At 60.2% G+C, this 113,128-nt stretch carries 113 protein-coding genes and 1 tRNA gene (2 of these 114 cut by a window edge); 59 read left to right on the top strand and 55 right to left on the bottom strand.

Going from position 1 to position 113,128, the window contains the following annotated elements; translation table 11 throughout:
• The 4 genes from pyrE to ABOK31_RS03860 form a co-directional block, all read left to right on the top strand.
• Positions 1-91, top strand: partial view of an orotate phosphoribosyltransferase gene (pyrE, locus tag ABOK31_RS03875; protein ID WP_349957823.1) — the final stretch only. The gene continues 452 nt to the left of window position 1, outside the view; the window shows 91 of its 543 coding nt (coding positions 453-543); its start codon lies beyond the left edge, outside the window; the stop codon is at positions 89-91.
• A 204-nt stretch (positions 92-295) separates the two neighbouring features.
• Positions 296-994: a phosphatidylserine decarboxylase gene (locus ABOK31_RS03870; RefSeq protein ID WP_174174154.1), complete on the top strand. Its 699-nt coding sequence runs from the start codon at positions 296-298 to the stop codon at positions 992-994.
• Between the two features lie 20 nt (positions 995-1,014).
• Entirely contained in the window at positions 1,015-1,875 is an 861-nt protein-coding gene (gene pssA / locus ABOK31_RS03865) for a CDP-diacylglycerol--serine O-phosphatidyltransferase (RefSeq protein ID WP_174174153.1), read from the top strand.
• 327 nt (positions 1,876-2,202) lie between these two features.
• A complete protein-coding gene (locus ABOK31_RS03860) occupies positions 2,203-2,343 on the top strand; it encodes a hypothetical protein (RefSeq protein ID WP_015339320.1) in 141 nt (46 codons plus the stop codon).
• A 74-nt stretch (positions 2,344-2,417) separates the two neighbouring features.
• On the opposite strand, the gene ABOK31_RS03855 is transcribed toward ABOK31_RS03860, so the two are convergent.
• Together ABOK31_RS03855 and ABOK31_RS03850 are read right to left on the bottom strand one after the other, a co-directional pair.
• On the bottom strand, positions 2,418-3,182 hold the full coding sequence (locus ABOK31_RS03855; RefSeq protein WP_349957822.1) for an SOS response-associated peptidase: 765 nt from the start codon (positions 3,180-3,182) through the stop codon (positions 2,418-2,420).
• A 43-nt stretch (positions 3,183-3,225) separates the two neighbouring features.
• A complete protein-coding gene (locus tag ABOK31_RS03850; protein WP_174174151.1) occupies positions 3,226-3,546 on the bottom strand; it encodes a YnfA family protein in 321 nt (106 codons plus the stop codon).
• Positions 3,547-3,710: 164 nt separating this feature from the next.
• Here ABOK31_RS03850 and ABOK31_RS03845 point away from each other — a divergent pair, with 164 nt between their 5' ends.
• The 7 genes from ABOK31_RS03845 (at position 3,711) to ABOK31_RS03815 (ending at position 7,850) form a co-directional block, all read left to right on the top strand.
• Positions 3,711-4,130, top strand: coding sequence for an NUDIX domain-containing protein (locus ABOK31_RS03845; protein ID WP_349957821.1), 420 nt, complete (start codon positions 3,711-3,713; stop codon positions 4,128-4,130).
• A gap of 94 nt (positions 4,131-4,224) precedes the next feature.
• Positions 4,225-4,659 (top strand): TIGR02301 family protein, encoded by a 435-nt coding sequence (locus ABOK31_RS03840; protein WP_174174149.1) that lies wholly within the window; start codon positions 4,225-4,227, stop codon positions 4,657-4,659.
• A gap of 104 nt (positions 4,660-4,763) precedes the next feature.
• Positions 4,764-5,021 carry a hypothetical protein gene (locus ABOK31_RS03835; RefSeq protein ID WP_034507811.1) on the top strand — a complete coding sequence of 86 codons (258 nt, stop codon included), beginning with the start codon at positions 4,764-4,766 and terminating at the stop codon, positions 5,019-5,021.
• Positions 5,022-5,037: 16 nt separating this feature from the next.
• A complete protein-coding gene (locus ABOK31_RS03830) occupies positions 5,038-5,793 on the top strand; it encodes a hypothetical protein (RefSeq protein ID WP_174174148.1) in 756 nt (251 codons plus the stop codon).
• Between the two features lie 73 nt (positions 5,794-5,866).
• The gene (locus ABOK31_RS03825) at positions 5,867-6,706 is read left to right on the top strand and encodes a folate-binding protein YgfZ (protein WP_349957820.1); all 840 of its coding nucleotides are present in this window, start codon (positions 5,867-5,869) and stop codon (positions 6,704-6,706) included.
• On the top strand, positions 6,703-7,320 hold the full coding sequence (locus ABOK31_RS03820) for an HD family hydrolase (RefSeq protein ID WP_349957819.1): 618 nt from the start codon (positions 6,703-6,705) through the stop codon (positions 7,318-7,320). The genes ABOK31_RS03825 and ABOK31_RS03820 overlap by 4 nt, the downstream gene beginning before the upstream one ends.
• The gene (locus tag ABOK31_RS03815; protein ID WP_174174145.1) at positions 7,317-7,850 is read left to right on the top strand and encodes a protein tyrosine phosphatase; all 534 of its coding nucleotides are present in this window, start codon (positions 7,317-7,319) and stop codon (positions 7,848-7,850) included. Before ABOK31_RS03820 ends, ABOK31_RS03815 begins: the two co-directional genes overlap by 4 nt.
• Before the next feature lie 57 nt (positions 7,851-7,907).
• Here the strand turns inward: ABOK31_RS03815 and ABOK31_RS03810 are convergent, their stop codons facing one another.
• The 3 genes from ABOK31_RS03810 to ABOK31_RS03800 form a co-directional block, all read right to left on the bottom strand.
• Complete coding sequence (locus ABOK31_RS03810) at positions 7,908-8,540, bottom strand: EF-hand domain-containing protein (RefSeq protein ID WP_234910540.1); 633 nt, start codon at positions 8,538-8,540, stop codon at positions 7,908-7,910.
• A 270-nt stretch (positions 8,541-8,810) separates the two neighbouring features.
• Positions 8,811-9,323, bottom strand: a complete 513-nt coding sequence (locus tag ABOK31_RS03805) for a superoxide dismutase family protein (RefSeq protein WP_174174143.1) — start codon at positions 9,321-9,323, stop codon at positions 8,811-8,813.
• Positions 9,324-9,471: 148 nt separating this feature from the next.
• The gene (locus ABOK31_RS03800; RefSeq protein ID WP_349957818.1) at positions 9,472-9,810 is read right to left on the bottom strand and encodes a hypothetical protein; all 339 of its coding nucleotides are present in this window, start codon (positions 9,808-9,810) and stop codon (positions 9,472-9,474) included.
• A 291-nt stretch (positions 9,811-10,101) separates the two neighbouring features.
• Here ABOK31_RS03800 and ABOK31_RS03795 point away from each other — a divergent pair, with 291 nt between their 5' ends.
• From ABOK31_RS03795 to ABOK31_RS03780, 4 genes are all read left to right on the top strand, one after another.
• Positions 10,102-12,864 carry a DUF2339 domain-containing protein gene (locus ABOK31_RS03795; RefSeq protein WP_349957817.1) on the top strand — a complete coding sequence of 921 codons (2,763 nt, stop codon included), beginning with the start codon at positions 10,102-10,104 and terminating at the stop codon, positions 12,862-12,864.
• Positions 12,865-12,947: 83 nt separating this feature from the next.
• Positions 12,948-13,586 carry an HD domain-containing protein gene (locus tag ABOK31_RS03790; protein WP_174174986.1) on the top strand — a complete coding sequence of 213 codons (639 nt, stop codon included), beginning with the start codon at positions 12,948-12,950 and terminating at the stop codon, positions 13,584-13,586.
• 9 nt (positions 13,587-13,595) lie between these two features.
• On the top strand, positions 13,596-14,444 hold the full coding sequence (locus ABOK31_RS03785) for an MOSC domain-containing protein (protein ID WP_349957816.1): 849 nt from the start codon (positions 13,596-13,598) through the stop codon (positions 14,442-14,444).
• Positions 14,445-14,621: 177 nt separating this feature from the next.
• Positions 14,622-15,731 carry a DUF4375 domain-containing protein gene (locus ABOK31_RS03780; RefSeq protein WP_349957815.1) on the top strand — a complete coding sequence of 370 codons (1,110 nt, stop codon included), beginning with the start codon at positions 14,622-14,624 and terminating at the stop codon, positions 15,729-15,731.
• A 15-nt stretch (positions 15,732-15,746) separates the two neighbouring features.
• Here the strand turns inward: ABOK31_RS03780 and recO are convergent, their stop codons facing one another.
• From recO to rpoZ, 11 genes are all read right to left on the bottom strand, one after another.
• Positions 15,747-16,526: a DNA repair protein RecO gene (gene recO / locus ABOK31_RS03775; RefSeq protein WP_174174139.1), complete on the bottom strand. Its 780-nt coding sequence runs from the start codon at positions 16,524-16,526 to the stop codon at positions 15,747-15,749.
• 58 nt (positions 16,527-16,584) lie between these two features.
• Positions 16,585-16,956, bottom strand: coding sequence for a response regulator (locus tag ABOK31_RS03770; protein ID WP_174174138.1), 372 nt, complete (start codon positions 16,954-16,956; stop codon positions 16,585-16,587).
• A 330-nt stretch (positions 16,957-17,286) separates the two neighbouring features.
• Entirely contained in the window at positions 17,287-18,042 is a 756-nt protein-coding gene (locus ABOK31_RS03765; RefSeq protein ID WP_174174137.1) for a Crp/Fnr family transcriptional regulator, read from the bottom strand.
• Between the two features lie 85 nt (positions 18,043-18,127).
• Positions 18,128-19,072, bottom strand: coding sequence for a GTPase Era (gene era, locus ABOK31_RS03760; RefSeq protein ID WP_075852617.1), 945 nt, complete (start codon positions 19,070-19,072; stop codon positions 18,128-18,130).
• A gap of 135 nt (positions 19,073-19,207) precedes the next feature.
• Complete coding sequence (gene rnc / locus ABOK31_RS03755; RefSeq protein WP_349957813.1) at positions 19,208-19,927, bottom strand: ribonuclease III; 720 nt, start codon at positions 19,925-19,927, stop codon at positions 19,208-19,210.
• Entirely contained in the window at positions 19,924-20,670 is a 747-nt protein-coding gene (gene lepB, locus ABOK31_RS03750; protein ID WP_069616145.1) for a signal peptidase I, read from the bottom strand. The genes rnc and lepB overlap by 4 nt, the downstream gene beginning before the upstream one ends.
• Before the next feature lie 114 nt (positions 20,671-20,784).
• Positions 20,785-21,189 carry a holo-ACP synthase gene (acpS, locus tag ABOK31_RS03745; RefSeq protein WP_174174135.1) on the bottom strand — a complete coding sequence of 135 codons (405 nt, stop codon included), beginning with the start codon at positions 21,187-21,189 and terminating at the stop codon, positions 20,785-20,787.
• Positions 21,190-21,229: 40 nt separating this feature from the next.
• On the bottom strand, positions 21,230-21,817 hold the full coding sequence (locus ABOK31_RS03740) for a DUF2062 domain-containing protein (protein ID WP_092710427.1): 588 nt from the start codon (positions 21,815-21,817) through the stop codon (positions 21,230-21,232).
• A gap of 221 nt (positions 21,818-22,038) precedes the next feature.
• On the bottom strand, positions 22,039-22,188 hold the full coding sequence (locus tag ABOK31_RS03735) for a DUF3563 family protein (protein ID WP_015339295.1): 150 nt from the start codon (positions 22,186-22,188) through the stop codon (positions 22,039-22,041).
• Positions 22,189-22,380: 192 nt separating this feature from the next.
• A complete protein-coding gene (locus ABOK31_RS03730) occupies positions 22,381-24,603 on the bottom strand; it encodes a bifunctional (p)ppGpp synthetase/guanosine-3',5'-bis(diphosphate) 3'-pyrophosphohydrolase (protein ID WP_174174133.1) in 2,223 nt (740 codons plus the stop codon).
• A 100-nt stretch (positions 24,604-24,703) separates the two neighbouring features.
• Positions 24,704-25,102, bottom strand: a complete 399-nt coding sequence (rpoZ, locus tag ABOK31_RS03725; RefSeq protein ID WP_075852112.1) for a DNA-directed RNA polymerase subunit omega — start codon at positions 25,100-25,102, stop codon at positions 24,704-24,706.
• A gap of 312 nt (positions 25,103-25,414) precedes the next feature.
• On the opposite strand from rpoZ, the gene ABOK31_RS03720 reads away from it, so the two are divergent.
• Positions 25,415-26,005 carry an NYN domain-containing protein gene (locus ABOK31_RS03720; RefSeq protein ID WP_349957812.1) on the top strand — a complete coding sequence of 197 codons (591 nt, stop codon included), beginning with the start codon at positions 25,415-25,417 and terminating at the stop codon, positions 26,003-26,005.
• Positions 26,006-26,157: 152 nt separating this feature from the next.
• On the opposite strand, the gene smpB is transcribed toward ABOK31_RS03720, so the two are convergent.
• Both smpB and dapA read right to left on the bottom strand, forming a co-directional pair.
• Positions 26,158-26,637 carry an SsrA-binding protein SmpB gene (smpB, locus tag ABOK31_RS03715; protein ID WP_015339291.1) on the bottom strand — a complete coding sequence of 160 codons (480 nt, stop codon included), beginning with the start codon at positions 26,635-26,637 and terminating at the stop codon, positions 26,158-26,160.
• 136 nt (positions 26,638-26,773) lie between these two features.
• Positions 26,774-27,658 (bottom strand): 4-hydroxy-tetrahydrodipicolinate synthase, encoded by an 885-nt coding sequence (gene dapA, locus ABOK31_RS03710; RefSeq protein ID WP_174174131.1) that lies wholly within the window; start codon positions 27,656-27,658, stop codon positions 26,774-26,776.
• A 217-nt stretch (positions 27,659-27,875) separates the two neighbouring features.
• Between dapA and ABOK31_RS03705 the strand changes: the two genes are divergently transcribed.
• Complete coding sequence (locus ABOK31_RS03705; protein WP_349957811.1) at positions 27,876-29,927, top strand: lytic transglycosylase domain-containing protein; 2,052 nt, start codon at positions 27,876-27,878, stop codon at positions 29,925-29,927.
• Between the two features lie 128 nt (positions 29,928-30,055).
• Positions 30,056-30,949, top strand: a complete 894-nt coding sequence (locus ABOK31_RS03700) for an alpha/beta hydrolase (protein WP_349957810.1) — start codon at positions 30,056-30,058, stop codon at positions 30,947-30,949.
• A gap of 126 nt (positions 30,950-31,075) precedes the next feature.
• Here ABOK31_RS03700 and ABOK31_RS03695 read toward each other — a convergent pair whose 3' ends face one another.
• The 4 genes from ABOK31_RS03695 to ABOK31_RS03680 form a co-directional block, all read right to left on the bottom strand.
• A complete protein-coding gene (locus ABOK31_RS03695; RefSeq protein WP_174174128.1) occupies positions 31,076-32,170 on the bottom strand; it encodes a porin in 1,095 nt (364 codons plus the stop codon).
• A gap of 448 nt (positions 32,171-32,618) precedes the next feature.
• Positions 32,619-33,680 carry a porin gene (locus ABOK31_RS03690; protein ID WP_349957809.1) on the bottom strand — a complete coding sequence of 354 codons (1,062 nt, stop codon included), beginning with the start codon at positions 33,678-33,680 and terminating at the stop codon, positions 32,619-32,621.
• 542 nt (positions 33,681-34,222) lie between these two features.
• On the bottom strand, positions 34,223-34,474 hold the full coding sequence (locus ABOK31_RS03685; protein ID WP_349958845.1) for an Atu4866 domain-containing protein: 252 nt from the start codon (positions 34,472-34,474) through the stop codon (positions 34,223-34,225).
• Positions 34,475-34,542: 68 nt separating this feature from the next.
• Positions 34,543-35,271, bottom strand: coding sequence for an SDR family oxidoreductase (locus tag ABOK31_RS03680; protein ID WP_174174125.1), 729 nt, complete (start codon positions 35,269-35,271; stop codon positions 34,543-34,545).
• A gap of 119 nt (positions 35,272-35,390) precedes the next feature.
• Between ABOK31_RS03680 and ABOK31_RS03675 the strand changes: the two genes are divergently transcribed.
• Positions 35,391-36,305: a LysR substrate-binding domain-containing protein gene (locus ABOK31_RS03675; RefSeq protein WP_349957808.1), complete on the top strand. Its 915-nt coding sequence runs from the start codon at positions 35,391-35,393 to the stop codon at positions 36,303-36,305.
• Between the two features lie 69 nt (positions 36,306-36,374).
• On the opposite strand, the gene ABOK31_RS03670 is transcribed toward ABOK31_RS03675, so the two are convergent.
• The 3 genes from ABOK31_RS03670 to ABOK31_RS03660 form a co-directional block, all read right to left on the bottom strand.
• Positions 36,375-36,464 (bottom strand) — tRNA-Ser (locus ABOK31_RS03670).
• 129 nt (positions 36,465-36,593) lie between these two features.
• Positions 36,594-37,811, bottom strand: coding sequence for an FAD-dependent oxidoreductase (locus ABOK31_RS03665; RefSeq protein ID WP_349957807.1), 1,218 nt, complete (start codon positions 37,809-37,811; stop codon positions 36,594-36,596).
• 142 nt (positions 37,812-37,953) lie between these two features.
• Positions 37,954-39,072 carry a Gfo/Idh/MocA family oxidoreductase gene (locus ABOK31_RS03660; protein ID WP_349957806.1) on the bottom strand — a complete coding sequence of 373 codons (1,119 nt, stop codon included), beginning with the start codon at positions 39,070-39,072 and terminating at the stop codon, positions 37,954-37,956.
• A 233-nt stretch (positions 39,073-39,305) separates the two neighbouring features.
• On the opposite strand from ABOK31_RS03660, the gene ABOK31_RS03655 reads away from it, so the two are divergent.
• The 5 genes from ABOK31_RS03655 (at position 39,306) to iolB (ending at position 46,188) form a co-directional block, all read left to right on the top strand.
• Complete coding sequence (locus tag ABOK31_RS03655; protein ID WP_174174060.1) at positions 39,306-40,178, top strand: MurR/RpiR family transcriptional regulator; 873 nt, start codon at positions 39,306-39,308, stop codon at positions 40,176-40,178.
• Positions 40,179-40,357: 179 nt separating this feature from the next.
• Positions 40,358-42,292 carry a 5-dehydro-2-deoxygluconokinase gene (iolC, locus tag ABOK31_RS03650; RefSeq protein WP_174174059.1) on the top strand — a complete coding sequence of 645 codons (1,935 nt, stop codon included), beginning with the start codon at positions 40,358-40,360 and terminating at the stop codon, positions 42,290-42,292.
• An 89-nt stretch (positions 42,293-42,381) separates the two neighbouring features.
• On the top strand, positions 42,382-44,232 hold the full coding sequence (gene iolD / locus ABOK31_RS03645) for a 3D-(3,5/4)-trihydroxycyclohexane-1,2-dione acylhydrolase (decyclizing) (RefSeq protein ID WP_349957805.1): 1,851 nt from the start codon (positions 42,382-42,384) through the stop codon (positions 44,230-44,232).
• Positions 44,233-44,299: 67 nt separating this feature from the next.
• On the top strand, positions 44,300-45,217 hold the full coding sequence (gene iolE / locus ABOK31_RS03640) for a myo-inosose-2 dehydratase (RefSeq protein ID WP_349957804.1): 918 nt from the start codon (positions 44,300-44,302) through the stop codon (positions 45,215-45,217).
• Between the two features lie 173 nt (positions 45,218-45,390).
• Entirely contained in the window at positions 45,391-46,188 is a 798-nt protein-coding gene (gene iolB / locus ABOK31_RS03635; protein ID WP_349957803.1) for a 5-deoxy-glucuronate isomerase, read from the top strand.
• 60 nt (positions 46,189-46,248) lie between these two features.
• Here the strand turns inward: iolB and ABOK31_RS03630 are convergent, their stop codons facing one another.
• Together ABOK31_RS03630 and ABOK31_RS03625 are read right to left on the bottom strand one after the other, a co-directional pair.
• The gene (locus tag ABOK31_RS03630; protein ID WP_349957802.1) at positions 46,249-47,616 is read right to left on the bottom strand and encodes an MATE family efflux transporter; all 1,368 of its coding nucleotides are present in this window, start codon (positions 47,614-47,616) and stop codon (positions 46,249-46,251) included.
• Between the two features lie 65 nt (positions 47,617-47,681).
• Positions 47,682-48,116: a glyoxalase superfamily protein gene (locus tag ABOK31_RS03625; protein ID WP_174174054.1), complete on the bottom strand. Its 435-nt coding sequence runs from the start codon at positions 48,114-48,116 to the stop codon at positions 47,682-47,684.
• Positions 48,117-48,426: 310 nt separating this feature from the next.
• Here ABOK31_RS03625 and ABOK31_RS03620 point away from each other — a divergent pair, with 310 nt between their 5' ends.
• Positions 48,427-48,825, top strand: a complete 399-nt coding sequence (locus tag ABOK31_RS03620) for a pilus assembly protein PilZ (protein WP_075852093.1) — start codon at positions 48,427-48,429, stop codon at positions 48,823-48,825.
• A gap of 16 nt (positions 48,826-48,841) precedes the next feature.
• Here the strand turns inward: ABOK31_RS03620 and ABOK31_RS03615 are convergent, their stop codons facing one another.
• A complete protein-coding gene (locus ABOK31_RS03615) occupies positions 48,842-49,750 on the bottom strand; it encodes an AraC family transcriptional regulator (RefSeq protein ID WP_349957801.1) in 909 nt (302 codons plus the stop codon).
• Between the two features lie 97 nt (positions 49,751-49,847).
• Here ABOK31_RS03615 and ABOK31_RS03610 point away from each other — a divergent pair, with 97 nt between their 5' ends.
• Both ABOK31_RS03610 and ABOK31_RS03605 read left to right on the top strand, forming a co-directional pair.
• Positions 49,848-50,600 (top strand): SDR family oxidoreductase, encoded by a 753-nt coding sequence (locus ABOK31_RS03610; protein ID WP_349957800.1) that lies wholly within the window; start codon positions 49,848-49,850, stop codon positions 50,598-50,600.
• A gap of 243 nt (positions 50,601-50,843) precedes the next feature.
• On the top strand, positions 50,844-51,956 hold the full coding sequence (locus tag ABOK31_RS03605; RefSeq protein ID WP_349957799.1) for a pyridoxal phosphate-dependent aminotransferase: 1,113 nt from the start codon (positions 50,844-50,846) through the stop codon (positions 51,954-51,956).
• Between the two features lie 132 nt (positions 51,957-52,088).
• Here the strand turns inward: ABOK31_RS03605 and ABOK31_RS03600 are convergent, their stop codons facing one another.
• Complete coding sequence (locus ABOK31_RS03600) at positions 52,089-52,352, bottom strand: sel1 repeat family protein (protein ID WP_174174050.1); 264 nt, start codon at positions 52,350-52,352, stop codon at positions 52,089-52,091.
• A gap of 466 nt (positions 52,353-52,818) precedes the next feature.
• On the opposite strand from ABOK31_RS03600, the gene ABOK31_RS03595 reads away from it, so the two are divergent.
• The 4 genes from ABOK31_RS03595 (at position 52,819) to ABOK31_RS03580 (ending at position 55,532) form a co-directional block, all read left to right on the top strand.
• A complete protein-coding gene (locus ABOK31_RS03595) occupies positions 52,819-53,157 on the top strand; it encodes a DUF2147 domain-containing protein (protein WP_174174049.1) in 339 nt (112 codons plus the stop codon).
• 206 nt (positions 53,158-53,363) lie between these two features.
• The gene (locus ABOK31_RS03590; protein WP_174174048.1) at positions 53,364-53,540 is read left to right on the top strand and encodes a hypothetical protein; all 177 of its coding nucleotides are present in this window, start codon (positions 53,364-53,366) and stop codon (positions 53,538-53,540) included.
• 121 nt (positions 53,541-53,661) lie between these two features.
• On the top strand, positions 53,662-55,164 hold the full coding sequence (locus tag ABOK31_RS03585; RefSeq protein WP_174174047.1) for an AMP nucleosidase: 1,503 nt from the start codon (positions 53,662-53,664) through the stop codon (positions 55,162-55,164).
• A gap of 41 nt (positions 55,165-55,205) precedes the next feature.
• Positions 55,206-55,532, top strand: a complete 327-nt coding sequence (locus ABOK31_RS03580) for a hypothetical protein (RefSeq protein WP_174174046.1) — start codon at positions 55,206-55,208, stop codon at positions 55,530-55,532.
• A gap of 16 nt (positions 55,533-55,548) precedes the next feature.
• Here ABOK31_RS03580 and ABOK31_RS03575 read toward each other — a convergent pair whose 3' ends face one another.
• The gene (locus tag ABOK31_RS03575) at positions 55,549-55,779 is read right to left on the bottom strand and encodes a hypothetical protein (protein WP_174174045.1); all 231 of its coding nucleotides are present in this window, start codon (positions 55,777-55,779) and stop codon (positions 55,549-55,551) included.
• A gap of 155 nt (positions 55,780-55,934) precedes the next feature.
• Between ABOK31_RS03575 and ABOK31_RS03570 the strand changes: the two genes are divergently transcribed.
• The 4 genes from ABOK31_RS03570 to ABOK31_RS03555 are packed head-to-tail and all read left to right on the top strand — an operon-like array spanning position 55,935 to position 58,312.
• Positions 55,935-56,294: a YciI family protein gene (locus ABOK31_RS03570; protein ID WP_174174044.1), complete on the top strand. Its 360-nt coding sequence runs from the start codon at positions 55,935-55,937 to the stop codon at positions 56,292-56,294.
• 10 nt (positions 56,295-56,304) lie between these two features.
• Entirely contained in the window at positions 56,305-56,667 is a 363-nt protein-coding gene (locus tag ABOK31_RS03565) for a YciI family protein (protein WP_174174043.1), read from the top strand.
• A gap of 17 nt (positions 56,668-56,684) precedes the next feature.
• Positions 56,685-57,062 carry a YciI family protein gene (locus tag ABOK31_RS03560; protein ID WP_174174042.1) on the top strand — a complete coding sequence of 126 codons (378 nt, stop codon included), beginning with the start codon at positions 56,685-56,687 and terminating at the stop codon, positions 57,060-57,062.
• Positions 57,063-57,073: 11 nt separating this feature from the next.
• On the top strand, positions 57,074-58,312 hold the full coding sequence (locus tag ABOK31_RS03555; protein WP_349958843.1) for an RNA polymerase sigma factor: 1,239 nt from the start codon (positions 57,074-57,076) through the stop codon (positions 58,310-58,312).
• Positions 58,313-58,320: 8 nt separating this feature from the next.
• On the opposite strand, the gene ABOK31_RS03550 is transcribed toward ABOK31_RS03555, so the two are convergent.
• A complete protein-coding gene (locus ABOK31_RS03550) occupies positions 58,321-59,280 on the bottom strand; it encodes a lysylphosphatidylglycerol synthase domain-containing protein (protein ID WP_349957798.1) in 960 nt (319 codons plus the stop codon).
• Positions 59,281-59,376: 96 nt separating this feature from the next.
• Between ABOK31_RS03550 and ABOK31_RS03545 the strand changes: the two genes are divergently transcribed.
• Together ABOK31_RS03545 and ABOK31_RS03540 are read left to right on the top strand one after the other, a co-directional pair.
• A complete protein-coding gene (locus ABOK31_RS03545; RefSeq protein ID WP_174174975.1) occupies positions 59,377-60,396 on the top strand; it encodes a glycosyltransferase family 2 protein in 1,020 nt (339 codons plus the stop codon).
• Positions 60,397-60,419: 23 nt separating this feature from the next.
• Entirely contained in the window at positions 60,420-61,040 is a 621-nt protein-coding gene (locus tag ABOK31_RS03540) for an NUDIX hydrolase (RefSeq protein WP_349957797.1), read from the top strand.
• On the opposite strand, the gene ABOK31_RS03535 is transcribed toward ABOK31_RS03540, so the two are convergent.
• The gene (locus ABOK31_RS03535; protein WP_349957796.1) at positions 61,041-62,408 is read right to left on the bottom strand and encodes an aspartate aminotransferase family protein; all 1,368 of its coding nucleotides are present in this window, start codon (positions 62,406-62,408) and stop codon (positions 61,041-61,043) included.
• 292 nt (positions 62,409-62,700) lie between these two features.
• On the opposite strand from ABOK31_RS03535, the gene ABOK31_RS03530 reads away from it, so the two are divergent.
• Positions 62,701-64,041, top strand: coding sequence for a glutamine synthetase family protein (locus tag ABOK31_RS03530; RefSeq protein WP_349957795.1), 1,341 nt, complete (start codon positions 62,701-62,703; stop codon positions 64,039-64,041).
• Between the two features lie 5 nt (positions 64,042-64,046).
• Here ABOK31_RS03530 and ABOK31_RS03525 read toward each other — a convergent pair whose 3' ends face one another.
• Complete coding sequence (locus tag ABOK31_RS03525; protein ID WP_349957794.1) at positions 64,047-64,994, bottom strand: diacylglycerol kinase family protein; 948 nt, start codon at positions 64,992-64,994, stop codon at positions 64,047-64,049.
• Between the two features lie 332 nt (positions 64,995-65,326).
• Here ABOK31_RS03525 and ABOK31_RS03520 point away from each other — a divergent pair, with 332 nt between their 5' ends.
• Complete coding sequence (locus tag ABOK31_RS03520) at positions 65,327-66,535, top strand: MFS transporter (RefSeq protein WP_349958841.1); 1,209 nt, start codon at positions 65,327-65,329, stop codon at positions 66,533-66,535.
• On the opposite strand, the gene ABOK31_RS03515 is transcribed toward ABOK31_RS03520, so the two are convergent.
• A complete protein-coding gene (locus ABOK31_RS03515; protein WP_174174973.1) occupies positions 66,500-66,904 on the bottom strand; it encodes a helix-turn-helix domain-containing protein in 405 nt (134 codons plus the stop codon). The genes ABOK31_RS03520 and ABOK31_RS03515 overlap by 36 nt on opposite strands.
• 104 nt (positions 66,905-67,008) lie before the next feature.
• Here ABOK31_RS03515 and ABOK31_RS03510 point away from each other — a divergent pair, with 104 nt between their 5' ends.
• Both ABOK31_RS03510 and mgtE read left to right on the top strand, forming a co-directional pair.
• Positions 67,009-68,022: a zinc-binding alcohol dehydrogenase family protein gene (locus ABOK31_RS03510; RefSeq protein WP_349957793.1), complete on the top strand. Its 1,014-nt coding sequence runs from the start codon at positions 67,009-67,011 to the stop codon at positions 68,020-68,022.
• Positions 68,023-68,376: 354 nt separating this feature from the next.
• Positions 68,377-69,750, top strand: a complete 1,374-nt coding sequence (mgtE, locus tag ABOK31_RS03505; RefSeq protein ID WP_075852074.1) for a magnesium transporter — start codon at positions 68,377-68,379, stop codon at positions 69,748-69,750.
• Positions 69,751-69,816: 66 nt separating this feature from the next.
• On the opposite strand, the gene ABOK31_RS03500 is transcribed toward mgtE, so the two are convergent.
• Positions 69,817-70,290, bottom strand: a complete 474-nt coding sequence (locus tag ABOK31_RS03500) for an Lrp/AsnC family transcriptional regulator (RefSeq protein WP_349957792.1) — start codon at positions 70,288-70,290, stop codon at positions 69,817-69,819.
• A 144-nt stretch (positions 70,291-70,434) separates the two neighbouring features.
• Between ABOK31_RS03500 and ABOK31_RS03495 the strand changes: the two genes are divergently transcribed.
• The 3 genes from ABOK31_RS03495 to ABOK31_RS03485 all read left to right on the top strand — a co-directional run bounded on the left by ABOK31_RS03495 (position 70,435) and on the right by ABOK31_RS03485 (position 71,998).
• Entirely contained in the window at positions 70,435-71,337 is a 903-nt protein-coding gene (locus tag ABOK31_RS03495; RefSeq protein WP_174174032.1) for a DMT family transporter, read from the top strand.
• 101 nt (positions 71,338-71,438) lie between these two features.
• Positions 71,439-71,636: a type II toxin-antitoxin system VapB family antitoxin gene (locus ABOK31_RS03490; RefSeq protein ID WP_174174031.1), complete on the top strand. Its 198-nt coding sequence runs from the start codon at positions 71,439-71,441 to the stop codon at positions 71,634-71,636.
• A complete protein-coding gene (locus ABOK31_RS03485; protein WP_349957791.1) occupies positions 71,633-71,998 on the top strand; it encodes a type II toxin-antitoxin system VapC family toxin in 366 nt (121 codons plus the stop codon). The genes ABOK31_RS03490 and ABOK31_RS03485 overlap by 4 nt, the downstream gene beginning before the upstream one ends.
• A gap of 1 nt (position 71,999) precedes the next feature.
• Here ABOK31_RS03485 and ABOK31_RS03480 read toward each other — a convergent pair whose 3' ends face one another.
• Both ABOK31_RS03480 and ABOK31_RS03475 read right to left on the bottom strand, forming a co-directional pair.
• A complete protein-coding gene (locus tag ABOK31_RS03480; protein WP_174174029.1) occupies positions 72,000-72,527 on the bottom strand; it encodes a GNAT family N-acetyltransferase in 528 nt (175 codons plus the stop codon).
• Positions 72,528-72,533: 6 nt separating this feature from the next.
• The gene (locus tag ABOK31_RS03475; protein ID WP_174174028.1) at positions 72,534-74,198 is read right to left on the bottom strand and encodes an electron transfer flavoprotein-ubiquinone oxidoreductase; all 1,665 of its coding nucleotides are present in this window, start codon (positions 74,196-74,198) and stop codon (positions 72,534-72,536) included.
• Between the two features lie 292 nt (positions 74,199-74,490).
• Between ABOK31_RS03475 and ABOK31_RS03470 the strand changes: the two genes are divergently transcribed.
• From ABOK31_RS03470 to ABOK31_RS03440, 7 genes are all read left to right on the top strand, one after another.
• The gene (locus ABOK31_RS03470) at positions 74,491-75,279 is read left to right on the top strand and encodes an SDR family oxidoreductase (RefSeq protein WP_349957790.1); all 789 of its coding nucleotides are present in this window, start codon (positions 74,491-74,493) and stop codon (positions 75,277-75,279) included.
• Between the two features lie 425 nt (positions 75,280-75,704).
• Positions 75,705-76,940, top strand: a complete 1,236-nt coding sequence (locus tag ABOK31_RS03465; protein ID WP_174174026.1) for an efflux RND transporter periplasmic adaptor subunit — start codon at positions 75,705-75,707, stop codon at positions 76,938-76,940.
• A complete protein-coding gene (locus ABOK31_RS03460; protein WP_174174025.1) occupies positions 76,937-80,056 on the top strand; it encodes an efflux RND transporter permease subunit in 3,120 nt (1,039 codons plus the stop codon). Before ABOK31_RS03465 ends, ABOK31_RS03460 begins: the two co-directional genes overlap by 4 nt.
• Before the next feature lie 221 nt (positions 80,057-80,277).
• Positions 80,278-81,567: an Hsp70 family protein gene (locus tag ABOK31_RS03455; RefSeq protein WP_349957789.1), complete on the top strand. Its 1,290-nt coding sequence runs from the start codon at positions 80,278-80,280 to the stop codon at positions 81,565-81,567.
• A gap of 54 nt (positions 81,568-81,621) precedes the next feature.
• Entirely contained in the window at positions 81,622-82,509 is an 888-nt protein-coding gene (locus ABOK31_RS03450; protein WP_349957788.1) for a uracil-DNA glycosylase, read from the top strand.
• A 138-nt stretch (positions 82,510-82,647) separates the two neighbouring features.
• The gene (locus tag ABOK31_RS03445; protein WP_349957787.1) at positions 82,648-82,839 is read left to right on the top strand and encodes a hypothetical protein; all 192 of its coding nucleotides are present in this window, start codon (positions 82,648-82,650) and stop codon (positions 82,837-82,839) included.
• Positions 82,840-82,898: 59 nt separating this feature from the next.
• Positions 82,899-83,063 carry a hypothetical protein gene (locus ABOK31_RS03440; RefSeq protein WP_349957786.1) on the top strand — a complete coding sequence of 55 codons (165 nt, stop codon included), beginning with the start codon at positions 82,899-82,901 and terminating at the stop codon, positions 83,061-83,063.
• 74 nt (positions 83,064-83,137) lie between these two features.
• Here the strand turns inward: ABOK31_RS03440 and ABOK31_RS03435 are convergent, their stop codons facing one another.
• Positions 83,138-83,989: a hypothetical protein gene (locus tag ABOK31_RS03435; RefSeq protein ID WP_349957785.1), complete on the bottom strand. Its 852-nt coding sequence runs from the start codon at positions 83,987-83,989 to the stop codon at positions 83,138-83,140.
• Positions 83,990-84,460: 471 nt separating this feature from the next.
• On the opposite strand from ABOK31_RS03435, the gene pepN reads away from it, so the two are divergent.
• Entirely contained in the window at positions 84,461-87,109 is a 2,649-nt protein-coding gene (pepN, locus tag ABOK31_RS03430; protein WP_349957784.1) for an aminopeptidase N, read from the top strand.
• Between the two features lie 229 nt (positions 87,110-87,338).
• Positions 87,339-89,654 carry an ATP-binding protein gene (locus ABOK31_RS03425; protein ID WP_349957783.1) on the top strand — a complete coding sequence of 772 codons (2,316 nt, stop codon included), beginning with the start codon at positions 87,339-87,341 and terminating at the stop codon, positions 89,652-89,654.
• Here the strand turns inward: ABOK31_RS03425 and ABOK31_RS03420 are convergent, their stop codons facing one another.
• The 13 genes from ABOK31_RS03420 to ABOK31_RS03360 form a co-directional block, all read right to left on the bottom strand.
• Positions 89,655-92,615, bottom strand: a complete 2,961-nt coding sequence (locus ABOK31_RS03420) for a bifunctional [glutamine synthetase] adenylyltransferase/[glutamine synthetase]-adenylyl-L-tyrosine phosphorylase (protein ID WP_349957782.1) — start codon at positions 92,613-92,615, stop codon at positions 89,655-89,657. It abuts the gene before it with no gap.
• Positions 92,616-92,655: 40 nt separating this feature from the next.
• Positions 92,656-94,071, bottom strand: coding sequence for an ATP-binding protein (locus tag ABOK31_RS03415; protein ID WP_174174016.1), 1,416 nt, complete (start codon positions 94,069-94,071; stop codon positions 92,656-92,658).
• Positions 94,068-94,745, bottom strand: a complete 678-nt coding sequence (locus ABOK31_RS03410; protein ID WP_197070111.1) for a response regulator transcription factor — start codon at positions 94,743-94,745, stop codon at positions 94,068-94,070. Before ABOK31_RS03410 ends, ABOK31_RS03415 begins: the two co-directional genes overlap by 4 nt.
• Before the next feature lie 184 nt (positions 94,746-94,929).
• Positions 94,930-96,486, bottom strand: coding sequence for a Do family serine endopeptidase (locus ABOK31_RS03405; protein WP_174174015.1), 1,557 nt, complete (start codon positions 96,484-96,486; stop codon positions 94,930-94,932).
• A 168-nt stretch (positions 96,487-96,654) separates the two neighbouring features.
• Positions 96,655-97,104 (bottom strand): cytochrome c-type biogenesis protein, encoded by a 450-nt coding sequence (locus ABOK31_RS03400; protein ID WP_174174971.1) that lies wholly within the window; start codon positions 97,102-97,104, stop codon positions 96,655-96,657.
• 50 nt (positions 97,105-97,154) lie between these two features.
• Positions 97,155-99,143: a heme lyase CcmF/NrfE family subunit gene (locus ABOK31_RS03395; protein ID WP_349957781.1), complete on the bottom strand. Its 1,989-nt coding sequence runs from the start codon at positions 99,141-99,143 to the stop codon at positions 97,155-97,157.
• The gene (ccmE, locus tag ABOK31_RS03390; protein WP_174174013.1) at positions 99,140-99,589 is read right to left on the bottom strand and encodes a cytochrome c maturation protein CcmE; all 450 of its coding nucleotides are present in this window, start codon (positions 99,587-99,589) and stop codon (positions 99,140-99,142) included. The genes ABOK31_RS03395 and ccmE overlap by 4 nt, the downstream gene beginning before the upstream one ends.
• Positions 99,586-100,728, bottom strand: coding sequence for a c-type cytochrome biogenesis protein CcmI (ccmI, locus tag ABOK31_RS03385; protein ID WP_349957780.1), 1,143 nt, complete (start codon positions 100,726-100,728; stop codon positions 99,586-99,588). Before ccmI ends, ccmE begins: the two co-directional genes overlap by 4 nt.
• 195 nt (positions 100,729-100,923) lie before the next feature.
• Entirely contained in the window at positions 100,924-101,355 is a 432-nt protein-coding gene (locus ABOK31_RS03380; protein ID WP_174174011.1) for a hypothetical protein, read from the bottom strand.
• Positions 101,356-101,446: 91 nt separating this feature from the next.
• Positions 101,447-102,844, bottom strand: coding sequence for a HAMP domain-containing sensor histidine kinase (locus ABOK31_RS03375; RefSeq protein ID WP_349957779.1), 1,398 nt, complete (start codon positions 102,842-102,844; stop codon positions 101,447-101,449).
• On the bottom strand, positions 102,834-103,505 hold the full coding sequence (locus tag ABOK31_RS03370; RefSeq protein WP_349957778.1) for a response regulator transcription factor: 672 nt from the start codon (positions 103,503-103,505) through the stop codon (positions 102,834-102,836). Before ABOK31_RS03370 ends, ABOK31_RS03375 begins: the two co-directional genes overlap by 11 nt.
• Positions 103,506-103,628: 123 nt before the next feature.
• Positions 103,629-103,883 (bottom strand): hypothetical protein, encoded by a 255-nt coding sequence (locus ABOK31_RS03365; protein WP_075852053.1) that lies wholly within the window; start codon positions 103,881-103,883, stop codon positions 103,629-103,631.
• 564 nt (positions 103,884-104,447) lie between these two features.
• A complete protein-coding gene (locus ABOK31_RS03360; RefSeq protein WP_075852052.1) occupies positions 104,448-104,756 on the bottom strand; it encodes a Dabb family protein in 309 nt (102 codons plus the stop codon).
• A gap of 157 nt (positions 104,757-104,913) precedes the next feature.
• On the opposite strand from ABOK31_RS03360, the gene ABOK31_RS03355 reads away from it, so the two are divergent.
• Positions 104,914-105,243, top strand: coding sequence for an MmcQ/YjbR family DNA-binding protein (locus ABOK31_RS03355; RefSeq protein WP_349958839.1), 330 nt, complete (start codon positions 104,914-104,916; stop codon positions 105,241-105,243).
• Here the strand turns inward: ABOK31_RS03355 and ABOK31_RS03350 are convergent.
• Positions 105,221-105,709, bottom strand: a complete 489-nt coding sequence (locus tag ABOK31_RS03350; RefSeq protein ID WP_174174967.1) for a YcgN family cysteine cluster protein — start codon at positions 105,707-105,709, stop codon at positions 105,221-105,223. The genes ABOK31_RS03355 and ABOK31_RS03350 overlap by 23 nt on opposite strands.
• Before the next feature lie 168 nt (positions 105,710-105,877).
• Here ABOK31_RS03350 and ABOK31_RS03345 point away from each other — a divergent pair, with 168 nt between their 5' ends.
• From ABOK31_RS03345 to ABOK31_RS03335, 3 genes are all read left to right on the top strand, one after another.
• On the top strand, positions 105,878-108,097 hold the full coding sequence (locus ABOK31_RS03345) for a PBP1A family penicillin-binding protein (RefSeq protein ID WP_174174009.1): 2,220 nt from the start codon (positions 105,878-105,880) through the stop codon (positions 108,095-108,097).
• 216 nt (positions 108,098-108,313) lie between these two features.
• Positions 108,314-108,901, top strand: a complete 588-nt coding sequence (locus tag ABOK31_RS03340; RefSeq protein WP_174174008.1) for a DUF1214 domain-containing protein — start codon at positions 108,314-108,316, stop codon at positions 108,899-108,901.
• A complete protein-coding gene (locus ABOK31_RS03335; protein WP_174174007.1) occupies positions 108,894-109,442 on the top strand; it encodes a DUF1254 domain-containing protein in 549 nt (182 codons plus the stop codon). The genes ABOK31_RS03340 and ABOK31_RS03335 overlap by 8 nt, the downstream gene beginning before the upstream one ends.
• A gap of 121 nt (positions 109,443-109,563) precedes the next feature.
• Here the strand turns inward: ABOK31_RS03335 and ABOK31_RS03330 are convergent, their stop codons facing one another.
• Positions 109,564-109,731 (bottom strand): hypothetical protein, encoded by a 168-nt coding sequence (locus tag ABOK31_RS03330; protein WP_167459816.1) that lies wholly within the window; start codon positions 109,729-109,731, stop codon positions 109,564-109,566.
• Positions 109,732-110,254: 523 nt separating this feature from the next.
• Here ABOK31_RS03330 and ABOK31_RS03325 point away from each other — a divergent pair.
• Both ABOK31_RS03325 and ABOK31_RS03320 read left to right on the top strand, forming a co-directional pair.
• Positions 110,255-110,461 carry a hypothetical protein gene (locus ABOK31_RS03325; RefSeq protein WP_174174006.1) on the top strand — a complete coding sequence of 69 codons (207 nt, stop codon included), beginning with the start codon at positions 110,255-110,257 and terminating at the stop codon, positions 110,459-110,461.
• 441 nt (positions 110,462-110,902) lie between these two features.
• Entirely contained in the window at positions 110,903-111,910 is a 1,008-nt protein-coding gene (locus tag ABOK31_RS03320) for a DUF2336 domain-containing protein (RefSeq protein ID WP_174174005.1), read from the top strand.
• Positions 111,911-111,917: 7 nt separating this feature from the next.
• Here ABOK31_RS03320 and ABOK31_RS03315 read toward each other — a convergent pair whose 3' ends face one another.
• Together ABOK31_RS03315 and ABOK31_RS03310 are read right to left on the bottom strand one after the other, a co-directional pair.
• A complete protein-coding gene (locus tag ABOK31_RS03315; protein ID WP_174174965.1) occupies positions 111,918-112,277 on the bottom strand; it encodes a DUF1491 family protein in 360 nt (119 codons plus the stop codon).
• Positions 112,278-112,374: 97 nt separating this feature from the next.
• Positions 112,375-113,128: the 3' portion of a peptidoglycan-binding domain-containing protein gene (locus tag ABOK31_RS03310; RefSeq protein WP_349957777.1), read on the bottom strand. Its footprint extends 284 nt past the window's final position; the window shows 754 of its 1,038 coding nt (coding positions 285-1,038); the start codon falls outside the window, past its right edge; it ends in the stop codon at positions 112,375-112,377.

Here is a 113,128-nt window from a genome sequence, read left to right as displayed (position 1 = left end):
GCGTGGAGATGGCGTGCCCGCGATCCAAGGCCTTCCCCAGCTTTCCGTCTTGCCCGTTTTTACGAGAGCAGATCTGGAGAACGCCCTGTAGGCATCCGTATCGGCGGAGGATAGGATTGCGTTGGGGGCGAGCGTGCGAAAGCATTGCCCATGACAGAGTTTGCCTGTAGTCACGCTCGACTAGTAATCAGAGCAAGACCGCTTATCTTGTTCTCATTCTTTTGACTGGCATAATCTCGTTCGGAGAACCGGAGCTCGGTTCTTGGTGAGGTTGCCCTAACGGAGTAGGCCGTAGATGAGCTTGATGAACAGCGTACGCAACGTCATCGTTCCCGTACACAAGGAGGGCTATCCCTTCGTTGCAGGCTTCTTCGTCGCGTCGCTGGTGCTCGGTTGGATCTTCAAGCCGCTCTTCTGGATCGGTCTGATCCTGACGCTCTGGTGCGCCTATTTCTTCCGCGATCCCGAGCGCATGACGCCTCAGGACGATGATCTGGCGATATCGCCTGCCGACGGCAAGGTTTCGAGCGTGCAGATGGTGACGCCGCCGGCCGAGCTCAATCTCGGCAGCCAGCCGATGCTGCGGATCTCGGTCTTCATGAATGTCTTCGATTGCCATGTGAACCGTTCGCCGATGCGCGGCCGCATCACCAACGTCGCCTATCGCCAGGGCAGCTTCCTCAATGCCGAACTCGACAAGGCCAGCGAACAGAACGAGCGCAACGGCCTCGTGATTGAAACGAAGCATGGCGAGATCGGCGTGGTGCAGATTGCCGGCCTCGTCGCCCGCCGCATTCTTTGCTTCGTCCATCCGAACGAGCCGCTGGATGCGGGTGAACGCATCGGCCTCATCCGCTTCGGCTCGCGCCTCGATATCTTCCTGCCGGAAGGCGCCTCGCCGCGCGTTGCCGTCGGCCAGCGGGCGATCGCCGGCGAAACCGTCATTGCCGAATTCGGCTCGGCCAAGGGCGCAACCATCAGCCGCCGCAGCTGAACTTTAGGAACACGAGCGAGATGAAGACGCCTTTTCCGCCTTTCGAGCCGCATGGGCCCAACGACGAAGCGCGCGGGCCGCGTCTCCGGGAAATTCCGCTGCGGCTAATCGTGCCGAACATGATTACCGTGCTGGCGATCTGCTCGGGCCTGACGGGCATTCGCCTCGCTTTCGAAAGCCGCTACGAGCTCGCCGTTGCCGCCGTGCTGGTTGCAGCCTTCCTCGACGGCATCGACGGGCGCGTCGCGCGGCTGATGAAGGCCACCTCGAAGTTCGGCGCGCAGATGGATTCGCTCGCCGATATCGTCAACTTCGGCGTTGCCCCGGCGCTCGTCGTCTACGTCTTCCTGCTCGACCAGGCCCGCTCTCTCGGCTGGATCGCAGCGCTTATCTACACGATCGCCGCCGGCCTGCGGCTCGCCCGCTTCAACGTCATGGCCGAGCGCGAGCACAAGGCGTCCTGGCAATCGGAATATTTCGTCGGCGTGCCGGCGCCTGCCGGCGCAATGCTGGTGCTGCTGCCGGTCTATCTCGGCTTTCTCGGGTTGACGCCGGACCATACGTTCGCCTTGTGGGGGGCAGCCTATACGGTTCTCATCGGCTTTCTGCTGGTCAGCCGCCTGCCCGTCTGGTCCGGCAAATCGGAAGGCAACGGCGTAAGGCGCGACCTGGTGCTGCCGATCATGCTCGGCCTTGTCGTCTATGTCGCGCTGCTGATGAGCTATACGTGGCATGTCATGGTCGTGACCGTCGTCATCTATTTGCTGTCTCTGCCCTTCGGCGCGCGCTCTTGGGCGAAGAAATATGGCACCTACACAATCAACGGCCCCGCCGATCCCAATGTCGACGATTCCAACGACGATATCGGCCGGCATATCTAGGGCCGGCATATCAAACCGCTACGCAATGGCCCTCTGGTGGCACTGCCGCGCTGCAACCGCCAGTCTGTAAGTCTCCCTTATCAATCAGAGACATGACGATCGTTCATCGGCGCAACGGAAGGCCCTCTCGGCGCGATATTTCCGCAGATTCAAACATTGCGGCAGTGCGGATTCTACACGAGGTTTCGGCGCTAATCTCTCGAAATATGGTCGTTGTTTACAAAAGCTGATTGGAAAACGCCTTCGATTTGTCATGATTTACGACAAAAAGCACTACTCGACTGTGAATCGAAAAATGCTCCGGGGGAGCATGGTGAGGAGTGAAACATGACGCAGAAGAAAGACCAACCGGCACAACCGCAGGCAAAGATCGATCCCAGCAAGCATTATCGTCCGCTGGGCCTGAAAGCCGTTCTTGCAGCCCATCTGATGCTGAAGACAAAGCCTCTCAAGAAGAAGATCGCTTAAGAATATAGTTCTGTCCGCCGCCGACCAATACCGGCGGCAGCATTTCCGGTCACTGGCCGCCGAATGGCGGCCGCTCAGAGAAGGCTTAGCTGGCCATCTTCCGGATCCGCCTTCTTCGGCGGCTTCCTGACCGGATCGAGCGCTACAGGTGCCTGCACCTCCGGCCCCATATTGGCGACCTTGTTGACACGATCCGAAACCGGGATCGCCTCGAAAAAATCCTCCTGGACCGGCTTCATCAGATCAAGGACATCGCGCGGTTCCTGCGTCTTGCAATCGAGCCAGCGGGCAAAATCCTCCGGCTTGATGACGACGGGCATGCGGTCATGAATGGATCGAATGGTGCTGTTTGCCGCCGCCGTCAGGATCGCACCGGTGTCGACTTCCGAACCGTCGGCCGACGACCAGGTTTCCATCAGCCCGGCAAAGGCGATGACACCGCCCTTGCGAGGCCGAATCCAATAGGCTTGCGGCTTCTCGCCACTTTCCTTCGGCGGCCGATGCCATTCGTAGAAACCGGATGCCGGAATGAGGATGCGGCGATGGCGCATGGCGGCGCGGAAAGAAGCCTTGCCGATCGCCGTTTCCGATCGTGCGTTGATCAACAACGGGAAGTCCTTGGGGTCTTTCACCCAGTCGGGCATAAAGCCCCAGCGCACGAGCAGGGCGCGACGATCCGGCAGGTTGCTGCCCGGTTGCTGCCTGTCGCCCGATATGACGACAAGGATCGGCTGCGTCGGCGCGATATTATAGCGCGCGGGAAAACCGTCATTCAGCAGGACACCGAGCGCTTCGCCCACTTGGTCTGCCGTCGATGTCAAAGCGAAACGTCCGCACATGAGGCCTGTGTTGCACCCGCAAGGCGCCGGGTCAAGCCTAAGCTCAGCCGCGCGGCCCGAGAAGAATGATCCCCGCACCGGCAAGGCAGATGACGGCGCCCGAAATATCCCATCGGTCCGGAAGCCGCCCTTCAGCGAGCCAGAGCCACAGAATGGAGGCAACGATATAGACGCCGCCATAAGCAGCAAAAGTGCGCCCGGCCGCCTCGCTCGGCACCAGTGCAAGCAGCCAGGCAAAGAGCGCCAGCGAGACAAGGCCGGGTGCGAGCCACCAGACGGGCTTCGACAGACGCAACCACGCCCAGAAGGCAAAGCAGCCCGCTATTTCGGCGAGAGCCGCCAAAGCATATAGCCCGTAGATCATCCCCGATCGTCCCTATATTCGGCGCATTGAGAATCGTCGCCTTAGCCGGGAGCGAGTTAATGGGCTTTCCCGCGGGACAGCAAGCGCCGTTTCCTGTAGAAATTGGTCGCGAATGGCTCATCGCCATTGCGCATCGATCTTCCTATCCGAATGCAAAGCGATCCATGATCTCCAATCCTCGCCCTGCCTCCTCCGCCATTCTCGAACGCAATGGCCGCTTCCTGCTGGTGCTGCGCAGCAATCCGCCGTCCGCCGATATGTACGCCTTTCCGGGAGGGCGGGCCGAAGAAGGAGAGACGCCGGCCGACGCGGCGCTGCGCGAGTTCAAGGAGGAGACAGGCATATCAGCCCGCAATCCCCGCCTGTTCGAGACCTATGACCTGCGCTCGCACGCGGCGGATGGAACGCTGACAAGCCACTTCCTGCTCTCGGTCTTCCTCGTGGATGCCGACGAGGATGCGGTTGCCGAAGCCGCCGACGATGCGGCTGCCATCGGCTGGTACACGCTGGAGGAGGTGCGCACCCTGCCCGTTCCGGCCAGCGTGCTCGAATGCGTGGAGCGACTTGCTGCAGAAGACGCATAGCTCCGCCCCGAAATTAACGATGCTGAGCAATATCGGCGTGGAAACCACCCGCCACGCCTTGTTCCCGTCATGCTTGTCCGGTCAACATGGTTACATGAATCATAACAGCCTTGGCCGACCGCTTCTGATCTGCATCGCGCTTGCCGCAGCCTTCCCAGCTGCAGCACAGCCGGCAGCAAGCGCACCACCGCCACAGGCGGCCGATAATGCGAATGCCGAGCAGCCTGCGCCCTATGACGAGCAGCTCTCCCGGCTATCCGAAATTCTCGGTTCGATCGACTATTTGCGCAATCTCTGCAGTCCGACGCGGGAAGACGGATGGCGCGGTGACATGCAACACTTGCTCGACACGGAAACCAAGAGCGAGCCGAAACGAAAAGAAAGGCTCACTGCGGCCTTCAACCGTGGATATCGGTCCTTTGCATCGGTTTACACGAATTGCACGCCGCAGGCCCGCGTCGCGGAAGAGCGATACCGTAACGAAGGTGCAACACTGGCGACAGAAATCACCGCACGCTTTGGAAATTGACGATTTATTAACCTCTTTTCATAGCGAGCCGTGTCGTTTTGGGAAAAGGCTGATAGAGTTATTAAGCAAGTGGTAAGGACATGAACGTCTCGAGGAAAGAAACAATGGAAACCAGCCTGAACGAAATCGACGACATGATCGTTCATGAAAAGATGCAGGCAGCGCTGGAATACCAGAATGAAGCTTGGGCCGACGGCATGGCAGATGGCATCGAGCCCGAAATCATCGCCGATGCGGCTATTGCCCATGCGATTCGTGAGACGATCCGGATTCAGGGGGAACAGGGCGCCGAAGCCTTGCTCGAATCGCTGCGTGAACGCATGCTCGCTGGTGAATTCTCTCCGAACCGTACCCTGCAATAACACTCAGAGATTGCTAATGCGTATCTTTCCAGGCAATGCGCTCACCTGTTCCATTGCCTCGTTCGCTGCCGTAACCCTGCTTTTGGGCAGCACCGCCTTGCCGCTACCGGCCAATGCCTTTTCCCAGCTCAACCCGCCGGCCCCTCAGGCGAAAGACTCCGCACAGCAGAAGAACGAGAAGCCGATCGAACAGGCGCTGGAAGCACCCGCTGCCAACAATAACACGTTGCCGATGCCCGATCCGCTGATCAACAAGCAGGCCGGCCAGAGCAGCGGTGACGCCTCGAATGCGAACAAATCGGTCGAATTCCTCTTCGATATCGACAAGGCGCCGGAGCCGGTGAAGAAGCTCCGCGCGGCGATCGTCGAGGCTGCTGCTTCCGGTGATCTCGAACGCCTGCGCCCGCTGATGAATATCGGAGCGGGCCTGAAGCAGACTCAGGTTACCGCCGACGACCCCGGCGAAGATCCGATCAAGACGCTGCATGACCTTTCGGGCGATCCTGACGGCATCGAGATCCTGTCCATCCTCCTCGATATCATGTCCACGGGCTTTGCCCATGTCGGCCAGGGCACGCCCGACGAGGTCTATGTCTGGCCCTACTTTGCCCAGAAAGACATCAAGACGCTCTCCACGCCGGAGAAGGTCGATCTGATGCGCATCGTGACGGCCGGCGATTACGCCGACATGCTGGAATTCGGCGGCTATAATTTCTATCGCGTCGGCATCACGCCGGACGGCCGTTGGAAATTCTTCACCTCGGGCGAATGAACCGAAGGGGGAACTTGCGGTTCCCCGTCGAAGGCCCTACCTCTGCGTGATAGGCCAAATCAGCGGAACCATCATGCCAGCCGTATTCCTGAGAGAGCGCTCCTTCATTCGCATCACCGGCGCGGAGGCGGAGACCTTCCTGCACAATCTCATCACCACCGATCTCGCCTCGCTTGGCGCCGATGAAGCTCGTCCGGGCGCGCTGCTGACGCCGCAGGGCAAGATCCTGTTCGACTTCATGATCTGGCGGGATGGCCCTGGCTTTCTGGTTGAAACCGACACGGCGCAGCGGGAGGGCCTGCTCAAGCGGCTCACGATGTATCGCTTGCGTGCCAAGGTCGATTTCGCCACGGAGGACGCACGGGGCGTCACTGTCGCATGGGGAGATGCCGCAACGGATGGCCCAAGAGACAGCCGCTTCGCCAAGGCTGGAATTGTTCTCACGCGGACGCCCGGTGAACATGGCGGCGATCCCGAGACACTCTATGATGCGCTGCGGATCGCCAACGGCATCGCCGTTTCCGGCGCCGATTTCGCGCTGCAGGATGCGTTCCCGCACGATGTGCTGATGGATCTGAATGGCGGCCTGGGCTTCCGCAAGGGCTGCTATATCGGCCAGGAGGTGGTTTCCCGCATGCATCATCGCGGAACCGCGCGCAGGCGCGTCGTCATCGTCGACGGCAGTGCCGAATTACCGCCCTCCGGCACGGAATTGACTGTCGGCAGCAAGCCGATCGGCACGCTCGGCTCGACCGCCGGCAATATGGGCCTTGCCATCGTCCGCATCGACCGGGCCGGCGAAGCCATTGCCGAAGAGGCTCCGATAAAGGCTGACGAAGTCGACGTCACCGTATCTCTTCCAGCCTGGTCCGGTCTCTCCTTCCCCACCCGCGCCGATGAGGCGTCGGCATGATATCGGCGAAGACGGCGCGTGCCTGGCAGCGCATGCTATCCGGGCGCAGGCTCGACCTGCTCGACCCCTCGCCGCTTGATGTCGAGATCGGCGACATTGCGCACGGGCTTGCCCGTGTTGCCCGCTGGAACGGACAGACCTCCGGCGATCATGCCTTTTCGGTAGCACAGCACAGTCTGGTGGTGGAGGCGATCTTTCGTCACCTCAATCCGTCAACGCCCGACGAGCTGCTTGCCGCCCTGCTTCATGATGCACCGGAATATGTCATCGGCGACATGATCTCGCCGTTCAAGTCGGTTGTCGGCGGCGACTACAAGGTCGTCGAGAAGCGACTCGAGGCGGCGATCTATCGACGCTTCGCCCTGCCCCCGCATTGCACGCCGAAGCTCAAGGAAAAGATCAAGAAGGCCGATACGATCTCTGCCTATTTCGAGGCAACGCTGCTTGCCGGCTTCACGCCTGATGAAGCCCGCAAATTCTTCGGCCAGCCTCGCGACGTCACGCGCGAGATGCTGCCGATCGAGCCTGTGCCGGCGATCGAGGCACAGCGGATGTTCCTGAAGCGCTTCGAGTCTATCGAGGCGGAGCGTGCCGCCGTGAGGATCGGCGCGTGACCGCGATTGTCGTATCACCGCTTGCGCGCATCGCCGAAATGGCCGTTCGCCATAAGGCTTGCGAGATGATCAGCCTGATGGCCAAGGAGCAGAGCTTTCATCGGCCTGCCGTCATCAAGGCGGATCGGCATCTGCTGCTCAATATGAACGATATCAGCTTTGCCGGAACCGGCGATCTCATCGCCCCGCAGGAGACGCATGTTCGCGCCATCATCGACTTTGCTATCGGCTGGGATCGAAGCGCACCTTTGCTCATTCATTGCTGGATGGGTGTTTCGCGTTCGCCGGCGGCGGCGCTGATTGCGGCTTTGGCCGTTCACCCGGAGGAGGACGACCTGGTGCTGGTGCGTCGCCTGCGCGCGAGCTCACCGTTCGCCACGCCGAATGCCCGGCTCGTTGCCATCGGCGACGACATGCTCGGACGCCACGGGCGCCTGGTTGCCGCAGTCAAGGAGATCGGCCGTGGCGCGGATGCCGATGGCAATGCGCCTTTCATTCTGCCGTTGGCCGAATTAGGCGCCGGCGAATAAAAAACGGAGATCGCGTTTCGCAATCTCCGTTCGTTTCATAGCAATAGGCCTCCGCGATTACGCAGCGACGCCACCCGTTTGGTCCGGATCATACTGGCCATAGGTGTTCTGATAAAGCGATGACGGATCCTGCATGTTGTTCAGCAAGACGTTCAGCGCCTGATCCTTGGCAAGCGTCGCGGCATCCGTTGGATTACTGTCACTCGTACTCGGCTCCAGCGACAGCATATCGGCGGCGGAAGCATCCGACGACTTCAGGGCATCGAGGCCCTCGGCGAACTGATCCTTGGTCAAGGAGCCGGCATTTTGCGTATCCAGGCTCTTGAACAGGTTCTCAGCATCGCTTTCGCTCATGTCCTTCGGACGCCCGGCAACGAACTCATCCTGCGAAATCGTGCCGTCCTGGTTGGTGTCGAGGCTGGCAAACAGCTGGTCCATGGGGGACGCGCTGGAAGAGCCGTCGGTCGACGTGGAACTGCTTGACTGGCTGTTCTGCTGCATCTGTAACAGCATCGACGCCAGATTGCCGGAAAAGACGTCCGTGGCGCTCGGATCACTGCTGCTGTCGCCATTCTCGTCGTTGACAATGCTCGCCGACAGGAGGCCGGATTGCGCCGCCGCCTCCAGCTCCTGAGCATCCACGACGCCATCCTGATTCTTATCCAAGGGACTGTACGAGGCAGCCGTCATGCTGCTTCCAATTGAAGAAACCCCGCTCATCCAAATCTCCTACGGCAAATGCCATCGCGTGGTTGATAGACCCCGGCACGCTTAGTCATCTGCAAGCAGGATAGGCCGTTTTGCCTCGCAGATTGAGATTGGTGTTAATTCACCATTAACTATAATTGACAGCCATCGAATCATATTGCCGGTGGGCGCTTACGCAGCCGGAACAACCGTTGCTTGAACTTCCACCCGTTCAATGCTCGAATCATTTTCGAGCTTCTATTGGCTGCTTTCCTATTGAATGACGGCACATGCCAGCCGCTTGCCGGCGCCGCCGACGGGCTGGCTGCGGTAGTCGTCCGAGTCGGCATGGATCATCAGCGTGCGGCCGCGGATGCCGTTCTTGCCGTTCAGAGACACCATGCCGTTGAAGACCTGGGCGCGCAGCTTGCCGTCCTGATCGACATACTGGTTCGGCATATCGCCGGCATGCGGCCCGTTGGCCGCGAGGAAGCCGTGTTCCGCCTTGGTGGGGTTGAAATGGCCGCCGGCGGACTCGAAGCCGTGCGTATGCTCACATCGGCTATTCTCATGGATGTGGAAGGCGACCCAGCGATTGGCGGGCATGCCTGACACCTCCATCTCGATCAACACACCCTTTTTGCCCTCAGTCAACGTCGCCCGGCCGGCCTGCTTGCCGTCGAGGCCGACAAAATCAGCAGTGGCGGTGTTTTGACTTTGGGTTTGCGCTGCCGCGGGCGCGGCTGCAGCAAGAGCGAGAATTGCAACGATCATGATCCGCTTCATGGAACACCCTCCCTGTTCTGCGTGGCAATTGCCCAACGCATGGCAGGCATGAGGGTTCCGGCGAGTGGAAAAAATGATCCTACATCAAAATGATAAGGCGGCTTACCGACATCCCGGCAGGCCGCCTTACATCGAATGAAAGTGCTTGTCAGGCCGCTATGCTGTCGACGTCATACTGGCCGTATGTGCTGTTATAGGCATCCATCGGCGACATCAGATCAAGGTCGGAGCCGACATTGGATTCCGGTGACTTGGCCGTGGAGGCGGTATCGGCGTTCGGCAACTGCATGAGCTTAGCAATCAGGCCACTCAACGCACTGTTCGAACCATCGACGGTAGCGTCGGTATTGTTGGCCTCAAGAATGCCGGGGCGTTCGTCCACCGAGCGTTCTTCTTGGCTTAAAAGACCGTCACCATTCGAATCGAGGCGCGAAAGCGTGCCACGATACGGGTAGGAGCTGTTGGATACGGAAGAAACATGGGACATACAAACCTCCTGAGGTAGGAGCCGCCTCATGCGACGTCGTTTGTACGCAATACATTCAGAGTTAGACTATGAACCGCTATTAAGCTGCTTCGCGCTGCCGGTAAAGACAAATTGTTAATGAGTATTAACCATAGTTCTCAAGTGGTAAATTTGAATTTCCTAATATTTCCTTTGCAATCCTTTATGACGGAATCTGGCATAATCCACTGGAATCATAGGGGAATCTGACTATCTAATCTTACCCGGCGAGCGGTTTCGTATATGGTACGGCGGATCGCCCATGGAGAAGACATGATGGAATTGTTACCGCTCGTCATCCTGGTCGTCGGCATCCTGGTACTGCGAGGCCACAACCTAAGGATAAAAAGGCTGGAAGCGCGCGTTCAGGAGCTGCAAAATGCTCTCGCGGGCAAGGTGCTGGCGGCGGATACGGGCGAATCGATTCCCGCGACAGATTCGCTGGCTCTTGCTAACGCACAGCCTATCGAAGACGAGCCGAAAGCGGTGATCGAAGACACTTCGACGTCCGGTATCGAGCAGCCGGCCCTCGCCGCAAACAATGTTGCGGACACGCTTGAGGAAGAGGCCGCCCCTCTTGCCAGCCAGACATCCGCGCAGACCAAGGAAAGCCTGGAGAGCACGATCGGCGCACGCTGGGCCGTCTGGGTCGGCGGCATTGCTTTGGCGCTCGGCGGCATCTTCATGGTCAAATATTCGATCGAGAGCGGCCTTCTCAGCCCCGGCGTCCGGCTTGTTCTTGCAGCATTCTTCGGCCTTGCCCTGATTGCTGCCGGCGAAGTGATCCGCCGTCGGGCCGCGCCCGTTCTGGATAATGCCTTCCAGAATGCGATGATCCCCGGCGTGCTGACGGCGGCCGGCGTCGTCGCCCTGTTCGGCTCCACCTATGCGGCACATGCCATCTACGAATTCATCGGCCCCACGACCGCCTTCATTCTTCTCGCACTGATCTCGCTCGCCACACTCGGGCTATCGCTGTTGCATGGACAGGCGCTTGCCGGCCTCGGTCTGCTGGCGTCGATGGCGACCCCTGCCCTGATCGCTTCGACCGCGCCAAGGCCCTGGATTCTCTTCGGCTATCTCGTCCTGACCTGGCTTGCGACCCTATTGGCGTCGCGCCTGCGCCGCTGGTTGATCGCCCCGTCCCTCGCGAACGGGCTGCTGAGCCTTTGGCCCCTGCTCTACATCACCTACAGCCCGGCCGTCGATCTGACGCCGGTTACGCTTGCCATGCTGGCGATGATCGGCGGCACAATCTTCCTCTGGCCGGGGCGCTACCCGATCTCCGAAACGGCGAAGGAAGACATTGCAACGGTGCCCACCGAAGACGCACCTCCAAGGCCCGGTGCCGACATGGAATGGGCGGCATTTCTTGCCCGGCAGCCGCTCGGCATGACGCTGACGGCCGCGGTCGGCGCGCTCACGGTATCGCTCGGCCTCGTCTACTACAGCCTTCGATATGGATATCCGATCGTTGACACCACATTCATGTTTGCGGCGATCGTTGCGGCGGTGGCAGCCTTCGGCGCCGGCCGCCTGCATGCAGCCTGGGCAACGATCCTGTCCGCGCTCATCGCCGTCGTCGGTGTATCAGGCATCCTGACCAACTGGATCGCCGGGATCGAGACCGGCGGCGCTGGCGAAACCGTCAGCCTGCAGAGCACGGTGCTCTATGAGGTGCTCGGCCTCGGCGCCCTCTTCGTGCTGATCGGCGCCTTCTTCCTCCGGCGCTTTGCCGCGCAGGAGAAACCCTACGCCGCGCTTTGGAGCCTCGTCATGGCCGCCACGCCGCTGGCGATCGCCACGATCAGCTTCGTCAACCTCGGCAACTGGACGCTCGACTGGCTGCATGGGCTATACGGCATTGGGCTGACTGTCGTGCTTATCGCGCTTGCGGAATGGCAAGATCGCCGCGACGGCGAAGGGCTGAACTTGCCGACGAATATCCTTGCCGCGGGCTCCTTTGCCGCCGCCGTTTTCGCCCTGCATACGCTTGCGCATCATGCCACCGCGACAATCCTGCTGCCGGTTCTCGGGATCGCCTATCTGCTGGCGGGACGCGTGCGCAATTGGCTCGTTCTGCCGTGGGCGATGGTTGCCGCGCTGGTCATTGCCATGGGGCGCATCGCCTGGCAGCCGACGATCGTCGATCCCTCGGAGCTTGGTACGACGCCGGTCTTCAACATGCTCCTTGCCGGCTACGGCATTCCGGCAGCCCTTGCCGTCCTTGCGGCCTTCATCACGCGCCATTCGCCGAGCCTGCGGCTGCGCAATGCCTTGCAGGCGCTCGCTTGCTTCCTCGTACTGCTGACCATCGCCATCCTTGTGCGCCATGCCATGAATGGCGGCGTCCTGAACGATGCGGTTCCGACGCTCGGCGAACAGTCGATCTACACGCTGCTGGCGATCGGTGCCTCCGCGACGCTGATGGCGCTCGACCTGAGCGCGGCGAGCCCTGTCTTCCGCTATGGTGGCATGGCGCTCGGCGTCATTTCGGTCTTCATGATCCTCACCTTGCATCTGCTGGGGCTGAATCCGTTCATGACGGGCGAGAGCACAGGTAGTATCCCGCTCTTCAATCTGCTGCTGCTTGCCTATCTTCTGCCTGGTGTCGCCTATGGCGGATTGGCACTCTTTGCTCGCAACCGGCGTCCCCTGCCCTATGTCAGCATGCTGGCCGTCGCGGCGGCCGTCATGGCCTTCGCATGGGCGACATTGTCTGTGCGCCGCTTCTGGCAGGGCGAGTACATTCCCTTCTGGAACGGTTTCATCCAGGGCGAGCTCTATTCCTATTCCGTTGTCTGGTTGCTGATCGGTATCGCGCTGCTCGGGCTCGGCGCCCGCTTCGAGGCACGGAGCCTGCGCATCGCCTCGGCGGTGCTGGTCTTCATCGCCGTCGTCAAGGCCTTCCTCATCGACATGGCGAACCTCGAGGGCTTCCTGCGGGCACTGTCCTTCATCGGCCTAGGCGCCGTGTTGATCGGCATCGGCCTGTTCTACCAGAAGATCCTGACGGCCAAGAAAGCGACGGAGTGATTGCGGCGAATCCCTTCGCCGGGTAGGACGGAAACCTGCCGACTGATCACTCTGGAGCAAGCGCGACAATGAATACCGACAGGATGGCCCAGGCCTTCGCCCCGTTCGAAGCACTGGCTGCGGATCTGATTCCCCATGCCGCCGATGGCGATGACGGTTCGCACGATATTGCCCACATCCTGCGCGTCTTCCGCAACGCCATGGCCATTCAGGCCGAGGAAGGCGGCAACGCCCGAATTCTCGCCGCCGCCGTGCTGCTGCATGACTGTGTTTCCGTCGAAAAGAATTCGCCGCATCGCGCGCAGGCATCGCGGCTCGCTGCCGAGAAAGCTTCGGGCATCCTGCGGCAACTCGGCTGGACTGACGAAGATATTGCGGCGACGGCGCATGCGATCACCACGCATAGTTTCTCCGCCAACCTGCCGCCGGAAACGCTGGAAGCGAAGATCCTGCAGGATGCCGACCGGCTGGATGCGATCGGCATGGTGGGCGCTGCGCGCTGTTTCTACATTGCCGGGCGTCTCGGCTCCGGCCTATACGACCCCTTCGATCCGCTTGCGACAGAGCGGGCACTCGATGACAAGCGCTTCGCCATTGACCATTTCGAGACAAAGCTGTTCAAACTGGCGGATGGATTCCAGACCGAGACCGGGGCCAAGTTTGCCGAAGCGCGGCATGACCGGCTGAAAACCGTGCTGGCAATGTTCATCGACGAAATCTGAGGGCCATCTATGCGCGTCAGCGATCTTTTCATCTATCCCGTCAAGAGCGCGCGCGGCATCGCCATCCCGTCGGCCGCCATCGATGCCTTCGGTCTTGCCGGGGATCGTCGCGCCATGCTGGTCGACCCCTCTGGCAACTTCATTACCCAACGCGATTTGCAGGCATTGGCCCGGATCGATATCCAGCCGGCGCCTTCCCATCTTCGCCTGAAGATGGAAGGCAAGCCCGACATCATCGTACCGCCGCCGCACCCGGACAACCGCATGGACGTGGTCGTCTGGAAATCTGCCGTCAACGCCTCCGTGGCCGACGAGGAGACCAACAAGGCGCTGTCGACCTGGCTGGATCGCGAGGTCAAGATGGTGTTCTTCGACAGGCTGGCCAAGCGTATTGCCAGCCCGGAATGGGCGGGCGAGGATACGCCTGTCACCTTTGCCGACGGATACCAGATCCTCGTCACGACCACCGGCTCGCTGAAGGCGCTCAACGCCAATCTTGCCAGCCACGGCGAAGGCGCCGTTGGCATGGAACGCTTCCGCCCGAACATCGTCATCGATATCGATGAGGAATGGCCTGAAGATCGCTGGGCGGCGATCGAGATCGGCGGCATCCGCCTCGATCTCGTCAAGCCCTGCTCGCGCTGCATCATGACGACGCAGGATCAGCAGACCGGCTCGCGCGACGTGCCGAATCCCATGCCCGCCATGGGCCGCATCCGCATGTCCGCCGACCGCCGCGTCCCCGGCCCGCTCTTCGGCTGGAACGCCGTACCGCGCGGCGAAGGCTCGGTGAAGATCGGGGATACGGTGACGGTGCTTGAGGAGCGGCCGGAGGGCTGGGCGCTCAAGCGCAGATAAATGCCTGGCAATTCGGGACAACCCGCTTGAAGATGGTGGAATTACCCTAAGTAGTACAAGCAACCGCGATATTAGAGTTATTTCCGAACCCGCACACTGTCGCGCCAGGCTCCAGAACGGAAGTCGGACTTGTTCATCAAATCGCTCCTCCGCTCGATCGACTTAAATCCCGTCAAAATGCCAAGTCGTCTTACGGCGGCTGCGGCCTATATCCTCTCCCTTGTCATCCTAACTACAACGGTTGTCGTTCCGAGCGTCGCGCAGGACGCCGCCTCGAAGGACGGCTATCGATTTCAAGAGGCCTCCTTGCAGCACATTCCGGATTACGATGTCCTGTCGCTTGCTTACCCGCCCAATCTGGGGCTTCTCATCGCGAACGGGCGGGATGGCTATCTCACTGAAATGAGCCATGATTCAGCGCCTATTCAGCGTTTGCGGCTGCTTCTCGGGCTTGGGGAATACACATACGACGCCACTTCCGAGGGGCTGCATGGCTATTTCAGCGCTCCTGCCGGAACGTTGGCGCCGCGGTTGCTTGTCGCTCTGCAGGAAGCGGGCTTCTCCGATCGTGCGAAAGTCGTTGCGGAAGCGATAGCGGCCTTCGGGCCAAACTACCCGGTCGAAGACAAGATACGCTCGGATTTCTTTGCCCAGAGCTTCCTGCGCATCCAGGAAGGCATTGTGCCCGATCTTTCGAAGCCGCCGACAGCCATTGACGTCAGGCTGCGGGAACTCGGGACGATGCTTGCCAACAAGACTGCGTTTCGTGCCGAAGTGGACGCCTATGCCGCACGCGATCCGGTCGTCGCGGCGGCGCTGAAACATGCACGCGAGACCCTTCCCGACGAGCAGCGCCTGTCATATTTGCAGGATCAATTATTGCCAGGTCCATCCGGCTTCGGCGAGGCGGCCGAGATCAAGGCACGGATCGAAACGATGCCGCCGAGCTATCGCACGACCTATGTCCTGATCATCCTCATGGGCGAAGTGTTTAACGGCGGAACACACCAGTTCTTTTACAATTCCAGCGGGGCTTTCGCCGAATATGTTCCGCAGGCTTTGCGTGAGGTGGGCAAGAATGATGCTGCTGTGATCATCGAGACGGCCATAGCCATGTTTCCGAAGCCCTATCCGGTTTCGACGGAAGAGCGTCGCCGTATTTCCTTTCAACATGAATGGAACACATGGGATGACAAGCTCGATTCATTCAGTAACGCCATCGAAAACGACGACATCTCGGCAGCGCTTGCCGCCTACGCCAAAAAGCAGGGTATTCTTCCAAACTGAGACTACAGAGCGGCCTCAGCGCTCGATTGCCATTGCAGCCGTGCTTGGCGGCCTCTCCTCCGAGACCATTGCAACCGCCTTCAACGCGGCCTGCATGAAACCGTCGCGCGCCGCGGCGATCTCAATGCCACGCGGCTCGTAGACGTGGCGATGCAGAAAGTAGCCGGTCAGCCGAAAGGCGGCGGAAAGGCTTTCCCTATCCGCGGCGATCATGGCGCCGGTCGTCAGGAACGGCGGCAGGGCCAGCATCTTGTCCGCCCATGGCATGCCGGCTGCCCGGCAGACGGCACGCCCGGACTTCGGAGAAACGAACGCCAGATCCTCGCGCACGCCGGTTGCCGCGCATTCGGTAAGATCGAGCCCGAAACCCAGATCGTTCAGCACGGCAAGCTCGAAGCGCACGAAGAGTTCTCCGGCATCGGCCGGGTTCTGCAGGTTTTCCAGGATGACATCGAGCGCATCATAGAGATGCGGATGCGGATCTCGTTCCGGCAGCAACCGCAGCAATGCGGCCATCGCCTGCACGCCATAGACGGCGGTTGCGGTTTCCATAAGCCGCGCGGCCCTCAGCGTGACCGGCTCCATGCGAAATTCGCCGAGATGTTCGTGCAGCCTTGCCCGCCAGGTGACCTCGACGAGATTGCCGGCCTGCAGCACCGGCTGCATGGCGCGCGAGCGGCCGGATCGCACCAGCCCCATGTGGCGACCGCGGGCACGCGTCATGACCTCGGCGACGACACTGGTCTCGCCGAGACGTTTGACGCCCAGAATGATCGCATGGTCCTGCCACTGCATCGGCCGGTTGCTCCGAAAGATTTTTGCGATTCGAGTTTAGGACAAATGGCTGCCGCTGTCACATGGCGAGCGGGGAGCCGCCGGCCAGAGTCTCGACGAAGAGGCGCATGGATTGTTCGTCGAAAGGCTTGTTCAAAAGCGGCACATGCCGCAGATCTGCCGGAAAATCGAGTGTATCGGGATAGCCGGTGACGAAGCCGAAGGAAATGCCGCGTTCCATCAGCAATCGAGCAAAGCCGAAACTCGTCGACTCCCCGAGATTCACGTCAAGCATCGCAAAATCATAATGTTCAGAATGAACGGCGTTGACCGCCTGTTCCAGATTCGAAGCAATCTCAACCTGTTGAATTCCGACGAGGTGAAGAATTTCCTCCGCCTCCATGGCAATGATGAGATTATCTTCCAGTATAAGGACGCGCTGAAACGTCATATCAGCGCCATCCTTGCACGTACGCGCCAGCTGGCGTACCCCGTAAAAAGTCCCGCATCTATCCCTCCGGCGCCAATCATCGGCCCGTATTGAATGGATGGTTTTGCCCATCCGTCTTGGCTCGGTCTCTTGTGACATGACTTCGCCTCCAACCCGCTTCGCACTTTTTGCACTGCGGTACTATGGGCTCGTCACCGTGCTCCAATCGCTTTTGCCGCCGGGGTTAGTAAAAGGTGAAACTGGTCGAAAAGTGACGATGACAATAATCTATGCTGATACAGTTGTTGTCAGCATTTAAAAAAGACATGTTGTTTGCGCAAAGAGCCGCCCTCAAATGAAAGGGCGCCTGACCGAATCAAGGCCGTCCCAGCCGGCAAGCTCAGCAAGCCCTTCGCCGTCCAAAACCTCACAGCCTCGCTCCTGCCAGAGTAGCAGTTTCCGCGCCGCCAACTTTTTCAATGTCTTATTGGTATGGACCACCGAAAGACCCAGCGTATCGGCGACGTGCTGCTGCCGGATAGGGATGGTCTTGCTGCCGTTGAACAGGCGGAGAGCGCGAGCACGCTGATGCAGATACGCGATCAGATAGGCTGCACGCTCGAGTGCGGAGCGGCGGCCTATGCTTAGAAGATGTTCATCCAGTATCCGCTCCTCACGCGAGGCGATCCAGGTCAGATCATAGGCCAGCGAAGGATGGGAGTTATAGAGCGTCATCAATTCCGTGCGCTCGAAAACGCAAAGCGATATCGGAGAAAGCGCCTCCGTCGAGTGCTGCATCTCGCCCATGATCGAACCCTGCAATCCGATGAGGTCGCCAGGCATCACATAATTCAGGATCTGACGGCGCCCATCCTCCAGCGTCTTGTAGCGGAAGCCCCAGCCCGAGAGGATGGTGAAAAGGTGGGCGCTATGCGCGCCTTCGAGGAAAATCGTGGCACCGGCGTCGACAAGCAGCTCCCCTTTCTTGAAGCCACTGATGAAACTCAGCTCGTCGCGCTCGAATTCACGGAAATGCGGGAGAGACCTTAACGGACATTGCTGGCACGGTGTGCGTTGTCCATGCACCGTCGCAGCTGCCTTTGCCATGAAACGCTCCCTAAAGTTGCGGCGGCGTGAGCCATATGCCCGACAAACCACTGCAATATAAAGCGCTCAGGGAAGCAAAGTTCCATCAATGCGGGAAGTCGAGCCCCATTTCCCGGAAACGCTCCGGGTCGTCTCCCCAGTTTTCACGGACCTTGACGAAGAGGAAGAGGTGCACGGGCTGCTCCAGAATTTCGGAGAGTTCCTTGCGCGACGCGGTCGAGATCGCCTTGATCGTCTCACCACCCTTGCCGAGTGCGATCTTCTTCTGGCTGTCGCGCTCGACATAGATCACCTGCTCGATGCGCACCGAGCCGTCCTTGCGCTCTTCCCACTTCTCCGTCTCGACATGCGAGGAATAGGGAAGCTCCTGGTGCAGGCGCAGAAACAGCTTTTCGCGGGTGATTTCGGCGGCGAGCTGACGCATCGGCAAGTCCGAAATCTGGTCCTCGGGATAGTACCAGGGACCTTCCGGCAAGGTCTTCGCCAGATAGTCCATAACGTCGTCGCAGCCGGAGCCGTTTTCGGCCGAGATCATGAAGGTCTGCTCGAAGGCGATCTTCTCGTTGGCCGCAGCGGCAAGCGCCAAAAGATCCTCGCGACGAACGCGGTCGATCTTGTTCAAGACCAGGATCTTCGGCTGGGAGACGTCCTTCAAGCCTTCCAGGATGGCCTCCGCATCACCGCGCAAGCCACGCTCGCTGTCGATCAGCAGCATGATGAGATCGGCATCCTTGGCGCCGCCCCAGGCAGACGTTACCATCGCGCGGTCAAGCCTGCGCCGCGGCTTGAAGATGCCGGGCGTGTCCATGAAGACGATCTGCGCGTTGTTGTGAATGGCGATGCCGCGCACGATCGCGCGCGTCGTCTGCACCTTGTGGCTGACGATCGAAACCTTGGCGCCCACGAGTCGGTTCACCAGCGTCGACTTGCCGGCATTAGTCGGGCCGATGAGGGCCACGAAACCCGAATGCGTCGGGCCGATATGTTCAACCGCACCGTCTTCGGCGGGCGTGTCCTGCTGATTGGTCATTTTTTCCGTCATTCCCTAGAGTCGGATGACTTTAGGTCGAACCGACCTAAAATCCGAATCCACTCTAAAATCAAAGAAGTAGAGCATGATGTCCTCCGAAATCCCCTGACACTTTTCGGCATCATGCTCTAGCAGTTACGTCTCAGTCGGCTGAGGCTGCCAAACACCTTCGCGCTCCAGAATCCGCGTCGCAGCCACCTGCTCGGCCGCGCGCTTGGAGCGTTCAATTCCGGTCTCCGGCGTCGTTCCCTTCACTTCCACCGTCACGGTGAAGCGGGGATCATGATCCGGTCCGCTGCGATCATCAACCCTGTAGACCGGGGTAACACCGAATTTCGCATGCGCCCATTCCTGCAATTCCGTCTTGGCGTCGCGCCTTGCACCCTCCGGCCGGATGGCGCGGCGCTCCCAAAAACGCAGGATGAACGCGCGGGCAACTTCGAGCCCACCGTCCAGGTAGAGCGCAGCAATCAGGCTTTCGACGACATCGGCGCGCACGTTCAGCATGCGCTTGCCCGTCAGCTTCTTCACGTCGGCACCGGTGCGGATGTAAAGATGCAGCTCCATTTCATCGGCAACTTCGGCGCAGGTCTCCGCGCTCACGAGCTGGTTGAGGCGCACGGAAAGCTCGCCTTCCGTCGCAGCACCGAATGTCTTGAAGAGCAATTCTGCGATGCACAGGCCAAGAACTCGGTCGCCGAGAAATTCCAACCGTTCATAGTTGCCTGTCTTGTGCGTACGCGCGCTGGCATGGGTCAGCGCGCGGTCGAGACGCTCCTTTTCGGCGAATTCGTAGCCTATAGCAACCTCAAGCCTGGCACGATCCGCCTGGGAGAGCGTCTGCGTCTTCGTCATTCGACAACCTTGAAAATACGGTCCCAACGCATGTTGGTCGGCCATTTCCAGACTTCACGGAAGGAGGTGTCGTGACCCAGCGAGAAGAAGATGATGCTGGCGCGGCCGATCAGGTTCTCAGCAGGGACATAGCCGACATCGAAACGGCTGTCGTCGGAATTGTCGCGATTGTCGCCCATCATGAAATAATGGCCCGGCGGAACGACATATTCCTGGGTATTGTCGCCACGAGAGTTCGGCGAGAGATCCAGCGTGTCATAAACCTTGCCGGTATCCGGCAGGCGCTCGCTGTAGACAGCGATGTTGTCGCCCGGCTCCTGGCTATAGTCCGACGAGAAGGTGCCGTGCGGCTCGCGCGGAACGGCCTGGCCGTTGATGTAGAGGATGTCGTTCTTGACCTGAATGCGGTCGCCCGGCAGACCGATCACGCGCTTGATGTAGTCGACATCAGGATTCGGCGGGAAGCGGAAGACCACGACATCGCCACGCTTCGGCTCGCTGCCCAGGATGCGGCCGCTGAACAGATCCGGCGAGAACGGCATTGAATACTTGGAATAGCCATAGGCGAACTTGTTGACGAAGATATAGTCGCCGACAAGAAGCGTCGGCATCATCGAGCCGGACGGGATGGTGAATGGCTGGAAGAGAAACGTGCGGATGATCATGGCCAGGACGAGCGCCTGAACGATGACCTTGATGTTCTCCCACAGGGCGTTCTGCTGTTTTACGGCTTTCTCGGACACGCAGTCTTATTCCTTTTTCGCACCCCACCGGCGCACTTGCATTCTGGCACTGTCTACTCGCTTCATATCATCGCGGCAATGGCGCGGATGCCAAAAGCGACATACAGTCGTGATTCAGGCATCCATCGGTAGCGCTTCGATGATCACAAAAGCCTGAGCAAGAGGAAAATCATCTGTTATCGTCAAATGAATGGCGGCGCGATGATTTGGCGGCAACATAGCTGCCACTCTTTCGGCAGCACCGCCGGTCAATTCCATCGTCGGTTTGCCGCTCGGCAGATTGACGACTCCCATGTCGCGCCAGAAGACACCCTGCGCCAACCCTGTACCCAAAGCCTTGGAGCAGGCTTCCTTGGCGGCAAAGCGCTTGGCATAGGAGGCCGCCTTGTTCTTGCGGCGCTCGGACTTGGCGCGCTCTATATCTGTAAAGCAACGCTCGGTGAATCGGGCGCCGAAACGCTCGATCGTCTTCTCGACCCGGCGGATGTCGATAAGATCACTGCCTATGCCGATAATCATGGGAAGGCCCTCCTGGCGGCCCGGACGAGGTCAGGCACCGTCAGACGCTCGATGCGTTTTCGGCGAGCGCCAGCCGTTCGCGGGCACGTTCCATCAGGCGCTCCTTGCGGCGCGTCTTGAAGGTCTTCACACCATAATAGGTAAGCGCATAGACGATCACGCCCGTCACAATGGCAGGCGGAATGCCGCCGATCAGCATCGGCTTCAAAACCGGGTCCCAGATTTGCGTGAGATCGCCCTTGTGCCACAGTGCCGGCAGATCGATGCTACCGCCTTGCCCGCCGCTGTCGCGCGCCAGAATCAGATGGCCGATCTCCCAGGTCAAAGCCCAGATGAAGGGGTAGGTAATCGGATTGCCGGCAGCCAGACAGCCGAGCGCAGAAGCGATGACGTTTCCGCCGACGAGATAGGCGATGACAATCGCCATGACGAAATGCACACCGATGAACGGCGTCCACGATACGACGATGCCCGCGGCAAAGCCGGCCGCAACCGAATGCGGCGAGGCGGCGAGGCGAACGAGGCGCTTACCGAAATATTGGAAAGAGCGGACAAAACCCTTGCGGGGCCAAAGATGCTCCCGCAACTTTTCCTTGAATGTCAGTGGTTTTCGGCGACGAAACAGCATGCGGCTTATCTAGTGCAATGGGGGCCGTCGTGACAAGAGCGGCCGAACGTATCATGCACCGATTAAGAACCGAAAGTGCGGCTCTTTTTTGGAACGTCATCTGCGCTGGATGCAGAAAATGGACGCTCTCTTCATTTGCCGGAAGCAATCCCGCAAGATCGGGATGCTCCAAGGGCGCAACAATGACGCGCCCCTCTTGGTCTTTTCAGTATTAACAGCGATTAACGCGTACGGAACAGACCGCGGTCGACCTGACGCTGACGATATTCAAGGTCAAAACGGTCGTGCGAACCATTCAGGTAAGCCATTTCGCGTTCTTCAACACTCGGAACACGCAGGGCACGGGCGATTTTCTTGATCGGGCTAAACATTTTCTTCTCTCATCTCAGTTTCGTTTCTTCGATGACCAGAAGATAGGCTCGACAAAGGTTAATTACCACCGCTCTAAAATATACACAGCCATGCATTTTGCGCATATCTATCCGGAAAGGCGCTCGAATTTGGTCATAAAATGATCACAAAATATGCAGCCTGCCTGGATCGGTAGCGCCGCCGAGTGGATATCACTCGTAGAGGCGCTTAACCGTCGCGATGCAATCGAGTTCCTTCAGCTGCACCAGAAGCTGGTTAAGCTGGCGCAGATCCCAGACTTCGACGTCGAGGGCCATTTCGGTGAAATCGGCCGCAACCCGAACGGTGTTGAGCACGCGGATATTGACATCCACGTCCGCAACGGTCTGCGCCACCTTCGCCAGCGTACCCGGCTCGTTGAGGGCATTGATCAGGATGCGTGCGGCAAAACGGGACTTGTTGGCCTCGTCCAGATCCCAGCGCACATCGATCCAGCGCTCCGGCTCGTCATCGAACCGCTGCAGAACCGGCGACTGGATCGGATATATGGTGATGCCCTTGCCCTTTTCCATGATGCCGACGATGCGATCGCCCGGAACGGCGCCGGTCGATGCGAAATGTACCTCGACATTGGCCGAAATGCCGCGGATCGGCGGCGCATCGATATCGGCGCCGTCGGAAACCTCGGCCTTGTTCTTGCCGGGGATCTTGAAGATCATGCCGGAGGCGCTGCGAACGTTGAACCAGCCCTCGTCGCCGGCGGGCTTCACGGTGACGCGCTCGTCCTGGTGATCCGGATAGACGGCGCGCAAGACGTCGAGCGACGACATCTCCCCTCGCCCGACGGCGGCAATCGCATCCTCGACATCCTTCTGGCCGAGGCGATGCAGGGCGGGCTTCAGGGCATCACGCGAGAAGACCTTGCCGGCGCGCTCGAAGGTGCGCTCCAGAATACGGTGGCCGAGACCGGCATACTGCTTGCGGATGGCAAGGCGGGTTGCGCGGCGAATGGCGGCGCGCGCCTTGCCGGTCACGACGATCTCTTCCCAGGCGGCGGGCGGCACCTGTACGCCGGAACGGATGATCTCGACTTCATCGCCGTTGTTCAGCCGCGTGACGAGCGGCATGATGCGGCCGTTGATCTTGGCGCCAACCGTGGTGTCGCCGATATTGGTATGGACAGCATAGGCGAAGTCGATCGGCGTTGCGCCGCGCGGCAGGGCGATCAGCTTGCCCTTGGGCGTGAAGCAGAAGACCTGATCCTGGAAGAGTTCGAGCTTCGTATGCTCGAGGAATTCTTCGGGGCTGTCACCCTCGGCCAGCGCTTCAATGGTGTGGCGCAGCCAGGAATAGGCATTGCTTTCCCGCGACGCGACGTCGCTGTCGCCATTGCCGTTGGCGCCGTCCTTGTAGAGCGTGTGGGCGGCAATACCGAATTCGGCGATCTCATGCATGCGCTTGGTGCGGATCTGCAACTCGATACGCTGGCTGGAGGGGCCAACGATCGTCGTATGCAAGGAGCGATAGTCGTTCTGCTTCGGCGTCGAAATATAGTCCTTGAAACGGCCGGGAACGACGCGCCAGCGGGTATGAACGATGCCGAGCGCCCGGTAGCAGGACGGAATATCGTCGACGAGAAGACGGAAGCCGTAGATATCGGAAAGCTGCTCGAAAGAGAGTGACTTCGACTGCATCTTGCGGAACACCGAATAGGGCTTCTTCAGCCGGCCCTTGACCATGGCGTTGGCAAGGCCGTTAGCCACGAGCAGATCGCGCAGCTCGGTCTCGATCTTCTTGACCAGCCCTTCGTTGCGCCGAGACAGCTCTTCGAGCCGCTTGGTGACGGTGTCATGCGCTTCAGGATTGATATGGCGGAAGGAAAGCTCCTCCAGCTCCTCGCGCATGTCCTGCATACCCATGCGGCCGGCGAGCGGCGCATAGATTTCCATCGTCTCCTCGGAAATGCGGGCGCGCTTTTCCGGCGACATGTGATCGAGCGTGCGCATATTGTGCAGGCGATCGGCAAGCTTCACCAGAAGCACGCGCACATCGTCGGAAATGGCGAGCAGCAGCTTGCGCAGGTTTTCCGCCTGCTTGGCCTTCTTGGTGACGAGGTCGAGCTTCTTGATCTTCGTCAGGCCCTCGACGAGACGACCGATATCCTCGCCAAACATCTCGTCGATTTCGGCGCGCGTCGCCGTCGTGTCCTCGATCGTGTCATGGAGAAGAGCGACCGCGATGGTCGATTCATCCAGGCGCATATCCGTGAGGATGGCAGCAACTTCGAGAGGATGGGAAATATAGGGATCGCCGCTGGCGCGTTTTTGCTGGCCATGCTTCTGCATCGCATAAACATAGGCTTTGTTGAGGAGAGCTTCGTTGGCATCGGGCTTGTATTTCTGCACGCGCTCGACAAGCTCGTATTGCCGCATCATTCCAAAGCTACTCCAGCAAAAACAAAAGCGCGCCAGTCATCTGACCGGCGCACGCATCTTGCCATCATATCGCTCCTGCCCGGAGCATCAAGATCGACGATCAGTAATCGTCGCTTTTTTCCGGCGGAACCAGACCTTCGATACCAGCCAGAAGCTCTTCTTCCGACATCTGGTCGAAAGTAACGGTTTCCGGCAGGTCTTCTTCCTCTTCGCTGGTGGCGGAAGCACCCGCTGCCAGCAGGCTTGCCGGATCGGGCTCGGGCTCATCCACTTCGACATGCTTCTGCAGCGAATGGATCAGGTCTTCCTTGAGATCGTCCGGCGACAGCGTCTCGTCGGCGATTTCGCGCAATGCAACAACCGGGTTCTTGTCGTTGTCGCGGTCGATCGTGATCGAGGAGCCCTGCGAAATCAGACGGGCGCGGTGGCTGGCGAGCAGAACGAGCTCGAACCGGTTCTCAACTTTATCAATGCAATCTTCTACTGTGACACGGGCCATTGCCTGTCCTTTGCGGTCGTGATGTCGTCATCATGTCTCGGAGTAGCACGCCGATACAAGCAAACGATGGCAAATTCAAGTTTTTCCTGATTGAGCGCCTTCGCACCCCGTCTTATAAGTGTTAAAATTACCCCAGACAAATTGTTATTTCTACCGTAGGTTGCTTGGAATATCGCACTTCGTGCCCTAAATCTTGGTTATATGAATAATTCATAAAGTAATACGAATTATTCTGCGGCGCCTTGCAAGGCATTGTTTTAGCTAGCCTTTGAATGAAGTGATTACGTTTTTATAACAATGGATATGTAAGCGATGTTTGACCCACGCGAAAAAATTGCACTCTTTATAGACGGCGCCAATCTCTACGCTGCATCCAAGAGCCTCGGCTTCGATATCGACTATCGCAAGCTCTTGAAAGCATTTCAGAAACGCGGTTATCTGCTGCGCGCCTATTATTATACGGCTCTTATCGAGGATCAGGAATATTCCTCCATCCGCCCGCTGATCGATTGGCTCGATTATAACGGCTACAAGGTCGTTACCAAGCCGGCCAAGGAATTCACGGACTCGATGGGGCGCCGCAAAATCAAGGGCAACATGGACATCGAGCTGGCGATCGACGCCATGGAGCAATCCGAGACCGTCGATCATCTGGTAATCTTTTCCGGCGACGGCGACTTCACGACCCTCGTGGAAGCACTCCAGCGCCGCGGACGCAAGGTTTCGGTCATCTCGACCATGGCGACCCAGCCGCCGATGATCGCCGACGATCTGCGCCGCCAGGCCGACCATTTCATCGATCTCGTATCGCTGAAGGCAGAAATCGGCCGCGAAGCCTCGGAACGGCCTGCCCGCACCACCACCGAGACGGCAAGTCACGCCGCAGCGGATACTGAAGAATAATTTGAGGCTGCATCAGACGAGTTAGGTTTGCCGCAGCGAAACCATTTCGTTTTTGCCGCGGCAGCCGGCCCTTCGCTAAGGCTCAAGGCGTTCGTCGCTGCAATCGATTCACGGGATCGATAGCTCGGGCTTTGCGCGACCGCGTCTCACCCTCACCCATTGTCCTTCAGCAGGCGGCTCTTCTGCCTGTTCCAATCGCGTTCCTTCTCGGATTCGCGCTTGTCATGCAGCTTCTTGCCCTTGGCGAGAGCCAATTCCAGCTTGGCGCGGCCTCGGTCGTTGAAATAGATTTTCAACGGCACCAGAGTCATGCCCTCACGATTGATCGCCGAACGCAGCCGGCCGATTTCGCGGCTGGAAAGCAGCAGCTTACGACGGCGGCGTGGCTCGTGATTGAAGCGATTCGCCTGCAGGTACTCCGGCAGATAGGAGTTGATCAACCAAATCTCGTCACCTTCATCCGAGGCGTAGGATTCGGCGATATTGGCCTTGCCTTCGCGCAGCGATTTGACCTCCGTGCCCATCAGCACGAGCCCTGCTTCGTAGGTGTCGATGATCTCGTAGTTGAAGCGAGCCTTGCGGTTTTCCGCCACGACCTTGTTCACCACGCGCTGGCTGCCTTTGGGTGCCATGATTCTTCTTCTTTTTTCTTGCGTCATTCCGGCAGCGACTAAGGGCGTGCCAGGTTCCTGCACCCTAAATAAGCGAGACCGCCCTCCTTGTGAAGAGAGCGGCCTTGCAGAGTTTCGGCAGCAGGCTTGTGAAGCCTCAGTTCAGGAGGCCGGCATGGCGCATGGCCGCATCGATCGCAGCCTCCGTGCCCGGCTCCAGGGTCGACAAGAGCGGCGAACGCACGTTGCGGCTCATGCGGCCGAGGCGGGACAGACCGTACTTGGCACCGCAAAGACCTGGCTCCAGGAAGATCGCCTTGTGCAGCGGCATCAGACGATCCTGATACTCGAGTGCCTTGGCGTAATCACCGGCAAGCGTGGCCGCCTGGAATTCCGCACATAGTCGCGGCGCGACGTTGGCCGTGACCGAAATGCAGCCGACGCCGCCATGAGCGTTGAAGCCGAGCGCCGTGGCATCCTCACCGGAAAGCTGGCGGAAATCGCGGCCGCAGCTGATGCGCTGCTCGGAGACGCGTTCGATCTTGCCGGTCGCATCCTTGACACCAACAATGTTGGAATAGGACTTGGCGAGCGCGCCCATCGTCTCCGGCGTCATGTCGACGACCGAACGGCCTGGAATGTTATAAATGTAGATCGGCAGCTTCACGGCTTCCGCAACGGCGGCGAAATGTGCGTAAAGCCCCTTCTGCGTCGGCTTGTTGTAATAGGGTGTCACGACCAGAACCGCATTGGCACCGACCTTTTCGGCGTGCAGCGCAAGCTCGATCGCTTCGCGGGTATTGTTCGAGCCCGCTCCCGCCATGACCGGGACGCGCTTGTTGGCGATCTCGATGCAGAGCTCGACGACGCGCTTGTGCTCGTCATGCGACAAAGTGGGAGATTCGCCCGTCGTACCAACAGGCACCAATCCCTTGCTGCCCTCTTTTATCTGCCAGTCGACATGCGAGGCGAAGGAAGCCTCATCCACCTTGCCGGCGTCTGTAAAGGGCGTAACGAGTGCGGGAATGGACCCCTGGAACATGCAAGTCTCCTAGCGGCGCTGCTTTCATGCTTCAGCCGCAATCCATGGTTATGAATCCGCGCACCATAAAGCGCTGGCTTGACGGCGACAAGCACGCTTTGAATGGTAAAGGGCAGTTTCCGATATCATAATTGATTGAAATTCGGACCACCGGTAAGGTTTCGTTAATATAGCATTTGGCAAATGGAAGGGGCCTGTTTGTTTTGTGAGTAGCCGGATGAAGAGACCTGTCATGATCTGGACCGCCGTGGGCTTGGCGGTCGCCTGGGGCGCGGTTGCCTCGCAGCTTCCCGGCCAGCAGATACCGACGAGCGCCAACGCCTATGTCGCCATGGCGCCGGACCCCATGAGTACGGCCGCGATCCCGCGCAGCGGAGCGATCGCGCCTGTCAGCGGCGACCTGAAGGCAGGCCTTGACGCCCTCTCCAACAAGAACCCGATGCAGGCGCTTGCCATCCGCAACGGCATGGGCGAAGGCACGCTCGATCGCCATATCCTGACCTGGGCGATCGCGACTTCGGGCCAGCCGGGCATCCCCTCCGGCGAGATTGCCGCTGCCGCCCGCGAGCTTGTCGGCTGGCCGGGGCTCGGCAGCCTGCGCGCCAATTCCGAGCGGGCGCTCTATACAGAAAATCCGGCAACCGATCAGGTCCTGGCCGCCTTCGGCAACTCGCAGCCGGAGACCGTCGAGGGCAGCATCATCCTCTCTCGCGCGCTCATGGCGCGCGGCGCGTCGGCACAGGCCGGAAAGCTGATCCGCAAGATCTGGCGCGACGAGCCACTGGACAAGCCTCTGGAGGACAAGATCCTTGCAGAATTCCCCAGCCTGCTGTCGCCTGCCGATCACAAGGCGCGCATGGACTATCTGCTTTACCGCGACCGGACCGCACAGGCCAAACGCTTCGGCGATCTCGGCAAGGCGCAATCGCTCTACAAGGCCTGGGCGGCCGTCAATGATCGTTCGCCGAAAGCCGACGCGCTGATCGCAGGCGTCGACGCGCAATGGCGCAAGGATCCCGCCTATCTCTTCATGCGGATCGAAAACCTGCGTCGCCAGAACAAATATGACGACGCCGCCAATCTTCTGGCGCAAATGCCGCAAGACCGGAGCGTGCTTGTAAGCCCAGGTGCTTGGTGGAGCGAGCAGCGCATTGTTAGCCGCGGCCTGGTGGATCAGGGTGAATTCAAGGCCGCCTATCGTGTCGTCGACGCCAGCGTCGCGGAAAGTCCGCAGGATGTCGGCGAAGCCGAATTCCACGCAGGCTGGTACGCTCTGCGCGGTCTTCAGGATGGGGCGAATGCAGCGATCCATTTCCGCAAGATCCTGCAGGTGTCGAACGGGCCTATCTCGCAATCGCGCGGTTGGTATTGGCTCGGCCGCGCCGCCGAGGCAGGCGGATCGGGCAAGGCAGCGGATTTCTATGCGAAGGCCGCCTCCTATCCCAGCACCTTCTACGGCCAGCTTGCCGCCGAGAGGCTTGGCCGCAGCACCCTCAACGTCACCTATCCCTCGCCCTCAGCTACGGATCGCCAGCGCTTCCAGGGACGCGAGGCGGTACAGGCGATTTCGCGGCTCGAGGCCGCGGGGCACGGCTGGCGTGCGGACGCGCTCTATCGCGCCCTGGCGAAACAGCTGGAAAGCCCCGGCGAGGTTGCGATGCTGGCTGCCCGCGCCGAGCGCTCCGGCAACCACCAGCTTTCGCTGCAGATCGGCAAGATCGCCTATGGACGCGGCATCGATGTCGCGGCACTCGCCTTCCCGATCGGCGTCATTCCGGACAATGCCAATATTTCCGGCTCCGGCAAGGCGCTTGCCTATGCCATTGCCCGGCAGGAAAGCGCCTTCAATCCGGCCGCCGTTTCCTCCGCCAATGCCCGCGGCCTGCTACAGTTGCTGCCGAAGACGGCAAAGGCTGTTGCCGGTCGGCACGGCATGGTCTTTTCCGCCGACAAGCTGACGCAGGATGCCGGCTACAACGCCACGCTCGGCGCCCATTATCTCGGCGAGCAGATCGACACTTTCGGCGGCTCCTACATCCTGACCTTCATCGCCTACAACGCAGGGCCGAACAAGGTGCCGGAATGGATCAGCCGCTACGGCGATCCGCGCGGCAAATCGCTCGATGACGTCATCGACTGGATCGAACGCATCCCCTTCCCCGAGACCCGCAACTATGTCCAGCGCGTGATGGAAAACTATCAGGTCTACAAGGCACGCCTCGGGCAGAAGACCGATATCGTCCACGATCTGGTCACCGGCCGCGGCTAAGGGGCCTGTCACTATCGCAAGGCCGCCGCACAGCCTCGCGCGATATGCTTCCGGCAACAACCGTAGTTGTATAGGTCACGGAAATGACGTTACATCCCTCGTGATAGCCAAAGCACGAGGGATGGCGCATGCGCAGCGACGACGAAAGCGGTTTTCTTGCCAGAACGATCGCAGCGGAAGATGGCCTGAAGCTCCATGTGCGGGACTATGACGGCGATGAGACAACCACCAGGGACAGGATACCCCTCTTCTGCCTGCCCGGTCTGACGCGCAACTCGCGGGACTTTCATCAGCTCGCGCTGCTTCTATCGCAGGATTCCGAGAACCCGCGCAGGGTGATCACGCTCGATGCCCGTGGGCGCGGGGCATCCGAATGGGATGCGGACAAATCCCACTATAATCTCATCGTCGAAGCGCAGGATGTCCTGACCGTCTGCGCTGCCCTCGGTCTCCATCAGGCCATCTTCATCGGCACGTCGCGCGGCGGGCTGGTGCTGCATATGCTTGCGGCCAGCCGACCGGATATCCTCAAGGCCGTGATTCTCAACGATATCGGTCCGGTCCTCGAGAAGATTGGGTTGGCGGATATCCGCGATTATCTCAACCGGGACAAGAAACCCGCCAACTGGGACGAGGCAATCGAGATCCTTCGGGAAAACCATGGCAGCGCCTTTGGCGCGCTTGACGAAGACGACTGGCGGGATATGGCGCGGGCCATCTACGTCTTACGTGACGGCAAGCCGGTTGCCGATTACGATCCCGCCATCGCCGCACAAATGCGGACGCTCGATCTGGAGGCGCCGATTCCAGACCTGTGGACGCAATTCCAAGCGTTTCAAGATATCCCGCTGATGGTGATTCGCGGGGAGAATTCGAAGCTTCTGACACAGACAACAACAGACGAGATGGCAAACCGCCATCCGGAAATGGCCATCAAGATCGCGAGAGGGCAAGGACATGCCCCGATTTTACATTTGGGCGATATTCCGGATGCGATCCGGCACTTCACTTCGGGGTTTTGATAACAGGCGCCCGCGCACTGTTCGATATCGGCTCAAAACAAAAGGCCCGGTTGGGAGACCGGGCCTTTCCTCTTCCGATCGGAGGTCTGATCGGAAGATCTGTCGAACTCTTTTCGGCGAACCGAATTAGAAGCTGCGCTGGAAGCGCAGGATGCCAGCCCACTGATCCTGGTTCACAGAATCGAAGTTGGTGTAGGTAACTTCCGGCTCGATGAGGAAGCCCTTGACCGGCGTGAACTTCAGGTTCGTCGTGGCTTCGAAGATCTTCGAGTCGGTGTAGGCGAGCTGGAGGTTCCACTTCAGCTTTTCGTTGATCGGAACGCCAACGCCACCCCAGACAGCCCAGTCGCCCCAGCCGCAGAGATCGCCACGGCCAGCCGGGCAAGCAGATGCGTTCAGGTTCGAACCAGCGTACTGGTTCAGCTTCTTGCCGTCCGTGTTGTAGCCGCCCATCAAGAAGGCCGTCAGGAAGCCGAAGTCGGCATCGATACGAGCCTTGACAGCGCCTTCTTCGACGATCGAGTCGTAACCGCCGACAACCTTGAAGCCGAAGCCGCCAGCCTTGTAGCCGATACCGGCAACGGCGTTCGGAGCGTAGTGGTTAGCCTTGGACTGAACCCAAGCGCCACCGAAAGAAGACGAATCCGAACCGGAGTTGGAGTCTTCGAGCGAGACGACAGCCGTGAAGCCGTTGCCTGCGTCGTAGTTGTAGGTCAACTGGTTGAGTTCGTACGGGCCGTCATAGATCACGTCGTCGTTGATGACGTCGCCGGCGTAGCCGGTGTACAGGTTGTACTGCGAGTCCTGCTTACCAACCAGGAAACCGCCGAGGCTGATGTTAGCCCAGAGCAGCTTGGTGGTGGTGGCGTTGCCGTCGTTCCAGTCGAAACGATAGACGGTGTTGGTCTTCAGCGGACCGTATTCGGTGTCGGTCGCGGTGTCGACGCTCAGCTGAGCGCGGGTGTGCCAGTAGGTGCCGCGATCGCCGCCGGGACCCGGATTGTAGGCATTGTACCAGCCGCCTTCGGTACGGACCATGCCGCCGATCTTGAGGCAGGTTTCGGTGCCCGGGATGAAGAAGTAGCCAGCGCCATAGGCATCGCAGATGCGGACGTATTCCAGCGGCTCGGGCTCAGCAGCGACGATTGCGTCGGCCGCATGAGCACCGGATACTGCTGCCAGCGCAGCAGCGGAGCCGAGAAGAAGGCTCTTGATGTTCATAGTAACTCCAGTTCCAATATCGATTAGGTATGAGAATTCACGTCGAGAAAATCGACGTGCCCTACCCCACCCGGTTTTAAAGTTGACCCCTGATCTGGGAGAACCAAGACGCTAAGTCTCGCTTCCGATTTGGAACCTACAGATCGTTTTTTTCAGAGCAATATCAGAGATAAACTATGAACAATTGTGACGGCGGTTTCAAAAGGTGCGTTGCACAAAAATCACGTCGCAAAACCGTCACATTGGCGACATGTCGATAGCTGGAAACTACTTCAGATTACTTCGAGAATACATACAACCTACAGGTCGCCCACGCCGGAGAAGAATATAGAATACTCTCAAGGCTGCATTCTAATTTGTCGATATTCTCAAATAAAGAAAGCCCGGCCATTGGCCGGGCTTTCCATCACCGTAGTGAACAATCTCAACTGACCAAGGTCAGATTAGATTAGAAAGTGCGCTCGAAGCGGAGGATACCAGCCCACTGGTCCTGATTGATGGAGTCCCAGTTGGTGTAGGAGACTTCCGGCTCGATGAGCAGGTTCTTGACCGGGTTGAACTTGAGGTTCGTGGTCGCTGCGAAGATCTTCGAGTCGGTGTAGGCGAGCTGGAGGTTCCACTTCAGCTTTTCGTTGATCGGAACGCCAACGCCGCCCCAAACTGCCCAGTCACCCCAGCCGATACCAGCTGCATCGCCAGCGCCGTTCGAACCGGCATACTTGTTGAGCTTGTTGCCGTCGGTGTTCCAGCCGCCCATGACGAAGGCCGAGAAGACACCGAAGTCAGCATCGACGCGAGCCTTGATGGCGCCTTCTTCAACGATCGAGTCGTAACCGCCGACGACCTTGAAGCCCCATGCGCCGGACTTGAAGCCAGCACCGGCGACAACGTCAGGAGCGTAGTGGTTCGAGCTGTCTTCGCCGTTAGCGCCGGTAGCACCGGTGCCAGAGTTGCTGTCTTCAACCGAGATCACAGCCGTGAAGCCGTTGCCGGCGTCGTAGTTGTAGGTGATCTGGTTGAGTTCGTACGGGCCGTCATAGACCACGTCGTCGTTGATGACGTCGCCGGCATAACCGGTGAAGACGTTGAACTGCGAGTCTTCCTTACCAACGGTGAAGCCGCCGAGGCTGATGCTGGCGTGCAGCAGGTTGGTAGCGGTGGAGCCGCCGTCATTCCAGTCCCAACGCAGCTCGGTGTTGGTCTTCAGCGGGCCGTATTCGGTGTCGGTTGCCGTCTGCAGACGGAGCTCAGCACGGGTGTGCCAGAGCGTGCCCAAACGAGAGTTCGGGTTGTAGGCATCGTACCACTCACCTTCGGTACGAACCTTGCCGCCGATCTTGAGGCAGGTTTCGGTGCCCGGAATGAAGAAGTAGCCAGCACCGTATGCGTCGCAGATGCGAACATATTCCAACGGCTCCGGCTCAGCGGCGACGATAGCGTCAGCCGCGTGAGCACCGGAAACTGCCACAAGCGCGGCAGCGGAGCCCAGAAGAAGGCTCTTGATGTTCATATTGACCTCCAGTCAAAGTTTTATGTCGAGAATGAGAACTACCCGAAGGTATTCCCTGTCCCATCCTCGCGTTTCAAGAAGTGGACGATCAATCGCCCTCGCTTCCGAGAGTGAAAATACAAGACGTGCACTGTCACGCAATCGACATTTTCGCGGAAGGGGGGATTTGCGTAAGCCTTCCGCAATTCCTGTTGCCGAAAGGACACAAGTCAGCAACACGGCGGCCGCAATTATTTAGACTTCATTAAGAAATCCCTTAATCTACCGGCACTTACATGCGGCGCGAAAATGGTCGCAGCCGATCGCAAAAAGGCATCGAAATGGCCATTCCATGGCTAACAGGCGGATTTTGCTGGGTTTGGTAAGCTGTATATGACGCTTACCTCCGCGACCCACCCGGGATGAACGGCCGCTTGCGAGTTCGGCCCGCGTCCCAAAACGATGCAAGGACGCGGGTGATTCCTTAGATAGGGCCGATTCGACAGCGGCGAGCAGGCGTTGAGCAAGCGCAGCCGCCAACGACCAAATATCGCTCTACCCCTTCATTTCCTTGAATAGAGCACCATTCCGGCGTGATGAAGCACGCCATTGATGAAATCGCCATCGGCGGTGAAACCGGTATCGTCCCAATAGTCGATGTGATCGCCCGTCACCATGTAGCGCCCCTGATAGGCATGCTCACGGCTTCCCCGCGCTTCGACATATCGGCCGTTCGGCAGGAGTTCATGGCGGATATGATCATTAGCCGTTGTCCACATGCCGACGTAAGCGTGTATCGGTTTCTTCATTTCGATTCGATCCTCGGAAAGTGAGGGCGGCGCGCATACGACGCCGGCCGGAGTGAAAGCAAAGAGACCGCGAATCAATGTACCGCCCGCGTCGGGCGAACGACGATCTCATTGACATCGACATCATCGGGCTGCTCAACGGCGAAGCGTACCGCCCGACCGATAGCGTCGGGCGTCAGCGCAACGGCCCGATAGGACTTCATCGCCTCGGCCGCCACCGGGTCCGTGATCGTATCGGCCAGCTCACTCTCGACGACGCCCGGATGGATGCAGGTGACACGGATATCGCGGCATTCCTGCCGCAACCCATCTGAGATTGCCCGAACGGCATACTTGGTTGCGCAATAGACGGCGGCGGTCGGAGAGACTGCAAGCGCCCCAATCGAAGCGATATTGATGATGTGACCGGCGCCACGCGCCGTCATTTCCGGCAGAACGGCCGCAATGCCATGAAGCACGCCCTTGATATTGACGTCGACCATTCTGTCCCATTCCTCGACCTTCATCGAAGTCATCAGGGAAAGCGGCATGATGCCGGCATTGTTGACGATCACATCGACGCCGCCCCAGGCCAGACGTGCCGTCTCCGCAAAGGCAGCAACGTCAGCCCTATCGGTTACATCGAGCCGGCGGGTCATTACCGTGCCGCCCTTTTCCCGGATCTCGGCCGCCAATGCTTCCAATCTGTCGATGCGTCTTGCGCCGAGCATGACCCTTGCGCCGGTGGAGGCGAGTTCGCGGGCGATGCCTGCGCCGATGCCACTGGAGGCACCTGTGATGAGAATGACTTTATCGATAGGCATGCGATCACTCCTTGCTATGTGAACGGTTCTCTCCTGGAACCGGCTGCAAGGAGGATACAGAGCTTCATTGTCGTGATAAGACACCCATTCAGTGACAGCTTGGAAAGTAATAGTTACCAATGTGGCCTGATCTCAATGCTCTCACCGTCTTCATTCTCGTCGCCCAGGAGCGCAATTTTCGCGCCGCCGCCGACAGGCTGGGCGTCACCCGCTCGGCGGTCAGCCAGACAATCCGGCGATTGGAGGAAAGCATGGGCATCGCGCTGCTGCAGCGCACGACCCGCAGCGTCAGCCTGACGGAAGCCGGCGAACGGCTTTATGCGGACGTGGAGCCGGCGGTATCGGACATACGCACCGCGATGGAAAAGACGGACAGATTGCGGACGCGGCCCCGCGGACAGTTGCGGCTCGCAGTTTCCTCGATCGCGGAACGATTTCTCTCCGGCGACTTTCTCGCGGGCTTTGCGGCCGCCAACCCCGAGATCCAGCTCGATATCACCGTCACCGACGAGGAATTCGATATTGTATCGGAAGGCTATGACGCCGGCGTCCGGCTTGGCGAAGTCATCGAGCAGGACATGATTGCCGTACCCGTCGCCGGCGACGAGCGGCAATTGGCCGTATGTTCCCCGGCCTATCGAGACCGATTCGGCATTCCCATGCATCCGAAAGAGCTCTCCGTGCATCGATGCATAGGCTGGCGTCCCTCACCGAAGGCAGTTCCCTATCGCTGGGAGTTTACGGAAGAGGGCAAGGAATTCCGGGTGGAGGTCGCGCCGGAGGTGACGACGAATGACATGGGCGTGATGATCGAGCTGGCCGTCGCCGGAGCGGGAATCACATTCGGGATGGAAGAAAGCTTTCGCCCCTTCATCGACAGGAACGAGCTAATGCCGATCCTGGAGAAATATTGCCCCTATTTCCCGGGGTTCTACCTCTACTATCCCAATCGACGGAACATGGCTCCCAAGCTGCGCGCGCTCATAGCATATCTGAAGCGCTACGAAGGCTTTGCAGGCCGGAATTCCCGATAGAATCTTGCGTTGGGATTTGTCAGCTCCGAATTCACCTACCATCTGCAGATGAGGACAATTGAGCCAAAATGGCGGAGAAGATGGGATTCGAACCCACGATACCATTTCTGGTATACTCCCTTAGCAGGGGAGCGCCTTCGACCACTCGGCCACCTCTCCGGTGCGGCCCTGATAGGGCCATTCATTTATCGACGCAAGCGCTTTTTCGCCTTTGCGTACCTTCTTTCCATGATTCAGCAACAGGCGATTGCCGGCCGAAGCATGGTCAAGCCGACGAGAAGATTCATATCAGGCCAACAGCTGCTTCAAATCGGCAGCGGGATCGGCAAGGATCGCCCTGGATGGATTGGAGCCGGTTTCCAGGAGCTTTTTGCCCGTTACATAAGCCTTTGCGTCGTTGATGGCGTCGACGGCAACGAATCGGCCCTGCTTGAAATACCAGATGGAAGCCGCGCCCTCGCGGGCGCCTGGACGCAACAAGGTCTCGTCATAGCCGAGATTGAAACCGGCGATCTGCAGCTTTACGTCATATTGATCCGACCAGAACCACGGCTTCGGATCATAGGCTTTTTCGTTGCCGGCTATGATTCCTGCCGCGGCTTCCGCCTGGTCGACTGCGTTCTGCACGGATTCGAGCCGGATGCGGCCGCCCTCCCATGGCAATTCCACGCAATCGCCCATGGCGAAGATGGACGGATCGGAGGTGCGGGCAAACGAATCGACGGTGATGCCGTTGCCGACCTCAAGGCCTGCTTCCTTGGCAAGCCTGTCATTCGGAGCAACGCCAATGCCGACGACGACGAAATCGACATCGATGGTCGAGCCGTCGGAAAGCTCGGCAGCGGCGACATGGCCGTTGCGGCCGATGAGCTGCTTCAGCCCCGTCTTCTCGCGAATGACGACATCATGCTTTTGATGAATAGCCCTGAAAATATCGGCCGTTTCCTTGGCCGCCACACGCTGCAATATCCGGTCGCCCATCTCGATGAGCGTGACCTCAAGGCCGCGATGGCGCGCGACGGCAGCAGCCTCGAGCCCGATATAGCCGCCACCGATGATGAGCACCCGGCGCCCCGGACGCATCTCGCCGGCCAGAAGATCGGCATCGCGCTTGTCTCGTGCGAGATAAACCCCTTCGAGCGCGCCGCCAACGGAGGGCGGGAGGCGGCGCGGCGTCGAGCCGGTCGCCAGCGCCAGCGTCTCATAGTCCAGTCTCGATCCATCCTGCATGACGATCTGCTTTGCGCCGCGGTCGATCTGCTCGACCCAGGTGGACACGCGGATCTCGACATTATTGTCCGAGTACCAATGTTCCGGGCGAAACAGCAGGCGATCGAAAGTCATTTCGCCGAGCAGATACTTCTTGGTCAGAGGCGGTCGTTGATAGGGAAGGCTCTCCTCGGCACCGACGATGGTGATCGGCCGCGAATCACCCAGCCCGCGCAACTTGGCCGCAAGCGCGAAACCCGCCTGCCCGGCCCCGACAATGACCAATCTGCCCGTCACGATCCGTACTCCATTGTTATTATGGCGATCCTTCCGCGTGCGCGGAAGGCTGCCTATGGACTTCAGGGGTAACGCCTGCATCCGCAAGCGTCAATCATGGCTGACCCTGCGCCCCGGATCGGGAGAAAATTAGGCCAAACGCTTAGCTTGATATTTCGACCCAGCGGCGCTCGTGGAAGGATTGTGCCATGGCGTGCACCGATTTTTCGATGCGCAGGCCGTCTTTGAAAGCCACGACTGACGCAGATTCGCCGGATATGGCACGGATCAGCTCGCGGCACTCGATGATCTTCAGATCGTTGAAGCCGAGGCCGTGGCCGGGCGCCGGGATGAAGCGGTCATATGGCTTGTGGGCGGGTGCGGCCAGCACCTTGCGGAAGCCTTGTTCGCTCTCCCTGCCCTCGGCCTGATAGAGTTCGAACTCGTTCATGCGCTCCTGGTCATAGGAGATCGAGCCCTTGGAGCCGAAGATCTGCAGGGCGATTCGCCCCTTGCGACCCCAGGCCGAGCGATTGGCCATCAGCACGGCGGAAATGCCGCCGCCAAGCCGCATCAGCACATTGGCGAGATCGTGGTTCTCGACGGCGCGACTGCCGCCATCCTTCAACGGACGCTCGGTATAGGGCTTCACCATATCGGTGATGACGGCCTCTACATGACCGAACAGGAACCAGAGCAGCGAAAGCGGATGCACGGCAAAGTCATCGAGAGCTCCGTAGCCGGAGGCAAGCTCGCTCTTCCAGTAGAAAAGGCCATTCGGATCGGCCATGAAATCCTCGTCCATCTCTACGCGGACGTGATTGACGGCGCCGATCGCACCCTCCGCTATCAGCGCCTTGATGTGCCGCATCACCGGGTTCTGGATATAATTGTAGCCGAGGATGGCAATCTTGCCGGAGGCCTTAGCCGCAGTCAGCATGCGCTCTGCATCGCCATAAGCAGGCGCCATCGGCTTCTCGCACCAGACATGCTTGCCCGCTTCAAGAGCTGCGATCGCCATTTCCGGGTGGAACTGATTGGGGGTCGTGACGGAGACGACGTCGACCTCGGGATCTGCGATAAGCGCGCGCCAGTCAGCCGTTGCCTTTTCGAAGCCGAACTCGTCGCCGCGTGCCTTTGCCAGATCGGCATTGGCTTCGGCCAGATGCACCAGGCGGGGCCGCGCGACATCGCCGAATACGGTCTTGACCGCATTCCATGCCAGCGCATGGCATTTGCCCATATAACCAGTGCCGATCAATCCAACGCCCAACGGCTTCATTTGCCCTTCCTCCTCAAATCCGCTCCCGAAGTTGCGTGATTTTTGGAATATTTAGACCGTTTTGACAAGCGCGCTCAGGGCATTGACATCCCTCCCGCGGGCAATAATCCATATTTATATGTTTAAAATCATAATCTTAAAATTATTCGTGCCGAACGATTCAAAATCCGGTATCGTTGGAAATATGGAATATTTGTTTCATTGCGGGTGTTGGGGGAGCTGAAGGACGGCGCATGGACAACAATATCGAGACGCAAACCAAAGTACCACGCGACTTCGAAAGTCTGCGCAGCACCATCATAGAGCGCAAGAATGCCATGCCGAAGCGTCTGGCCCAGGTTGCCGCCTTCGCGCTCGGTAATCCCGATGAGATCGCCTTCGGCACGACGGCCAGCATTGCCGCTGCCGCCGAGGTACAGCCTTCGACGCTGGTGCGCCTTGCCCATCACCTCGGCTATGAAGGCTTCTCCGATCTGCAGAGCATCTTCCGTGAGCGGCTCCGTGATCGCACGCTGAGTTATGAGGAACGGCTGGTGACGCTTGAACGCTCCGGCGTCGAGAATGAGGAGGCCAGTATTCTCTCAGGCTTCCTCTCCGCGGCGAGCCAATCCGTCAACAAGCTTGCAGCAACCATTGAGACCGACACGTTTGCCAAGGCCGTCGACGTGCTTGCCGCCGCCGAGACGATCTACCTCATCGCCAAGCGCCGCTCCTATCCGCTGACGGCGCATATGAGCTACGCCTTTTCCAAGCTGAATATCCGCCATCAGATCGTCGCCTCGCCAAACGGCATCGACGGCGAGATCACCCGCTTCGCGACAGAGAAGGACGCAGCGATCGCCGCGAGCTTTTCACCTTATGCCGCCGATAGCCTGGCGCAGGCGCAGGATCTCGCCTCGCGCAACGTGCCGGTCATCGCCATTACCGATTCGGCCTTCTCTCCGCTCACCGCTTGCGCGGACCACTGGTTTGAAGTCGCGGAGGCAGACTTTGCCGGTTTCCGTTCACTATCGGCTTCAATGGCGCTCATCATGGCCTTTCCGGTCGCCATCGCCGAGCGCCGGCGAAAAGCTGCAATAAAAGCAGATAAAACGAAAATGGAATAAACATTCCGAATTGACAAAATCTCGGAACCAATGTTTCACTATAGCCAGGATCACGGCCGCGGGAGATGGTCGTCCGATCCATAGCAATCGGGACGAAACGAACACCGGCACTTTCAATAACGCATGATCTCGGCGCAGGCTGAAAAGCAAAAGAGGTCATGCCCTGACGGGAGGACATCATGGCACACGACAATCCTGGCGCGGAGCCGGCGACGAAACTCGATGTGATCACCATCGGCCGCTCCTCCGTCGACCTTTATGGTCAGCAGATCGGCTCGAAGCTTGAAGACATCGCCTCCTTCGCCAAGTCGGTCGGCGGCTGCCCGGCCAATATCGCCATCGGCACGGCGCGACTCGGCCTGAAATCCGGCCTCATTACCCGCGTCGGCGACGAGCAGATGGGCCGCTTCATCCGCGAACAGTCGGCCCGCGAGGGCGTCGCCGTCGATGGCATCGCCACGGACAAGGAGCGCCTGACGGCGCTGGTGCTGCTGGCCGTGGAGGCCGAGGGCGTCTCGCCGATGATCTTCTATCGCTCCGACTGCGCCGACATGGCGTTGAACGAGGACGATATCGACGAAAACTTCATCAAATCCTCGGGCGCCGTTCTGGTGTCCGGCACGCATTTTTCCAAGCCCAATACCGAGGCGGCACAGCGCAAGGCGATCCGCATCGCCAAGGCGAATGGCCGCAAGGTGATCTTCGACATCGACTACCGGCCGAACCTCTGGGGCCTTGCCGGCCATGCCGAAGGTTTCGAGCGCTATGTGAAATCGGATCGCGTCTCCTCCAAAATGAAGGAGACGCTGCCGGATTGCGATCTGATCGTCGGCACCGAAGAAGAGATCATGATCGCCTCCGGCGCCGACGACGTGCTCGGTGCCTTGAAGGAAATCCGCCGCCTCTCATCCGCGATCATCGTGCTGAAGCGCGGCGCCATGGGCTGCATCGTCTATGAAGGCCATATCTCCGACGATCTGGAAGCCGGCATCGTCGGCCAGGGCTTCCCGATCGAAGTCTTCAACGTTCTCGGCGCGGGTGATGCGTTCATGTCGGGCTTCCTGCGCGGCTATCTGCGCGGCGAGCCGCTGAAGACCTGCGCCACCTGGGCGAATGCCTGCGGCGCCTTTGCCGTTTCCCGCCTGCTCTGCTCGCCGGAATATCCGACCTGGACGGAGCTCGACTTCTTCCTGAAGACGGGCAGCAAGCATCGGGCATTGCGCAAGGATGAGGCGATCAACCATATTCACTGGGCGACGACCCGGCGCAGCGACGAGATTCCGCTGCTGATGGCGCTTGCGATCGACCATCGCTCGCAGCTCGTCAGCGTCTGCGATGAGCTGGGCCTTGGCCACGACAAGATCGTCGCCTTCAAGCGGCTTGCCGTCGAGGCGGCTGCACGGGTGGCCGATGGCCGCCCCGGCTACGGCATGCTGATCGACGAACGCTTCGGGCGCGACGCCTTCTTCGACGCAGCAACCAAGGATTTCTCCTGGATCGGACGCCCGGTCGAACTGCCGGGATCGAAGCCGCTGAAATTCGAATTCAGCCAGGATATCGGCTCGCAGCTCGTCGAATGGCCGCTCCATCATTGCATCAAGTGCCTGTGCTTCTACCATCCGGACGATCCGCAGGATTTGAAGGCGGAGCAGCAGGAGAAGCTGCGGACACTATTCGAAGCCGCGCGCAAGGTCGGCCGCGAGCTTCTCGTCGAGATCATCGCCAGCAAGAACGGTCCGCTGACCGACGACACGATCCCGACGGCGATGGAAGAGCTTTATGCGCTCGGCATCAAGCCGGACTGGTGGAAGCTGGAACCACAGGAATCGACAGCTGCCTGGAAAAAAATCGATGCCGTGATCGCCAAAAATGATCCATGGTGCCGCGGTATCGTGCTGCTCGGCCTGGAGGCGCCGGCAGAGGAACTGATCCGCAGCTTCGAAGCGACGCTGGCGGCCCCCTCGGTCAAGGGTTTCGCCGTTGGGCGGACCATCTTCTCCGATGCGGCCCGCGCGTGGCTCTCGGGCGGTATGAACGACGAGGAAGCGATTGCCGACATGGCCGGCCGTTTCCGCCAACTGACGGCAGCGTGGCTCAAAACCCGCGGCCTGTGAAATTCTGGAGCAATTCCAGCAAAAGTGCATAGCGGTTTTGCGTTCGGGATTGCGAGATACCAAGAGATAGAGCATTTGGGAGGCGCCTGATGGGCAAGACGATCCGATTGACGATGGCACAGGCCGTCGCGCATTTCCTCAAGAAGCAGATGACCATCATCGACGGGCAGAAGCAGCCGATCTTCGGCGGCGTCTGGGCGATCTTCGGCCACGGCAACGTCGCCGGTGTTGGCGAGGCGCTCTATCAGGTGCGCGAGGAGCTGCCGACTTTCCGCGCTCACAATGAGCAAGGCATGGCCCATGCCGCCATCGCTTATGCCAAGGCAAGCTTCCGCCAGCGCTTCATGGCCTGCACCACATCGATCGGCCCCGGCGCGCTCAACATGGTGACGGCCGCCGGCGTCGCACATGTCAACCGCATCCCCGTTCTTTTCCTTCCCGGCGACGTTTTCGCCAATCGCGCACCCGATCCGGTGCTGCAGCAGATCGAAGATTTCGGTGACGGCACGGTTTCCGCCAATGATGCCTTCCGCCCGGTCTCCCGCTATTTCGACCGCATCACCCGCCCGGAGCAGATCATCTCGGCGCTGAAGCGCGCCATGCACGTGCTCACCGATCCCCTTGATTGCGGCCCGGTGACGCTTTCGCTGTGTCAGGACGTGCAGGCGGAAGCCTTCGATTATCCGGAAAGCTTCTTCGAAGAACATGTCTGGGCGCAGCGCCGCCCACAGCCGGATGCCGACGAACTTGCCAACGCGATCGCATTGATCCGCCGATCCGAAAAACCCGTTATTCTCGCCGGCGGCGGCGTGCTCTATTCGCAAGCGACCAAAGAATTGACTGCCTTCGCCGAAGCGCATGACATCCCTGTCGTCGTCACGCAGGCCGGCAAGTCGGCCATCGACGAGACGCATCCCTTGGCGCTCGGTTCGGTCGGCGTGACGGGCACGTCGGCGGCCAACGCGATCGCCGAGGATACGGATCTGGTGATCGCTGTGGGAACCCGTTGCCAGGATTTCACCACCGGCTCCTGGGCGCTGTTCAAGAACGAGAAGCTGGCGATGATCGGCCTCAATATCGCGGCCTACGACGCCCTCAAGCACAATAGTCACCCACTGGTGACGGATGCGCGCGAAGGATTGAAGGCGCTTTCCGCTGGTTTGACGGGCTGGCGCGCGCCGGCATCGCTGGCCGAAAAGGCAACACGGGAAAAGAAGATCTGGATGGAAGCCGCCGCCAAGGCGATGGCGACAACCAATGCCGCCCTGCCCTCCGACGCCCAGGTCATCGGCGCCGTCACTCGCACGCTCGGCGGCGAGAAGAGCATCGTGGTTTGCGCCGCAGGCGGCCTGCCCGGCGAGTTGCACAAGCTCTGGCCGGCGACGGCGCCCGGCAGCTATCATATGGAATATGGCTTCTCCTGCATGGGCTACGAGATTGCCGGTGGCCTTGGCGTCAAGATGGCGCGGCCGGAGAAGGATGTCGTTGTCATGGTCGGCGACGGCTCCTACATGATGCTGAATTCCGAACTGGCGACCTCGGTCATGCTCGGCCTGAAGATCACCGTCGTGCTGCTCGACAACCGCGGCTATGGCTGCATCAACCGCCTGCAGATGGCAACCGGCGGCGCGAACTTCAACAACCTCTTGAAGGACTCGCGTTTCGAAGTGATGCCGGAGATCGACTTCCGGGCGCATGCCGAAAGCATGGGCGCGATTGCCGTGAAGGTCTCCTCCATCGCCGAGCTCGAACAGGCGATCGAAGCATCGAAGAAGAACGACCGCAGTTCCGTCATCGTCATCGACACCGACCCGTTGATCACGACGGACGAAGGCGGTCATTGGTGGGATGTCGTCGTGCCCGAAGTCAGCCCGCGCGCCGAAGTCAACAAGGCCCGCGCCGCCTACGAACAGGCCCGTGCCTCCCAGCGCATCGGCTGATCGATTTCCGACACTTTTCCGGAGGAGCTGAAACGCTCCTCCAACACTATTTTCAAGGAGACCATTGATGAAGGCCAAACTCGGCATGTCGCCCATCGCCTGGTGGAACGACGATCTTCCTGAGCTCAGCGACGACGTATCCCTGGAAGAATGCCTGCGCCAGTCGCGCGGTGCGGGCTTCACCGGCATGGAACAGGGCCGGCGCTTCCCCAGCAACCCGGGCGAGATGCTGCCGATCCTGCGTGCCGCCGACGTGACCCTCTGCGGCGGCTGGTTCTCCGGCACGCTCGTCAACGAGGAGCTTGCCGCCAACAAGGACCGCATCGCGCCGATGATCGAGCTGTTCAAGGCCGTCAACGCGCCTTGCATCGTCTATGGCGAAGTCGGCCGCTCCATCCAGGGCGATCGCTCCAAGCCGCTCGCCACGAAGCCGCGCCTTTCGGATGACGAGATGAAGGCATATGCCCGCCGCGTCACCGAGTTCGGCGAATGGTGCGCCTCGCAGGGCATGCCGCTCTCCTATCACCATCACATGGCCGCCGTTGTCGAAACAGAGCCGGAGCTCGACGCCTTCATGCGCAATTCCGGCGAAGGCATTCCGTTGCTGCTCGATGCCGGCCATCTCGCCTTTGCCGGCGGCGACGTGCTGCGCGCCATCGACAACCACCATGCCCGCATCAACCACGTCCACGTCAAGGACATCCGCAAGTCCGTCGTCGACGGGCTGGATCGCAGCCGCCAATCCTTCCTCGATGCCGTCGCGCTTGGCGCGTTCACGGTGCCGGGCGACGGTTCACTGGATTTCGGCGCCATCGTAAAGCGCTTCGCCGACTACGGCTATGAAGGCTGGTTCGTGGTCGAAGCCGAGCAGGACCCGCGCAAGGCACCGCCGCAGAAGATGGCCGAGATCGGCCATGCCGAGCTGATGCGCGTCATGACGGCGGCAGGCTACACCGTGGAAACCGAAGGCTTTCCCAAGGGATAGCTAGAGCGCTTCCGCTTTTCTTCGAATCGCGAAAACGCTCTAGCTCTTTGTTATCTAGCAATTCCGGACGGAAAACCGCTGCGCACTTTTCCTGGAATTGCTCGAGAGATGAGCGCTCCTCGCCCCGTCGAAGGATGGCGAGGGGCGTTTTCCAAGCAATGGAGGAAGAACCCATGCCCAATCTCAAGGTCAAACCTGACGGCACCCATGGCCGCGTCACCCATGTCACGCCCGAAAGCGCCGGCTGGACCTATGTCGGCTTCGATCTCCACCGCCTGAAGCCGGGCGAAACGGCTGCGGCCGAGACCGGCGACCGCGAAGTCTGCCTCGTATGGGTCAGCGGCAAGGGAAGCGCAAAGTCCGGCGTAAAGGATTTCGGCTCGCTCGGCGGACGCATGAGCCCCTTCGAAGGCGCGCCCCACGCGCTCTATATTCCCTCTGGATCGAGCTGGTCGGTGACCGCCGAGACCGATCTGGAACTGGCCGTCTGCTCGGCACCGGGCGGCGGCTCCTATGAAGCCCGCGCCATTCCGCCGGGCACCCATCCGACGCTTACGCGCGGCAAGGGCACGAATGTCCGTCACGTCAACAACATCATGCCGGAAGACGACGGTGCAGCGCATTCGCTGCTCGTAGTGGAAGTGATCACGCCGGGCGGGCATACGTCTTCCTACCCTCCGCATAAGCACGATCAGGACGATCTCCCGAACGAAAGCTTCCTCGAGGAGACCTATTACCATCGCCTCAATCCACCGCAGGGTTTCGGCTTCCAGCGCGTCTACACGGACGACCGGTCGCTGGACGAAGTCATGGTGCTGGAAGACGGCGACGTGACGCTGGTGCCGAAGGGTTACCATCCCTGCGCTGCCTGCCACGGCTATGATCTCTACTATCTCAACGTCATGGCCGGCCCGAAGCGCATCTGGAAGTTCCACAATGCCGTCGAGCATGAGTGGCTGCTCAAGTCCTGAGTGCCCTCTGACATAAGCTCATACGAAAAGGCCGCGCCCGAAAGCGCGGCCTTTTCCATGTCATGCGGGCAGCAGGCCGAAGCGCCATTTCCGGTCCCTGGCATTGCGCGACAGCACCAGCCAAGTGAGCACGATCATCCCCATCTCCGCGAAGATGGGCGTCATCCAGATCCCCCGTTCGCCGAAGACGAGCGGCAGCAGAAATGTCAGCGGCAGGGTGAACAGATAGGACCGTGACAGACCGAAGATCGCGCCGCGTTTCGCATCGCCGATCGACTGGAAATACGACGACAGGATGATCGCCTGGCCGAAGAGGAAATAGGCGCCGATCGTCCAGGGCAGGATGCGGCCGACTTCGTCGATGATCACGGGATCGGCCACGAAGATCGCGCCCAGATGCCCCGCCAGCAGCTCGACGATCAGCTCGACTGCGGCGCAGTAGACCAGGGCCGAGATCATGGCGATGACAACGCTATGGCCGACGCGGCCGGGTAATGCCGCGCCGTGATTGTGACCCGAAATGGTCTGCAGCGCGATGCTCAAGCCGAGCAGCGGCAGATAGGCGAAGGTCATCACGCGGGTGACGATGCCATAGGCGCCGACGGTCGCGACATAATCCCCCTGATGCCAGATCGACACGTTGAAGAGGATCGCCGCCGAGCTTAGCGAAATGCCGATGAGGCCGAGGCTCATCGGCGCACCGAAGGCAAAGATGCCGCGCCATTCGCGAACATGCAGCGCCATCTCGACCCAAAGGCCGCCAGGCCGACGCAGGCGATAGATGACGACGATCGCCAGGCAGATGAATTGCGCCAGGATCGAGCCACCGGCGGAGCCGACCACGCCCCAGTGCGCAACAGCCATCAGCAACCAGTTTGCCAGGATATTGAGTAGCGTCGAGGCAAGTGTCACCAGCGTCATGAAGCCGAGCTTTCCCTCGCAGCGCAGCCCGTCAAGATGGATCGACAGGAAGAAGCTGATCGGCGCGAAGGCGACCATGACGCCCATGAAGGCCTCGGCGCTGCGGGCGACATCGGCGTTTCCTGCCGCAGCCACAGCGATGAACTGCCGGGCGACAAGCCAGTAGACAAGATTGACGAGCACGACGACGGCGATCGCCAGCGTATGGGCACCGGTGAACACGGCCTTCGCGCCATCGCGATCTCCGGCTCCGAGGCGACGGGCGAGAATGCTCGCCATACCATTGGAAACCAGTGTCTGCAGCGCAATCAGCAGCATCAGCGCGGGAAAGATGAGGCTGACGGCGGACAGCGCGTCGGCGCCGACATAGACGCCGAGGAAATAGGCGTCGACGACGGCAAAGAGGCCGCTGACCGTGGTGATGATGACGATCGGCGCGGCGGTCTTGATGAAGACGCCCGGCAGCCAGCCGGTGAGGAACATGTTGTTTTCAGTATGACGTGTCATGGCGGTATCCAGACGGAATCGCTCGCTATCGGCGAAGATAGCGGCCTATCGGTAGAAGATGAATGTCAGATGTCGAGAACGAGATGCGGTATGCCGTTCGACGTTTTACGCGGCGAAATGCCGTCGGCATCGACCTGGGCGTTGATGCGCTGACGGAATGCCGAGAAGCTCTCGAACTCCACCACGTCGACCGGTTCGTCGAAATGGATCGTGATCCTGTAGAGCCCGCCTGACTTCGCCGACATCGCAAGAACCTTGCCGGTGAACGGCTTGTTCAGATAGCGCCCGCGCACGGCGGACCCGACATCGAAGGGTGCATCCGGCCCGTCATTCGGTTTTGCCGCAAGCGCCGACAGCGTGTTCCAATCGCGCAGCCCATGCTGCTTGGCGATGAGTTCCAGCGCCGTCGAGTGGCTCATGTCGTCGCCGCGCTCGGCCATGGCCTGACGCAGACGCCGGGCCTGAGCCTTCAATTCATCTATGGACGGATACGTCGTCATAGGATCAGCCTTTGCTAAGGCACGCAATTACGACCGTGAAACGGAGCTCGCATTACCGTCAGTCAGCATGCCCTAAATGGCTGCGACCAGAAACAGCGAGGACTTCACCTTGGATTTTCATCCGCGAGCGGCAGGTGCCTCGAACCGAGCTTTCGTATGATCGAAGCCGATCTCGCTGTCAAGATGCGCCCAAATCGGCACAAAAGACGAACCCGTTAAAATTATACCAATGCAATTGACGCTTCAGCAAAATCTCCGTGCAAGGTTCATGCTGTAACCGAGATGAATTCGGTCTGTTCTTCAACAGGGAATGACAATGCTTCGCGCAACCCATCTGGCGAAAGTCAAATCCGAAGTCTACGAACGGAGCTGGGAACGCTTCTACGTTCAGAGGCCGGCGCGCCTCGTGGCGGTTCGTCCTTGTCTCACGGGCATTTCCGTGCGCAGCGCGGAGATTACCGACATCTCGCGCGGCGGCGCCAGCTTCACCGTCGCCACGACGGTCGGCCTGCCGACCCATTACTATCTGAACATCCTCGGCCTCGCCTACCGCATCGCGTGCGCCGAAATCAGCCGCAACGACAACCGCGTCCATGTCCGCTTCATCAACCTGATCGAACCGGAAACATTGCGTCGCGTCGTGCGCGCCGATTTCATGATCGGCAATGCCGAAGCGATGGCTGCGCGCGGCAGAAGGCAAAAGGTATAAATTCGGCTTTACGCCCTCAATCGCTTCGCACGTCCCCGCGGGCATATCGCGCGGGCGGCATGCCCGCGTATCGCGCAAAGGCAACGCTGAAAGTGCTTGCCGATCCGTAGCCAACGCGTTCAGCTACCTGATCCATCCCCAATTCGCGGCTGCGCAATAGCTGCTTTGCGAGAGCCATGCGCCAAGCCAATAGATATTCCATTGGCGGCAGGCCAACGACGCGGCTGAAACGCGCGAAGAAAGCCGATCGGGACAGGGCCGCTTCGGTCGCAAGATCCGCCACAGTCCAGGGATGGGCAGGACGCGCATGCATCGCGTGAAGTGCTGCAGCCAGGCGTTCATCGGCAAGGCCGCGGCTCAAGCTCGACGTGACGGTTGTTTCCGTGCCGGATCGCAATGCCTCGATCAACAACACCTCCAGCAGCCGTTCCAGCACGAGTTCGCGCGCCGGCCGGCGCTCGCGCGTTTCCTCGCCGACCAATTGCATCAGCGTCGCGAGTCGGGGCTCGTCGCGAACGATAACCACATCAGGCAAGAGGGAAACGAGCAAGGCCGCATCCGGCGCGCCGAAACTGCAGTGCCCTATGCGCATGCGCAGATCCGCCGGCCCTTCGAGGCGGCCGACACGGAAATGGCCGCCACTCAACTGCGTTGGAACCATGGCGGACAGACCGGCCGGTGCGTCGACGCTCTCGTTGACAAGGTCGCGCATGGCCGGCACGAGCACGAAATCACCGGCCTGGAGGATGAAAGGCTGATGTCCCCCAAACGTTACGCGGCAACGCCCCTCAAGGATTGCGCAGTAGAATGGCTCGCTTGTGGCCTCGCGATGAATTCGCCAGGCGCCGGCGCATTCCACCAGCTTCGAAAAGCGTGCGGCCGGCTGCAGCAGCGTGACGATTTCGGCAAGAGGATCAACGGTCATAATCAGGACTAACGCTAAAGAAATGGAGACTGTAGCATATATAAAGTCTCTCTCTCGGTCACTACCATGGCATCATTCCTTTTGTTTGGAGAGGCTCATGTCCACGATATTGATTACTGGTTGCTCGTCCGGCTTCGGCCTGGAGACTGCGAAACTGTTTTTTGAACGAGGGTGGGATGTCATCGCGACAATGCGCACGCCCAAACCCGAGCTACTACCGATTTCCGAACGCTTGCGTATTCTCGCACTCGACGTCACCAATCCGGCAAGCATCGCGGACGCCGTGAAGGTTGCCGGCCCGATAGACGTATTGGTCAACAATGCCGGTTTCGGAGCGCCCTCACCAATCGAGCTGACTGCGCCGGAGACGGTGCAGTCGCTTTTCCAGACAAATACGATCGGCACATTGGCGATGGTTCAGGCCATATTGCCTCAGATGCGTCAACGTCGGGCCGGAGTCATCATCAACGTCACCTCCACGGTGACGGTCAAGACTCTACCGGTGATTGGGATTTACCGGGCGAGCAAGGCAGCGGTGAACGCCTTCACCGAGTCCTTATCGGTGGAGATGGAGCCATTTGGCGTGCGGGTGCATATTGTCTTGCCAGGCCGGTCGCCGGAAACCCGCTTTGGGGAGAATGCGCGTCCACATTTGCGTGGTCTGGACGATCCGGATTATGCGCCCTTGATCCAGCAATTCATAAAGAATGTGCAGGACGACACCGGCCCCGTGACCTATGCTCCCGACGTAGCGAAGGCGGTGTGGCGGGCAGCCACCGATCCATCCGCCCCGCTGCGAATTCCGGCCGGTGCGGATGCCGAACTCTGGATGGCTGAGGCAGGTTTGTAACCGGAACCGGTGGCAGCCGAAAAGCTGCTGCCGTTTCGACTTCGACCGTGCATTAAGGGGAACGCGCAGCCGTCTGGCGAAGCGCGTTTCCTCTGCTTTATGGATTATCGAACAGATGATCCTTCATCGGTTGCGATGAGCACAAATGGCGCAGTGCGGACGAACGTCTTTCCGCTCTTGCAACCGCTCGCCAAGCGCCTATTCTGCCGCACCCTGCAACTGAATTCGGGAAACAAAGCCAGCATGTCCGCCTTCTCGCGCTTCACGCCGCTGATCAGCGCCCTGCCCTCCACCGTTCCTTTTGTCGGCCCCGAGGCGCTGGAGCGTCAGCGCGGGCTCAGCGTCAAGGCCCGTATCGGCGCCAATGAGAACGGTTTCGGGCCGGCGCCCTCCGTCATTGCCGCCATGCGCGAGCGGGCTGGCGATATCTGGATGTACAACGATCCGGAAAATTTTGAGCTGAAGCAGGCGCTTGCAGCGCATCTCGGCGTACAGCCGGCCAATATCGCCGTTGGCGAAGGCATCGACAGTCTGCTCGGCCTGATTGCTCGTATGGTGATCGAGCCAGGCACGCCCGTCGTCACCTCGCTCGGCGGCTATCCCACCTTCAATTTCCACGTCGCCGGTTTCGGCGGCCGCCTCACTACCGTACCCTATGTCGATGATCGCGAGGATCTCGACGGGCTGCTCGAGGCGGTGAAGCGCGAGAACGCGCCGCTCGTCTATTTCGCCAATCCCGACAATCCGATGGGAAGCTGGTGGGATGCCGGCAAGATCGTTGCCTTTGCCCGCGCGCTACCGGAAAATTGCCTGCTGATCCTCGACGAGGCCTATAGCGAGACCGGGCCTGCGAGCTCGCTGCCTGATATCTCCGCCCTGATCGGCCTGCCGAACGTGCTGCGCACTCGCACCTTCTCCAAGGCCTATGGGCTGGCCGGCGCCCGCGTCGGCTATGTCATCGGTGCACCCGAGACGGTGCTCACCTTCGACAAGATCCGCAATCATTTCGGCATGAACCGGCTCGCCACCGTGGCAGCACTCGCCGCGCTAAAGGATCAGGCCTATCTCGCCGAGGTGGTCGGCAAGATCCGGGCTGCCCGCGAGGAGATCGGCACCATCGCCCGCGACAACGGGCTTTTGCCGCTCGTCTCCGCCACCAACTTCGTCGCTATCGATTGTGGACGGGACGGCACCTATGCCCGCGCCATCGTCGACGGGCTGATCCAGCACGGCGTCTTCATCCGTATGCCAGGCGTGGCGCCGCTCAACCGCTGCATCCGCGTCAGCGTTGGTCCCAAGCAGGATCTCGATCTCTTGGCCGAGGCGCTGCCGAAGGTGCTGAAGGCGATTGGTTAAGCCCAAAACGACGAAACCGCGCCAGCCTTGTTCCGGCCGGTCGCGGTTTTCATCATTCGGCGGCTCGCCTCTCCGTCGGCCGCCGACATCCCCTCTTTCGAGGTCAGGAAGTCTTATGGCTTGCGGCACGCCTCAGTGCGTGGTCATCCACTCGCGGGCGGCGCGCAGCGCTGCAGCGAGCTGCATCTTGGTCAGGGTCGCGGCGACGTCGGCACGAAGCTCGGCGGCGCGCTCGCTGCCACGGATGGCCGCGATATTCAACCATTTGTGGGCGGCAACGAGGTCTGCATTGCAGCCCCTGCCGGTCGCGTAGTTCACGCCCAATTCGCAAAGGGCATCGGCGCCGTTACCACCCATCATGGCATTTCCAGACATCGTCGTTTCGAAGCGTGCCATTGTTATTATCCCTGTTTGACTTCTGTTCGTATCTGCCCTGTTTTCCGTCCGAACCTTGCCGTCGTTCGCGGCTTTCCGGTTCTTCCGGCCGGCGGGTTTGCCCCGCTCGTTTGATGGCTTCACTATCGCAGACGGCTTTCAAAAAACGCCTAAAATGCATGATTAATTCGATGCAAACAAAGTGCAAATGCTTGGTAAACTTGGGATTTTGTTAAACATCGCTTCCCTTGCAAATTAAGGATTTTCGCGCGAGCTTAACCTTCCGTTAGGATTTGAATTTAAACCCTTTGTTCACCACAAAAAGAGCGCAGTTCAATCGGATGCCGTGTTTCGGCACGGCGCAGATGTCCAACGGAACAGGGGATTTGCGCTCCGAAAACCATATTTACCTTTACGTTCGCGTTAGATAATCTCACCACATTCCCGGTTACAGAACCGGATGGCGCCTTGGGGGAGGAATGACACTATGATCCGTACCACCGTTCTTGCTATCGCATTGCTGATAAGCGCGAATGCCGCTTTTGCCGAAGAGCCGATCGTCGGTAACTGGAAAACAGTTGCTGGCGATACCGCCGCCATTGCCCCCTGCGGCGACAGCTATTGCGTGACGTTGAAGACGGGCAAATATGCCGGCAAGCAGATCGGCAAGATGCAGGGTAAGGGCGGCAGCTATACGGGCCAGCTTACCGACCCCTCCGAGGACAAGACTTATAGCGGTTCCGGCACGATCAGCGGCAATAGTATCAAGATGCAGGGCTGCGTACTGAAGGTATTCTGCAAGTCTCAGACTTGGACGAGGCTCTGAAAAGGCCCTCATCCCTCACGATGAAAACTATAGGACCTGCCCGCCATCAGCCGGCAGGCCTTTTGTTATTTGCTTGCGGACAGAGGCAGGCGAGCATTCGAAAGCGGTAATATTTCTGAACGCCGGATGAACCGGTATCTCAGCACCTGTTCAGCCTGACCATGGCAAAACAGTGTCCAGTATAGGGCACGGGTAGGGCCAGGAACATGAACTCGATGATTATCGCACGGCGCTTTGTTGTTATCATGCTGTTTGCCGCAATCTTTGCATTCAGCTTCTCGGTTGCGGTCGAACATGCCGGACGCAGCGGCGCACAATCGCATTTCGGGGCAAGCTTCACCTGCGTTGAGGCCGGTACCCCGTATTGCACGACCGTACAGTAAAGACAGGCCTCCGCCTCCGGTATGCGGGGGCCTCGATAGTGACTACAAAAATAGCTGCGAGAATCCAGGCCGCCTCTTGCAACGTCGTTTGCTTGTAATCAACGACACTCTATAATGGCGCATGAGCAACAGAATCTCTCCCTTTTCACCCCTCGACATCTCTTCTCCCAGCCCGTTCCAGCCGCGGACCTTCGATGATCCGGGCAAGGCCGTCGAAGCGCTGACGGAGCTTTACGAGCGCAATACGGCGTTCCTGATCGACAATTTCACCAAGCTTGCCAAAGGCGCGCCGATCACCGCGCGCTACCGGGCCTTCTATCCGCAGGTCAGCATCGAAACGACGAGTTTCGGCCATGTCGACTCGCGCCTTTCCTACGGCCATGTCACCGCCCCCGGCGTCTACACGACGACCATCACCCGCCCGCAGCTCTTCAAGCACTATCTCAAGGAGCAGCTGACGCTCCTGATGCGCAGCCACAATGTTCCGGTGGTCGTATCGGAATCGACGACGCCCATTCCGATCCATTTTGCTTTCGGCGAAGGTGCTCATGTCGAAGCATCCGCCACGGTTTTCGAAGACATTCCGCTGCGCGATCTCTTCGATACACCCGATCTGAACACGACGGATGACGAGATCGCCAATGGCGAATACATCCCGCCGCCGGGCGAGCCCTCCCCGCTTGCGCCGTTTACCGCGCAGCGCATCGACTATTCGCTGGCGCGCCTCGTCCACTACACGGCGACCAGCGCGGCACACTTCCAGAATTTCGTGCTGTTCACGAACTATCAGTTCTATATCGACGAGTTCTGCAAATGGGCGCGCGACCTGATGGCGAGCGGCGGCGATGGCTACACCGAATTCGTCGAACCGGGAAACATCATCACCAAGGCTGGTTCCAGCCAGCCCGAAGGTGACACGACGCCGCCGCGCCTGCCCCAGATGCCGGCCTACCATCTGAAGAAGAAGGGACATGCCGGGATCACCATGATCAATATCGGCGTTGGCCCTTCCAACGCCAAGACGATCACCGACCACGTCGCCGTGCTCCGCCCGCATGCCTGGCTGATGCTCGGCCATTGCGCCGGTTTGCGCAACAGCCAGCGACTTGGCGACTATGTGCTTGCCCACGCCTATATGCGCGAGGACCACGTTCTCGACGACGACCTGCCGGTCTGGGTGCCGATCCCGGCGCTGGCCGAAGTGCAGGTGGCGCTCGAAGCGGCCGTCGCCGAAATCACCGGCTATGAAGGCTTCGAGCTGAAGCGCATCATGCGCACGGGCACCGTCGGCACCATCGATAATCGCAACTGGGAACTGCGCGATCAGGCAGGCCCGGTAAAGCGTCTGTCGCAAGCCCGCGCTGTCGCGCTCGACATGGAATCGGCGACGATTGCCGCCAACGGCTTCCGCTTCCGCGTTCCCTACGGCACGCTGCTCTGCGTTTCGGACAAGCCGCTGCATGGCGAGCTGAAACTGCCTGGTATGGCGACGGCCTTCTATCGCACGCAGGTAAACCAGCATCTGCAGATCGGCATCCGTGCCATCCAGAAGCTGGCCGCCATGCCGCCGGAAGCGCTGCATTCGCGCAAGCTGCGCAGCTTCTTCGAAACGGCATTCCAATAACATATAGATAGGCAGCTATCACATTTGACCGGAGAAAATACGTGGCATGGGTAAGCTTTGATGGCGGTTCGACAATCGGTCATCAGGGTTCAGAAAGCGGCATTATTCTTTTGGACGAAGAACATAGTGACGGCGCACGCGTCACACTTGAGAGGTGTGATCGTGTGCCGTTTGCCATTACCTGCGGCCTTTACGGCAACATGGTTCATACTGTTTTCATCGGCAGTGAGCGGGAGGCTTTGGACACCTTCCATGCGATCAAGACAAATCTTGAGGCGCTGATCGCGATTTGGCCGGAAAACAATGCACCGGCCGATCAAACATCCAGATTTTATGATGCCATCTCGGATTTTGTGGAACGCTTTTAACGCGAGCGTCTATTTCCTAGTTCTCGGATATCGGCATAAGGCGGTCTGCGTTTTGGCTCGCCGTCAATTGCTGATGACCCGAGGGCTCGCCGGCCCAGCTCAGGCACAGGATCAGCAGCGCAAAACCCGCAAATCCGAGCCATGTGCGGAAAACGACCCTTCCGACATCCCCTGCGTCGAGCAGTTCTTCTTCCGACAGTGTCTTCCGTTGCCAATAATGAACGATTGCGGCTTCCAGACTGTACATTTCCGTCTCTCCTTGTGGTGTTGACGGAACTGGTCGACCGGGCTCGAGCTTTTTCGACAGCGCCGAAAATTTTTGTCATGCTGCGGATCGGGATGTCGATTTGCTTGGCGGCCGCTCGTCTATGGCCGTCAGCAAGTTGAAAAGGAGGCGCTGCGATGAAATATCTCTGCCAGGTTTGGTTCGATGGCACGACGCTCGACGTCATGACCAAAGAGGAAAAGCACAAGCTCGATTCGGATTCGCTCGGCTACGACCGCGATCTGATGGCGAGCGGCAACATGATCCATGCCGAAGCGCTGCAATCGCCAAGGTCGGCGGTGACGGTGCGGGTCCGCAATGGCGAGACCTCGGTAACGGATGGGCCTTTCATCGAAACCAAGGAGTATCTTGGCGGTTTCATCCTGATCGAGGCGAAGGACCTGAACGATGCGATCCGGATTGCCGCCGGCATCCCGCTCGCCAAACTCGGCGCCATCGAGGTGCGACCGATCTATTCCTTCGGCCCGGACGTTTGAGGAGGCGACGATGAAGTTCCTTTGCCAAGTGTGGTTCGAGAGCGCAGAAATCGCCAAGATTTCCGAAGAGGAAGGGCGAAAGCTGACGCAGGATTCGATCGACAACGACAACCGGCTGCGCGACAGCGGCCATCTCATCGTCGCCAACGCTCTGCGCGAGCCTCAGACGGCAAAAACCGTCCGGGTGCGCCGGGGCGAAACCGCCGTTACCGACGGTCCCTTCGCGGAGATCAAGGAGCATCTCGGCGGCTTCGTGCTGATCGAGGCCCGTGACATGGGGGAAGCGATCCGCATTGCCGCCACCTTCCCCGTCGCTCGCTATGGCATGATCGAGGTTCGTGGCGCCTTCGACATCCGCTTTCCGAACGAATGACTGAGAAAGGAAAATATATGCGGTTTCTATGTTTGATCTACACATCCGTCGATGTCGACGGACGATTGACGCCGAACGAGATGAACCACCTGATCGGCGAGCACTTCGTCTTCGACGAGGGCTTGCGGCAGGACGGCACCATGATCGTGTCGGAAGCGCTGGCGCTTCGGGACAAATCGATCGTCATCCGCCCGGACAGCAAAGGGTTTTCGGTGACGGACGGACCATTCGTGGAGACGAAGGAGCATCTGGCCGGCTTCTATCTGCTCGAGGCCCCCGATCTTGAGGGAGCAACGGAGATCGCCAAGCGCATTCCCTCGGCGCGCTATGGCGCCGTCGAGATCCGCCCGGTGCGCGTCCTGACGCTTCACGGAGATCTCGCGGAGAATAGGTGACGCTCGTGTCGCTGAACCAGACCATCGAAGGCATCTATCGCAGCCACTCGCGCCGCGTGCTGGCAACGCTAATCCGTCTGCTCGGTGATTTCGACCGGGCGGAAGAAGCGCTCCACGACGCTTTCGCGGCGGCGGCGCAGCAATGGACTGACGAGACGATCCCGGCCAATCCCTATGCCTGGCTCGTCTCCGCCGGACGCTTTCGCGCTATCGATCATATCCGCCGGCGAACGCGCTTCGACGCTGCCCAGGCCGACATCGCCGACAGCCTCTATCCGGAGGGCGAAACAATGGAGACATCGGAAGGCGAAGAGATCGAGGACGACATGCTGCGGCTGATCTTCACTTGCTGCCACCCGCTTATACCAGCCGAGGCGCGGATGGCGATGGCCCTGCGCGAGGTCTGCGGGCTGACGACGGAAGAGATCGCCCATGCCTTCCTGATCCCGGCGCCGACCGTGGCCCAGCGCATCGTCCGTGCCAAGAACCGCATTCGCGCCGACCATATTCCCTATGAGGTCCCCAGCAAGACGGAACTGCCGGCGCGGCTGGCGCAGGTGCTGCATGTCATCTACCTCGTCTTCAACGAGGGCTATTCGGCATCATCAGGCGCGGCGATCGTGCGCGCCGATCTTGCGGCGGAGGCCATTCGGCTTGGCAGGCTTTTGCTGCAGCTATTGCCGGATTCGGAAGTCGAGGGGTTGCTTGCAATCATGCTGCTGCAGGATTCACGGCGGCTTGCCCGCACCGACGCATCCGGCGCTCTCGTGCTGCTTGTCGATCAGGATCGCGCACTTTGGGATCGCAGTCAGATCCGCGAAGGTCTGACGCTGTCGGCAAGAGCTATGGCGGCGGAAAGCGTCGGCAGCTATGCCCTGCAGGCCGCGATCGCAGCGGAACATGCCCGCGCCGTGACCACCGATGATACCGACTGGCGCCAACTGGTAATGCTCTACGACCTGCTGCTATTGGCAAACCCCTCCCCGGTGATCGAACTCAATCGCGCGGTGGCTATCTCGATGCGCGACGGGCCAGCGGCAGCATTGTCCATTGTCGACGGGTTGCTGCGGGAAGAGCGTATGGCGCGGTATCACCTCACCCACGCGGCGAAAGCGGATTTCCTGCGCCAACTTGGCCGGACGGACGAGGCGCGGCAATCCTACCAAACGGCGCTTTCGCTATGCCAGCAGGCGCCGGAGCAGGCTTTTCTGCGCAGGCGATTGGCCGAACTTGACGAGGCGGCTCGATAATAGCCGGATCAGACGCGCTTGCGCGAGACCAGCAACCCGATCGCGGTTCCCGTCAGCGCCGACACCACGATCAGGAGGTGAGCATTGATGCTGGCCTGAGCGAGGTTTTCGATTACCTCCTTGGCGCTCGAAGCACCGAAGGCCATGGCGCCGGCGGTGATGCCGGCCGGATAGGTACCGACGCCACCCGGCGCATGCACAGGCAGGACTGATGATAATTCACCGCCAAGCGCGCCGCCGAAGCTTGCCGAAAGCGGCGTGACGTTCATCAGGCCGAGCGCCCAGGCGAGCACCACGACCTTGACCAGCCAGTTGACGATGGTCGTCAGCCAGGCGCGGCCAAAGGCGCCGATATCGACCGGCAGGCCGCGTTCCAGCTCATGCACCAGCCCTTGCGCCTTCTTCGGCAGGATGCGGGCGGCAAGGCGGATCAGCGGCCGGCGGGAGGCAAAGCCGGCGACCGGCAGCAGCAGAAAAACCGCCCATACGACCCAGGCCAGGAGATGATAGGGCGAGGCAAGCGCAAGGCCGATACCGGCGGCGGCCAGCAGTGCGTGAAGATCCAGCAGCCGCATGACGAACAGCGCCGAGGTGCCCCGGGCCAGCGGAATGCCGAACTCCGAGCGCATCAACACCGGAAAGCTGGTCTCGCCCGTGCGGAACGGCATCATTATATTCAGCAGATTATGGACCTGCGTCACGCGGAAGAGCGCTGCGAAATGGCCTGACGTTTCCTTCGGGAAGTAATCGTAGATGCGCCAGGTGCGCAGGAAATAGGTGCCGGTCAGAAGCGCCAGGGCGAGAAGGATTGGCAAGGCGCCGACCTTGCCCCATTGCGCCAGGATCGAACTCCAGCCCCAGAACCATTCGATGAACGCGGCGTAGGCCACGACGACGGCAAGCGTCAGCAGCGTCATTCGGTTGCGAATAAACCAATTCTGTCGGCTGGCAACCGTCGGAGTCTTCATGTAGTTAGGGCACCCAAATGCGAGCGGAAGGCTGAAACCGGACTTCTCGCTCGTTTCGTCCGGCAGATACTGCCGGTCTTTTAGGAGAAAGAAGTGTTGCAGACAACGGCAGAGTCGACCCTCCCCCAGGCCGATCCGGCAAGCCCCCTTGAGCTTTCGCTGGTCGTGCCCGTCTTCAACGAGGAAGAAAGCGTCGGACCGCTCATCGAGCGCATCTGTTCCGCCATGGCGAGCTTTACGAAATCATGGGAGCTGATCCTGGTCGACGACGGCAGCACGGACGCGACGCTCGTCAATGCCCGACGCTCGCTTTCGCAAGAAGGGCTGACGCTCCGCATCGTCGAGCTGCAACGCAATTTCGGGCAGACCGCAGCCATGCAGGCCGGCATCGATGCGGCAAACGGCCGCCTGATCGCCACCATGGACGGCGATCTGCAGAACGACCCGAAGGATATTCCTTCCATGGTCGAGGAACTGGAGCGGCGGCAGCTCGACCTGCTCGTCGGCTGGCGCAAGAACCGTCAGGACGGTCTTCTCCTGCGCAAGATCCCCTCCTGGTGCGCCAATTACCTGATCGGCCGTATCACCGGCGTCAAGCTGCATGATTATGGCTGCAGCCTGAAGATCTATCGCTCCTCGATCATCAAGCAGGTCAAGCTGATGGGCGAGATGCACCGCTTCATCCCCGCCTGGGTCGCCGGCGTCGTGCCGAGCTCGCGCATCGGCGAAGTACCCGTCACCCATCATGCGCGCCAGCACGGCACCTCGAAATACGGGATTTCCCGAACCTTCCGCGTCATTCTCGATCTGCTGTCGGTGATGTTCTTCATGCGCTACAAAGCGCGGCCGGGGCATTTCTTCGGCTCGCTCGGCCTCGGCCTCGGTGCGCTTGCCGGCATCATCCTGCTCTGGCTCTTCATCGACAAGTTCATCTTCGGCGACGATATCGGCAGCCGTCCGCTGCTGATGGTCGGCGTCGTGCTGCTCCTGTCGTCGGTGCAGATGATTACGACAGGCATTCTCGCCGAGATGATCGCCCGCATCTACTATCGCGACGATCTCTCGCCGAACTACATCGTGCGCAAGATCTTCGATCGCGATCATCAGGACGCCTAGCCGCAACGGGAGCTGAACGGCGCATGAGTTCGAAGGACGATATCATGAGCCTGCTATTGGACACGGCAGACCTGCCGCCGTGGCGGACGACGGGTTCAACGTATCTGGTTCATGATCGCTGGCTGAAGGTTCGTGCCGACAACTGCGTGACGGCGGAAGCCGTGGAGATCGCGCCCTATTACGTGCTGGAATATCCCGATTGGGTCGAGATCATCGCACTCGATGCCGAGGATCACATTTATCTCGTCCAGCAATATCGTCATGGATTGGGTGTCGTGGCGCTCGAACTTCCCGGCGGAGCCATGGATGCGAGCGATGCAAGCCCGGTCGAGGCGGCTGCGCGCGAGCTGCGCGAGGAAACGGGGCTTTCATCTGCCGATTGGGATTATGTCGGCAAGCTTGCGCCCAACCCGGCCACGCATACCAACCTCGCGCATATCGTCATTGCCCGTAATGTTGAATTCAGCGCCAAGCCGGCGGACGACCCGACCGAACGCATCCGCCTGATCCGCATGCCGATCCGGCAGGCCATCGAGCTGGCGCTGGAAGGGAAAATGATCCAGATGATCCATGTCGCGGCATTGACACTTGCCCTTCACAAGGCGGGCAAGTGGGAAGTGCCGACACCAGCGCCCAAGCCCTGATTACGACTTCACCTCTGCCCAGACGGCATCGAGCGCGTTTCGAGCGATGCGGACCATGGTATCCACCTCATCATGACTGATGACGAGCGGCGGCGAGGCCAGCATGCGGTCGCCGGTAGCGCGCAGCACCAGACCATTGGCCAGGGCATGGTTGCGCACGGCTGAGCCGATGGCATCCGGCTTTTCGAAGCGTCGGCGGGTGGATTTGTCGGCGGCGAGCTGCAGCCCGCCCATCAGGCCGATGCTGACGGCTTCGCCGACCATGTCATGATCGGCAAGGCTGCCCCAAGCCTTAGCGAAGTACGGACCGATATCGTCACGCACGCGCTCGACCAGCTTTTCCTCCTCGATGATCCGGAGATTTTCGAGTGCGGCGGCGGCGCAAACGGGGTGGCCGGAATAGGTGAAGCCGTGATTGAATTCGCCAACCTCGTTGATGAGCACATCGGCAATGCGATCGCTGACAAGCACACCGCCGATCGGCAGATAGCCCGACGACAGTCCCTTGGCGATCGGCACCAGATCGGGTTCGACACCGAAATGCTGATGGCCGAACCATGCACCGAGACGACCGAAGCCGCAGATCACCTCGTCGCAGACGAGCAGGATGTTCCTTGCCTTGCAGATGCGCGCGATCTCGGGCCAATAGGTGGCCGGCGGGACGATCACGCCGCCGGCACCCTGCACCGGCTCGGCGACGAAGGCCGCGACATTATCCTCGCCCAGTTCGTCGATCTTGGCTTCGAGCTCGCGGGCAACCTTAAGGCCGAATTCCTCCGGCGAGAGATCGCCACCCTTGGCGTACCAATAGGGCTGGCCGATATGGACGACGCCGGGAATCGGTAGATCGCCCTGCTCATGCATGTATTTCATGCCGCCCATGCTGGCGCCGGCAACGGTCGAACCGTGATAGCCGTTCTTGCGGGCAATGATGGTCTTCTTCGTCGGCTTGCCCACGGCACCCCAATAGACCCTCGCCATGCGGAACCAGGTGTCATTGGCCTCGGAGCCGGAATTGGTGAAGAACACGTGGTTGAACCGCGGTCCGGCATGGGCGCAGACCTTCTCCGCAAGAAGCGTTGCCGGCGTGGTCGTGGTGCCGAAGAAGGTGTTGTAATAGGGCAGCTCGTTCATCTGCCGGGCAACGGCGTCGGCAATTTCGGCGCGGCCATAGCCGATGTTGACGCACCAGAGGCCGGCAAATCCATCCAGATACTTCCGCCCTTCCGCATCGAAAATATAGACGCCCTCGCCGCGCTGGATGACGCGCGCACCATCAGCATTGAGCGTCTTCGTATCCGCGAAGGGATGAAGGTGATGGGCGGCATCAAGGGCGGCGAGATTGGAGCGGCTTGGCGTGTCGGACATGATTTATTCGAACCCTCTTTGAATTGGCGCTTGTCAGGCAAGCCCGTCAACGTCGCGATTATGTGCATGGCCCCTCACTCCAGCCCTCTCCCCGTCGAACGGGAAGAGGGGGTTAAAGTGCCGGATTGCCCGCTTTGGGTACGACTGGCACCGTTAGGCCCCCTCTCCCCGCAATGCGGGGAGAGGGCTAGGGTAATGAAAGGGCCAAGCTCTAGACTGTGCCGTAACCATACTTGACTGAAAACTATCTTGGTTTACGACCATGCCGTGAGGAATGGGGATTTACAAGAGCATGGCGGCCGACAACGCAACCGAAGGTAACGCGCGCATCGAGGTGCTGATCTCGGACATGAATGGCCGGCTCAGAGGCAAGCAGATCCCGATTTCAGCCGAAAAGAAGGTCTGGTCCGGCGCCGTGCGGCTGCCGACCTCGACGCAATCGCTCGACATCTGGGGCGACGACAATGACGACATTACCGGCCTGTCACTGACGATCGGCGATCCCGATGGAACCTGCGTTGCCGATGAGCGCACGCTGGTGGACATGCCCTGGGCGCCAGCGGGATCGAAGCAGGTGCTTGCCACCATGCACGAGCTCGACGGTAGCCCGAGCTTTCAGGACCCGCGCGCCATTCTCGCGGCCGTGGTCGATCGCTATAAGGCGCTCGGGCTGACGCCCGTCATCGCGACCGAGCTGGAATTCTACCTTCTGGCCGGAGACTGGCGCGACAGAGGTATCCCCTCGCCGCCGCCCGCATTGACCTATCAGGGCGAGCCGAACGGCTTTCAGCTCTATGACATGGACGCCGTCGATCTCCTTGATGATTACCTCGAAACGCTGCGCGCCTATGCACGGGTGCAAGGGCTGCCGGCGGACGCAACGACGGCGGAGTTCGGCCCCGGCCAGTTCGAGGTCAACCTCCTGCACCGCCCGGATGCGCTGGCCGCTGCGGACGATTGCATCATGCTGAAGCGCGTAGCCGAGCAGGCGGCGCGCAAGCATGGCTTGAAATCCACCTGCATGGCCAAGCCCTATACCGATCACGCCGGCTCGGGACTGCATGTGCATGCGAGTATCATCGATGCTCAGGGGCGCAATGTGCTGGATGCAGCCGGCGGGGAGCCGAAGAGGCTGAAATCGATCTGCGCCGGGTTGCTGCAGACGCTGCAGGATGCACAGCTGGTCTTTGCGCCCTATGCCAATTCCTATCGCCGCTTCCAGCCGGGCTCATTTGCCCCCGTCGATCTCACCTGGGGCTTTGGCCATCGCGGCACGGCCGTGCGCATTCCCGAGAAGGATGGGCCGGGCGCGCGCATCGAGCACCGCGTCGCCGGTGCGGATGCCAATCCCTATCTGATGCTGGCGGCGATCCTTGGCGGCATGTTGCTCGGCCTGCAGAATGAATTGGACCCAGGTGAGGAATCGACGCCCGCCTATGTACCGGCCGATGCGCCCAAGCTGACGCATGATTTCCTGACGGCTGTCGAGCGCTTCCGTGCCTCCGCCTTCATCGCCGATATCTTCGGGGAGCGATATCAGCGGCTTTACGGCGATACGAAGCACAAGGAAGCGATCCGCTATCTGCGCACCGTGTCCGATTTTGACTATCGCACCTATCTGCCGCGCTTCTGACCCTGTCAGATCGCGACACTATCGACGGCGCCCTCACGGGCAACGCTGGCGGCAGTCCCCTCTCGCACCATCACCTTGAGTTCGCCGGGGTGCACCTTGAGCGTCACATCACGCTCGAGCGGCAAGAGTTCGCCGTCCATGACGCAATTGGCGAGCTGCCGCAGCTTCGGGAAATGCAGATGCACTTCCGGCGCGTGCATGACCATGACATCGGCATTCTCGCGAACCCTGCCCCGCAGCATGTCGATGGCAAGCCGGGCGACGCCGAGCGGCCGAAGGGGCTTTGCCGTATAGAAGCCCAGCTCACCGCTGCGCAGGCTGTCGGCATAAAGCAGCGCATTGGCACCGAAGGGATTGTTGGAGACGGAGATTGCGGAGACATGTCGGCGTTCACTGATATCGCCGGCCTCGAAGTCGACATCAAATTCCGGCGGATTGGCGATGACGCCGAAGGCAGCGCGGGTGCTGGCCGACATCTTGCCGATGCGCGAACGATAGGTGTAGCCGTTTCGATAGCGCACCATACGGGCATGCAGGCCCGCCGAAAACTGATGCACGAAGGCACGGCCATTGGCGCTGCCGATATCGACATTGTCGACCTCGCCTGCCGCCAGTACGCTGAGCGTCTGCCAGATATCAAGCGGCAGCCGCAATGAGCGCGCAAAGAGGTTCATGGTGCCGGCCGGGATGACGCCGAGAGCGACGCCATTCTTCCAGGCGATGGCGGCAGCAGCCGAAATCGTGCCATCGCCACCGCCAGCGACGATCCCATCAATGTCATCGCGGCGTGCAGCGCGCTCCATCGCCGAGACGATATTGCGCCCCTCCACGACCACAGCTTCGAAATCGTGACCGGCGTCGCGGAAGACCTGTTCCGCTCTCTGCTCGTAGGCAGTCATGTCGGTCGTGCGGAACGTACCGCCATCGCGATTGAAAAAGCCGATCAACTTCATCGGGGGCTCTCGGTCTTCCCGCAAATTGTGTCTTTGAGGGGCTGAAGCCCCCGTGCGCTTCTTCTCAGATGGTTTTGGATGGAACGATTTCAAGCATTGCGGCCGTTTCGCCCGATCGCCGCAGCGCACTTATGCATGCTCCGACATGCTGCACTGCAAAAAATGCACGCGACAGACGCACCATGGTCATTGATAGTACCAACGGAGGCATGTCCGTGCTTCGCCAGTCCCATATCCCAGTTTGATGCACTGAACGCGGCATAACCGGAGTTTGCAGTCTGATTCGCGGCGCTTGATCTTCATGTGCCGCCCAAGGAGTTTTCGTGAGCGATATTACCGCCGAGGTCCTCGATACCCAAACCGCCCTGGAGGCGCCGTCGCGCACAGCGATCGCGCTGGTGACCTTGGCGCTGGCTGTCGGCAGCTTCGGTATCGGTACGGGCGAATTCGTCATCATGGGACTGCTGCCTAACGTAGCCGACACCTTTGGCGTGACGACACCGCAAGCCGGTCATGTGATCAGCGCCTATGCGCTCGGCGTCGTGGTCGGTGCGCCGATCATTGCCGTGCTCGCCGCCAAGATGGCGCGCCGTACGCTGCTCCTGCTGATGATGGCGATCTTTGCCGCCGGCAATATTTCCAGCGCTTTTGCACCGACCTTCGAAAGCTTCACGGCGCTGCGCTTCATCACCGGCCTGCCGCATGGCGCCTATTTCGGCGTGGCAGCGCTGGTTGCCGCCTCCATGGTGCCAGTTCACCGCCGCGTGCGCGCCGTCGGCCAGGTCATGCTTGGTCTCACGATCGCAACGCTGATCGGCACGCCGATCGCCACGTTCCTCGGCCAGATGCTCGAATGGCGCGCAGCCTTCATGATGGTCGGCGGCGTCGGCCTCGTCACAATGCTGCTGATCGCCCTCTTCCTCCCCAAGGACAAGGTCGAGGAAGGCGCCAGCATCACCCGCGAGCTCGGCGCACTGAAGCGCATCCAGGTCTGGCTGACGCTTGGCGTTGCCGCTGTCGGCTTCGGTGGCATGTTTTCGATCTTCAGCTATGTCGCGACGACCACGACTGACGTTGCCGGCCTCGGCTCCGCCATGGTGCCGGTCGTGCTGGCGCTCTTCGGCATCGGCATGAATGTCGGCAACATCGTCGGTTCGCGCCTCGGCGACATCTCGATCAAGGCAACGATCGGCGGCATGATGATCTTCAATATCATCATCATGACGCTCTTCTCGCTGACGGCTGCCAACCCGATCATGCTCTGCGTCTGCGTGTTCCTGATCGGCTGCGGCTTTGCCGCCTGTCCAGCCGTGCAGACGCGGCTGATGGATGTGGCCGCGGATGCCCAGACGCTGGCTGCCGCCTCCAATCACTCCGCCTTCAACATCGCCAATGCGCTCGGCGCCTGGCTCGGCGGGCTCGTGATCTCCTGGGGCTTCACGGCCGCTGCGACCGGCTATGTCGGCGCAGTTCTCTCCGTCGGCGGTCTTGCCGTATTTGCGCTCTCAGTTGGCCTGGAGCGCCGCACCGGGCGCGCATGAGGCTCCCGCGGTCGCCAATTGTTGGCGGCCGTCGTGGCAGAACACATTTTCCTCGCCCCACACGGCCATCGCCTTGATGATCGGCCCCAGGCTGGCGCCAAGCGGCGTCAGCGCATAATCGACGCGCGGCGGCACCACCGGAAAGACGGTGCGTGAAACCAGCCCCGATTCCTCCAGTTCCCGCAATTGCTTCGTCAGCATGCGCTGTGTCACCGATGGCAGCTTGCGACGGATTTCGTTGAAACGAAGCGTTCCCCCCAACAGATGAAACAGGATCACACCCTTCCATTTGCCGTCGAGCAGGCTCAGCGTCGCCTCGACCGGGCATCCCGGGAAATTCCTGACAAGCTTGGAGCGGGGAACCGACATCGACAGTATCCTTTTTGTACCTACGTACAGAAATTGTGCATTCTTGCGCCTTTTGAGGATAATGCGCATCTAGCCTCTGTGCAACAAACCGAGGAGCTTCTCTCATGCGCGCAGTCGCCTACAAGCAACCGCAACCCATCTCCGCAGAGACATCGCTGATCGACATCGAGCTACCGACACCCGAAGCAGAGGGCCATGATCTACTCGTTGAGGTGAAGGCCGTTTCCGTCAATCCGGTCGATGTCAAAGTCCGTGCCAACGTCGCTCCGAGCGAAGGCGCCTACAAGATCCTCGGCTGGGATGCTGCCGGCATCGTCAAGGCGGTTGGCCCCGATGTCACCATGTTCAAGCCGGGTGATGAGGTCTTCTATGCCGGCGCCATCAACCGCGATGGTTCGAATGCCGAATTCCATCTCGTCGACGAACGCATCGTCGGCGCCAAGCCGAAGAGCCTCGATTTTTCGGCCGCGGCCGCACTGCCGCTGACCTCGATCACAGCCTATGAGGCATTGTTCGACCGCCTGAAAGTGCAAGACCCGGTTCCCGGCGTCGCCAATGCCATCCTCATCATCGGCGGGGCCGGCGGTGTCGGATCGATCACCATCCAGATCGCCCGCGCGCTGACCGATCTCACCATCGTCGTCACCGCATCCCGCCCGGAAACGCAGGCCTGGGTCAAGGAGCTGGGCGCCCATCACGTCATCGATCATTCGAAGCCGCTTGCGCCACAGATCGAAGCGCTCGGCATCGGCGCTCCCGCTTTCGTGTTCTCAACGACGAATACGTCAGATCATATCGGCTCGATCGTCGAAGCCATCGCGCCACAGGGCCGGTTTGCGCTCATCGACGACCCGAAGGCGCTCGATGTCGTGCCCTTCAAGCGCAAGGCGGTTTCGATCCACTGGGAGCTGATGTTCACCCGTCCCCTGTTCAACACAGCCGACCAGATCGAGCAGCACAAGCTGCTGACGAAGGTTGCCGAGCTGGTGGATGCCGGCAAGATTCGCTCGACGCTGACGGAGACCGCGGGCACGATCAATGCCGCCAACCTGAAGAAGGCGCATGCCCTTGTGGAGACCGGCAAGATGAAGGGCAAGGTCGTCCTGGCCGGTTTCTGAACGAGCAAAATTCATGGCAAATCAGGCCGGGCGCATGTCGTCCGGCCGCCTTGTTTTAACGCATTTGCACCAGGTTTTGTTGCATCGCAAAAATTTGCAGCCGCCTAAACAAATTTTTATCGCAGGATCGAGCATTTAGGCGCTTCCACCTCTTGACTTTTCATGCCTTCGGCGCGACTTCTCCGCACGTGGGGAACAGTGTTTTCCATACCGATTAACCGGAGCCATCTTTCGATGCCTAGCGACAGTAGTAGTCGATTGCCTTTGCCGTCAGTAGCATTCGTGCACTAACCGACTCCTGTCGGCTCGCCACGATCCGCTACGACGGCGGATCGACCGGAAAGGCGAGCTATAATGAACATAAACAGCTTTCCAGCGCGGGCCGGCAACGCCGCTCGTGCATTCATCAATAACAATCGCGCCGTCACCATTGCGGAACGCGTCGAGGCTCTGAACGCAGTAGACGTGGCAGAGGCTGCGCGCATCCTCGCCAAAATGCCGGAAGAGCGCGCCGTGCGCATCCTCGACCGGCCGGAACTGCGCAACGCACACGCCATTCTCGAAGTCATGGGCAATGCGGACGCCGCACGGCTGCTGCACGGCATGTCCAACGACCGCGTCGCCGACGTGCTGCTCGAAATGGATATCGATACGCGCGCCCGGCTCTTCGCCACCTTCGACGAACACGCAAGGCAGGCGATCCAGGGCCTGATGGGCTATCCGCCGCGCACGGCTGGCGGCATCATGACGACGGAATTCGTCAGCGTGCTGGCAAGCTGGACGGTTGCGCAGACGCTCGATCACGTTCGCCAGGTCGAGCGCTCCCGCGAAACGGTCTACGCCATCTATGTCCTCGATGACGAAACCCATGTGCTGCTACATGTCGTAACGCTGCGCCGCCTCATCACCGGCGAGCCGGATGCCTGCATCCTGACCGTCGCCCAGAAGGGCACGCCGGTCACGGCACCGCCGCTGATGAAGCAGGAGGACGTCGCGCGCCTGATCCGGCGCCACGATCTGCTGGCGCTTCCGGTCGTCGACGACAAGGGCCACATGCTCGGCATCGTCACGGTCGACGACGTTATCGACACGATGATCGCCGACACGACCGAAGACGCCCAGAAGTTCGGTGGTATGGAGGCTCTCGGCCAACCCTATATGAAGATCAGCTTTGCGGGCATGATCCGCAAGCGCGCCGGCTGGCTCGCAGCCCTCTTCCTCGGGGAAATGTTGACGGCAAGCGCCATGCAGCATTTCGAAGGCGAGCTGGAGAAGGCCGTCGTGCTGACGCTCTTCATCCCGCTCATCATGAGCTCGGGCGGCAATTCCGGTTCGCAAGCGACATCGCTGATCATCCGGGCGCTGGCGCTCGGCGAACTCAAGCTTTCGGACTGGTGGCGCGTGGCGCTTCGCGAACTGCCGACCGGCATCGTGCTCGGCGCGATCCTCGGCCTCGTCGGCTTCGCCCGCATCGTGCTCTGGCAGAACATCGGCCTCTTCGACTACGGCCCGCACTGGCAGCTGGTCGCCCTGACCGTCTTCGCGGCCCTCATCGGTATCGTCACCTTCGGCTCGCTGGCCGGCTCGATGCTGCCGTTCGTCTTGCAGAAGCTGCGGCTCGATCCCGCCAGCGCATCGGCGCCCTTCGTCGCGACGCTGGTCGATGTCACCGGTCTGGTGATCTATTTCTCGGTGGCGCTGCTGATCCTTAGCGGCACGATGCTCTGAGGATAATCAAACTGTCATTGTAAAAGGGGCCGGCAACGGCCCCCTTTCATTTTCACTCCGGCTGCTTCATTCAGGCGGTGGCAGTTTCAGAGCACCGTTGGTCTTGATGGTGCGGATGGCGAAGTTCGAGCGCAGATCGACCACGCCGGGAAGCACCAGAAGCTTTTCAGACATCACCTTCTCATAGGCGGCCAGATCCTCCACCACGACCTCCGCCAGAAAATCGGCCGAGCCCGAAATCAGATGGCAGGCGACGACTTCCGGTATGGCGAGCAATGCGGCCTGCTGCGTTTCGGAATTCTCCTTCGAATGATGGCCGACCTTGAGTTCGACGAAAACCGTGAGACCGAGACCGGCCTCCTTGCGATCGATATCCGCGCGGTAGCCGCGCAAGAGCCCGGATTTTTCCAGATTGCGAATGCGTCTCAGACAGGGAGACGGCGAGAGGTTTACCCGCTCAGCGATCTCGACATTGGTGGCGCGCGCATCCTCCTGCAGGCAGTTGAGGATCGCGATATCGAATTTATCCAGTTTTGGCATATCAAGGAAATCCAATCGCCTATATTGGCAGATTATTGCTGATAGCATGATTTTGGAGCCATAACTAGCAAGGACATGCCCCGGCCTTCGGCGCTATCTTTTCCTCATTCGAAAGATAACCGGATCGTTGGAAAGGATATGTCGATGACCGCTTTGTCTCTCTCCACCCGCAAGGCAACCCCCACCATGGTCGGCTATGCCGGTGCCATCGTCACCGTCTTGATCTGGGCAAACTGGATTCTTGCAACCCGCCACACCGCCGAAACGCAGATGGGCACCATCGATCTCGGCCTGATCCGCTATGGCGTGCCGGCGCTGGTGCTGGCTCCCGTCTGGTGGCGGACGGGCCTGCTGCCGAAGGGCGTGCCGCTGAAGCTGCTGGCCTTGATGGTCTGCGGCTCCGGCGCCCTCTTCTTCCAGCTCACCACCTTCGCCATCCAGTTCACGCCCGCCTCCTCGGCCGGCATCCTGCTCGGCGGCTCCATGCCGCTGGCCGCCGCCCTGATCGGCGTGCTCTTGTTCCGCGAACGGCTCGACATCACCCGTTGGCTCGGCCTTGGCGGCATCGTCGCCGGCGTCGTCATCCTGCTTGCCCGCAGCCTCTATGGCGTGCAGATCTCCTGGGAGGGCTTTACGCTGCTGCCGCTTGCCGCCCTGCTCTGGGCAACCTACACCCACGCCTTCCGCCGCTCGGGCCTCAGCGCCGTGCAATCGAGCGCCATCATCGCCGTCTGGTCGTTCCTGATCCATGTCGGATTGGCCGCCATCTTCGGCAGCTCGCTTGCCTCGGTGCCGCTGCCGGAAATCGGCCTGCAGATCGTCAGCCAGGGACTGCTGTCAGGCCTTGCCGCCACGCTTGCCTATGGTCTTGCCGTCCAAGCTCTCGGCGGCACGCAGGCCGCAGCCTTCACCGCCATCACCCCTGTTCTCGCCACGATCGGCGGCGGCTTTCTGCTCGGCGAAGAAATCGGAATGGCCGGGATTGCAGCAGCGATTGTCACGGGACTTGGGGTGGCGCTTTCGACCGGGCTGCTGGCACGGCGATAAACCTATTATCTCCAAGATATCAATCGAAGGCTGCCATAGGCAGCCTTCGGCATTGAAAGCCGCATCACCTGATGCTAATTTTGATGATAACGGAGATATCAATGCGGACCACCGTAGCCATCGATGACAAATTGCTCGCTGATGCACGCGAGGTTACCGGCCTTGCCGAGACTTCGGCGATCCTGCGCGAGGCATTGAAAGCCCTTGTAGAGCGGGAAGCAGCCAGAACCCTGATACGTCTCGGCGGCACCGAACCGGATATCACGGCTCCCCCTCGTCGCCAGTTTGGCATCGAATGATCCTGGTCGATACGTCGATCTGGATCGATCACTTTCATTCGCCGGAGGCTCGGCTCCAAACTCTGCTGGAGCAAAAACAAGTCGTCGTTCATCCTTTCGTCGTCGGCGAAATCGGCCTTGGAAATCTGCGGCAATACGATCTCGTGATAGGAAGCCTCCGCCGACTGCCTCCAATTGCGAGAGCCTCGGATGAGGATGTTCTCTATTTCATCCGGAGCAACAAACTGCAGGGAGCGGGAATCGGCTATATCGATGCCCATCTCGCGGCGGCTGCGATCCTGATGCCTGGAACTTGTCTCTGGACACGCGACAGACGGCTGCAGCGTGTCGCCGAAAACCTCGGAATTGCCGTAGCGGCATAATTCAGAAACGAAGCGCCATCGCCACGCGTCTCACCGGATCAGCGCCGTGGGCAACTTCATTTTCCAGGATCTGCGTGAGAACGGCCGGCCTTTCCTCGTCATCCAGGATGCGAAACCCCATGGAGGCATAGAAAGGCGCGTTGAAGGCGACCTGCCGGTCTGTGGTAAGCGTGACGCCCGCAGCATCTTGAGCTCTGGCCGCTTCAATCACAGCCTCCATCAGCCGCCTCCCGACACCTCGCTTCTGCCAGTGCCTGACGACATCGAGTTCGGCGATGTGAACGCAGCCATGCTTGCGGATACCGGCCAGAAAGCCGAACGGTCGGTCCTCACCATCAACGGCAACGAACAGCAGCTGCTCCGCCAGAGATTGCCGCAGCACATCGAGAGGCAGCGATGTGGGTTCGCAGGCGACCGCACCAGCCTCATGCAAAGCCCAGAAGGCATCGACCTCGATGTCGGCAAGCAAATTCAGCTCATCGGCCCTGGCCGAGCGGATCGCCCAGGCGTCCTCTGCTATATCGGTCATTCCATCTCACATATTCGGATAGACCGGTCCTTCGCCACCCTGCGGGGGAACCCAGTTGATGTTCTGGTTCGGGTCCTTGATGTCGCAGGTCTTGCAGTGGACGCAGTTCTGGGCGTTGATGACAAAGGTTTCCTTGCCATCCTTCTCGACCCATTCATAGACGCCTGCCGGACAGTAGCGCGTCGAAGGACCGGCAAAGACATCGTGCTCCGACGACACCTGCAGCGCCATATCCCTGACTTTGAGATGCACCGGCTGGTCTTCCTCATGGTTGGTGTTCGACAGGAACACCGAGGAGAGACGGTCGAAGGTCAGGACACCATCCGGCTTCGGATAGTCGATCTTCTGGTGCTGGGCTGCGGGTTCCAGCGATTGGGCATCCGTCTTGCCGTGCTTCAGCGTGCCGAAGAAAGAGAAGCCGAACAGCTGGTTCGTCCACATGTCGAGACCGCCGAGCGCCACGCCGACCGCCGTGCCGAACTTCGACCACAACGGCTTGACGTTCCTGACGCGCTTCAGATCCTTGCCGATATCCGTCTGGCGCCATTCGTTCTCAATCTCGATCACCTCGTCATTGCCGCGACCGGCCGCGATCGCCTCGGCGATCTTGTCCGCCGCCAGCATGCCGGACAGCACCGCATTGTGGCTGCCCTTGATGCGGGGAACGTTGACGAAGCCGGCCGAGCAGCCGATCAGCGCGCCGCCCGGGAAGGTCAGCTTCGGCACGGACTGCCAGCCACCCTCGGTGATGGCGCGGGCGCCATAGGAGATGCGCTTGCCGCCCTCGAAGGTGCCGCGGATCGCCGGATGCGTCTTGAAGCGCTGGAACTCCTCGAAAGGATAAAGATAGGGGTTCTTGTAGTTCAGGTGCACGACGAAGCCGACGGCGACCAGATTGTCTTCCAGATGATAGAGGAAGGAGCCGCCGCCCGTCTTCATACCCAGCGGCCAGCCGAAGGAGTGCTGCACGAGGCCCTTCTTGTGGTTCTCGCGCTTGACCTCCCAGAGCTCCTTGATGCCGATGCCGAATTTCGGCACGTCGCTATCCCGCGACAGATCGAACTTGGCGATGAGCTGCTTGGCAAGCGAGCCGCGCACGCCTTCGCCGATCAGCACATACTTGCCTAAGAGCGCCATGCCGCGTGTATAGTTCGGGCCGGGTTCACCGTTCTTCTCGATGCCCATGTCGCCGGTGGCGACACCGATCACCGCGCCCTCGTCATTATAGAGCACTTCGGTCGCGGCGAAGCCGGGGTAGATTTCGACGCCGAGCGCTTCCGCCTTCTCGGCCAGCCAACGACAGACGTTGCCGAGCGAGACGATATAGTTGCCGTGATTGTTCATCAGCGGCGGCATGAGGAAGTTCGGCAGGCGGATGGAGCCGGCGGGGCCAAGGAACAGGAAGTGGTCCGACGTCACCTTGGTCTTGAAGGGGTGCCCCTCCTCCTCTCGCCAGCCCGGCAACAGGCGATCGATGCCGATCGGGTCGACGACGGCGCCCGACAGGATATGCGCGCCGACTTCGGCACCCTTTTCGAGTACGACGACGGTGAGATCGGGATTGATCTGCTTCAGTCGGATCGCAGCCGACAGGCCCGCGGGACCTGCGCCGACGATCACAACGTCGAATTCCATGCTCTCGCGTTCCGGCAGCTCGTTCGCGTCAGTCATTCATCTTCTCCGCTTGGCCGGCGTCCGATCATCTTGGATCGCAGCCTTATCCCTCTGGGCGTCTTCCCCGCTTCGGTTATCTCTTGTCAAAATGGGAAAGGATTGTCGAGCCGGGAAGCGACAGGCAATCCCCCAATTTGCCCAACGCGTAAAACAAGTTAAATTACCCTTACGTTAACGTCAATATTCTGATGGTATTTGCCGTCAGTTGTGAAGCACACCTTCCATAGTCGCCCGCTGGCCCTCTATAAATGCCGATCAGACAATCCGAACAGCATGAAGGATAATCAAGATGGATCTTCGTATTGGCGGAAAGCGCGCACTGGTGCTCGCCTCATCGAAGGGGCTCGGCCATGGCATCGCCGTGGCGCTCGCCCGCGAGGGCGTGAACGTTCTGCTCTGCGGCCGCAGCGGCGACCGGCTGGACAGCAATTGCAAGGCCATCAATGCCGAGGGCAAGGGCCGTGCGGACTGGATCTGGGCCGACCTCAACGACGAGAACTTCGTGGACATGGTCAGCAAGGCTGCTGTCGAAAAGCTCGGGGGCATCGACATTCTCGTCAACAACAGCGGTGGCCCGACACCCGGTATGACGGAAGATATGACCGCCGACCGGCTGGAGACCTATTTCATTTCCATGGTGGCGCGGATCATCAGCCTGACCAACGCCTTGTTGCCGGGCATGAAGGCGCAAGGCTGGGGCCGCATCGTTACCGTCGCCTCTTCCGGCGTCATCGAACCCATCCCCAATCTCGCCCTATCCAATACGCTGCGCCCGGCGCTTGTGGGCTGGAGCAAGACGCTGGCCAGCGAAGTGGCGGCTCATGGCATCACCGTCAACATGCTCTTACCGGGCAGCATCGCCACCGACCGACTGGCCGAACTCGATTCGGCCACAGCCAAGCGCGGCGGCAAAAGCCTGGAGGATGTCAGCGCCGAGCGTCAGCAGCGTATCCCTGCCGGTCGTTATGGCCGCATCGAGGAATTCGCCGCCACGGCCGCCTTCCTCTGCAGCGAACCGGCAAGCTACGTGACGGGCACCATGGTCCGCTGCGACGGGGGAGCTGCTCGCTCCCTTTGAGGTCGTCACCGACGAGCAGGGTGCAGGCCCTTGCAATAGGGCCTGACAACACAATTGCGTGAGCGACGACGACGCTGTCATGCACGCTGGAGCATGTCTCTACACTATAAACGCGGCCTGAGGCTGTTTTGCCGCCCGATTATTACATAACGGCAATCAAAAAATAGTCATTTGACTGTTTGTTGCACCGCACAAACAGAAACAATTCGAAAGCTTTCCAAGCTTTAATTTTTCGTCGTGCGGAACTGTGGTAGATTGCACAGCATAAGCGTTCATGAATTCGCGTTAAAGGGACAGAATTACCGAACGTTAGCGGTAACGGCAATGTATGGATTGCGGCGGAACTCGTCTTTGTTGTGCGACGCAATAAATACACTTCAACGTCACTGCACTTCCTGCAACAAGCCCCGACCGGTTCTTTAAGTATGAAAAAATTCTGGCTTCCCCTCGGCCTTCTTGTCGTCGCAGCCCTTGCCGCATGGGGCTATCGCGACCGTATTCCTTTCCTTTCCGCATTTGTCGATCAAGCCTCCGCGGAAACCAAAGATGCCGGCAAGGCCGCAGGCAATCAAAAGCACAAGGCCCTAACCTCCGTCGTCAAGACGGCCGCGGTTGAGAAAAGATCCCTGCCGAACGACATTACAGCCACAGGCTCAGCTGTTGCGCAGAATGCGACGACGATCGCCGCACAGGAATCCGGCATCATTACATCGATCGAGGCGCAAGACGGCGCGATGGTGAAGGCTGGCGATCTTATCGCCAAGCTCGATGCGCGGACGGCGCAGGCCGCCGTCGACAAGGATCAGGCGACGATCGTCAAGGATCAGGCGACGCTCGTAGCGGCGGAAGCAGCCCTCACACGAGCCAAGAGCCTGCTTGCCAACGCCGGGACGCAGCAGACCGTCGATCAGGCTGTGGCAGCCCGCGACACCGCAGCCGCCGACGTCAATGCCGACAAGGCCCAACTCGCATCCGACCAGGTTCTCCTGGAAAACACGCAGATCCGGGCACCTTATGACGGTCGCCTCGGCAATGTCGTTCCCAGCCCCGGCGCCTATGTCACGCCCGGTACGGCGATCGTGACCATCACGCAATACAATCCGATCTATGTGCAATTCCACATGCAGGAAAATCAGCTGCGGGAATTGGAGGAAGCGATGAAGGCCGGCACAGTGCCCGTCAGCACCGTTCCGAATTCAAGCAAGGGCAAGTCCCGTCAGGGCGCAGTCAGCTTCTTCGACAACACCGTCGATCCGGCTTCCGGTACCATCCTCGTCAAGGCGAAGTTCGACAATGCCAATGGCGCGATCTGGCCCGGCCGATCGGTCAATGTCGTCGTTCATCTTTCCAACAACGACTTGGTGATGGTCGCTCCGACGGTTGCGATCAGCCCCGGCCCGGATGGCTTCTATGCCTATGTCGTCAAGGACAACAAGGTTCATTTGACGCCCGTCACCGTAGAGCGGCAGAATGGTAGCTTTACCGCAGTCGCCAAGGGCCTTTCGGAAGGCGATCATGTTGTCGTCGAAGGACAGGTGCAGTTGATCGACGGCCAGAACGTCGTCGAACAGTTCAACGACGAAAAGTCTGAAAACGTCGCTGCAGCCAGCGATCAGTCGAGCCAGAAGAGCGAAACGATTTCGGTTGGAGCACAGCAATGATCCCACAATTCTGTATCCAACGACCGGTAGCGACGACGCTTCTGGCGTTGGGTGTAGTCATGGCTGGCCTCGCCGGCTATCAGCTCCTGCCCGTCGCAGCCCTGCCCCAGGTCGATTTTCCGACCATCAACGTTTCGGCGCAGCTGACCGGCGCTTCGCCGCAGACGATGGCGACCTCGGTCTCCACGCCGCTGATCAAGCAGTTCGAAACCATCCCCGGCATCAGTGAAATCTCGGCGACGAACTCGCTCGGCAATACGAGCATCGTGCTGCAGTTCGATCTCAACCGCAGCATCGATGCCGCCGCGGCCGACGTTCAGGCCGCGATTTCGAATGCGACGCGTCAATTGCCCAACAACCTGACGACGCCGCCGGGCTACAAGAAGACGAACCCGGCCGACGCGCCGATCATGCTGCTTGCCGTGCAGAGCGATACCATGCCGCGCAGCAAGCTCGACGAAATTGCCGAGGACATCATTTCACCATCGCTGTCGACGCTTCCGGGCGTTGCCGAAGTGACCGTCTATGGTGCCCAGACCTACGCGGTGCGCGTCGAAGTCGACCCGAACAAGCTCCTGGCCCGCGGCATCGGGATCGACACCGTCAACACCGCCATCGTCAATGCCAACAGCCAGGTTCCGGTCGGCACTCTGCAGAACAACAAGCAGAGCATGACGCTCAATGCCAACACGCAGAACACCAGTGCCGCGCAATTCAAGTCGCTGGTCATTGCCAATCCCAACGGCGCGCCGATCCATCTGAGCGATGTCGCCGATGTGCAGGATAGCGTGCAGAACACCAATGCAGGCTCTTGGTACGACGGCAAGCAGGCGATCATTCTGGCCATCCAGCGCCAGCCGGACGCCAACACCGTCGACGTGGTCGATGCGATCAATGCCAAGCTGCCGCAGCTCCACGCGGAAATTCCAGCCTCGGTGCAGACGCATATCATGAACGACTCGGCACAGCCGATCCGCGATGCGATCAAGGACGTCAAATTCACCTTGATGCTGACGATCGGCCTCGTCGTTCTGGTGATCTATCTCTTCACGGGTCACGTCACGGCCACGATCATCCCGGGCCTTGCCGTGCCGCTGTCGCTGATTTCGACCTTCGGCATGATGTATGTGCTCGGCTATAGTATCGACAACATATCACTGCTCGGATTGACGCTCGCCGTCGGCCTTGTGGTGGATGATGCGATCGTCATGCTGGAAAACATATTGCGGCATGTCGAAGACGGCATGCCGGTGCTGCAGGCGGCAATCAAGGGATCGGCCGAAGTCAGCTACACCATCATTTCCATGTCCATCTCGCTGATCGCGGTCTTCATCCCGATCCTGCTGATGGGTGGCGTAGTCGGCCGCATCTTCAACGAATTCGGCATGGTGGTCGCCATCGCCATCGTGTCTTCCGCGGTCGTGTCGCTCACCGTCACGCCGATGCTGAGCTCCCGCCTGTCGGCAGGCCACGATCAGCCTCCTTATCCGGTGCGCCTCTTCAACCGCGGTTTCGATTGGACCCAGCGCGGCTACGACAAGGGCGTCGCCTGGTGCCTGCGCCATCGCGGCACCGTTCTCCTGAGCTTCCTCGGCTCGGTCGCGCTCTCGGTCTATCTCTTCATGGTGCTGCCGGCGAGCTTCTTCCCGACCGAAGACATCGGCCGTCTGCAAATCTCCACCCAGGCGCGTCAGGATATCTCCTATCCGGCGATGCGCGACCTGCAGAACCAAGCAGCAGCACTTGTCAGACAGAACCAGGCCGTCGACCACGTCATGTCCATCGTCGGCGGCAGTGTCCGCCAGCCGTTGAACAACGGCACCATGTTTGTCCAATTGAAGCCGAAGGACCAGCGTGTGCCGCTGGACCAGACGCTGCGCGAACTGCGTGCCAGCATCAGCACCATCGCCGGTCTCAAGGCCTATATTACGCCACAGCAAAGCCTGCGCTTCGGCGGCCGGCAGACGGCCAGCCAATATCAGCTCGTCATCCAGGCGTTGAGTGCCGACCAGACCAACCTCTGGGCCAACAAGATGCTGGATGCGATGCGTCGTGATCCGAGCTTCACCGACGTTGCCTCGGACGAGCAGAACAATGCTCTGCAGGCCAACATCGTCATCGATACCGAAAAGGCAGCCCAATACGGGATCAACAATAACCTGCTGCGCACCACATTGGAGGAAGCGTTCGGCGGCTATGATGCCGCGCAGATCCAGACCACCGGCGACAGTTATGACGTCATGGTCGAATTCGACACAAGCAAGCCCTGGGACGACCAAAGGCTGCAGGATATCCACGTTGCTTCCTCAAGCGGCGCGCTGGTTCCCCTGTCCGATTTCGCCCATGTCCAGCGCACCACCGGTCCGGTCACCATCAACCAGACGGGCCAGTTGGTATCGACAACGGTCTCCTTCAACCTGCCGGCTGGCGAAGCGCTTGGCGACGCCACGGCGCGGATTGATCAGATCAAGAAGGATATCGACATGCCGGCGGACATCTTCACGTCCTACGGCGGCACCGCACAGATCTTCCAGCAGTCGCAGGGCAGCACGCCTTACCTGATCCTGGCTGCCGTGCTGACGATCTACGTGGTCCTCGGCGTTCTCTACGAAAGCTTCATCCATCCGCTGACCATTCTTTCCGGTCTGCCGGCTGCCGCTCTCGGCGCCCTGCTCGCCTTGAAGGTCTTCGGCTTCGACCTGTCGATCATCGCGCTTATCGGCTTGCTGATGCTGATCGGTATCGTGAAGAAGAATGCGATCATGATGATCGACGTGGCGCTGGAGACTTTACGATCGACTCCCGGCATAGCGCCGGCGGAGGCGATCCACGAAGCCTGCGTCCGCCGTTTCCGCCCAATCATGATGACGACCTTCTGCGCTCTGCTCGGTGCATTGCCGATCGCCGTTGGCGGTGGAGCGAGTTCCGAGCTTCGCCAGCCGCTCGGCATTGCCGTCGTCGGCGGCCTGGTGGTTTCGCAGCTTCTGACGCTGTTCATCACGCCGGTCATCTTCCTGGAGATGAACCGCCTCAACGACTTCCTTGGCCGTCTCGGCAAGCGCAAGGACAAGGATCCTCATCACAAGGACCCGCCAGCGGCCATCGCCGCCGAATGAGATCAACGGGCGCCAAAAGGCGCCCGTTTCTTTTGCGAGCCAACCGGGTGTGGAAGCACTGCCGGCGGATGCCATAGCGCAGAAAAAATAAAAGCATCCTGCCGGCTTGAACTTGAAGTCCGGCCATGTCATGACGCGCCCTCTTTGCGACAGGGCGCGTCACGCGTCTCATCAGGGGCTTGGCCCCAATCCAGACAATTTCGACGGAAAGGAGTGCGGGCATGGCTCGGGCGCTTGGTTTCGACTTCGGCACGACGAACACGGTCCTGGCGATAGCCGATGGATCTGCGACACAATCGGTCGCCTTCAACAGCGCTGCCGGTACGGCGGACAGCATGCGCACGGCGCTCTCCTTCATGAAGGACCCTGGGTTGGGCGCGGCCGCACTCAAGGTCGAGGCCGGGCACGCGGCGATCCGGCAGTTCATCGACAATCCTGGCGACTGTCGCTTCCTGCAGTCGATCAAGACCTTCGCGGCGAGCGCCCTCTTCCAGGGCACGTTGATCTACGCCAAGCGGCATAGCTTCGAGGATCTGATGGAGATCTTCGTGCGCCGCCTGCGTGCCTATGCCGGAGAGGGATGGCCGGAAAATGTTTCACGCATCGTCACTGGGCGACCCGTGCACTTTGCCGGCGCCAATCCGAACCCAACCCTTGCCACCGAGCGCTATAATGCCGCTCTTGCGCGGTTCGGCTTTCCGGAAATCCATTATGTCTACGAGCCGGTGGCAGCCGCCTTTTACTTCGCGCAGCATCTGAAGAAGGATGCGACCGTGCTGGTCGCCGACTTCGGCGGCGGCACGACCGACTATTCGCTCATCCGCTTCGAAACCCACGGCGGAAAGCTGACCGCGACGCCGATCGGCCATTCCGGCGTCGGTATTGCCGGCGATCACTTCGATTTCAGGATGATCGACAACATCGTTTCGCCGGCCATCGGCAAGGGCAGTTTCTTCAAGAGCTTCGACAAGCTTCTGGAAGTGCCCACCTCCTACTACGCGAATTTCGGCCGCTGGAACCAGCTTTCGATCTTCAAGACCTCGCGCGAATATGCCGACCTGAAGACGCTCGTGCGCAGCAGCCTCGAGCCGGAAAAGCTGGAGGCCTTCATCGAACTCGTCGAACATGATGAGGGATACCCGCTCTATCAGGCAGTATCGGCGACGAAGATGGCGCTTTCCGCCCAGGAAGAGGCCGAATTCAACTTCCCGCCACTTGGCAAGGCCGGACGCAAGCAGGTGCGCCGCGCCGACTTCGAGACATGGATTGCGGAAGATCTCGTCCGCATCGAAGGCGCGCTGGATGACGTGCTGACGACCACGAACACATCGCCTGACGCGATCGACAAGGTGTTTCTGACGGGAGGCACCTCTTTCGTGCCGGCCGTGCGCCGCATCTTTACGGAACGTTTCGGCCAGGAGCGGATCGAGACGGGCGGCGAATTGCTGTCCATCGCTCATGGTTTGGCCCTGATCGGCGAACGCGACGATATCGCCCAGTGGACGGCCTGACATAGCGCCCACCCTGCCCTTTCGTTCCTGTGCCGCTTTGGATAGAGTTCGCGCATGATTTCCGCCAGCGACCTCACACCGGCCGAACTTGCCGCCCTTCTGCATTTCCATGCGGATGCCGGCGTCGACTGGCTGCTGGAAGAGCAGCCGGTGGATCGCTTCGCAGAATTCGAAGCCATGCGGGCCGCACGGCAAGGCTCGCGCGCAACGCAGCCAAGGGCCGCAGCTCCAGCACCCGCCACACGGTCGCAACCTGAGCGTCGCGCCGCGGCAAAGCCGGCGGCATCTCCCGCGATAGCACCGCCGCGCGCAGCACCGGCCATTCCCGACGAGCAAGCCGTGGAGCAAGCCCGATTCGCGGCCGAAAGTGCGCGCTCACTTGCCGAGTTGAAGACCGCGATCGAGGCCTTCAACGGCTGCAATCTCAAGAACAGCGCCCGTTCGACGATCTTTGCGAGCGGCACGCCGGAAGGCCGGATCATGGTGATCGGGCCGATGCCAAGCGCCGACGACGACCGCGAGGGGACGCCGTTTGCCGGCCGCGCGGGACAGTTGCTCGACAGAATGCTCGCCGCCATCGGCCTGCAGCGTGATTCGATCCTGCTCACCAACGTCATTCCCTGGCGACCGCCGGGCAACCGCGCCCCTTCCCCGCCAGAAATCGAGATATGCCGTCCGTTCATAGAACGACAGATTGCGCTTGCCGAGCCGAAGGCGGTACTGCTGCTTGGCAATTTCACCGCCCGCCACTTCTTCGGCGGTGGTGAAACCATCCATGGATTGCGCGGACAATGGCGGGAAATCAGCATTCTCGGCCGACCCGTCCCCGCCATCGCCAGCCTGCATCCGCAGGAATTGCTGACCGCGCCGATCAACAAACGCCTGGCCTGGAGCGATCTTCTTGCCTTCAAGAATTATATCGCCGCTGAAATATTAGGCTGATTTCAACAGGTATTAACGGAGAATGACACTAGTCATGCGTTTTTGGCATGGCAGTCTTCTTTTACCGTGCATTGCAGAATCTATGTTGCACTGCAATATAAGTGGTGTCTTGGGAGGAATTCGAAAGGAACCAAGGCAATGACTGCACGTTTTCGCCCTATTCACTGCAGGTTTGATACCTTGCGCCGCGCCATCGAGCCAGTCCGCGCCACAAACGGCCATCGCAACCTCGGCGTCGCTGCCAATGAGCAGATGACTGCACGAGGCACCGGCATCTCGGCTCGTATCAGCCGCCCGACAGCCATTTTCGCCGATTTCCGCGCCTGCTGACCTGCGGGCGCGAAACGTTTGGCGATCCGGCGTAGCGTTTAAGTATCAGGATTTTCATCATGTCTTCGGGTTTGCGTCCATTCATCGCCCTGTTCGATTCCGTCGGCCATATCGGCTCTGCGGTGCGAGCCGCGGAAGAATTCGAGCGCGCACGTAACTTTCACAAGGGCGAGTGCGGCAGCACGAGAGCTGCCCGGATCATCGCGGCCAGCATCCCGCTTTGAGATCTTACGGGCAGAATTGCGCTGCCTGATCGTCGACTCGAACCGAATGAGCAAATCTGCGAGAGCCCTGCACTCTAGGCGGACCGCGCCCAGGCGAAAGCCTCATCGACCGCCGCCAATTTCACGGCCTGCCATCCGCAATACTGATCGAGAAAATTGCGCGATATCCACATACGCGTCTTCTTGGATTCGTCATACCAGCCGATATCGCTACGATCGGCAGACTTGCGCAGGAGACGCTGCAAATGGGTGCGCGATATCATGAAATGTGCCGCCAGCGCGCGGGCGTCGACACGGCCGATATCGATCCGGTCGCCGACCTCTCCGCTGAGGTCCAGCTTAGACATGATATAGTCGACGACCAGGCCGCCAGATTCCGTCCAGAGGAACAGGGCGACACCTTCCGGCGGTTCGCGCCAGATGTCGGTCGCCAGGCAATTGCGGGCCATGCGCGGCTGAGCCAGATCCATGAGCATCGGTGATGCGACCAGCGCTGCTGCGCGATCGCCATCGTCAACCAGATCGAGCGCGGCCAGATTGGCAAGATACCAACTGAACATCGCCGAATAGGTGGTTTCAGTCGGCACGTAACGGCGCGGACGGCGAGCGGGACCTGGGGCCAGTTCCAGGAAGCGATAGGTCAGCAACTCCTCAACGAAGCTCAGGACCGTATTGCGGCTGGCGACGCGGTAGTGCGTGATGAGGTCACGCAGCGCGACAACGGTCATACCCGAACCAGGAACTCCCGGATCATATTCAAGATGGAGCGCATAGGCGGACTGGCTGAGAAGCCACCGCTGATGCGAAGCAAGCATGCGCGCGACCCTCGGGCCGCTATCATAACGATTCCGCAATGCCTCGGAGAGAAAGCGCAAGGAGGCTACGAACTTGGGATGACGAGCAAGCTGCTCGATAGAAAAACTCAATCGGGCCTCCTTGGGGTGCCCTTCTCAAAAAGCGACAGAAAGTGGATGTTTCATTTTTGTGAACGAAATCGTCGGAATCGATCATAATTCCGATATCTAATAGCATGCTATAGTCATGCAAGCCCTTTTATATCGCAAGGGGTTAAACAAATAATTTACTTTAAATTATTGTTTCCTTACCGTAACGGCCTGCATCTGACGGCAATGCAGTCATGATGATCCACTTGAACGTTATGGTAGCAATTGTACTGCCGGTCTGCAAATGCAGGCGGAGAGTTGCCGCTTTTCATTCGAATAGCTGAAATGGAAGCGGCCCGGCGAGCGAATACTTATTGTGCCATAACAAAACTATGGGCATTGCGATATGACTTTAACTTTGGTTCAGATTTCGGTGTAATGATGCGGCCACTTTCAGTCCGGAGGAGGGCTTCGGACTGTGCCCGCCACAGCATAGCCTGATCAGGATAGACCATGCGTACAGACACCGGCCAGATCATCAATCTGGCAGACTATCGTCCCACCGACTTCGTTCTGGAACGCGTGGACCTCACCTTCGATCTGCATCCGACCGAGACCAAGGTGGAAGCACGGCTGATCTTCCATCGCCGCGAAGGTACCGATCCCAAAACACCCCTCGTGCTCGATGGCGATGAACTGGTCCTTTCCGGCCTGCTGCTCGATCAGGACGAACTTCCGGCCGAACAATATGATGCCACTCCCGAAAGTCTGACCATTCGCGACCTGCCCGAAAGCACGCCTTTCGAGCTGACGATCACGACTGTCATCAATCCCGAGGCCAACACGCAACTGATGGGCCTTTATCGCACCGGCGGCATCTATTGCACGCAGTGCGAGGCCGAAGGCTTCCGCCGCATCACCTATTTCCCCGACCGGCCGGATGTTCTCGCGCCCTACACCGTCAATATCATTGCCGACAAGGCCGCCAATCCGCTGCTGCTGTCGAACGGCAATTTCCTTGGCGGCGCCGGCTATGGCGAAGGCAGGCATTTTGCCGCCTGGTTCGACCCGCATCCGAAGCCGAGCTATCTCTTCGCACTCGTCGCCGGCGATCTCGGTGTCGTCGAGGACACATTCACCACCCTGTCCGGCCGTGAGGTCGCGCTGAAAATCTATGTCGAGCATGGCAAGGAGCCGCGTGCGACTTACGCCATGGATGCGCTGAAGCGCTCGATGAAGTGGGATGAGGAGCGGTTCGGCCGCGAATACGATCTCGACATCTTCATGATCGTCGCCGTGTCGGATTTCAACATGGGGGCCATGGAGAACAAGGGTCTCAACGTCTTCAACGACAAGTACGTTCTGGCCGATCCCGAGACGGCAACCGATGCCGACTACGCCAATATCGAAGCGATCATCGCGCATGAGTACTTCCACAACTGGACGGGCAACCGCATCACCTGCCGCGACTGGTTCCAGCTTTGCCTCAAGGAAGGCCTGACCGTCTATCGCGATCACGAGTTTTCCGCCGACCAGCGCTCGCGCCCCGTCAAGCGCATCGCCGAAGTCCGGCACCTGAAGTCAGAGCAGTTCCCGGAGGACAGCGGTCCCCTCGCTCATCCGGTTCGCCCGACGAAATACCGCGAAATCAACAACTTCTATACGACCACGGTCTATGAGAAGGGCAGCGAAGTCACGCGCATGATCGCAACGCTGCTCGGCCGCGATCTGTTCAAGAAAGGCATGGACCTTTATTTCGATCGGCACGACGGAGAGGCTGTGACGATCGAAGATTTCGTCAAATGTTTTGAAGATGTCAGCGGCCGCGATCTCGCGCAGTTCTCGCTCTGGTATCATCAGGCTGGAACGCCCCTCGTCACCGCATCCGGCGCCTATGGCGCAGATGCCAAGACATTCACCCTGTCGCTCGAGCAGATGGTGCCGGCGACGCCAGGCCAGACCGCCAAGAAGCCGATGCACATCCCCTTGCGCATGGGCTTGCTTGCCGAAGACGGCACCATCATCACGCCGTCATCCGTCAGCGGGGCGGAGCTTATTGACGACGTATTGCACCTGACGAAGCAGACGCAGACGGTGACGTTCCACGGCATTCCTTCGCGGCCGGTCCTGTCGCTTAATCGCAGCTTCTCGACGCCGATCAACCTGCAATTCAGCCAGAGCGCCGCCGACCTGGCGCTGATCGCCCGTTACGAGACCGATCATTTCGCCCGCTGGCAGGCGCTTCTCGACCTCGGCCTGCCTAATCTCTTGCAGGCGGCGCGTGATGCGCGCCAAGGCCTTGATATTACGTGTGATCCAGCCTTCACCGATGCGCTGCTCACAGCAGCAGCCGACGAAAGCCTGGAGCCGGCCTTCCGCGCTCAGGCCCTTGCCTTGCCGAGTGAATCCGACATTGCCCGCGAACTGGGCGGCAACAATGATCCGGACGCCATTCATGCCGCACGCCAGACAATCATCAAACGGATCGCTGAAGCTGGACAGGGTGTGTTCGCCGCGCTCTATGACGGCATGCAAACGCCCGGCCCCTTCACTCCGGATGCCGCAAGCGCCGGCCGCCGTGCGTTGCGGAATGCAGCCCTGAGCTATCTGTCCCAGCTGGATGAGGCGCCTGCAAGAGCGAAGGCCGCCTATGATGCGGCAAACAACATGACCGATCTCAGCGCCGCGCTGACTATTCTGGCACAGCACTTCCCGGACACGGCCGAGACGGCGGCAGCACTTGCGCATTTCCGCGACCGCTTCGCAGACAATGCGCTCGTCATCGACAAATGGCTCGCCATCCAGGCCGCAATCCCCGGCGCGGGCGCGCTGGAACGTATTCGGCTGCTTATGGAGATGCCGCTGTTCAAGCGTACGAATCCGAATCGTGTGCGTGCACTCGTCGGCACATTCGCTTTCGCCAACCCCACAGGGTTCGGTCGCGCCGATGGCGCCGGATACAATTTCCTGGCAGACGAGATCCTCGAGATCGATCAGCGCAACCCGCAGCTTGCAGCACGCATCCTGACTTCAATGCGCTCCTGGCGCCTGCTGGAGCCAGTACGCGCCGATCATGCCCGCTCGGCGCTGATGCGGATCGAGCGCGCAGGCGGTCTTTCGACCGACGTGCGCGATATCGTCGATCGCATCCTCAAGGAGTGATTTCGACCGCTTAGCATGCCGATTTCAAAGGCTGATTTGCATCGGCCTTTTCAGCTTCAACGAGTCCCGAGCGCACGCAACTTACCGCTGCGTGTGTAAAATATACTGAAATCGCAGATGGTTAAGAAAGTTTTACCGCACCCTCTGGACAAGCCGAATCACGAATGATTCATTAGGGCAGATTCGGGCGAGCGGCGCAGCGAATCACACGAGGGACAAGGCTAAAGCGATGGTGGACGTGCGGCGGGCAACCGCGGCCGATGGACGGCTGCGTGTTAATTTCGACGGTCTGAAATCCTGGCATAGCGGCGTTACCGATCGAACCGGAGTGCGGGTGGAGACGATTTCGCGTCGTTTTCCGCAGACGGAACATATTCTCAAGCGCATCATTCCCGTCCTCATTGTTTCCTTCCTGATGGTCGTCGCCGCCTCGCATTTCTTCGGCATGATCACGGAACATAGCCGGATGGCGGCATCGGCCCGCCGTACGACCTCCCTTTCCATCGCCGCCGCATCCGCAGCCTTTTCGAATGACGCCAGCCTCTTCCAGGCTGGCGACCGTAGTGGCGCGGAACGGAAACTGGCCTCCTATCTGCCGCAGGATCGGCTGGATACCGGCGCTTTCGTGCTGCTCGTGCAGTCGAGCGGCCGGGTGTTCGGCTCCTCGGCCGCCGGCTCCGGCTATATCGGCATGCTCGTCTCCGACTTCTTTCCGGAAGTGTCGGCCATCCGCAGTTTCGGTGACCATGCCGGCGTGATCGAGACCATGATCGGCGGCGAGCCTTATTACGCGGCGATTTCCCTGATCGGCGACAAGGGTGATTTCATTCTGTCGGCCGCCTCGATGGACCAGATCGACAAGCTCTGGCGCGACGAGCTGACGCTGAACGTCACGCTATTTGCCGGCATATCCTCCATCCTGCTCGTCATCCTCTACGCCTATTATACGCAGGTGAAACGGGCCCGGGACGCCGACGAAATCTTCCTCGAATCCAACCTGCGGGTGGAGACCGCACTGTCGCGCGGACGCTGTGGCCTCTGGGATTTTGATTTCACCAGCCGCCAGTTCTTCTGGTCGCGGTCGATGTACGACATGCTCGGGCTGCCGGTCGCCGACAAGCCGCTCGCCTTCACGGATGCGGCGCGGCTGATGCATCCGGACGACAACAGCCTGCATATGCTTGCCCGTACCGTCACCCGCGGCAATGCCGGCCAGGTGGACCAGATCCTGCGCATCCGCCACGCCAAGGGGCATTATGTCTGGATGCGCGCCCGCGCCCAGGTGATCCGCACCAATTCCGGCCGCGTCCACATGATCGGCATTGCCATGGACGTGACCGAACAGCACCGGTTGGCGCAGCGCTATGCCGAGGCCGACCAGAGATTGGCCGATGCGATCGAATGCACCTCCGAAGCCTTCGTGCTGTGGGACAAGAACGATCGCTTGGTCATGTGCAATGCGCATTTCCAGCAGGCCTATGGTCTGCCAGACAATGTGCTCGTGCCAGGCACGGAACGCGCCGTCGTCAATGCCGCTGCCGCACGACCGGTCATCGAGCGCCGCATCGTCGATCCCGGCCGTTCCAATCATTCGCAGACGACGGAAGTGCAGCTCGCCGACGAGCGCTGGCTGCAGATCAACGAGCGCCGCACCCGCGACGGCGGCCTTGTCTCCGTTGGCACCGATATTACCCAGCTCAAGCGCAACCAGGAACGCCTTCGCGAATCCGAACGTCGGCTGATGGCGACCATCAACGATCTCTCGGCGTCACGACAGATCCTGGAGAAGCAGAAGGCGGAGCTTTCCACCGCCAACACCAACTATCTTGCGGAAAAGGAACGCGCCGAAGCCGCCAACAAGGCGAAATCGGAATTCCTCGCCAACATGTCACACGAGCTGCGCACGCCGCTCAACGCCATTCTCGGCTTCTCGGAAATCCTGCAGGACCAGATGTTCGGTCCGCTCGGCTCCGCCCGCTACAACGAATATGCCAAGGATATTCATGACAGCGGCAAGCATCTGCTCAACGTCATCAACGATATCCTCGACATGTCGAAGATCGAAGCCGGGCATATGAAACTCGCGTGCGAGCGGATCAATCTCGCGCCGCTTATCGAAGAATGCCTGCGTTTCACCAGCATCCCGGCCGCGCAGAAGAACATTCTTGTCGAACAGATCATTCCCGCAGACATCAAGCTCAACGCCGACCGCCGCGCGATGAAGCAGATCGTGCTTAACCTGCTCTCCAACGCGGTGAAATTCACCAATGACGGCGGCCGCATCGCGGTCCGCACGCGCAGGGTCGACGATGCCGTCATGCTCGTCATCGCCGATACGGGCATCGGCATCCCGAAATCGGCACTGAGCAAGATCGGCCAGCCCTTCGAGCAGGTGCAGAGCCAATATGCGAAGAGCAAGGGTGGCTCCGGCCTGGGGCTCGCCATTTCCAGATCACTGACGGCCCTGCATCACGGCCGCATGCGCATCCGCTCGCGCGAAGGCATCGGCACTGTCATTGCGATCCGCATCCCGGATCAGCACTGATCAGCCTCCGACCGTCACCTGGAATACCTTCCGCACCGCCTTCGACAAGCGTTTCAGCTCCGCTTCCAGCGTACGGATATCCGGGCAATCGCCAGCGCGGCAGACCAGCTCTATCAGGCCGGAAGGCGTGTTCTTCGGATCGAACGTGCCGTCTATGCAAAGCCGGATCAGCTGCGACACTTCCGTATAGAGCTCCAGAGCCTCAAGGCAAACATCCAGATCATTGCGATCCATCAGACTACCGCCGAGCAGTTTCAACGCTTCGGCGGTGCTAAGGCCGTTCGCATCGATGCCGACGCCGCGAGTTGGTGCGATCAACCGCAGATATTGCGCGATGAATTCGATATCGATCAGCCCGCCGGGGATCAGCTTCAGATCCCAAATGCTCTCCGGCGGCTTTTCCTGTTCGATCAGGGCACGCATCTCGCGAACATCCCTAGCGATCTTGGCGACATCTCTCTTCGTCGAAAGAACCTCGCCGATGACGCGCTCCGCATCGTTCACCAATTCCTCATCGCCGCAGATCAGACGAGCGCGCGAAAGCGCCATATGCTCCCAGGTCCAGGCTTCCTCGCGCTGGTACTTCTCGAAGGAATTGATGCGCGTGGCGACCGGGCCCTTGTTGCCGGACGGGCGCAAGCGCATGTCAACTTCATAGAGCACTCCCTCGGCCGTCGGCGCCGAAAGGGCCGCGATCAGGCGCTGCGTGATGCGGGTGAAATAGCGCATGGCATCGAGCGGCTTCGGACCATCGGATTCGCCGGCGGTGTCGTCGTAATCATAAAGCAGGATGATATCGATGTCGGAGCCGGCCGAGAGCTCGAAACTGCCGAGCTTGCCCATGCCGACGACGGCAATGCGGCCACCGGGATATTCGCCATGTGCTGCCCGGATTTCCTTCATGACGGCATCCAGTGCCGCTTCGACGATCAAATCGGCAAGGTAGGTAAAAGCACGAGCGGCCATGGTCCCGCCGATCGCGCCCGTCAATAGGCGAATACCGATCAGGAAGCGCTGCTCGGAGGCGAAGATGCGCAGCAGGTCGAGCGTTTCTTCATAATGTCTCGCCGGAGCCAGGAAGCTCTTGAGGCGCTCGGCGAGATAGTCTCGCGTCGGCAGCTCGGCCATGAGCCTTGGGTCGAGCATACCGTCAAAGACATGCGGCTTGGCCGCTATGATCTCGGCAAGCCGCGGCGCCGACGACATGATGTTGACGATGAGCGAGAGAAGCGCTGGATTGGTTCCCAGCAGCGAGAAGAGCTGAATGCCAGCCGGCAGGCCGGAAATGAAACTGTCAAAGCGCAGCAACGCCTTGTCGGCACGCTTGCTTTCGCCGAAGACGCGCAGCAGTTCCGGCGTCAGCTCCGTCAGCCGCTCGCGTGCCTCGACAGACTGCGTGGCGCGATATCGGCCGTAATGCCAGGTGCGGATGACATTGGCGATGTCGGACGGCCGGTCGAAGCCGAGGCGGCGGAGCGTCTCCAGCGTATCGGGGTCATCGCCCTGGCCGGTAAAGACCAGATTGCCGGTTTCGGTCGACAGCTTCGTTTCCTGCTCGAACAGGCGCGCATAGCGACGCTCGACAGTCTTCAACGTCGTCACCAGAGCTTCCGAGAAGGTGGGTATGTCGGCAAAACCCATCATGAAGGCGATGCGGCGGAGTTCGGCATCGGTTTCCGGCAGCAGATGCGTCTGCTCGTCCCGCACCATCTGGATGCGATGTTCGACGTCACGCAGGAACCAATAGGCCGTCGCCAGTTCGTCGCGCGTTTCCGCATCGATCCATTGCGCCTCGGTCAGTTCGGACAGCGTTTCCTCCGTCGACCGGCAACGCAGGGCCGGCATGCGGCCGCCGGCGATCAGCTGCTGCGTCTGCACGAAGAACTCGATCTCGCGAATGCCGCCACGACCGAGCTTGACGTTATGGCCTTTGACCGCGATCGCGCCGTGTCCCTTATGCGCGTGGATCTGCCGCTTGATGGAGTGAATGTCTGATATCGCGGCATAATCGAGATATTTGCGGAAGACGAAGGGCACTAGATCGCGAATGAAGGCCTGACCGGCAACAATATCGCCACCGACGGGCCGGGCCTTGATGAAGGCGGCGCGCTCCCAGTTCTGCCCCCTGCCCTCGTAATAGATCATTGCCGCATCGACCGGGATCGCGAGCGGCGTCGAGCCAGGATCGGGGCGAAGGCGCAGATCGGTGCGGAAGACATAACCGTCCGCCGTGCGTTCCTGCAGGATGCGCACGAGCCTTCGCATCAGCCGCGGGAAGATGTCGATGGCATCGTCTGGATCAGGAACGATACCAGCCATCTCATCGAAGAAGACGACCAGATCGATATCGGAGGAATAGTTCAGCTCTTCCGCTCCGAGCTTGCCCATGCCGAGTACGATCAGTCCGGATTTCTCGCTCGGGACAGCGGGATCGGGAACCACGATCTTGCCGGCCTCATGCGCCGACAGCAGCAGATGGTCGATGGCCGCTGAAATGGAGGCCTCCGCGAGCCTGCTCAGCCAACGAGTGGTCAGCTTGCCATCATAGATGCGCGCGAGGTCGGCGAGCGCGACCAGAAAGGCAGCGCGGCGCTTGGCGATGCGCAGGCGGGTCATCACTTCGGATTCCGAGGGCGAGGCGCTGTCACCTTCCGCTGGCAGCCAGGCACGCCTGGCTTCCCCGACCAGAGCTTCGATCTGCGGCGACAGCGGCTTCTCGATGGCGGCGACAAGGAGCGATGGTTCGAGATTGGCGATTTCACGCAGATGGGGAGAGAGAGTGAGAGCAGCGACGACGAAATCCCGCAGTGCGCTCTCGCCGGCAAGAAGATCGGCAATGACAGGCTCCGTCCCCGCGATCTGCTTGAGATCGGCAAGCGCGGACTTCGTCTCCGTCTGGTTCAACGGCCGCAACCGCCCGGCTAGAACATCCCGCAGCAAATCGCTTTGCGTCGTCGTCATGCAGTTCTCCCCAACAGCAAGCGGATACTGCAGGATTAACCTATTGTTTCTGCATGGGGAAGATCATGGTGACCGTTAATCCCTTGGCATCGGGACTGTCGGGAACGGTATCGGAAAGCTCCAGCCGACCGCCATGCAGCTCCATGACCGCCTCTACCAGCGCCAGGCCAAGGCCCGTTCCCGGCTTGGAGCGGCTCTCATCGAGGCGGAAGAAGCGCTTGACAACATCGGCGCGCTGATGCGCGGGAACGCCCGGCCCGTGGTCGGCGACAGCAAGCATGACTGCATCATGCGTGCGCACGAGCCTGAAGACTATCGTCTGCTCTCCATTGCCGCCCGTCGCATATTTCAACGCATTGTCGATAAGATTGAACAGCGCCTGACCGATCAGCTCACGATTGCCCTGAATTTCGACATTCGGCTCGATATCTGCCGTCAGCGTCAGACCCGCCTCTTCTGCGACCGGCTCGTAAAGTTCGGCCGTATCGGCGACGATGGAGGAGAGATCGACGCTGGTCATTTCCGCAGCCACCGAGCCGGCTTCGACGCGGGAAATCATCAGGAGTGCATTGAAGGTGCGGATCAGTTGATCGGATTCGCCGATAATGCCCTCGAGCGCCGTGCGGCGGCCCTCGCTGTCAGCATTGTCGAGCGCATCGGCTGCCTTGTTGCGCAAGCGCGTCAGCGGGGTTTTGAGGTCATGAGCGATATTGTCGGAGACCTGCCGCAGCCCCTCATTCAGCTTCTCGATGCGCCCCAGCATGGCATTCAGCGATGCCGACATGCGGTCGAATTCATCGCCGGACCCGCCGACAGGCAGTCGTTGCGAGAGATCGCCGGCCATGATCTTGCGGCTGGCATCCGTCATCCGGTCGATGCGCTTCAGCGCGTTGCGGCCGATGCCGAACCAGATGACCAGCGCGCCGAGACCCATGATTGCCAGCGCCAGCATCAACGCCTGGCGCACCAGCACGCGGAAGCGCTCGGGCTCGCCCAGGTCGCGGCCGATCAGGATGCGCAGGCCATTGTCGAGGATGAAGATATTGGCAATTGCCAGATGCCGGCGCTCCGGATCGTTGGAGGCGTCGGTATAGCGCTCGTAGACGAAAGGCAGCTCCGTCCAGCCGGCCTGACCGAGCACACCAGGCTGCACGGAGGCGACGTTGCCGGCAAGGATATCGCCCGATGGTCCGGCAATGACATAGAGATTAGCGCCCGGCTGGCGCGCGCGGCGCTCCATGGTGCGCAGAAGCAGATTCAGCCCGCCGATGTCATAGGCACGCTTGACCTGATTGACCTCCTGCTGAACCGCATCGCGGATCTGCCCCGTCAACAGCCGCTCGGACATGGCCGTGACATAGAAGACCAGCGTTGCAGCGCAGAGCGCAAAAAGAAGGATGTAGAGGGCTGAAAGTCGGACTGCGGTGGACTTGAAGAGGACGCGGAAGCGACTCATCCCTCGTCCTTGATCATGTAACCGGCACCGCGGATCGTCTTCAGCAGCGGCTGGCTGAAATCCTTCTCGATCTTGGAGCGCAGGCGCGAAACATGGACGTCGATGACGTTCGTCTGGGGATCGAAATGATAATCCCAGACATTTTCGAGCAGCATCGTGCGAGTCACGACCTGGCCTGCATTCTTCATCAGATATTCCAGCAGACGGAACTCGCGCGGCTGCAGCAGGATTTCCTTGCCGCCGCGGCGCACCTCATGTGAGAGGCGATCCAGTTCGAGATCACCGACGCGATAGAGGACATCCTGCTCCGGCGTGCCCTTGCGGCGGCCGAGCACTTCGACACGCGCCAGCAATTCGCTGAAGGCATAGGGCTTCGGCAGGTAATCGTCGCCGCCGGCACGCAGGCCTGTGACGCGGTCGTCAACCTGGCCAAGGGCAGAGAGGATCAAGACCGGCGTATGCACGCCCTTGCGACGCAGCTCGCTGATGACGGAGAGCCCGTCGCGGCGCGGCAACATGCGGTCGATGATGGCAACATCGTAGGTGTTCTCGGTGCCCATGAAGAGGCCACTCTCGCCGTCGCTTGCGTGATCGGCAATGATGCCGGCCTCGCGAAACGCCTTGGTGAGGTAAGCCGCCGCTTCGAGATCGTCTTCGATGATCAGAATCTTCATGTGAGCGACATTACCTGCCGAGGCTGCCTCGGCACAACCAGAATCGGAGGAATTCACGGCATGTTGGCCAGCGGTTGTCATCTTTCACCTGCCTTGGAGCCAGTCTCTTTGACATATTCTAAAAAGGAAGCCGCGCAAGCCGTGGCCTGCGCGGCTTCCCGATGCATTTCATTCGCTTAGAGGATCAACCAGCGTTGATCGGCAGAGCAACGAAGCGACTGCCATCGCCGGACTGAATCTGGAACAGCGCGCGCGTGCGGCCGTCCTTCTTCGCCTGCTCGATGACCTTGGCAATGTCGCCAGCGTTCGAAACCTGCTGGTTGTTGACGGAGGTGATCTTCTCGCCTTCCTTCACGCCCTTATCGGCAGCATCGGAGTCGGGATCGACGGCCGTGATCGCGACACCCTTGCCGTCATCGGAAGGACCGACGGTGAGACCAAGATCGGCCAGCGCCTTCTCGGAGGACGGCTGCTGCGGCTGCTGATCCGGCTGCGAGTCGTCGTTGGAGGCCTGGTTCTGATCTGCCGGCAAGGTGCCAAGCTCGACCGTGACCGACTGCGACTTGCCGCCACGCCACAGCGAAACCTCAACCTTGGAGCCCGGCGGCATGGCGCCGATGCGGCGGGCGAGATCGCGCGGATCCTTGACCGGATCGCCGTTGACGGCTGTCACGACGTCGCCGTTTTTGATACCGGCCTTCTGGCCGGGCGAACCATCCTGCGGAGAGACGACCAGGGCGCCACTCGCCTCGGACAGGCCAAGCGATTCGGCGATGTCCTTGGTGACGGGCTGGATCTGCACGCCGAGCCAGCCGCGCGAAACCGTGCCGGTCTTGATGAGGTCGGTCACCACATCCTTGGCCGTCGTTGCCGGGATCGCGAAGGCAATGCCGACGCTGCCGCCCGACTGCGAGAAGATGGCGGTGTTGATGCCGACCACCTGGCCGTTGAGGTTGAAGGTCGGGCCGCCGGAATTGCCCTTGTTCACCGGTGCATCGATCTGGATGTAATCGTCATAGGGGCCGGAATGAATATCGCGGCCGCGAGCCGAGACGATACCGGCCGTGACCGTGCCGCCGAGGCCGAACGGATTGCCGACTGCGACGACCCAATCGCCGACGCGGACCTTGGAATCGTCGGCCCAACCGACATAGGTGAACTTCTTGCCCTTGGGATCGACCTTCAGGACGGCGAGATCGGTGCGGCTATCCTTGCCGACGAGCTTGGCGTCGAGTTCGGTGCCGTCATTGAGGACGACGACGAACGCGGCGCCATCGGAAACGACGTGATTGTTGGTGACGATGTAACCGTCTTCGGAGACGAAGAAGCCGGACCCCTGAGCGACCGGGCGCAGGCGGCCCTTGTCGTCGGAATTCTTCTGCTGGTTCTGGCCATGCTGCTGGCCACGACCCTGCTGCTGTTCGAACTGACGGAAGAACTTCTTCAGCGGATGGTCGTCGGGAAGATCGTCGAAGCCGCGGCCGAGACCGAAAGAATCATCCTCGTCGGCAACCGGGTTGACGCGGGATTCGACGCGGACCGAAACGACGGCCGGCGAAACGGCATCCACTACATTGGCGAAGCTCGGAACCTGCGGCGCCTGAACGTTAACGGCATCGGCATAGGCACCGGTGACCACAGCCGGAACACCCGTTGCCAGGGCAGCGACAGCGAGGCCGGCGACGACGGAAGCCTTCATAGCCGTGCTGCGGGACAAGGTGTTCTTGATATTCCTGAACATATGCGAGTTACCTCTTCTTTTCTCGTCGGATTTGCGCCGGCAGAACCGGCTATGGTTCGTCATGGTAAAGATATAGGGCACGGCACCTTACAACGAACTGTCCGCCCCATGAAAAATTCGTAATGTAAGGAAATCGTTGCAATGTCACGACGGAAGATGACGGCCGCGTCACTTCCCCAGGATGTCTTTCAACTGCGCCTCTTCATCGGCGCTCAGAGAGCTGCCGGTAGGCTTGCCAGCGCGGCGTCGGGCATAGACGGCAAGGGCCAATCCGCCTGCGACGAAGAGTACAATTGGCGCACCCCAGAGAATATAGGTCTTCTCGCTCAGACGCGGCTTGAGCAGGACGAACTCGCCGTAGCGGGACACGATGTAATCGAGCACCTGCTGATCGGTGTCGCCATCGGTGAGGCGCTTGCGTACGAGCAGGCGCAGGTCGCGGGCAAGATCGGCATTGGAATCATCGATGGATTGGTTCTGGCAGACCATACAGCGCAACTCGGCCGAGATCGTGCGCGCCCGTGCTTCCAAGGCCGGATCGGGCAAAACTTCATCGGGATTGACGGCAAAGGCGGACAGCGGCATCAGCAGCGCAGCAAGGCAGAGGCAAAGCCGCATCCAGCCGCCAAGCCGCCTTTTACGCGCCAAAAGAGATATCGGCCGCCCGCTCATTCGGCCGGTTCCATAGCCGGACGAACCGGTTTCACCTTGCGGCTGGGCGCGCCGACGCGCAGGCGACGATCGCTGAGCGACACGAAACCGCCGATCGCCATGACGAGCGCGCCCATCCAGATGCAGAGAATGAACGGCTTCCACCAGATGCGCACGACCATGCCGCCATCCTTGCTGGCATCGCCGACCGACACATAGAGCTGATTGAGACCGAGCGTGAGAATGCCCGATTCGGTGGTCGCCGTGCGGCTTGCGGTGAAGACGCGCTTGGAAGAAGACATCTCGGCGAAAGCAACACCGCCGCGGCTGACTGTGAAGCGGGCGCGATCCTCTGTGAAATTGGGACCGACGCCCGGCTGCATGCCGTCAAAGCGTAGGCTGTAGCCGCCAAGCTCGGCCATCTCGCCCGGCTTCATGCTGGTGATGTGTTCGCCCTCGAAGGTCGTCACGGCGACGATACCGAGGACAGTGATGCCGAGGCCGGCATGGGCAAGTGCGGTGCCGAAAGCAGAGCGCGGCAGCCCGCTCAGGCGGCGCCAGGCGACGCCAGCCGCCACCTTGCCGACGCCGGCGCGATACCAGAGATCGGCCAAGGCGCCGAAGACCAGGAAGAAGCCGGCGGCGAGACCGAGAGCGGCAAGCACCGGCCCACCATGCTCGACATAGAACAGGACAAGGCCGGCCAGGAAGGCCAGGCCCGCAATGACATAAAGCCTCTGCAACGCGCCGAGCAGATCGCCGCGCTTCCAGGCGAGCAGCGGGCCGAACGGTACGGCAACGAGGATCGGGGTCATCAACAGCCCGAACGTCATGTTGAAGAAGGGCGGGCCGACGGAAATCTTGTCACCGGTCAGCGTTTCGAGCGCCAGCGGATAGAGCGTGCCGGTCAGCACCGTGCCGCAAGCGACCGTCAGGATCAGGTTGTTCAGCACCAGCGCTCCCTCGCGCGAGATCGGCGCGAACAATCCGCCGGCGGCAAGCTTCGGCGCGCGCAGGGCAAACAGCGACAGCGCCCCGCCGATGAAGACCAGCAGTATGCAGAGAATGAAGATGCCGCGCGTCGGATCGCTGGCGAAGGAATGCACCGAGGTCAGCACGCCGGAGCGGACGAGAAAGGTGCCAAGCAGCGAGAGCGAGAAGGTGAGGATCGCCAGCAGAACGGTCCAGATCTTCAGGGCATCGCGCTTTTCCATGACGAGTGCCGAATGCAGTAGCGCCGTGCCGGCAAGCCAGGGCATGAAGGACGCGTTTTCCACCGGGTCCCAGAACCACCAGCCGCCCCAGCCGAGCTCGTAATAGGCCCAGTAGGACCCCATGGCGATACCAAGCGTCAGGAAGCTCCAGGCCGCCAGCGTCCAGGGACGGACCCAGCGCGCCCAGGCGGCATCGATACGCCCTTCCAGAAGTGCTGCGACGGCAAAGGAGAAGCAGACGGAAAAGCCGACATAGCCGAGATAGAGCAAGGGCGGGTGGATCGCCAGCCCAATGTCCTGGAGGATGGGATTGAGATCCTTGCCCTCGGCCGGCGCCGGGTTCATGCGAATGAAGGGATTAGAGGTGAGCAGGATAAAGACCAGAAAGGCCGAGGAGATCCATGACTGCACGGCAAGCACATTGGCGCGCAACACGTCAGGCAGATTGCGCCCGAAGAGCGCGACCAGCGCGCTGAACAGCGCCAGGATCAGCAGCCAGAGCATCATCGATCCCTCATGATTGCCCCAGACGCCGGAGATCTTGAAGATCAGCGGCATCAGCGAATGGGAATTGGCCCAGACGTTGAGGACGGAGAAATCGGAGGCGACATAGGCATAGGTCAGCACGCCGAAGGAGAAGGCAACCAGCAGGAACATGACGACCGAGCCGACCGGGGCGATATCCATCATCGACGCGTCACCGCGCCGGGCGCCGGCGACAGGCAGGATGGAGACGATCAGCGCGGTCGCCAGCGCCAGCACCAGCGCATAATGTCCGAGCTCGATGATCATTGGCTGGCCTCCTCGCCTTTCCACACGCCATCGGCCTTCAGCTTGTCGGCGACCTGCTTCGGCATGTAGCGCTCATCATGCTTGGCAAGCACGCTGTCGGCAACGAAAACGTCGCTGCCCGGTTCGAACTTGCCTTCAGTGACCACACCCTGTCCTTCACGGAAGAGATCCGGCAGGATGCCATCATATTTCACCTTGATCGTATCGGTGCCGTCGGTGACCGAGAATTGAACCTGGGTGCCCTGACCACGCACGATCGAGCCCTCCCCGACAAGCCCGCCGAGGCGGATCAGCGTGCCGGCATTGACCGGCGTCTTGGCGAGATCGGCCGGCATGTAGAAATAGGCGACCGACTGGCTGAAGGCGAACAGGACGAGCAGCACGGCAACCGCGATGAAACCCATGCCGCCGGCGATCACAGCCAGTCGTTTCTGCTTGCGGGTCATTGCTGCGTCACCTCCGTCGGCAGGCCCAATTCCTTCGCCAGCGCCAGAAGCTGCTGGCCCTCCCCTCCATCGGCCGGAAAGGCCGCGAGACCGCGCTTCAACGCATCCGCTGCGCGCTCCCGATCATTCAGCACCACATAGGAGCGGATCAGCCGCATCCAGCCTTCGAAGTTCTTCGGATCGTCCTTCAGCTTGGCATCGAGGCTATCGACCATACCGCGGATCATCTGTTGGCGGTCGCCGCTGCTCAATGCATTCGCCGCCGCCACATCGTCCGCGGTCGGATTGCCGGGCGCATTGGCATTTGCAGACGACACAGCCTTGCCGCCATTCTTGACGATATGTTCGTCGACGGCTGCAAGCCAAGGCGCATCCGGCGGCGATTGTTTCGCCAGAGCCTCGAAGGCCGTCTTCGCATCGGCCGCCTTGCCCTCCTGCTCCAGTGCCAGCGCCAGATAGAAAAGCGTGCGAGGGTTGGCGGCATCGAGCGCCAGAGACTGTTGCAACACGCTGCGCGCCTCCGCCGTCACAATACCATTGGCCTTGACGACCAGCACCTCGCCCAGATCGCCAAGCCGGATCGCATTCGGCCCCAGCAGGCGGATGACGTTACGATAAGCGAGCTCCGCATCGCCGATGCGGTTGGTCTTGAAATAGATCGGCGCCAGGACCTCCCAGCCCTTGGCGTCGTCCGGGTTCTTCGCCAGATGCTGCTCGATCTTGACGATCGAGATGGCAAGATCGTTTCCTGGCTTCTCCAGCCGCGCTTCCAGCGGCTGGGCTGGCAGGCCGGGATCGCCGTTGGCGAGATAGAGACAGAGACCAACGGCCGGAAGAACGACGATGATAAAGGCCTGGGCAAGACGATAGCTGCCATGCGCAGGCGATTTCGCTGCCGTTTTCTCGTCCTTGGCGGCAGCGATGAGACGCCGTCCGATTTCGGCGCGGGCATAGCCGGCCTCCTGCGCGGAGATGAGGCCGCCGGCAAGATCGCGTTCCAATTCACGAAGCTGATCGCGATAGACCTCGGCCTCGCCGGAACGACAGTCCTCCGCCTCCTTCGCACCACGCAGAAGAGGATAGAGCAGCACAGCGCCGACAACCGCCGTAAGAACGGCCACGAGAATCCAGAACAGCATAGACGCCCAATACTTTAACGGGGCGCTTATTCCAACCAGGAAAGGCTCTCTGACGAAGATTTGAGGCGTTTGGCCGCGCCTTTCAGCGCGGAAACCTGGGGCCTTTCCGCTTTTCTTCGAATCGCGAAAAGATCCATCCTTTGTTTTTACGCAATTCCAGACGGAAAACCGCTGCGCGCTTTTGCTGAAATCGCTTTAGTCGAGCGGCGTCCAGGTGCCATCGTCATTGCGGCAGGCCGCTCCTCTTGCCGTCGTCGGCTTGCCGTCAACGGTAACGGTGTGGGTATATTGCCGGCAATTCTGGGAACCGACCTGATAGGGTGCCGCGGGAACAACCTCGCCACTTGCATTCCTGCCCTTCCAGGCCACCGGCTGGCCAAGAGGCGACGTCTCAAGCGCCCGATATTCCGCCTCCAGCGCGCGCTGCTTGTCGCTATCGCTGAGCTTGATGCCGGTGCGCTCGACGATGCCGCCATCAAGAGCATTGATGAAGGTTGCGGAGGCTGGAGGCTTCGCAGACGAAAACAGGCTCTTGCCACCCCCTAGGCCGCTCGTTGTCGAGCAACCTGAAAGCGCAATCGCGGCGGAAAGAGAGGGGACAATTAGAAAAAAGGTACGAAGCTTCATACAACCGAACCAGTATCAAAAAGCAAAACCATAGGTACTGCGCTGCGGCATCATCATGACCCACAACGTCTTTTTGGCATCATGCCGTTCCTCACGCAACATCCTTCGTCAGACCCGGCAAAATTAGGCTCGCCCGAAGCCCGCCCCAGCTACCCCGGGAGAGTTCGAAACGGCCTTGATATTCATTCGTGATTTCGCTGACGATCGACAGGCCAAGCCCGGTGCCGGGCTTGCTTTCATCCAGCCTGCGCCCGCGCTTCATGGCTTCACGGATCTGATCCGGCTCCAGACCGGGGCCATCGTCCTCAACTACCAGTTCCACCCAATGGCGCCGCGCCGGATCAATGCCCTTGATCTCAGCCGGCGCCTCATTTGCAACCAGGCGCACCTTGTGTTCAGCAAAGCGGGCGGCATTTTCGAGGAGGTTGCCGACCGTCTCCTCCAGATCCTGCTGTTCCATGGCGAGCGCCAGATTGGGCGAGACGGAAAGTTCGAATTCCTTGTCGGCGTTCAGCCGCCGCATGACGCGGACAAGACGCTCCAGCGCCGGCTCGGCCTCGGTGCGCGCCAGGACGGATTCGCGCTGGGCGGCGATGCGGGCACGATTAAGATAGGATTGCACCTGGCCTTGCATGACCTCGGCCTGGTTCTTCACCAGATCACCATGTGATCGCTCAAGGACACGGGATTCGTTGAGCAGCACCGCGATCGGCGTTTTCAGCGAGTGGGCGAGATTGCCGACCTGCATGCGGGCGCGCTCGACGATACGCCGGTTGCTGTCGATCAGCGCATTGATCTCATTGGCAAGCGGCAGGATCTCGCGCGGGAAATCGCCTTGCAAGCGCTCGCTTTCGCCCGCGCGGATGCGTTCCAGCGCGGCGCGAGCCTTATCGAGCGGCTTCAGACCATAGAGAATGGCGAGTGCATTGACGATCAAGCTTCCGACGCCGAAGCCGACGAGCGCAAAATAAAGGCTGTGGGAGAAGTTGCGTACGTCATCCTCGACCACGGCAACATTGCCGGTCACGCGGAAGCGCGCGGCGCGGCCGTCCGTGTCGAGCACGACTTCGGTCTCGGCCACCTGAACGCGGTTCCCGAAGGCATCGGTGACGATGTAATAGCGCTCGTAATTCTTGTCGAAGGGCGCTTCCAGCACCGAAAGCACCGGCAGATTCGATGCGCCGAGCGACGGCGAGACCAGCGGTGTCGCGGTATAGGTGCCGAGCGGCTCTACCATCCAGTACCAGCCGGTCTTGGGCTGGGCAAACCGCAGGTCACCGAGCTGCGGGCTGCCGGCTAAGGCGCCTTGATCGCCGATCGTCACCGAGTTGATGACGTTATAGAGCTGAGCGCGCAACAGGTCCTGAAAACCGCGCTCGGCACTCTTGCGATAGATGTTTGAGATAACGAGGCCGATCACCACCAGCGCCACTGCGGACCACAATGTGGTCAGCAGCAGGACGCGCGCGGTGAGCGACTTAATTCGCATTGGTCGGAGCTTGGATTCGGTAACCAAGGCCACGGACCGTTTCAATCAGATCGACACCCATCTTCTTGCGCAAACGACCGACAAACACCTCGATCGTATTGGAATCCCTATCAAAATCCTGATCGTACATATGTTCGACCAGCTCCGTGCGCGACACGACTTCGCCCTTATGGTGCATGAGATAGGCAAGCAGGCGGTACTCGTGCGAGGTGAGCTTCAGCGGCTTGCCATCGACAGTCGCCTTCGAGCTCTTGGTGTCGAGCCGCACAGGGCCACAGACGATTTCCGAAGAGGCGTGACCCGCGGCACGGCGGATGAGCGCGCGGATGCGGGCGAGCACTTCCTCGACATGGAAAGGCTTGGTGACGTAGTCGTCCGCGCCGGCATCGATGCCTGCCACCTTGTCGCTCCAGCGGTCGCGAGCGGTCAGGATCAGCACAGGCACGGTGCGTCCGGCGCCGCGCCATTTTTCAAGCACGGTGATGCCATCCATTTCAGGCAAGCCTATATCCAGGATGATCGCATCGTAAGGTTCGGTATCGCCGAGGAAATGCCCCTCCTCGCCATCAAAGGCCGTATCGACCACATAGCCCGCCTCCTTCAATGCCTCGGCAAGCTGGCGGTTCAAGTTGATATCGTCTTCGACTATGAGAATGCGCATGTCTGAATCCAATTTCCCCGGTTCGAGAAACAGTACTGTAAATCGCGCTACAGTGGAATCACGGAAACAATAAGATTTTGTGTAAGATTCAAGGCTTTAGGTTGATAGCGAAATGCCTTGGCATCACATCGGCACCTTCATCGTCACCTTGCGCGGGCGCTGCCCGTTGCCCTGGACGAGAACGGTGATGATGCAGCTGTCACCGGAAGGTTGTGCGGAAAGAAGCTGGCCGCCGGTCTTGGCGACGACTTCCTCGGCTGCCTCACTGCAATCGCTGTTGGCGCGCGCGACCAGGGTCGACGTCGGCGCTGGCGCCGGCAGAACAGACGAGCCGGCCAGGACGAGGGCCGCTGCTGCTATGCTTGAAAATGAGGCCATGCTTCGGACTTCCCACAGGGATATTAACTTGGCCGATTATTTACCCAAACACGTCTGAATGGCAAATGAATGGGCTGTAATTTTCGGCCAACCGGGCGTAAGGATCGCTCGACTGATGTACTAAGCCTTTGAAATTATTGAATACGAATCTGCCGTGGCGTGATAACGGCAACCGACTGTCGTTCCAGAGCGCAGCATCGATACAATCTATCGGCGACATGCGTGAATCGATATGTATCCGCGTTCGCGGGCACCACGCCCGGAGCCGCAGGCTTAACCATTTTTAATCATTCTCGCTTATCATCGGTTCGTGGAGGCGAGATGAAACGTCGCCTTTCGTGGCCAATGCAACTGGCCTGCAAGCGCCTTATCGACATAAGGCGTGGCGATTCCTTGAGTCCTTTGAATCGCTTGCCGCGATTTCCTCTCAAGTTGAGTCTGGGCTTTCAAAAGTTGATTCAAGAACCTCAAGCCGAGAATCCGCTCGCCAACAATCCGATTCCGCTCGCGTGCTCAATCCGTTGAAATGGTTGACGGGAAATGGTCCTGTCCGGCGCCCGATGTTCAGAAAGGTTCACGGACGGCCGTCACCGTCTCATAGTCTGCAGCAATGCGCATTTCGCGAAGCGGACGAACGCGCTCGATGGACCGCTGATAGTTTGGATGGGCCTTGTAAGCTGCCAACGCCGCTTCGTCGTCGAATTCGCCGTAGACGACGAGATCGACTTCGGTTCCGAGCTGATCGGTCTTGACGTTCGTGCCGATCTCCAAAAGCCGCGCATGCGGAATGGCGGTGAGGATAGAGAGGCCGGAACGGACCTCCTCAAGCTTGGCGCGATCGGGAACGGTGAAGAAGACGATATGACGGATCACCCGGCGGCTCCTTGTGCATATGCGAGGGCACGGCGGCGATACCATGTGGACAGGCTCAATTCAATAAACTGACCATCTCGCCTGTGGGACTGTTTGGTCGAAGACCGTGCCGGCTTCCGTTTGCTGCCTGGTGATCTGGCGTGATACTGTCAAGCCGATGACCGACGAGGAGCTCATATCCCTGGCCCTCGGTTTGCCGGAAACAGCAGAGGGCTCGCATTTCGGCACCCGTGACTTTCGCGTGCGGGGCAAGATCTTCATGACCCTACCAGACCCGCATTTCTGCGTCGTCAAATTGACGCCTGACCAGCAGCAGATGGCATTGGCAACCACCCCGGAGCACGTCGCTCCCGTGCCGGGCGGCTGGGGTCTGAAGGGTTCAACGCGACTTTTCCACCATGATGCCGATGATGAAGAGGTCAGGAGGCTGGTGCGCCGCGCATGGCGGAACGCAGCACCCAAATCTATGGCTTTGCCGGAGGATTAGGCATCATATCGTCTTCGACGGTCAGCGGCCAGTCGACGACATAATCCTCGAAATCGTCGAGATCGACATCGGTCTCGCTGACCGTGCGGCCTCGGGCGGAAACGCCGGCGATGTGCACCGTCTCCGGATCGCCCGAAAGCAGCGGATGCCACCAGTAGAGATCGCGGCCATCATTGACGAGGCGATAGGCGCAGGTGGGCGGCAGCCATTCCAGCTCCGGCACCTTCTCAGGCGTGAGCTGTACGCAATCGGGCACGAAATCCCAACGGTTCGGATAGCTCGTGCAACGACAGCTTTCGCCATCCATCAGCTTGCAGCGGATCGAGGTGAAATAGACGTCGCCGCTATCCCATTCCTCCAGCTTGTTGAGACAACAGAGGCCACAGCCGTCGCAAAGGCTCTCCCATTCCGACGAAGTCATCTCCGTCAGGGTCTTGCTTTTCCAGAAGGGTATCTCGTCTGTCATCATCGTCGTCCTCGCCACCCGACAAAGGAGGAATTCGGGCTGCGGCATGCATGTCTCTTGTTCTTTTCTCTAAATCAACCAATTATTCAATTAGCCGTTCTATGAGATAATAGGCTTTGCGTGTCCCACAAGGAGACACGCGGCAGTAATGTGGTCGGGAAGTAGAGCGTGGAAGACCCATCCAATCCAGAAAACGGGCCGAAGATGGAGCCCGAGACGCCAAGGGATAACGGGGCCGAAAAGCCGCGGCGTCGGAAGCGCTATTTCTTTTTGCGCCTCGATTCATGGATCGACTCCACTTTGTGGAATGCCGGTTTCGGTCTCGCCGAAGCATGGGAAGAGATCACCATCTTCTTCCGCCGTTTCCGCGTTCGCGGCTGGAAACGCATTCTTTTCGAACTGCTCGGTGAAGGCCTGACGCTGGGGACTGCCGGTTCCGTCGTGATGTTGATGCTTGCCATGCCGGCCTTCGAGGCCACACAGGGCGACTGGCGCAACCGCGGCAATTTCGCCGTCACCTTCCTCGACCGCTACGGCAACGTCATCGGCCATCGCGGCATCATTCATGAGAATTCCGTGCCGGTCGACCAGCTGCCGGATTATTTCATCAAAGCGGTCCTTGCGACCGAAGACCGGCGTTTCTTCGACCATTTCGGCATCGACGTCATCGGCCTGTTCCGCGCAGTCACCGTCAATGCGCAGGCTGGCGGCGTCGTCCAGGGCGGTTCGACGCTGACGCAGCAGCTTGCCAAGAACATCTTCCTGAGCAATGAGCGCTCCATCGAGCGCAAGATCAAGGAAGCCTTCCTGGCGATCTGGCTCGAGGCCAATCTCTCCAAGAAGGAGATCCTGAGCCTCTATCTCGACCGCACCTATATGGGCGGCGGCACCTTCGGCGCGGCGGCGGCGGCGCAGTTCTACTTCGGCAAGAGCATTACCGACGTCAATCTGGCAGAAGCTGCCATGCTTGCCGGCCTTTTCAAGGCGCCAGCGAAATATGCACCGCATGTCAACCTGCCGGCGGCGCGTGCCCGCGCCAACGACGTGCTGTCCAATCTCGTGCAAAGCGGGCTGATGACCGAGGGACAGGTGATCGCCGCGCGGCGCAACCCGGCTTCGGTGGTTGACCGCGCCCAGATCGAATCTCCGGATTATTTCCTCGATTGGGCCTTCGACGAAGTGCAGCGGCTTTCGACCCGCTTCCCCGAGCGCTCGCTGATCGTGCGCACCACCATCGACATGGGGCTGCAGAAGGCGGCGGAGGATTCGGTCCAATCCAGCCTGATGGAATTCGGCGAACGCTATAAGGCCAAACAGGGCGCCTCCGTCGTCATCGAAAATGGCGGCGCGGTGCGCGCCATGGTCGGCGGCAGCGATTACGGCGAGAGCCAGTTCAACCGCGCCACCAAGGCACTGCGTCAGCCGGGTTCATCTTTCAAGATCTATACGTATTCGGTCGCGATGGAGAACGGCATGACGCCGACATCCACCATCGTCGATGCCCCGATCAGCTGGGGCAACTGGAGCCCGCATAATTACGAGAACCGCTACGAGGGCAAGGTGACGCTGACCCAGGCGCTCACGCAGTCGATCAACACGATCCCCGTACGGCTCGCCAAGGAAAAGTTCGGTATCCAGCCGATCCGCGACATGGCCAAGGCCATGGGCGTGGAAACGCCGATCCGCAACGACAAGACCATTCCGATCGGTACTTCGGAAGTGACCGTGCTCGATCAGGCGACCGCCTATGCGGTCTTCCCGGCCGATGGCATGCAGTCGCGCCGCCACGGCATCGAGCAGATCACCGGCTATGACGGAAAGGTGCTTTACGATTTCAGCCGCGACGAAGCGCCCGCCAAGCGGATTTTGACAGAAAAAGCCACATCCTACATGAATCAGATGCTGACGCAGGTTCCGGTGATCGGCACCGGCCGCAAGGCGGCGCTTGACAACGGCATCGTGGTCGGCGGCAAGACCGGCACCACGCAGGCCTATCGCGACGCCTGGTTCATCGGCTTTACCGGCAATTACACCTGTGCCGTCTGGTTCGGCAATGACGACTATACCTCCACGAACAACATGACAGGCGGCACCCTGCCGGCCATGACCTTCAAGAAGATCATGGATTACGCCAATCAGGGCATCGTGCTGAAGCCGATCCCTGGCATCGCCAACCCGTTCCCGGTCCAGAAGCCGCAAACCGTCGCCGCGAAGAAGCCCGCCGACCCTGCCAATAGCGGCCTGCCGCCATTGATACGGCCGCGCTCGCTGTCGGTGGATTCCACGAATATCCTGCGCGATATCGGCGAAAGGCTGAAGGCCGCAACACCGCTCGGCACGCAGAAAGTGGCGACCGCCGAGCGTCGCAGCGCGACGGCGCCGGAGTAACCAGCCCTCGCAGAAAATGCGCCGCGGTGCGATGCAGATGACGGCAGCAAATCTGTGGTCAAACCAACGGACGGAAGCCGGCGTTTCGGATGCCCCGCTGCCGTTCCTGATCCTCGCCATTGTTCTCAAGACAGCCGTAAATAGCGGCTTGCCCTTCCCCCTACCGCCAGAATCAGGAATAAATCGACACTGATTTGTCACGAGGACGATCCTAGGGTGTTCCGAGTTCCCCTTCTTGTTGCGCTTTCGCTAGTCATCGCCTTTGGCGGCGGGATCGTGTTCACGCTTCTGGCGCTGGATGCCACCTCCGGCTTCGGCGCAATCAAGCTTGGCGCCTGGCAGGCTTTTCCCGAAATGCAGACGGCGGATGCGGACCCTTATGCGAAATCCCATAGAGCGCGCGCCGGGCGGCTGCTTTACGGCACGGCCGAAGGGCTGGTTTTTACCGCTTCCGATGACGACAGCGGCACTAGATTGACGGCGAGCTGCACCTACCGCATCAGCGGCCAGACACCGCCAGCAAGGCTCTGGACCCTCTTCATCGCCGGCAATGATGGTCGGCCGATCGAAGACGCTACCGGTCGCCCCTCCACCATCAATTCCTGGGTGGTGCTGCGCAAGCCGGATTCGACCTTCAACATCACCGTTTCATCCAATGCGCAGGCGGGCAACTGGCTCGCCTTGCCGCCGTCTGGCAATTTTCGCCTGGTATGGACGCTCCTGGATTCGCCGGCCGCCAGCAATTCCGGCCTGATTGATCTCGGCATGCCGAAACTCGAAAAGATCGGGTGTGGCAATGTTTAGATTCGTCTTCGCGATCCTGACCGGCGTATTCGGTGCGGTACTGCTCCATATCATCATCATTCTGTCGCTGCCGCATTTCTCCGACCGGGACGCCTATACGCGCGTGTCGGACGAGGGTGACGAGAACCATTTCTACATGCTCGACAACAAGGATGACGATGCTGGGCTTTCCAACACCGATCCCTATATCCGCACCGCCGTCTGCGCTTTCGACATCGAGGATACGCCCGTTCATTTGACCGCGAAGGGCAAGGTGCCGTTCTGGTCACTCGCCATTTATGACGCGGCATCCAATGAAGTGTTCAGCATGAGCGACCGAACATCGGTCGGCGGGACGCTCGATCTACTGCTTGCATCGCCCGTCCAGTTGACCGGCATACGTAAGGCGCTGCCGCCCGCCCTTGCCCAATCGATCCTGGTGGAAGTGCCGCGGGCTCAGGGTTATGCGGTGCTGCACACGATGGCACCTCAAGCGAGCTTCGACGACGCGGCGCGAGAATTTCTCTCCGAGGCCGGCTGCGACGAATTCGGCAATGGCTGAGGCTTGGGCTGTTAGAACTCGCAGATCGATGGCGAGCGTCCCGGCAAGCGCTATCCGGCTGGATGCGGCGGCAATTGGCAGGCATGCATGAACTCGCCATGCGCGTACATATCTTGAAGCGCTACTTTCCCTTTGCCCGCTTCGGCCCCGCTCCGGGGCGATGCGTTGGCGTATCAAGATGCTCGTAACGCACGCCGGTGAACAAAAGTATCTTTGCCTCCACCGGCTCTTTCTGCGCGCGCGGCGGCAGGCGCAATCGCCAATCCGAAAGAGATATGATCTTTGCCATTCTCGTCTCCATTAAAGTCTCGAGACGGATGAACCTGCGACTTGATTTCACCCTGCCCGCCACTGAAGCGGGCTAACGCTCCCCTCCATTCCAGCCTTTGTTTTGGGCTTCAATGGAGGCATCCGCGCCTTCTCACGGCATTTCCCTTACACCGTGGCATGGGCACCGACTTTCGGCTTCCATGCTGTCTTTACACTCGATCACATTCTGCCAATGGCTGCTTTCAATCGGAATTCAGACATATCGCAGTTAACAGAATGCTAATTCTCGTCGCTCGTCATTCTCGGCATCACTTGTCATACTCTATTAACGCCGTAACGGCGGCTTTGGTTTCATCGGCCGCTGAAAAATTACAGAAAGCGTTTTCTCCATGAAATTGAGCAATATCATACTCTTAATTGAACAGATGGCCCGACAGGCAGACGGAAAGCGTGGATGCCACGTTGCAGAAAAGCGTCACGCAAATATTATTTGCGCTCACGGAAAATTAACGTAATGTAAGCTCGGAATTTGAGGGCGATCAATGTTTGCGACGGGCAGTTCCGTCTTTTCACCGGAGGATGTCACCGTCCTGCGCGACGCGCTGGATGGGTGGTGTCTGGAAAAGCGGATCGACATAAAAAGTACGGAAGCCCAGTTCGCGGCCACGGCGGCAATCGGTCTTTTTCAATCAGGCTACAACACCTCGGAAAAGCTCCTCGCGGCCTTGCGCGAGCATAAGGGCATCTGAAGAATCCCATCTGCGTCAAGAAGCCGGGTTTCCGCTTTCGCGGCGGGGTCACGTCACTTTTGACTACCTCCTCGACAGAAGCACTCATAGGTTGAATTTGGCTGCGGGCGCGATGCCAAGAAAGGTTTTCCACAGGCCTGCTTGCGCCCAAACTGCCGTCCATGCGGACAAAATGCTGCTGCACCCCCGACGCAAGCTTAACGCGCAATTTTTATTCGGATTTTAATAAAGTTTTCACGAACCATTAACCCTGCCGGCCTTAGTCTTTCGCGAAAGCCAGATAAGGACGACCGTGTCCACACCCGTTTCGACAATCACCGCCGAGGATGTCCTCTTTATCGAAGGAGTCGTTCGGTTCGATTGGAGTGAGGCGAAGCGGGGGCCATGGTCAGCCATCGGGCTCCCTGCTTTTTTGTTCAGCGTATCAGTATGGGTGTTGGCGTGCGTGATCGGTTTCGAGATCTTGAAGAGCCTGCGACTGTCCGCAAGAAGGACGTGGTTCTGATGGCGACGATCACCAGCTTCGAAGGCATGGGCCATCCGTCCAAATCAGAACTTCGTCAGTTTGCCGAGCTTTTCACCCCCGTTTTCCAGGCGTCTTCGGACGAGGCGAAGCGACAGGCAGTTGCCGCCCTTTCTCAATGCGAGACAGTGCCACAAGCCGTAGCCCTGTTCATCGGCTGTCAGCCGATCGCGATTGCCGCTCCGTTCCTCACGAGTTCGCAGGCGATCGACGACGATACACTCATCACCATCGCCCGTACGCAAGGGGCCGCCCATGCGCGGGCAATCGTCCGCCGGTCGTCGCTCTCCCCCAAGGTCATAGACGCGCTCGTCGGTCTGCATCAGGCCGAGCCGGAACGCGGCATGACGGCACAAGAGAAGCCGGCGGCTGCCGTTTCAGCTCAAGTCGAGGCGGCGGAAACCGAACGGCAGTCGCGCGAAGAAATCTTGCGCCAGCAGATCAAACAGGCTGCGCGCCATCTGACCCGCGACGACAGCGACCGGCTCGGTCTGCGCAGCCTCAGCGAGACACAGGAGGCGCTGCTCGTCCGTTTTGCGCGCGAGCGTGACGCGGTGCAATTTGCAACGACGCTCGCCGACGCGCTTTCCTCCAGCTACTGGCTTGCGGAACGCATCTTGCTCGACACGTCTGGGCAGCAGCTCGCCGTCACGCTCGTCAGCCTCGGCATGGGCATTGCCGATGCCGTCTATTCGCTCGAGCGCTTCTATCCGCATCTGGCCGAAAGGCACGGCAGCGTCAGTCGGGCATGGCTGGTGCTCGACGATATCGATGCGGAAGAGAGCCAGGCGCGCGTCGAGGCATGGCGCCGCGCCGACAGCTACACCTATCTGCCGCAGGAAAAGCCTGCGCAGCGTCCTGCTGCACCTCTGTTCGGTACAAAATCGGAGCCAATTCGCGAGTTGCGCGTCGCGAACCGTCGATAAAGACGGCTCAATCCAGCGGATTGGTACGCAAACCGGCTAAAGGGACGATATCGCCGATATCGTCCGTTTCCAGTTCGACGATCCACAAATCGGGATCGAATTTCAGCTCGCGATCAAGCGTTTCGCGGATTTCCTGCGGTTCCTTCCGCTCAATACGGACCTCGAAGAGCCGCATTCCGCTCTCCTCCTCATCGAACAGGCTTTGCGGTGCCGGTGCATAGAGGGTCTCCGATCCATCGCGGAAACGTTGGCGGATGAAGATCGCACCGGCGTGCTCCTCGCCCTTGTGCTCGACAGCGGCAAAATCGCCACGGGCAAACAAGCGGCGGACAAGAGCGGAAACAAAGATGTCGCTGCGCAATCTCATGTTCGAGCTATAGCGGTGCATGCCCGCCAAGGCAATTGAAGCCACCTGCAGCGCGCAGTCGTCGCCAGGTTCACGGCAGACGCTTGTCTGGCGGGCTTCAGAGCGCGCCGATATCCTGCAGCTTCTTGAGGACCGCCATGTTCGGCTCGCCGGTTTCCGGCAGGCGATAGTGCTTCTGGAAGCGGCGGATAGCTGCCTTCGTCTGCTCTCCGGCAACGCCGTCGATGCTGACATTGCTGTAGGCGATATTGCTCAGACCCTTCTGGATCTGCATGACCATATTCACCTTGTTGACCGCATCGCCTGGTGTTGCCTTAGCGACAACGGCACCGGTCCTGATGTTCTTCTCGGCATTCTGGATGGCGGCAGCGACCGGATCGATCGCATCCGCCGTGGCGGAAACATTGACGGGGCGCTCTGCGGGAACGGCGGCCGCCGCATTTGCTCTGCCGCCGGCCAGCTGTCCTGTGGCAGTATTGCTGGCCTTGAGGGTAGCCAGAAGTTCTGGCGTCGGCGTGCCAGTCTGCGCAAGGCCAGACGCTTCCTGGAAGAAGAGGATGGCCGATGTCGTGCGTGATCCCGGCTTTCCATCGGCGGCGCCATCATAGAGGCCGTGACGGATGAGCTCGGCCTGTATATCGGCAATGAGTTTCGACGGCGCGCTGGACGACTGTGCTGCGGCAGCGCTTGCTGCCTGCCCCGTTGACGGTTGCGTGGCAGGATCGGAAGCGGAATCCTGCCTTTCTATCCGAAAGGTGGTGACATTGCCGGCATCGGCCTGCTGTGCATGTAGGAAGGATTTCCGGCCGGGGATCTGATAGGGAGACGCCGGATCGCGGGTACGCAACATG

The sequence above is a fragment of the Rhizobium sp. ZPR4 genome (assembly GCF_040215725.1).
GTDB classification, from domain to species: domain Bacteria; phylum Pseudomonadota; class Alphaproteobacteria; order Rhizobiales; family Rhizobiaceae; genus Rhizobium; species Rhizobium rhizogenes_D.
This window is presented reverse-complemented; position numbering and strand designations above follow the sequence as displayed.

Coding starts and splice junctions, on each gene's coding strand:
- ABOK31_RS03845 (WP_349957821.1), top strand. CDS start 3,711: ATGATCTCCAATCCTCGCCCTGCCTCCTCCGCCATTCTCGAACGCAAT.
- ABOK31_RS03330 (WP_167459816.1), bottom strand. CDS start 109,731: ATGGCAAAGATCATATCTCTTTCGGATTGGCGATTGCGCCTGCCGCCG.
- ABOK31_RS03855 (WP_349957822.1), bottom strand. CDS start 3,182: ATGTGCGGACGTTTCGCTTTGACATCGACGGCAGACCAAGTGGGCGAA.
- ABOK31_RS03470 (WP_349957790.1), top strand. CDS start 74,491: ATGGATCTTCGTATTGGCGGAAAGCGCGCACTGGTGCTCGCCTCATCG.
- ABOK31_RS03350 (WP_174174967.1), bottom strand. CDS start 105,709: ATGACAGACGAGATACCCTTCTGGAAAAGCAAGACCCTGACGGAGATG.
- ABOK31_RS03740 (WP_092710427.1), bottom strand. CDS start 21,817: ATGCTGTTTCGTCGCCGAAAACCACTGACATTCAAGGAAAAGTTGCGG.
- ABOK31_RS03410 (WP_197070111.1), bottom strand. CDS start 94,745: ATGAAGATTCTGATCATCGAAGACGATCTCGAAGCGGCGGCTTACCTC.
- ABOK31_RS03495 (WP_174174032.1), top strand. CDS start 70,435: ATGACCGCTTTGTCTCTCTCCACCCGCAAGGCAACCCCCACCATGGTC.
- ABOK31_RS03445 (WP_349957787.1), top strand. CDS start 82,648: ATGACTGCACGTTTTCGCCCTATTCACTGCAGGTTTGATACCTTGCGC.
- ABOK31_RS03795 (WP_349957817.1), top strand. CDS start 10,102: ATGATGGAATTGTTACCGCTCGTCATCCTGGTCGTCGGCATCCTGGTA.
- ABOK31_RS03765 (WP_174174137.1), bottom strand. CDS start 18,042: ATGGCAAAGGCAGCTGCGACGGTGCATGGACAACGCACACCGTGCCAG.
- iolC (WP_174174059.1), top strand. CDS start 40,358: ATGGCACACGACAATCCTGGCGCGGAGCCGGCGACGAAACTCGATGTG.
- iolE (WP_349957804.1), top strand. CDS start 44,300: ATGAAGGCCAAACTCGGCATGTCGCCCATCGCCTGGTGGAACGACGAT.
- iolB (WP_349957803.1), top strand. CDS start 45,391: ATGCCCAATCTCAAGGTCAAACCTGACGGCACCCATGGCCGCGTCACC.
- ABOK31_RS03450 (WP_349957788.1), top strand. CDS start 81,622: ATGATTTCCGCCAGCGACCTCACACCGGCCGAACTTGCCGCCCTTCTG.
- ABOK31_RS03705 (WP_349957811.1), top strand. CDS start 27,876: ATGAAGAGACCTGTCATGATCTGGACCGCCGTGGGCTTGGCGGTCGCC.
- ccmI (WP_349957780.1), bottom strand. CDS start 100,728: ATGCTGTTCTGGATTCTCGTGGCCGTTCTTACGGCGGTTGTCGGCGCT.
- ABOK31_RS03870 (WP_174174154.1), top strand. CDS start 296: ATGAGCTTGATGAACAGCGTACGCAACGTCATCGTTCCCGTACACAAG.
- ABOK31_RS03590 (WP_174174048.1), top strand. CDS start 53,364: ATGAACTCGATGATTATCGCACGGCGCTTTGTTGTTATCATGCTGTTT.
- ABOK31_RS03400 (WP_174174971.1), bottom strand. CDS start 97,104: ATGCGGCTTTGCCTCTGCCTTGCTGCGCTGCTGATGCCGCTGTCCGCC.
- ABOK31_RS03480 (WP_174174029.1), bottom strand. CDS start 72,527: ATGACCGATATAGCAGAGGACGCCTGGGCGATCCGCTCGGCCAGGGCC.
- ABOK31_RS03375 (WP_349957779.1), bottom strand. CDS start 102,844: ATGCGAATTAAGTCGCTCACCGCGCGCGTCCTGCTGCTGACCACATTG.
- iolD (WP_349957805.1), top strand. CDS start 42,382: ATGGGCAAGACGATCCGATTGACGATGGCACAGGCCGTCGCGCATTTC.
- dapA (WP_174174131.1), bottom strand. CDS start 27,658: ATGTTCCAGGGGTCCATTCCCGCACTCGTTACGCCCTTTACAGACGCC.
- ABOK31_RS03425 (WP_349957783.1), top strand. CDS start 87,339: ATGGTGGACGTGCGGCGGGCAACCGCGGCCGATGGACGGCTGCGTGTT.
- ABOK31_RS03530 (WP_349957795.1), top strand. CDS start 62,701: ATGGCGGCCGACAACGCAACCGAAGGTAACGCGCGCATCGAGGTGCTG.
- ABOK31_RS03465 (WP_174174026.1), top strand. CDS start 75,705: ATGAAAAAATTCTGGCTTCCCCTCGGCCTTCTTGTCGTCGCAGCCCTT.
- ABOK31_RS03675 (WP_349957808.1), top strand. CDS start 35,391: ATGTGGCCTGATCTCAATGCTCTCACCGTCTTCATTCTCGTCGCCCAG.
- ABOK31_RS03630 (WP_349957802.1), bottom strand. CDS start 47,616: ATGACACGTCATACTGAAAACAACATGTTCCTCACCGGCTGGCTGCCG.
- ABOK31_RS03860 (WP_015339320.1), top strand. CDS start 2,203: ATGACGCAGAAGAAAGACCAACCGGCACAACCGCAGGCAAAGATCGAT.
- ABOK31_RS03850 (WP_174174151.1), bottom strand. CDS start 3,546: ATGATCTACGGGCTATATGCTTTGGCGGCTCTCGCCGAAATAGCGGGC.
- ABOK31_RS03615 (WP_349957801.1), bottom strand. CDS start 49,750: ATGACCGTTGATCCTCTTGCCGAAATCGTCACGCTGCTGCAGCCGGCC.
- pssA (WP_174174153.1), top strand. CDS start 1,015: ATGAAGACGCCTTTTCCGCCTTTCGAGCCGCATGGGCCCAACGACGAA.
- ABOK31_RS03830 (WP_174174148.1), top strand. CDS start 5,038: ATGCGTATCTTTCCAGGCAATGCGCTCACCTGTTCCATTGCCTCGTTC.
- ABOK31_RS03405 (WP_174174015.1), bottom strand. CDS start 96,486: ATGTTCAGGAATATCAAGAACACCTTGTCCCGCAGCACGGCTATGAAG.
- ABOK31_RS03515 (WP_174174973.1), bottom strand. CDS start 66,904: ATGTCGGTTCCCCGCTCCAAGCTTGTCAGGAATTTCCCGGGATGCCCG.
- rnc (WP_349957813.1), bottom strand. CDS start 19,927: ATGACGAAGACGCAGACGCTCTCCCAGGCGGATCGTGCCAGGCTTGAG.
- recO (WP_174174139.1), bottom strand. CDS start 16,526: ATGCAGTGGCAGGACCATGCGATCATTCTGGGCGTCAAACGTCTCGGC.
- ABOK31_RS03335 (WP_174174007.1), top strand. CDS start 108,894: ATGTTTAGATTCGTCTTCGCGATCCTGACCGGCGTATTCGGTGCGGTA.
- ABOK31_RS03575 (WP_174174045.1), bottom strand. CDS start 55,779: ATGTACAGTCTGGAAGCCGCAATCGTTCATTATTGGCAACGGAAGACA.
- ABOK31_RS03810 (WP_234910540.1), bottom strand. CDS start 8,540: ATGACGGCTGCCTCGTACAGTCCCTTGGATAAGAATCAGGATGGCGTC.
- ABOK31_RS03605 (WP_349957799.1), top strand. CDS start 50,844: ATGTCCGCCTTCTCGCGCTTCACGCCGCTGATCAGCGCCCTGCCCTCC.
- ABOK31_RS03835 (WP_034507811.1), top strand. CDS start 4,764: ATGGAAACCAGCCTGAACGAAATCGACGACATGATCGTTCATGAAAAG.
- ABOK31_RS03720 (WP_349957812.1), top strand. CDS start 25,415: ATGTTTGACCCACGCGAAAAAATTGCACTCTTTATAGACGGCGCCAAT.
- ABOK31_RS03700 (WP_349957810.1), top strand. CDS start 30,056: ATGCGCAGCGACGACGAAAGCGGTTTTCTTGCCAGAACGATCGCAGCG.
- ABOK31_RS03490 (WP_174174031.1), top strand. CDS start 71,439: ATGCGGACCACCGTAGCCATCGATGACAAATTGCTCGCTGATGCACGC.
- ABOK31_RS03500 (WP_349957792.1), bottom strand. CDS start 70,290: ATGCCAAAACTGGATAAATTCGATATCGCGATCCTCAACTGCCTGCAG.
- ABOK31_RS03380 (WP_174174011.1), bottom strand. CDS start 101,355: ATGAAGCTTCGTACCTTTTTTCTAATTGTCCCCTCTCTTTCCGCCGCG.
- ABOK31_RS03660 (WP_349957806.1), bottom strand. CDS start 39,072: ATGAAGCCGTTGGGCGTTGGATTGATCGGCACTGGTTATATGGGCAAA.
- ABOK31_RS03585 (WP_174174047.1), top strand. CDS start 53,662: ATGAGCAACAGAATCTCTCCCTTTTCACCCCTCGACATCTCTTCTCCC.
- rpoZ (WP_075852112.1), bottom strand. CDS start 25,102: ATGGCCCGTGTCACAGTAGAAGATTGCATTGATAAAGTTGAGAACCGG.
- ABOK31_RS03680 (WP_174174125.1), bottom strand. CDS start 35,271: ATGCCTATCGATAAAGTCATTCTCATCACAGGTGCCTCCAGTGGCATC.
- ABOK31_RS03655 (WP_174174060.1), top strand. CDS start 39,306: ATGGACAACAATATCGAGACGCAAACCAAAGTACCACGCGACTTCGAA.
- smpB (WP_015339291.1), bottom strand. CDS start 26,637: ATGGCACCCAAAGGCAGCCAGCGCGTGGTGAACAAGGTCGTGGCGGAA.
- ABOK31_RS03825 (WP_349957820.1), top strand. CDS start 5,867: ATGCCAGCCGTATTCCTGAGAGAGCGCTCCTTCATTCGCATCACCGGC.
- ABOK31_RS03370 (WP_349957778.1), bottom strand. CDS start 103,505: ATGCGCATTCTCATAGTCGAAGACGATATCAACTTGAACCGCCAGCTT.
- ABOK31_RS03780 (WP_349957815.1), top strand. CDS start 14,622: ATGCCAAGTCGTCTTACGGCGGCTGCGGCCTATATCCTCTCCCTTGTC.
- ABOK31_RS03560 (WP_174174042.1), top strand. CDS start 56,685: ATGCGGTTTCTATGTTTGATCTACACATCCGTCGATGTCGACGGACGA.
- ABOK31_RS03550 (WP_349957798.1), bottom strand. CDS start 59,280: ATGAAGACTCCGACGGTTGCCAGCCGACAGAATTGGTTTATTCGCAAC.
- ABOK31_RS03540 (WP_349957797.1), top strand. CDS start 60,420: ATGAGTTCGAAGGACGATATCATGAGCCTGCTATTGGACACGGCAGAC.
- ABOK31_RS03790 (WP_174174986.1), top strand. CDS start 12,948: ATGGCCCAGGCCTTCGCCCCGTTCGAAGCACTGGCTGCGGATCTGATT.
- ABOK31_RS03570 (WP_174174044.1), top strand. CDS start 55,935: ATGAAATATCTCTGCCAGGTTTGGTTCGATGGCACGACGCTCGACGTC.
- acpS (WP_174174135.1), bottom strand. CDS start 21,189: ATGATTATCGGCATAGGCAGTGATCTTATCGACATCCGCCGGGTCGAG.
- ABOK31_RS03565 (WP_174174043.1), top strand. CDS start 56,305: ATGAAGTTCCTTTGCCAAGTGTGGTTCGAGAGCGCAGAAATCGCCAAG.
- ABOK31_RS03805 (WP_174174143.1), bottom strand. CDS start 9,323: ATGAAGCGGATCATGATCGTTGCAATTCTCGCTCTTGCTGCAGCCGCG.
- ABOK31_RS03510 (WP_349957793.1), top strand. CDS start 67,009: ATGCGCGCAGTCGCCTACAAGCAACCGCAACCCATCTCCGCAGAGACA.
- ABOK31_RS03820 (WP_349957819.1), top strand. CDS start 6,703: ATGATATCGGCGAAGACGGCGCGTGCCTGGCAGCGCATGCTATCCGGG.
- ABOK31_RS03800 (WP_349957818.1), bottom strand. CDS start 9,810: ATGTCCCATGTTTCTTCCGTATCCAACAGCTCCTACCCGTATCGTGGC.
- ABOK31_RS03315 (WP_174174965.1), bottom strand. CDS start 112,277: ATGAGATTGCGCAGCGACATCTTTGTTTCCGCTCTTGTCCGCCGCTTG.
- ABOK31_RS03620 (WP_075852093.1), top strand. CDS start 48,427: ATGACAATGCTTCGCGCAACCCATCTGGCGAAAGTCAAATCCGAAGTC.
- ABOK31_RS03735 (WP_015339295.1), bottom strand. CDS start 22,188: ATGTTTAGCCCGATCAAGAAAATCGCCCGTGCCCTGCGTGTTCCGAGT.
- ABOK31_RS03840 (WP_174174149.1), top strand. CDS start 4,225: ATGAATCATAACAGCCTTGGCCGACCGCTTCTGATCTGCATCGCGCTT.
- ABOK31_RS03625 (WP_174174054.1), bottom strand. CDS start 48,116: ATGACGACGTATCCGTCCATAGATGAATTGAAGGCTCAGGCCCGGCGT.
- ABOK31_RS03420 (WP_349957782.1), bottom strand. CDS start 92,615: ATGACGACGACGCAAAGCGATTTGCTGCGGGATGTTCTAGCCGGGCGG.
- ABOK31_RS03785 (WP_349957816.1), top strand. CDS start 13,596: ATGCGCGTCAGCGATCTTTTCATCTATCCCGTCAAGAGCGCGCGCGGC.
- ABOK31_RS03770 (WP_174174138.1), bottom strand. CDS start 16,956: ATGACGTTTCAGCGCGTCCTTATACTGGAAGATAATCTCATCATTGCC.
- ABOK31_RS03485 (WP_349957791.1), top strand. CDS start 71,633: ATGATCCTGGTCGATACGTCGATCTGGATCGATCACTTTCATTCGCCG.
- ccmE (WP_174174013.1), bottom strand. CDS start 99,589: ATGACCCGCAAGCAGAAACGACTGGCTGTGATCGCCGGCGGCATGGGT.
- ABOK31_RS03690 (WP_349957809.1), bottom strand. CDS start 33,680: ATGAACATCAAGAGCCTTCTTCTGGGCTCCGCTGCCGCGCTTGTGGCA.
- ABOK31_RS03455 (WP_349957789.1), top strand. CDS start 80,278: ATGGCTCGGGCGCTTGGTTTCGACTTCGGCACGACGAACACGGTCCTG.
- ABOK31_RS03535 (WP_349957796.1), bottom strand. CDS start 62,408: ATGTCCGACACGCCAAGCCGCTCCAATCTCGCCGCCCTTGATGCCGCC.
- ABOK31_RS03460 (WP_174174025.1), top strand. CDS start 76,937: ATGATCCCACAATTCTGTATCCAACGACCGGTAGCGACGACGCTTCTG.
- era (WP_075852617.1), bottom strand. CDS start 19,072: ATGACCAATCAGCAGGACACGCCCGCCGAAGACGGTGCGGTTGAACAT.
- ABOK31_RS03730 (WP_174174133.1), bottom strand. CDS start 24,603: ATGATGCGGCAATACGAGCTTGTCGAGCGCGTGCAGAAATACAAGCCC.
- ABOK31_RS03415 (WP_174174016.1), bottom strand. CDS start 94,071: ATGAGTCGCTTCCGCGTCCTCTTCAAGTCCACCGCAGTCCGACTTTCA.
- pepN (WP_349957784.1), top strand. CDS start 84,461: ATGCGTACAGACACCGGCCAGATCATCAATCTGGCAGACTATCGTCCC.
- ABOK31_RS03325 (WP_174174006.1), top strand. CDS start 110,255: ATGTTTGCGACGGGCAGTTCCGTCTTTTCACCGGAGGATGTCACCGTC.
- ABOK31_RS03365 (WP_075852053.1), bottom strand. CDS start 103,883: ATGGCCTCATTTTCAAGCATAGCAGCAGCGGCCCTCGTCCTGGCCGGC.
- mgtE (WP_075852074.1), top strand. CDS start 68,377: ATGAACATAAACAGCTTTCCAGCGCGGGCCGGCAACGCCGCTCGTGCA.
- ABOK31_RS03440 (WP_349957786.1), top strand. CDS start 82,899: ATGTCTTCGGGTTTGCGTCCATTCATCGCCCTGTTCGATTCCGTCGGC.
- ABOK31_RS03610 (WP_349957800.1), top strand. CDS start 49,848: ATGTCCACGATATTGATTACTGGTTGCTCGTCCGGCTTCGGCCTGGAG.
- ABOK31_RS03695 (WP_174174128.1), bottom strand. CDS start 32,170: ATGAACATCAAGAGCCTTCTTCTCGGCTCCGCTGCTGCGCTGGCAGCA.
- ABOK31_RS03395 (WP_349957781.1), bottom strand. CDS start 99,143: ATGATCATCGAGCTCGGACATTATGCGCTGGTGCTGGCGCTGGCGACC.
- ABOK31_RS03600 (WP_174174050.1), bottom strand. CDS start 52,352: ATGGCACGCTTCGAAACGACGATGTCTGGAAATGCCATGATGGGTGGT.
- ABOK31_RS03355 (WP_349958839.1), top strand. CDS start 104,914: ATGACCGACGAGGAGCTCATATCCCTGGCCCTCGGTTTGCCGGAAACA.
- ABOK31_RS03595 (WP_174174049.1), top strand. CDS start 52,819: ATGATCCGTACCACCGTTCTTGCTATCGCATTGCTGATAAGCGCGAAT.
- ABOK31_RS03475 (WP_174174028.1), bottom strand. CDS start 74,198: ATGACTGACGCGAACGAGCTGCCGGAACGCGAGAGCATGGAATTCGAC.
- ABOK31_RS03525 (WP_349957794.1), bottom strand. CDS start 64,994: ATGAAGTTGATCGGCTTTTTCAATCGCGATGGCGGTACGTTCCGCACG.